Origin of the sequence: Corynebacterium sp. sy017 (assembly GCF_017918135.1) — a bacterium.
In the GTDB taxonomy this organism is placed as follows: Bacteria; Actinomycetota; Actinomycetes; order Mycobacteriales; family Mycobacteriaceae; genus Corynebacterium.
In genome coordinates this window covers 115,344-230,686 of sequence record NZ_RZUE01000001.1, presented here as the reverse complement: position 1 = coordinate 230,686, position 115,343 = coordinate 115,344, and the positions used below count along the sequence as shown (strand labels likewise).

The window sequence follows — 115,343 nt, the reverse complement described above, 5'->3', positions numbered from 1 at the left end:
TGGCGTCTGAGCTTATGCATGGATCAAGCGTGAGATAGAACTTATCTATGCAATTATGTGCAGCGAATAAAGAATAAATGCTTGGTCCACCTTCGCAGACCATTTTCCGAAAACCACGTTGTCGTAGTGTTGCGATAACCTCCCGCGGATTATGCGTATCTATCCTGTGCACCTCTAAGCCACGTTGCTTAAGTTTTTGAGCCTGCGCTATGTTCTCTGGATTATTTTTGCTGAGCAAAAAAATGGGTGCAGTGGTGTAGGAATGGAAGAACTTGCTATCAAAATCAAACACACCACTATTGCTCAGAACTGCAAAAGGAGCAGGAGTATCAGTTTTCCTGTGTGCTTGGATACCGCCATAGTTCTCCGCGCGTATAGTTCCTGCCCCGACAATAACAACATCAGCCCAGGTGCGCAGGCTAAGTAATAATTGGGTATCTGTGGCATTGCCTAAACTTTGCGAGGATCCGGCAATGCTTGCACGCCCATTGATTGTAGACACTGCGATTGCTCTGAGTTCATAGGGATGGGTAGGGGTATTAGATCCTAGTAACGCGTCTATGCTTGCAGCCTCGTTTTGTGTGCTGGATATGGGGGATAATGACATGGAAAGTAAGTTTCTTTAATCGGCGATAGTTGATGGCATGTAAAAATTCTAGTAACTTTGCGTGGAGTATTACATCTTTGTAGCTTAAAAACATACTGATAACCAGGCGATTTGTAAAGATGGATAGTTGGCACTAATGTTTTTCACGCACGACATAATGTTTTGCAAAGCGGATGTAGCGCAGTTGGTAGCGCATCACCTTGCCAAGGTGAGGGTCGCGAGTTCGAGTCTCGTCATCCGCTCTGATGTTTATATAGGTTCTATGTAAACTAATGCGCGTTTAGCTCAGTGGGAGAGCGCTTCCCTGACACGGAAGAGGTCACTGGTTCAATCCCAGTAATGCGCACCAGGGTTGTTAATAGCCCTTTTGCGGATGTAGCGCAGTTGGTAGCGCATCACCTTGCCAAGGTGAGGGTCGCGAGTTCGAGTCTCGTCATCCGCTCCAAGCGTTTAGTACGCTGATAGTATTAACACGCTGCGGTGGAATGGCCGAGTGGCGAGGCAACGGTCTGCAAAACCGTGTACACGGGTTCGATTCCCGTTTCCACCTCAATATATCTATTGGGCAGAACTGAAACCGATGAACCCATTTAGTGCCCTACATTAATTCATTGACTAGCGCGCAATAAGAAATTACAGTGTTCACGATTTTCATCCTTCGGTCACTAAAAGTACAAGGGTGTGTTTCACACTAGCTCAAGGTAGAGGGCTAATCCAGGGGGAAGAGAAACAGTCTGTGCACTTGACGAAAGCAAAAAAGCTGCATATATATATTGCATTTTGCATAAAAGCTATCGTGCGTTTCAACCGAAGGAGCTGCTATGCTTCAGAAAAATTTTTTCGCTCACCGTGCAGGTTTAGGTTGCATGGGGTACAGCTGGGGTTACAGCTTGCCAGGTCAGCTGGATGATGAACACTCTATCCGTAGCATTCGTCAGGCATACGACGCCGGCGTTCGACATTTCGATACCAGCGATATGTATGGCAGCGGTCACAATGAAACCTTGTTGTCACGTGCCTTAGAAGGGCTGCACGATGTATGCATCGCCACCAAAGGTGGGATAATCGTTGATTCTGTGGAACCACTATCCATGCATCTTAATGGTGCACCAGAATATATATCTGCTGCGATCGACAACTCATTAAAACGTTTAGGTAGGGATCATATAGAGCTTTATTACCTCCATAGAGTTGATCCGAACACTCCTATTGAGGAAACAATGACAGCTCTGGCTAGGGCACAGCAACAGGGGAAAATAGGTGCGATTGGTGTGAGCGAGCCAGATGCTCAGACGCTATCGCGTGCTCTTGATGTTGTGAAAATTGATGTGGTTCAATCTGAGCTTTCTGTATGGACTCGTGATCCGTTGAAGGGTTCGGAAACTGAGACATCGGGTGCGGTATCCGCTGACTCTACTGAATCTGTTTCTCTTACTAGGTCTTATGAGTCCAATACTCTGAGCGTGATGGAATTATGTGCAGCTAATGATATTAAGTTTGTTGCTTTTTCACCGCTAGGGCGAGGGTTTCTGACTGGAAAACTGGATGTCTCCACCTTGAAGAAGAATGATTTTCGCCAGTGGATGCCACGTTTTCAAGATGAAGCTAGAAAGCGTAACCAAAACATTGTTGATACCTTAACCTCTATTGCGCAACGTCACGGTGCGCACCCTTCACAGGTAGCTCTTGCCTGGGTATATGCCCAAGGAGAGAACGTGTATGCGATTCCTGGAAGTCGGAAAATTGAGCATGTTCGGCAGAATATGGAAGCGGAAAAATTGACGCTATCCAACCAAGAAATCGCAGAAATAACGGCTGTACCACTGCCACAAGAAAGCAGATACTAAAAATGTGCACTGAAAGTCTTGAACACCAAGCCATTCAAGAAATGAACGGTGTGGATGCTCTGGTAGTCATTGATGTTCAAGAATGGATCGTCTCTTTAGATTTATTTCCTGTAACGGGTCAGAAACTTGCTCACAAGATTGAAAATATCGTGGAAAAATGGCGTGAGCTATACCCGAATAAACCTGTTGTATGGATTGCTTTCCTGAGAGCCGATGGTAGCGATGGTGGTTTAGACGGCCGTGCGGGTTTGAGTATAAGAAAAACAGATGATGAAGCACTACTGATCAAGTACGGGATAAGCGCTTTCCAGGGAACACGTTTACATCACTATCTCTCTGAGCATGACGTGCGCAGTTTTATCACAGTGGGAATTGCGACAGATTATGCCATCGCTGCTACTGCTCTAGACGCAATACAGCATGGTTATCAGGTGTGGGTTCCTGCCGATGGTTGTGTTGCTACGTCAACATATGCACATAAGAAAACTCTAGAGAAGCTATCTGAACGTGGTGTCTGTACTAAACCGTATGGTCTTACTGTCAGTCCAAACAATACGTAAATATTTCATAAATGCTAAGGAATAAAAATGAAAAAATACATGATTAACAACCGTGCAGGGGTATCGGAATTAGTGCTGGAGGAAGCACAGCCCAGTGCTTTGGGAGAGTGTGATGTTGAAATACAGGTAACCCACAGTGGTTTGGGGCTTATCGACGCTCTGCAATTTTCCGGTGTGATGGGCGATATGCAAGGGCATACACCTGGTTTAGAAGTAGAAGGATTTATACGCACAGTTGGGGCTGCTGTCACAAACCTCCAAGAAGGCGACAGGGTTGCTGCAATGTGCTTTGGTGCTGGATTAGCTACTGTTTTGGTTACTCATTCTGATTTCGTGGTAAAAATTGATGAACGAATACCTGCAGGAATGGGCGCTATTTCTCTCGTTAATACGGTTACCGCAAAGGAAAGTCTTTCTATTGCGCGAACAATCGGGCGTTTTGAGCGTGTGCTAGTTCATGCAGGAGTGGGAGGACTAGGAACACAGTTTGGGCAAATAGCCAGTATGTTAGATGCGAAGCATATTGATGCTGTTGTGGGAAATGATGAAAAAGCAATCCTGGCTAAAGATATGGGCTACCACGATGTATATTATCGTCACGCTTTATCTGATATTCCTGAAGAATTTTATGATGTCGTCATTGATTCTGTCGGTGCTCAGGCAACCACATCTAGTTTCGAGAAACTGCGCAGTGGTGGGCGCGTTATAAAAGTAGGTAATAGTTCTGGCAAGGAAGCACAACAGTTTGATTCCTTAAAATTCTGGTTCGAGAATAAAACTGTTATCGGTTTTAACGTAGGTCTATGGATCATGGAAGATACTGAACGTGCACATGCAGCTATGGAATGGGCAGTAGAACAAGTTGCAGAAGGTGCTATTCGGATTCCTTATGAGGTGCGTCCCGTGGCGCAGTTGGAAGACTCTCTTGCTGATCTTCTTAATGGAAAAGTTATGGGGAAATTAGTAGTGGAGTGGTAACTTCACCTTCTGTCCCAGTGGCGAGCCATGAGATATAGATACATAATGTTCTCATGGCTCTTGATGTTTCTAATTTATCTTTTAGATATGGCAAACGCTCCGAATGGTTGTTTCATAAGCTAAATTTCCATGTAGATAATGGTTCTATTATGTGGCTTAAAGGCCCATCGGGATGCGGTAAATCTACCTTATTGGAAATGTTGGCACTGCTACGGAACCCACTAAGTGGAAGTATTACTTTTAATGGTGCCGTAATAGGGGGGGGCAAAGCCCAAGTTTCGTGATGCTGCTGAGCTAAGAGCCCAGCACATGGGGATAGTTTTCCAAAATAGTGACTTAGTAGAAGTTCTTACCCTTCAAGAAAATATTGAATTAGCCATCGACATTGCTAGAGCCAACACGGATATGAAACATCAAGGCAATGTCTTGCTGAAACGTTTTGGTTTAGAGCATGTAGCGAATGCGCTCCCACGGGAAGTCTCTGGAGGGCAACGCCAACGTGCAGCGCTTGCCAGAGCATTAGCTGTTCAACCAGCATTATTGCTCTGCGATGAACCTACTAGCGCACTAGACCCTGAGAACGTGTCTATTGTTCTTAAAGAAATACGAGAATACGTCACCACTCACAAAGCAGTTGCAGTAGTCGTATCACATGACCCGTCAATAAGTACCATCGTGGATACCGAGCTTGAGTTGGGTGCGTGATCGTCAATGTATCGCAACGCATTAACGAAGATTCGTTCCCGCCATATTCGCTCCCTGATTCCCGTCATTGTGGTGCAGCTTATTGTGGGGCTGATGCTTGGCGCGATGTTTTCTGTACTGCTATCCACAGAAGCTGCCCCGGATATGTCGGCAGGAATGACCTACTCTGTTATATTTTCATTCTTTCCATTTTATTTTGGTGTATCTACAACCATACGGCACGCAATTACTGCACGGATAGGAGAATACAATTCTCTCTATCTCATGGGTGTTCCTGCCCGTTATATCCGCAGAAATATATACAAGGAAGCGTTGCTGGGCGCCTGCGCAGTAGCAATCCTATCGAGTCTGCTAGCGCGGCCGATACTCACAGTATTAGTAGCTACTTTATATGGGAATCTTGGTGGCAGCGTACCAGAAGTTTTAGGTTCTCCATATGTCAACGGATTAATTGTTTTCCTACTTATTGCGGCATTCTCCTGCTGGGCAGTGCGTCGAGCGCTGAGGAAAGAACTTGGGGTGCGGGTGGGCGCTGGACAAAAAATCATTGCTGCTCCCCGTACACGTCACATCGTTGTTAGCGCGTGTTGCCTTGGCGCTGTGCTGATAGCAGGGATCTTCTCTATGTTTGCTGGAGATTCCGGTATCCCATCATTGCTTATTATCTTTGCACCTTTATTACTTGCCGCCTCAGCTCTTTTTATCCTGGTTGTGAGCACTAAAGCAATAGAAGAAACATCAAGAAAAATATTTAGTTGGTCAGCATTAAGCCTTGCTTCGAGGCAAATCAGATTGATTCCAGCGGTAGGAATACTATCTTTGTTAATCCTTTTTATTTGCGCACCCCTTGCTCTTTTTGTGAGTAACGATGCCTCTATCGAAGGCGCACGCATCGCAACAGCAGCTCGGGTAAAAAATATTAATCTTATACAAGATAAAAACGCCACATTTATAGCACCAAGCCAGGCAGAAAAACTATGCAACACGATCGGACCCCATTGTGCTGGCGTGCTCAGTTGGGCGTATGCCCTTCGTGAAGCAGATATGGAATCTGATAGTACCAACCCACACGATTATCATCCTGCACAAGATTCAGAAGCTACGGATTATGTGCTGGTGGGAAGCACACCCACAGTTACCAGTGCTCTTCTGCATGAACCTCAGGATATTACAACGATCGTTTCACCCTTTACCGAGCCGTGGCTAGTTCCTTGGGCGGCCGTAGAAGCAAGTTCCCGTGCACACGCTTATGATGGTTCACGTATCGGTTCTGTCGTCGTACTCACAGATGACGCAGACACAACCACGATAGAAACTCTTGTGCCACAAGAAGATTATCGCATCATACAAGCGCAAGAATTGGCGCAGAATATCCCCGAAAAAATATTTTACGGGCCTCACGGTACCGGAACAGCGGAGTTTATCCCCTTATTCGCTTCTGTTATTTTAGGCTGTTCAGTCTGCGTTTTTGGTCTTCTGCTGGGGAGACAGAAACTCTATACCCCATTGCTTGAGCAATTATCCGTCATGGGTATGAGTGCAAAGAAAATAGCGCGTGTACGTTTCTTTAGTAATATTCTGCCAGCGGTCTTAGCATTGGCAGTCGCCTTTATTTTCGGAGTTATTTCCTACTCCATGATGATCTCTACCTTCGGGTTTATACAAGTAGGTATCCCGCCCCTGCCGGTAGGGTTAGTATGCTATCTGATTGTGGTCATTATGCTTTCGGCTGTTATGGCTAGTGTGAACATAGGGAAGCAGATGAAACCGTAGGGTTGCGCTAATTTTTCTGTTCTTGTTGGAACTATTGGGTGCTTTGTAACGACTTATTATATGGATGACTTATGAGTATGTGACCATACTGCATTGTCGGATGCGGAAGTGCTTTGTGGAAGGTGTCTTATCGCACTCAACAATGAATAGGTTTTTTCCCTGTCAATGCGTACCATGCAAAGTGGTGAGTATTTAATTTCTGAAAGGTAAGTAAAAGTTAGCTATGCAGAAGAAACATGAAAGTATAAGGCATATTTCAGGCGTATTAAGGGTAAAACCATTCATGGCTGCGCTATGTTCTGTTGTTTTTATGTTTTTGTCTGTGGCATCTTTGGTCAATGTTCCTAGTGCTTATGCTCATGATGCTGTTGTAGGTGGCAGTCCTGCTAATGAGGAAATTGTGTCAGAGTTTCCAACTACTTTGCGCCTTGATTTTTCTGGTACTCCCCGAGAAGGATTTAACACTATTGCGCTTAGCGATAGTAATGGGAAAGTTATATATTCTGGTGCTCCAGTGGTGAGTGGTCAATCTATAGTGTTAGATTTACCTGCGGATATCGAAAAGGGAACTGGTAAATATAACATTGGTTTCCAAATTACATCCTCGGATGGTCACGCCACACGAGGTAAGACTACTTTTACTGTAGCTGGTGAACAACAGCGCCAAGAAAACAACTCTGCATCTAGCGTACCTGCGACGACTACCCAAAACTCTGGTCCAGTCTCACAAACGGCTCAGGCGTCGGCAGAGAAATCTGGTTTTCCTCTAGGGTTGGTTATTGGGATTGTCATTGCAGTTGTGGTGGGTGCTCTTGTTTTGTTCATCCTATTGAACCGAAAGAAAAATAATTAAGGAGAAATTATGAAGTTCCATAAGAATGTTGTGTGTGCAGTGGCATTGTCTGCTTTGACACTTGCAGGTTGTTCTAACTCAGAGACAGATTCTCAAGAAAAAGTAGATACTGCAGCATCTGCAGCTGCGAAATTCGGTACTTCTACCACAGAATCTAAGTCTGATTCGGAGTCTGAGTCAGAAGCAGTGAGCTTTGAGGACGCATATGTTAAGTCTGCTAAAAAAGAAGATGGTATGACTGCGGTATTTGGTGTGCTGAAAAACAATACAGGTGCGGAGGTTAACATCGTGTCTGCATCTGTTTCTGTAGCGGCAAGTAGCTATGAGCTGCATGAAGTCGTCGACGGAGTTATGCGTCCGAAAGAAGGCGGTTTTGTTATTCCAGCAGGTGGTTCTCTAACTCTGCAACCAGGTGCGGAGCATATTATGCTCATGGGATTGCAAGAAGATGTTGAAGCTGGTGAGGATTATAGTGTTACCTTGAACTTGGCTGATGGCACTGAAATCGTGGTAGATGATGTTCCATCACGCTCTATTTCTTCAGGAAATGAAGATTATTCTGGTGCAGCTCACTAATCTCTGAAGTTTCTGAAGTTAAGGTGAACAACTGTTATGCAATCACATAAGAATCACAATGCTAGGTTCACTCGACGGGGATTCTTGGTTGCTACATCTGCACTTGCTGGTACAAGCGCTTTAAGTGCTTGTACCAAAGAACAAGCTCAGCAAGAATCAGTAGAACCTCAGGTTGAGCTTGCGCAACAAACTGTTGCTTTTGATGGTGCACATCAAGCTGGTATCGCTACACCAGCTCAATCTCATATGACTTTGGTTGGGTTTGATCTTCGCGCTGGTGTCGACGCAGCTGCTGTGCGACGACTTTTGCGACTGTGGACACAAGATGCCAGAGATTTAACGCAAGGGCGTAATCCTTTAGGCAGTCTTGAGCCAGAGATGGTACGTAAACCTGCCAATCTGACCATTACCTGTGGTTTTGGTCCTCGTTTTTTTGACATTATTGGTAAAGGTAGTCAGCGACCAGACTGGTTGACTCCTGTGCCGGTGTTTAGTAATGATCGTCTTGACGAAAGGTGGGGTCAAAGCGATCTGGTCATTCAGTTTTGTGGCGATGATCCGTTAACAATAGCTTTTGCTGTGCGTCACCTTACTCGCGCTGGTATTGATTATGCTACTACTCGTTGGTTTCAACAGGGTTTTCTCAATGCGCATGGTTCACACGAAAAGGGTGAAACTCCGCGTAATCTCTTTGGTCAAAAAGATGGAACAATTAATCCGCGAACATCTCAAGAATTTGACCAGCAAGTATGGATTGATGAAGACTCGGATTCTCCTGAGTGGTTGCGTGGCGGTAGTTGTATGATTGTGCGTCGGATTCATATGAATCTCGACTTATGGGAGGAACTTGATCGTGGTTCACGAGAAGTATCTTTAGGTCGTCGGTTAGATTCTGGTGCACCACTTACTGGAAAAGAAGAGTTCGATGAAGCAGATTTTTCTGCTAAGGATGATTACGGCATCCCAATTATCGATGTCAATTCCCATATGGCTTTAGCTGCGCCGCATAGTGATAATAAACGGGATCGATTATTGCGCAGAGCATATAACTACAACGAGGCACCAATACCTGGTAGTGCTGAATTATCAAATGCTGGCTTAATTTTTTGCTGTTTCCAAAAAGATCCACGGGAACAATTTATCCCTATTCAACAACGCCTCAATGATAGTGATCGTCTTAATATCTGGATCACGCATATTGGTTCAGCCATCTATGCAATTGCGCCAGGTGTTAGCGAAGATCAACATTGGGGTGAAGCTCTATTCTAGTTCTGAGGGTGCGGGGTGTGGTTTGCCATTGTTTTCTGCGTTGAAAACTAGGGTAAAGTAGGCAGAATCATTGTTGGGCATAGAATGCACTATTAATGTGTTACTGTCTTAATTTGAGAAAATTTTTTAGCACTAGCGTCCAGGTATGACGAAAGTGCATGAGCGCAGTAAGGAGCGCAGTAACCTTGTCAGCTATAGCAAATGCGTCGGCGGTAGGACACAAGCCATTTTTAGTTCCAGCTGGAACAAGTATTGGAACCGCAATGCGTGAGTTGGAACTTCCTAACAAAGGGCCTGAGGCAATTGTGTGTGCCCAGGATTTAGCAGGAAACCTGAAAGATCTTTCTTTCGTTCCAGAGCAAGAAACTCAATTCATCCCAGTTGCTGCTAATACTGAGCAAGGCCGTGCTGTGATTCGTCACTCCTGTACACACGTGCTCGCTCAGGCTGTGCAGGCTGAGTTCCCTGGTACCAAACTAGGAATCGGACCTGCAATTGAGAATGGTTTTTACTATGACTTCGACGTAGCTGAGCCTTTTTCACCAGAGGATCTTCAGAAAATCGAAAAGCGCATGAAAAAGATCATTAAGTCTGGTCAAAAATTTGAGCGTCGTGTGTATGCAGATGCTCAAGAAGCTGCTGCTGCTTTAGCTGATGAGCCATATAAATTAGAGCTAATCCAAGATAAAGGTCACGTTGCCCCTGATTCCGATGAGGCTACTGAGGTCGGAGCTGGCGAATTAACTGGGTATTACAATATCAATCCCCGTAGCGGTGAAGTTGAATGGTATGACTTATGCCGCGGACCGCATGTGCCAACCACAAAATATATTCCAGCTTTTGCGCTTACTCGTTCTTCTGCAGCATATTGGCGTGGTGATCAGTCCAAGGCTGGGTTGCAGCGTATTTATGGTACAGCGTGGGAGTCTAAAGAAGCTTTAGAGCAGTACCAAACAATGGTGGCTGAGGCAGAAAAGCGAGATCATCGTCGTCTTGGCAATGAATTGGATCTTTTTAGTTTCCCTGATGAGATTGGTTCAGGATTCCCTGTATTCCACCCCAATGGCGCTATTGTGCGCATGGAGATGGAAGAGCATTCTCGTAAGCGTCATATTGCCGCAGGTTACTCATTTGTCAATACGCCACACTTGACAAAAGGTGATTTGTTTAAGAAATCTGGACACCTTGATTGGTATGAAGAAGGAATGTTCCCAGCGATGCAGCTCGATGGGGAGACAGATGATCAGGGCAATATCACCAAACAAGCCCAGGATTACTATGCAAAGCCCATGAACTGCCCAATGCATAATCTTATTTTTGATGCGCGTGGACGTTCTTATCGAGAGTTGCCGTTGCGTCTTTTTGAGTTTGGCACGGTATATCGCTATGAGAAATCTGGAGTAATTCATGGCTTAACTCGAGCTCGTGGCTTTACCCAGGATGATGCACATATTTACTGTACTGAGGAACAGCTTGAAGAAGAATTGACCTCTGTGCTCGAGTTTGTGCTTTCGCTCTTGCGTGATTATGGTCTTGATGATTTCTATCTTGAGCTTTCGACGAAGGACCCAGAGAAATTTGTCGGTAGTGACGAAATATGGGAAAAGGCAACGAGCACTTTGCAGGCAGTAGCTCAGAAATCTGGTCTGGAACTTGTGCCTGATCCAGGTGGGGCAGCTTTCTACGGTCCAAAGATTTCAGTGCAGGCTCGTGATGCTATTGGTCGTACATGGCAGATGTCTACGGTGCAGCTTGATTTTAATCTTCCTGAACGTTTTGAGTTGGAATATACTGCGCCAGATGGCAGCAAAAAACGTCCAATCATGATTCACCGAGCGTTGTTTGGCTCAATTGAACGATTCTTTGGCGTATTGCTCGAACACTATGCTGGGGCTTTCCCAGCTTGGTTAGCACCTCAGCAGGTGGTGGGCATTCCAGTAGCTGAAGTCTTTAGTGAGCATTTAGATACGGTTATTGAGCAATTGCGTCAGCGTGGTATTCGTGCTGTCGTTGATGCTTCAGATGATCGTATGCAGAAGAAGATTCGTAACCATACCACGGCTAAGGTGCCATTTATGCTACTTGCTGGGGCACGTGATGTGGAAGCAAATGCAGTAAGTTTCCGTTTCCTTGATGGTACACAAGTCAATGGTGTGCCTGTCGCAGATGCTATTAGCATTATTGAGACATGGATTGCGCAGCGTAACAATCAGCAGCCAACTAAGGAAAATATTGAGTTTAAGAGTGCGCAGTAGCTTTATGTTTGGTCATACTGTCAGGTGAGGAAGAAAGAAATGGAGCACAACGATAATACTGAGTATCAGTATCGTGCCACTCATACCAGCGCTGACAATAGTATCCCTGATATAGGCGTTGCAGCTGGGGAGGATAAGTTGCAACGCTTATGGGCACCATATCGGATGAGCTATATTCACACGAACGACAATGCTGACAGTGCTGATGCGGTAACGCCAAAAAAGAATAATCCTTTTGTTGACATCCCTAAGATGAGTGATGAAGAAGGGCTCATCGTCGCTCGCGGTAAATTTGTTTATTGTTTGCTTAATCTTTACCCCTATAACAGTGGGCATATGATGGTTGTGCCTTATCGAGAGGTCGCTGAGCTGGAAAACTTAAGTGAGGTAGAAACCGCTGAGCTTATGCGCTTTGCAAAGAAGGCAATAGCAGTATTAAAGACAGTTTCTCAGCCTGATGCGGTTAATGCAGGGTTCAACTTAGGTAAAGCAGCAGGTGGTTCTGTTGCGCAGCACCTTCATATGCATATTGTTCCGCGGTGGACTGGGGATGCAAATTTCATGACAATAATCTCTCACACAAAAGTATTGCCACAACTCCTGCATGACACCAGAGAGTTGCTTGCCGACGCTTGGCGGAAACTTGGTGAAGACAATAGCACTGCTGCACAGAATAATATGTGCGACATAACAAAAGGTGGAGAAAATGCTTAGTGTTCATGCGCGCAGGCCAGCAGCAGTTTTTGTGGAACCAGTGGCGAAACTTTTTCTGAAAATTGGTCTTACACCCAATGCGGTAACCATTATCGGAACAGTAATTGCAATTTTATTAGTTGTGATTCTCATTCCCCTGAATCATCTTTTTGCTGCAGCTGCATTATCAGGGCTCTTTGTTGCCTTTGACATGGTAGATGGAACGATGGCAAGAATGAGTGGTGGGGGTACCAAGTTTGGGGCAACCTTAGATGCTACCTGTGATCGGATCACTGATGGTGCTTTGTTTTCTGCTATAGCGTGGTGGCTCATCTATGTGGATAATGCTCATCCTGCATTAGTGGCTGCTACGTTAAGCGTTATCGTTTCTTCGCAAGTTATCTCTTATGTGAAAGCTCGTGGCGAAGCAAGTGGCTTTGTTATGGTTGGTGGGCTTATCGAACGACCTGAACGGCTTATTTTGGGACTTAGTGGTGTGGGATTAGCTGGTTTGGGCATACCCTTTGCTTTAGAAATTTGTATATGGGTTCTTGCCTTTGGCAGTGCTTTTACCGTGGGACAGCGTTTGTGGATTGCCTCTTCATCCGAACATGCGCGAGAACGCAGTGTACCACCACAGGGAGCGCGGTCTTTTTCAGATCAAGAAGATAAAAAATAGAAACAGAAATAGCATTGGAACCCAAAACCCTAGAACAGAGCATAGATAGATGTTCCAGAAGAAAGATATTGTTGCGCAAGGTTATTTACTTGGCTGGAAAATCGTGCGAAAACTACCAGAATCATGGGCGAAAGCACTTTTTAATTACGGTGCAGATTATGCGTCCCAACGCGGAAAAGCTATGCCGCAATTGCGCAAAAATCTTATGCGTGTGGTGGGAAAAGAAAACGTTACTCGCCAGTTGGTGCAAGAGTCAATGCGCTCTTACGCGCGTTATTGGCGAGAAGCCTTTGTGCTGCCGTCGCTCGTAGGCAATGAGCAATTAATCCAAGACATAGAAGCTCATGCTCAAGGAACCCAATTTCTTCGTAGCTCGGTTAGCCAGGGAAAAGGGGTTATTTTGGTACTGCCGCATTCTGGCAATTGGGATATGGCCGGTCTATATCTTGTGTCGCAGTATGGGCAATTCACAACAGTGGCTGAGCGGCTGGAACCAACGGAAGTTTATGAAGCATTTGTTGATTTCCGCCAATCTCTTGGTTTTAAGGTGTTACCGCATCAATCCACACCTGGTCCTTATGGTGCGTTGAAAGAAACTTTGCTGAGCGGCGGAATTGTGTGTTTGCTTGGTGAACGTGATCTTAAGCGTTCTGGTGTTGAGGTAGAGTTTTTTGGGGAAAAGACGCGTATGCCTGCTGGTGCCGTGCGCCTAGCTCAGGAAACAGGTGCTGCCTTGCATGTGGTGCATAGTTGGTTCATTGAGGATAACCAATGGGGGACAAGCGTATCGGCACCTGTTGAAGTAATGGATCTGAAAACCACAATGCAAACAATTGCAACATTGATGGAGGAAAACATTAGGCAGCACCCTAAAGATTGGCATATGCTACAGCCACTGTGGTTATCTGATTTGGACGCGCGACGTTATCAGCAAGGTCTTGACAAAGAACAATAGTTTTGTTGGTTGAGAAAATAATTTTTGTTTTACTCAGGCTATAATTTTGAGGTGCGGCGTCGGCGTTTTGTGTGGGCATGATCCAAAGATGTATGGATACCGCACAGATGCGTCGGTGCATGGGCACGCACACACAACCTAAGGATAAAGATATGGAAGGAGAATATGAGCAATGAAAATTGGTATCGTCTGCCCATATTCTTTTGATGAACCAGGGGGTGTTCAAGCCCATATCCTTGATTTAGCGCAAAAACTCATTTCTATTGGGCACCAGGTTTCCGTCATTGGTCCTGCTTACGAAAACACTGATTTGCCTGATTTTGTTGTTCCTGGTGGAAAAAGTTTTCCCATTAAATACAACGGATCAGTTGCTCGACTATCTTTTGGTTTCAGTGCTTATCGACGTATGCGGGCATTCCTAAAAAATGGAAATTTTGATGTGCTGCATATTCATGAGCCCAACTCACCGAGCTATTCTTTACTTGCACTTTTAATGAGCAAAGACACTATCGTTGCTACTTATCATACTTCGAGTAGTGGGTCCAGGGTTCTGAAATTATTTTTGCCTGTGTTGCGTGGCAGTCTAGAGAAAATACGAGGTGGTATCGCTGTCAGCGAGATGGCGCGTCGATGGCAAGTAGAACAACTCGGTGGCGATTCGGTTCTTATTCCTAATGGGGTCGATACCTCAGTGTTTGGTCGTGCTTATGAGTTAGCACAGGATAAGAAAAACAATGCTCAAAGTGAAAAAATTGAGATTGTTTTTTTGGGCAGAATAGATGAACCTCGTAAAGGGCTTGATATTTTGCTTCGTGCTATAGAGATGCTTTTCTCTATGTCGCAACGCTACCAAGAGAAAATACAGGTAACGGTTATTGGGGCAGGAACCCCTCGTGATCTTCCAGGAGTGGATTTCGTCGGAAAAGTCTCTGATGAACAAAAAGCGGCTATCCTTGGACGTGCTGATATCTATGTAGCCCCTAATACTGGTGGAGAGAGCTTTGGCATTGTTCTCGTAGAAGCAATGGCGGCAGGATGTGCAGTGGTTGCTAGTGATTTAGAAGCCTTTGCGGCTGTATGCAATGCTAAAGCGAAGCAGCCAGCAGGTATTCTTTTCGAGAATGAAAACTCTAGCGAACTTGCCCAAAAGTTAGCGTTGCTCATTGATGATGAGTCATTGCGCCAGCGTTATATTACAGCTGGTTTAGAACGAGCCCGTATTTATGATTGGGATAATGTAGTCGAGAAAGTATTGCGCGTGTATGAAACAGTTACTGTCTCAGATACTCGATATGTAGGGTATGATGCTCATGCTGATCAATCTTCTCAATGCGGAAAATAAATTATGTATATCCTGCTTATCATCATTACATCGGTAGTCGTAACCTTGTTTTTTGTGCAGTTATATACAATTGCACAGCGTCTCGACAGATTGAATATTCGTGTTGATTCTTCTTTGCAAGCATTGCAAGCTATGCTCGATCAGCGGGCGGCAGTGCTTGCTGCGATAGATCCAAAATATGAAACCATTGCCAGCGCGGCAGAAGCTGTGGCATTAAAATATGATTCTTTTTTAGAGCGCAGTGAGAAGGAACGTGATATTTCTGCTGCCATTGCTGCGATGGGTCATAATATGCCTCCGCGAATTGCAGAGGCGCAGGCTCGGGTGCAATTGGCACATCGTTTTTACAATGATGCAGTCGCTGATACGCGTGCACTCAGGCGCAGGCCACTAGTACGAATTTTTAGATTAGGGGGCACATCTGTTATGCCGCGTTTCTTTGAGTTTACGGATTATTCTCATTTTTCCGAGAATTGATTGTTGCGTGTTGGTGAGCTGGATAAGGTCTGCTTGAGCCAGCAAGCACTGATAATGGCGCTGATAAAGACGAGGATATTACGAGCTGCTAGTGCTACTAATGCCCAGGAGAAAATATCTGCTTGCATAATATCGCCATAGTGGAACGGGTAAATATAGGTTCCCAGGGCAGTAATTACTAGGCACAGTATGCACAAAAGTCGTACATACTTATTGTGGGGTTGCTTTAATAAGCAAATGCTCAAGATAGGTCCAAGCCAAACAAGATATTGTGGTGAAAATACTTTATTAGTAACCAGTAGACAGATGATGATTGTTACTGTCCAAGAAAGGGTAACAAGCGGGTCATAAGCATAGGGGGCGCGTAGGGTTTTGACCGCCCATAACAGACAAAAAATGATTAGTAATCCAAACCCTATGCTAGAAATCATTAGGGCTGTTGATACTCCTGGTCCGCTGATCTCAAAGCTTTTCGACGGTGCGTAGAAAATTTCATAGCTACCATCTGAAAGACCGGGCATACCATGTAAGAGCATAAAAGGAGTGGCCCAAAAAGATTCAATTTGTAGACCTCTATCGCTTTGATAGGTCAGTGGACTTGTGATACGAGTAATGCCGGAAGCTCCGATGATGCTTAGTGCGATAAGCAGTATTGTTGCCCCAAAAACCCCGACAGTGCGTGCGCTCATTTTCTTTTTGCTGCTTAAGAGTCCTGCGGCTAATACTCCCGGCCAGAGTTTAAGCATGGTTGCGATAGCTAGGATTGCGGAAGAAAAAGTAGGCGAGGTAAATAGAGCCAAGGCAAAGATACCAATACATACTCCGGGAATAATATCTAGTCGAAGAACGGACATATGCAGTGCTGTGACAGTGAAAAAGATCCAGAAAACACTAGCGGAAAAGGTTCCTTTTTGTTTTTGGCAGAGAATAAAGCACAGGAAGATCGCGTCGAGAGCGATAGTAGCTATGATGAGTGCAATCGTGAATGCGTTTTCATCGTTACTGAATAGGGCGAGTAGCTGGAGTGGTGCTAGAAGCAGCGCAGGGTACTCATTGAGTGCATCAGATTCCGGGTGAGTAATGCCATAAAAATAATAGTGCGCATCACCAGTAGGCATTGGTTCTGCGTGGACTCCTGCGATGATAACAAGTTTAGCGATGAGCCATAGAATCCAGATGGCTGTTATTTTTATTGGCGAAAAAGGGCGCGACCATAGTTTTCGGTTTGATTGTATTTTTGATTGCACTATGGCAGTTTTCGTGGTGTTCTTTGCACTATCGGACACGAATGCACACTTTACATGAGTTTTTATTGTCATGCGTTTCTTATCTGTGTGTGATTTCACATTTTCATAATTACTTAAGATACCCTGAAGAAAACCTCAGTGAACGTAAAAGAACGCGAAGGCAGAAAACAGAAAAAGGGGATGAGGCGTTGTGGCTAGATTAGAACAGATCCTTAGCCTAAAACAGATAGCGGAACCGTGGGAGAAACAGCCAGGGCATGAGCGTATGCTCTTTCTGAGCAAGCCTCATTCTTCTACACTGATTCGTACATTTGGGGGACAAATTGTTGCCCAGGCTCTTGCTGCGGCGTGGAAAACTGTTGATGCGGGCTATCAGATTCATTCTTTACACGCTTATTTTTTGCGAGCTGGTGATACCACCAGCTCTACGGGCTATGAAGTGGAAAAGATCCGTGATGGACGTAGTTTTCTTGTCCGGCGCATTACTGCAACTGAAAATGGGCGAATAATTTTTCATATGATGGCTAGTTTTCAACAAGCTGGGGATCATGGGGTGGAGCATAGTGATCCCATACCGGTAGTTACCCCGCCTGATGAGATTGATATTTCTCGAGATCATTTACCACAGCGATACCAGCATTTGCTGGCAGAATGGCCAGAATGGGATGTTCGCATTGTGCCATCGGAATACTATGATGCGAGCCCTGCGACGCAGCAATCACCAATACAGAATGTGTGGTTTAAGTACAAACATCAGCTTGGCGACGAGGAGCAGCTTCATACTTTAGGGTTGGCATATATGTCCGATATGACCCTGATTCATGCTGCTTTGATGCATCATCAGGAGCAGAAGGTGCAATTAGCCTCTCTCGACCACGCGATATGGTTTTACCGTCCTTGCTCAGTTGATGAGTGGTTCCTGTATTCGCAACAATCGCCTACGGCAAAAAGTGGGCGCGGAGTAGTGACAGGGCGAATTTTTAATCAGCAAGGAGAATTGGCAGCTGTTGTGGTGCAGGAAGGGCTGACGAGGATTCTACGAGGAGATGCGCGTGAGAGTATTCACAAGGATTCGTGAGCAAAATGCAATCATGAAATTCATAAAATGTGTTATTGCAGTATAATTGGCGAAGTTAGCTGTAAGTGTGGTTTCTCTTAGCTTGTTATAAGTGGTATCGAAACATAATCAGTATCAGCATAAAATGCATAATTCACTCTGAGAAAGGCAGTCAATGTCCGGACATTCCAAATGGGCGACAACAAAGCATAAGAAAGCTGCAAATGATGCAAAGCGTGGTAAAGAATTTGCCAAGCTAATCAAGAATATCGAGGTTGCTGCCCGAACAGGTGGTGGCGATCCTGCGGCAAACCCCACTCTTGACGATATGATCAAGAAAGCCAAGAAGGCTTCTGTGCCAAATGACAATATCGAGCGTGCTCGCAAGCGCGGTTCAGGCGAGGAAGCCGGTGGTGCAGATTGGCAGACCATTATGTATGAAGGTTATGGTCCCAATGGTGTGGCTATGCTCATTGAGTGTCTGACTGATAACCGCAATCGTGCTGCATCTGAGGTGCGTACTGCCATGTCGAAGAATGGCGGAAATATGGCGGAATCAGGTGCAGTGTCTTATCTGTTCTCTCGTCGTGGAGTTGTGTTAGTAGAAAAAGGCGAATTAACCGAAGATGATTTGCTACTAGCTGTTCTTGAAGCTGGCGCGGAAGAGGTAAATGAAGTAGGCGATAAGTTCGAGATTCTTTCTGCGCCAAGTGATGTTCCTGCGGTTAAAGAAGCGTTGACTGAGGCAGGGATAGAGATTGACGAGGCCGATACGGACTTCCGTGCTTCAGTGTTAGTGCCATTGGAGCTGGCAGATGCCAAGCGTATTTTCAAGCTTATCGACGCTTTGGAAGATTCTGATGATGTGCAGAATGTTTATTCCAATATGGATCTTAGCCAGGAAGTACTTGAGGCATTAGAAGCAGAATAAAATAGTGTGCCCAGCTATACAGCTCCATACCATTGGTATGGAGCTGTTTTTGATGGAAACTGATTATGTAAACCATATCGAAAAAATGTGCTAATATCCTAGTGGGAATAACCTTGTGCAAGGCTTCTTTCTGATTTCTCATACTGGTACTACTAAGAAAGGCTGTGGGTAAGATGCTGCCAGAACGATTGAGGGTTATGGGTATTGACCCTGGTCTTACTCGATGTGGTCTTTCGGTTGTGGAAAATGGTCGAGGCAGGGCAGTGATTCCTATTGCAGTGGCAGTGGTGCGTACGCCTAGTCATGCGCAGCTTGCTCAACGGTTATTGGAACTAAGCCAAGCGGTTAATGAATGGATGGATGAGTATCGTCCAGATGTTGTGGCGATCGAGCGTGTTTTTGAGCGTGGAAATGTCTCTACAGTAATGAATACTGCTCATGGGGTTGGCGTTCTCATGCTAAGCGCGGCGCAACGTAATATCCCAGTACATATGTACACACCAAGTGAAGTAAAAAAAGCCATATCTGGCAATGGTGGCGCTGATAAAAAACAAATGACTGCTATGGTTACTCGCATCTTAGGATTATCTCAAGCACCCAAACCTGCTGATGCGGCAGATGCGTTGGCTCTTGCTATTTGTCATTGCTGGCGAGCGCCAATGCTTTTGCGGCAACAAGAGCAAGAAGAACAAGCAGAAATTCGTCGCCAACATCAACAAGGAGTGCTGGCGCGTAAGAAGCAACAAGCTAATGTTAGTTCTTATCGGGTTTAGAAAAATTGGGTTGAGCGTCGGAAAGCAAAAGGAAACAGGCTAGAGCATGATTGCATCCTTAAGAGGAACGGTTGTCGCCTTGGACTCACAGCAGGCGATTATTGAATGTCATGGTGTGGGATATCAGGTCATTGCGCCAACTACTACATTGGCGCAATTCCAGCGTGGTGCGGAAATTTTTGTGTTGGTCAGTGCAGTTATTCGCGAAGACTCACATACTTTATATGCTTTTTTGGATCAGGAAGATAAAGATATGTTTGCTGTGCTGCAGACAGTATCTGGTGTTGGTCCGCGGTTGGCGCTTGCTGTGCAGTCGTTACTATCGGTTTCTGAGATAGCTCAAGCGATTTCAACAGGAGATGCTAAGACATTGCAGCGTGTTCCTGGGGTAGGAAAGCGCGCTGCAGAGCGAATGATTGTGGATCTAAAAGAGAAAATAAGTAGTTTCCACGCAGCCCAGTCAGACGACACGATGAGTACAGTTGGTTCGCAAGAAGTCATGGATATATCTTCTGATACTTTTAATCATGTCGTAGAAGCACTGATAGGTTTGGGTTTTGCCGAAAAGACTGTGCAACCTATTGTGGCGTCGATTATGCAAGCGCAACCAGATTTAGCAATGTCAGCTGTGTTAAAAGCGTCGTTGAGTGCGCTTAATGAACAGAAATAGCAATCACAGTATAGAGTGCCAGAATAATTGAGGAGCTAGCTTATGGCGAGTGTGGAAAAAACAGAGTTTAATGTGCCTGAGGCTCGGGAAAGAGTAAAAAGCGGTCAATCTGGAAACTCTGCAATAGCTGCACATCAGCAACGTGATGATGTGGATGCTGAGCCTACCTTGCGCCCACGAAGTCTCAAAGAATTTATTGGGCAGCCTAAAGTATGTAATCAATTAGATCTTGTGCTTACTGGGGCTAAAAATCGTGGTGTCACCCCTGACCATGTTTTGCTATCAGGTCCACCTGGTCTTGGCAAAACGACGATGGCGATGATCATTTCCTATGAGCTGGGAACAAGCCTACGAATGACCTCCGGGCCTGCACTAGAACGTGTAGGCGATTTAGCTGCTATGTTATCGAATCTCATGGAAGGTGATGTTTTATTCATTGACGAAATACATCGTATGGCGCGTCCTGTGGAAGAAATGCTCTACACCGCTATGGAGGATTTCCGGATAGACGTCATCGTCGGAAAAGGACCAGGGGCCACTTCCATTCCTTTAGAGCTAGAGCCTTTTACCCTTGTTGGAGCGACAACTCGCTCAGGAATGCTGACTGGACCATTGCGAGATCGTTTTGGCTTTACTGCCCAAATGGAATTTTATGATACAGATGACCTCACCAAAGTCGTACTGCGAGCGGCAAAAATTCTCCAGGTAACTATCGACGCAGATGCAGCGGCAGAAATTGCATCCCGATCACGAGGAACACCTCGTATTGCTAATCGCTTATTACGTCGAGTGCGCGATTTTGCTGAAATACATTCCAATGGACATATTGATCTTGGTGCTGCACAAGCTGCATTGGTAGTTTTTGATGTAGATGAGCAAGGTCTTGATCGACTCGATCGCGCAGTCCTAAGCGCGCTGATCAAAGGTCATGGTGGTGGTCCTGTGGGAGTCAATACACTTGCGATAGCAGTGGGAGAAGAACCCTCTACAGTAGAAGAAGTATGCGAACCGTATCTGGTACGTGCTGGAATGCTCACCCGAACAAATCGAGGAAGAGTAGCTACTGCTGCCGCCTGGCAACATTTAGGACTAGAACCACCAGAAGATATTTTGTTGCGCTAGCACAGTAGTCTGTTAAATGCATAGTGGAGTTTTGTCTGGCATTATAGGTAGCTATGAATGTTATGCTGTTTATTATTGCGCTTGTCGTAATTATTTTGCCTTCTTTCTTTGTACAACGTAAGCAACAGCGTTATGCACGTGAGTTAAATAATCTTCAAGATAATCTTGTTATTGGTGATCGCGTTGTGACAACTGCGCGTATACATGGTGTTATTCGTGGTATTCATGAATCAACTGTAGAACTTGAGATTGCACAGCATACTGTCGTGGTAATTGATAAAGCAGCAATTGTGCAGAAGAAAAACGATCATGATGATGTTGAGATAGTTGATAGCACTGTGCACAATGATTCTCGCGATGAATGAGCAGTTAATTAAAATTAAGACAGAACTAATACACAAAAACACATTATTCATATAGATCCATAGAGACAGCGTTTGTGAGTTTTGTGTGCTCAGGCGGCAGCAGTAGTATAGTGATTTGGTCAATTCTATATGTCGCCTCATTGCGTATAGTTATTGGATTATTTAGAAAATCTAAGAGGGAGAACTTCATTGCCTTCCAAATCCCGTGGAGCTAGGTCAAAATGGAATACATGGCCTAAGAAGGCGTTAGGGCTGTTCATCGCAGTAATCATTGCTGTGTATGCATTGGTATTTTTTACTGGTGATCGCTTGCCAAAGCCTAACTTAGGTATTGATTTGCAAGGTGGTACCAGAATTACACTCGTGCCACAAGGTGAACAACCTACGCAAGATCAATTAGCCCAAGCGCGTAATATCTTGGAAAACCGTGTTAATGGTATGGGTGTTTCTGGGGCAAAAGTCATCACCGATGGCAATACTCTTGTTATTACTGTTCCAGGTGAAGACACAGCTCAGGCGCGTTCTTTAGGTAAAACCTCACAGTTAGTTTTTCGTCCTGTAGCGCAAGTTGCACCGACTGATGCTGATTTTGAGGCATTACCAGCTGAAATGGAAAAGATGGCTAATCGTTGGGTCAGCGTGGGTGCACTTACCGCCGATCAAGCCAATGAACGTCTCAAACAACTTGCTGAGGATCTCACAAAACTCAAAAAACAAAATGATCCCGAAGCCAAGGAACTTACTCCAGCTAAAGTATCTGCAAAACAACCACAAGAGGCTGTGAACTCACTTGAGGCTGAGAAGCAACGCAAAGAATTAGCAGACGTTCTTCTTGCTGATCGTCAGGCAGATACTTCCTTAAAACAATTATCGGCATCATTCTTATTGCGATGCGATAGCGACAAACCTGATCTACTGCAAGGTGCAGATGATCCTGCACTCCCATTGGTGACCTGTGATCCAAGTGCACAACAAGCTATGATTCTTGGTCCTTCTCCCGTTCTTGAAGGCCAAGATGCTAATCAAGCTCAAGCAAAACGCTTGACAGGTAATGAAGTGGATACTAATGAACCAATTACCGGTGGGTTTGATGCACAAAGCGGCAAGATGCAGATTACGTTTAAGTTCAAGTCTGCGAAGAACGAAAAGGGCTCAGAAACATGGGCGAAACTCACCAATGAATATGTTGGTCGTCAAGTAGCTATTACTCTGGATTCTGAAGTATTGTCTGCACCACAGATTGAGCAGCCTACCCCAGTTGGTGAGCGTACTGCCATCACCAGCAGCACAATGACTCAAGCACAGACACAGGAATTAGCTAACAACTTGCGTTATGGTGCTTTACCATTAAGTTTCGTCGGTGAGAATGGTGAATCAGGCGGTACAGCTATTACTGTCCCTGCTTCCCTTGGTATTGCTTCGTTGAAGGCAGGTTTGATAGCAGGGCTTGTCGGTCTGATAGCCGTTGCTCTTTATTCATTGTATTTCTATCGTTTCTTTGGCCTGATTTCCTTGTTATCACTAGGTGCTTCTTTTGCTTTGGTCTATGGCGCATTAGTCCTACTCGGTCGCCTAGTGGGATATTCTCTTGATCTGGCAGGTATTGCTGGTTTGATCATTGGTATTGGTACTACTGCCGATTCTTTTGTGGTGCTGTATGAAAGAATTAAAGACGAAGTGCGTGACGGAAGAACTTTCCGTTCAGCAGTAGCACATGGCTGGGATCGTGCCAAGCAAACAATCATCACTGGTAATGCAGTGACACTCATTGCAGCAGTAATTATTTATGCTCTTGCAGTTGGCGAGGTGAAAGGTTTTGCTTTCACTTTAGGGCTGACCACAGTATTCGATATTTTAGTCACTTTCCTCGTAACAGCACCATTAGTTATTCTTGCTTCTCGTAAACCTTGGTCCGCTAAACACTCTGTAAACGGACTTGGAAAAGTGTTTGCGCTAGCTCGACATACTGCTAAAGAGGCACAACCCGTATTGGCGCAATCGGTGAAAGAAAGTCATCATTCGGATACACAAATGGGGATGGCTAAACCACTAGCATCAACACATAGGGATGCGCATAAAGCTGACGACGAGCAGGGAATAGCTCAGGATGAACATGACAACGATAAGGGAGAGCAGGTGTAATGATGAGTGAAAACACTACTTTAACTAAGCTCTACACCGGCGAAGGCGGAATAGATTTCGTCGGAAAACGTCGTAAGTGGTACATCACTACTGCAGTTGCATTGCTTATTTGCATTATTGCTATTGCATTACGCGGTTTTAATTTAGGAATTGATTTTGTCGGCGGCACGAAGATGAATATGCCAGCAGCGAATCTCGATACCGCGCAAGTGGAAAAGACCTTTACCGAGGCTACCGGTGTCACTCCTGAGCAGGTGCAAGTTGTCGGTTCAGGTGACAGCAAAATTCTTGAAATAAACTCAGAGCGCTTAAGCGAAGATCAAATCACTAAAGCTCGCACTGAGCTTTATGAGGCATATAAACCACAAGATAGCACTGGGAAAGCAACCCCCGATGTAATCGGTGACTCCACTGTTTCTGAGGCATGGGGCTCTACGATTACTAATCGAATGCTGATTTCGATGGTGGTATTCCTTATCGCAGTATTTGTGTATATCGCAATTCGACTGCAAAAAGAGATGGCTGTTGCTGCTATTGCTGCTTTGTTCGTGGATCTTATTGCGATCAGCGGTATTTATGCTATCTGCGGCTTTGAGGTAAGTCCAGCATCAGTTATTGGTTTGCTGACAGTATTGGCATTCTCGCTCTATGATACTGTTATCGTTTTTGATAAAGTTCGGGAAAATACAGCTGGTTACCTGGGCACTACAAGAAAAACCTATGCTGAACACGCTAACTTAGCAATCAACCAAACAGTGATGCGCTCTATCTCCACCACAGTGATCTCAGTATTGCCCATTATCGCACTTATGGTTATTGCTGTCTGGCTTATGGGAGTAGGAACACTCAAAGATTTGGCATTGGTACAGTTCATCGGAGTACTTGAAGGTACTCTTTCTTCTGTATTCCTTGCGACACCAATCCTAGTGGATCTGAAAAACAGAACTGCAAAGACTAAAGCGCACAATCGTAAAGTAACCCATGAGCGCCTTGCTGAAAACGAAAGTGCACGTCCTGCATTGCAGGATGAATATGATTATGAGGAAGATGTAACAGCTACCAGTGATGTCGCAACTTCTCAGTACACTTCGCATTCGACAGGTGCTAGTTGGCGCCCGAATAAGAGCTGACAACGGGATAAGGATGAAATAAGTGGGAAGAAGTAAGCAAAAGTTTTCTTTATGTTCCATTCTCCACAAGTGCTGTTGTGTGATTACTGCATTCACGTTGGTGTTCCTATTAGGCGCATGTGGAAAAGCTGAGGTAGAACAAGAATCTGCTTATACAGATACGTTTTCTTATGCAGTAAAAAATGTTTTGCTTACTTCTAATGCTGCTAATGATTTGGGAGTTGCTACTAACGCTCAAGTCCTTTCAGCACGTTTATATCCCTCCACGCATGTTCCAGGTCCTAAAGGGCAGTTAATCCCCAATACTGATTTCGCAACTGCTCAATTCTTGCCTGGTAATAATCAACGTGTGCTCTATACCATTTCGGATAAAGCTGTATATTCTGATGGCGAGCCTGTCACGTGTGATTCTTTCTTACTTGCATTTGTCGCAGGGGATATGGATGTACTCTTCGGCTCACATATGCCGCTTATGCACCAGGTAGAAAGAGTTGAATGCAATCCAGGTTCTAAAAATGCAACAGTAGTGTTCAAGGAAGGATTTGGGGCACGCTGGCGGCAATTATTTGGCCCAGGAGTGTTATTGCCTGCACACGCCATAGCTAATAAAGCGGGACTAACCTTAGCAGACCTCAACGCGGCATTGGTCAATCGTGATGAAACAACTCTTGCTAGTATCGCTCAGATTTGGAATCAAGGATATAGCTTGAGCAATTTTGATCCTGAGCTCCAAGTATCTTCTGGTCCATATAAAATCGACAGTGTTGGACAGAATTCAGAAGTAATTTTGAGCCGCAATGATCGTTATTTCGGAGAGCCAGCCAATATCGAGAAAATAGTGGTATGGCCAGGAACAACAGATCTGAAAAGCCTAGCGAAAGAAACAAAATTAGGTATTGCAGAAGTAAAAAACAACGATTCACTTTCTTGGGTCAATCGAGATGACAACTACAACCCCTATGACATTGTTTCTGAAGCCGGTGTGTTAACCGAACAACTACTACTTAGTTCTTCAGGACTATTCGAGGATATCGAACTGCGTAAGGCTTTTGCTGCGTGTATCGACCAAACAGCAATTGCCCAAGTATCGTCGGAGCATGCTGGTGCAGAAGTTCATCCAGTTACAGTACGTACAGTCCGAGCGCATGACCCTGTTGTTGCACAATTAGGTGATATAGCCCAATCGCATCTAGGGGTTGATATTGAAGCTGCACGCGCTCTTGAAGGACAAACAATTCGTATTGGCTACTTAGGAGAAGACTCGAGGAAAGCCGCGATTGTAGAAAACATTGCGCAGACATGTGCACCAGCAGGCATCAATGTTGTCGACGTGTCAGGTGAGTTAGACGAAGAAACACCACGCGCTTTGGTGCAAGCTATTGTTGATGAAAATGGGTTACTTCGCTCAGAAGGTGTTGCTGATGCGTATATTCAAGCTGTAGACCCTATGGTTGAGTTTGACTATATTCCACATTTGAGCACTGATGTTGCAGCAGTTCGTGCAGATGAGCTTGCTTCATGGGAGCAGATGATTACAATTCCTTTGAGTTCGCATCCACGAGTATTTGTGGTGGATAAGAATGTAGAAAATGTTGTACCAAACACTGATCTCTATAGTATTGGTTGGAACATGGATAGATGGCAGCCAAAGGAACAGAAAGCTCAGTAGCAGCACCCTCATAACCTCTAAGACAGAAAGAACAAAGCCACATGGATACCTCGTCACCATATAAAGACGCACATCAAGCGCTTAACGAAAAAACACGATTAGTGCAGGATTTTCCTATACCAGGAGTGCTTTTTGAGGATCTCACCCCAGTGCTTGCTGACCGTCATGCTTTTAGGATGCTCGTCGAAGAGCTTTCTGCAGCAGCACAACGTGCTGGAGCAGATATGATTGGTGGACTAGATGCTAGGGGATTTTTACTTGGTTCGGCGGTGGCTTTTAACATCGGTACAGGTATTTTATCTATCCGTAAAAAGAATAAACTGCCGCCTCCAGTAATCAGCGAAGATTTTTCTCTGGAATATGGTACTGCTTCTTTGGAATTACCAGCAGACGGCATCGATCTTGTTGGCAAAAAAATCTATCTGATTGATGATGTGCTTGCTACCGGCGGCACACTCGTTGCTGCTCGACGCTTAATCGAACGATGTGGCGGTGTCGTGTCTGGATTTGGTGTGGTTCTAGAAGTTCCTTCACTAGGTGGGCGAGAAAAATTAGCTGGTTCTGATTTGTTTGTGGTCAATGAGCCACAGTAAAGTTTTAGAAATATCGTGAATGCTCACAAAACCGCGTAATGTGTAGGAGCGAAGCCAGTTATGACCAATAATCGTGTCCCAAAACAACAAAACTCGGTTCGTAGAATGTCGGCTCGGCTCGCTCGTAGTTTAACAGGCAATCGCGTTAAAATTAATCCTGTTCTCGAGCCATTATTGAGCATCCATCGAGAGTTTCATCCTAAAGCAGACTATGCCATTTTAGAGCGTGCATATAGTACAGCCGAGCGCCTGCATGAAGGAGTCTTTCGTAAATCTGGTGATCCCTACATCACACACCCCTTAGCGGTAGCGACCATAGCAGCTGAGATCGGTATGGATACGACTACTCTCGTTGCAGCGCTTCTACATGACACAGTAGAAGACACGGATTACTTTTTAGAAGACCTTACGAGAGATTTCGGTGAAGAAGTGGCTCGTTTGGTAGATGGTGTGACCAAACTGGACAAAGTTGCCTTAGGTGCAGCAGCTGAGGCAGAAACTATCCGCAAGATGATTGTGGCTATGAGCCAAGATCCACGAGTCTTAGTCATTAAAGTTGCCGATCGATTGCATAATATGCGGACAATGCGTTTTCTGCCTCCGGAAAAGCAAGCGAAAAAAGCACAGCAGACTCTCGAAGTAATTGCGCCTTTGGCACATCGCTTAGGGATGGCGAATGTGAAATGGGAGTTAGAAGATCTTTCTTTTGCCATTCTTTATCCAAAGAAATATGAAGAAGTAGTGCGACTTGTGGCAGAACGTGCTCCTTCACGCGATCGTTATCTCAAGGAGATAACGTCGCAATTGCAAAATGCATTACGCGAAAATCACATTGAAGCGCGCGTCATGGGACGGCCAAAACATTATTGGTCTATTTATCAGAAAATGATTGTACGCGGTAAAGACTTTGAGGAAATTCTTGATCTGGTGGGTATCAGAATCCTCGTGGACACCGTCAACGGCTGTTATGCGGCAATCGGTGTAGTTCACTCGCTCTTTTCTGCCATGCCAGGAAGATTTAAGGACTACATATCTAGTCCTAAGTTTGGCGTATATCAATCACTGCATACCACAGTGATGACTCCCAATGGTAAGCCTTTGGAAGTGCAAGTACGCACCCATGAGATGCACTATAACGCTGAGTTCGGCATTGCAGCCCACTGGCGTTATAAAGAAACAAAAGGCAGCCATAGCGGTGAACAAGCAGAAGTTGATCACATGGCATGGATGCGTCAATTACTTGATTGGCAAAAAGAGGCTGCAGATCCTAATGAGTTTCTTGATAGCTTGCGCTATGACCTGTCTAGCAAACAAATCTTTGCCTTTACCCCTAAAGGTGATGTGGTTAATCTTCCTGTTGATTCAACACCTGTCGATTTTGCTTATGCAGTTCATACCGAAGTCGGACACCGGTGTATTGGTGCAAAAATCAATGGCAAGCTCGTAGCTTTGGAGTCAAAATTAAAATCTGGAGATCAGGTTGAAATTTTTACTTCCAAAGATCAAAACTCTGGGCCTAGTCGAGACTGGCAGGACTTTGTCGTCTCACCACGAGCTAAGACAAAAATTCGCCAATGGTTCGCAAAAGAACGTCGTGAAGAGTATCTGGAAGCAGGACGAGATGCACTCGCTGCGGAAGTACAGCGTGGCGGTTTGCCTATGCATAGGCTTTTTACTGCGCAATCAATGAAAGCTGTAGCAAATGAACTGCATTATCCAGATGTAGACGCTCTTTATACCGCAATCGGATCCGGTTCTGTTTCTGCGGCAAGTGTGGCGCACAGACTCATGGCAGCTTTCGGAGATGCTGATGAGGCAGAAGACACTCTCGTATCTCGTACCCCTTTTAGTGAACTGGTCACCTCGAAGCAAAAAGTATCAGACTCCCAAGGCGTGCTGGTAGAAGGTAGCCCAGATGTTATGGCAAAACTAGCCAAGTGCTGTATGCCAGTGCCCGGAGATGATATTTTTGGTTTCGTTACTCGTGGAGGTGGCGTCTCAGTACACCGAACAGACTGCACGAACGCCACAAAACTGCAATCGGAACCAGAGCGTTTAGTCACGGTTTCGTGGGCGTCGGAAGGCTCTGGTTCGGTTTTTGCCGCTACATTGCAAATTGAAGCTCTAGATCGTACTGGTTTGCTTATGGAATTGACTCGTGTCATCAATGAACAGCGAGTATCAGTAGTAGCTATGAATTCCCATGCCTCTCAAGATCGAGTAGCAACAATTCGGTTTACATTCTCGGTGTCAGATACCAAGCAGCTAGGTGCCTTGATGACTCAACTTCGTAATACTGAGGGTGTATTCGATGTGTACCGAGTAACCACAGGATAGTGTCGGGTTGCACATCTGCACGCACAACTTGCGACGCCCACCCAAAAGTTTCATACCATTTGGGTGGGCGTCGAGTTGCGTATGCTGTTATTGCACAGTGGCTTTGGTGATTCTTACTTCTTTAGCAGGTGTACCAGTGCCATCAGCACTTTGTTTACCAATACCTGCAGCAACGATGTTTTCGACGGTTTTAATTCCTGCCTCGTCCATGGTGCCGAAGTAGGTATAGCTTGGTGCAAAAGTGTGATCCGTGGAGTTCAAGAAGAACTGAGAACCATTTGTATTTGGACCAGAGTTCGCCATGGCAATGCTACCGCGAGGATATTTCACTGGAGAGCTTTGGTCATCTGTAGAATCCACAGGGTACTCATCTGCAAAACTAAAACCAGGTCCACCAGTTCCAGTGCCTGTTGGATCTCCGCATTGTAGGAAGCCACTATCAGATACTCGATGGCAAATTGTGTCGTTATAGTATCCAGATTTTGCTAGGTGCTCAATCGCATTAACTGTGCATGGAGAAACCGAGCGATCCAAGGTTAATGGGATATCACCTTGGTTAGTGACAAAGGTAAGTTTGACAGTTCCTTTGGTGGAGACTTTATCGCCTTTAGGTGCTGATACCTCTTTGGCAGCAGTGCCATTATCCGGGTAGTTACAGGAGACGGTATCAGGTAATGCAGAGGAACGAGCAGTTTTGAGGATTCCCTTATCATCGACAAGAGCTGATACTGGTTTAGTCTCAGTTGTTTGAGCTTGGCTGCTCTTAGCTTCAGTTTCACCAGAGTTTTTATCATCACGGGTAGTCGCATAGATGATGCCTACTGCAACAACAGCAATGACAAGCGCAGCGATGAGCGGTGTAAGCAAAGATCTGGTTTTTTCTGAACGATCTTTTGCTTTAATATGCTTTTCAAGTTGAGAGATCGCATCTTTACGACGCTGTTCATTAGATTGTTTGCTCACATAGAACAGTGTAGCGAGGATATTGAGTTAACGATACTAAGACACAGGCAAGCCATGAGACTATTGCTGCTATGCTAACTATTATGGCTACAACAAATTTTCAGAATAATCCGGTTACAACCAGTGGTGAATTACCAGCTGTAGGTGCAGACTTGCCCGAGTTCACATTGGTAAATACCGAACTGCAAGAGGTAACCGCAGCTGATTTTAACGGTAAGAAAATAATTCTCAACATTTTTCCTTCAGTAGACACAGGTGTATGTGCTGCTTCGGTACGTCGCTTTAATGAAGAAGTATCAGCGTTAGAAAATACAGTTGTATTGTGCATTTCTAAAGATCTTCCTTTTGCCCAGGCGCGTTTTTGTGGGGCAGAAGGGTTGGATAATGTCATTCCAGTGTCTGCGTTCCGTTCTGATTTTGGGCAGAAATTTGGCTTGGAACTAGAAGGTTCCCCACTCAAAGGCTTATTAGCACGTGCAGTTATGGTTGCCGATAGCGAAGGAAAAATTGTTTATACTCAGCTAGTTGAGGAAATCACTACTGAACCTGATTACCAGGCAGCATTGAGTGCAGCTCAAGCGGATAAATAGAAGATAAAACGCTAATGAATATCTTGCACTTTGCTACAGGACCGTATGCAACCAATTGCTATATAGCAGTATCGGACGGTATTGCTGATGTGATTGATCCAGGTATGCATAGTGCATCAGCAATCAATGATTATCTGAGTGAGAATAATCTGGCACTTGGAAACATAATTCTCACGCATGGTCATATTGATCATGTACGTGATGCTGGTGAACTAGCACATCATCATGGTGCCAGCGTCTATATCCATAAAGCTGATGCTTTTATGCTCAATGAACAGATTGGCTTCAATGAGCAGGCACGGATACTCTTTGATGTCTCATCAATGCGTCTCGTGCATAATCCTCAATGGCTTGAGCCGGGTAGCACGATTGCTATTGCTGGTCAGGACTTCACGGTGCATCACTGTCCTGGGCATTCGCCAGGATCGGTTATCCTTCAAGGCAAAAAACTTGCTTTCAGCGGAGATGTATTGTTTGAGGGAAGCGTCGGGCGCACTGATTTGCCTTTTTCTTCCCCGGAAGAGATGACAAAGACATTAAAAGATATTGTGCTTTCCCTACCTGATGATCTTGCTATTTTGCCTGGTCATGGTGCTCATACCACTATGCGAGTGGAAAGAAAGAGTAATCCTTTTCTGCAGGAGCTATCGTGACCTAGGTGTGGCAGGTAGTGCGTAATTTATCTTCATTATTATTTTCAGTAACAAACTATAAAAGAATAACAACGAGAGTATGACTAAGAAAAAGATACAAACAATCGCTGCTCCTAAAGGTGTGCCTGATTATATTCCGCCGCAATCTGTTGACTTTGCGGAGGTTCGCTCGACCTTTGCACGTGTAGCACAGACAGCTGGATATGAGCACATAGAACTGCCAGTGTTCGAGGACACTACACTTTTTGCACGTGGTGTTGGAGAATCCACTGACGTCGTAAGCAAAGAAATGTACACTTTTGCGGACAGAGGCGAGCGTTCAGTAACGTTGCGGCCAGAAGGTACAGCAGGGGTGATGCGCGCTGTTATTGAGCACAATCTTGATCGTGGTCAGTTACCAGTGAAACTACACTACTATGGTCCTTTTTTCCGATATGAGCGACCACAAGCAGGACGCTATCGCCAACTCCAACAGGTAGGTATAGAAGCAATTGGTGTCGATGACCCAACGTTAGATGCTGAGGTCATTGCTCTTGCTGATAGAAGTCTGAAAGCGATTGGGTTATCCGAATATCGACTAGAGATCACCAGTCTTGGCGATAACACCTGCCGTCCGCAGTACCGTGAAAAGCTGCAAAATTTTCTTTTTGATCTGCCCTTGGATGAAGAAACACGTCGTCGAGCAGAAATTAACCCATTGCGTGTACTAGACGATAAACGTCCGGAAATGAAGGAAATGCTTTCCGACGCACCCCTCATGCTTGATTATCTGAGTGAAGAGACAAAAATTCACTTTGACACCGTGCAACAATTACTTACTGACTTAGATGTCAATTATGTAGTTAATCCTCGTATGGTGCGTGGACTCGATTACTACACCAAAACTACCTTTGAGTTTGTGCACGATGGATTAGGCGCCCAATCAGGCATTGGCGGTGGCGGACGCTACGATGGTTTGATGGCACAGCTTGGTGGACAAGATCTATCAGGAATTGGTTATGCGTTAGGCGTTGATCGCTGTCTATTGGCGTTGGAAGCAGAAGGAAAACGCTTAGGAACAGGGCAGCGGGTGCGCGTATTTGGTGTGCCGATGGGCGCGCAAGCAAAAGGGAAAATGCTGATTCTCATTGAGCAATTGCGAGCTCATGGTATCTGTGCAGACATGGTCTATGGTGATCGTGGTCTTAAAGGCGCAATGAAAGCTGCTGATAAAGCTGGGGCAGACTATGCTTTGGTGCTGGGAGATCGAGAAATTGCAGACAATGTTGTAGCAGTCAAGAATCTTCGCACACAGACTCAAGAAGATATTGCACCAGAACAGCTTATCTCTTACCTGCATTGATAGCTTTATCCTGCAGAGGTGCTGCTAATAACCACCAGTAGCACCTTGTTTTCTACAAGTTGCGTGCTAGCATTCTGTAAGGTTAACCGGCAATCCGAGGTTAATTGCTAAACCACCGGCGGATGTCTCCTTATACTTGGTGAGCATATCGCGTCCGGTATCTGCCATAGTTTTGACTACATGGTCAAGACTCACGCGGTGTTGCCCAGTGCTCAATTGCGACATCCGAGCGGCATTGATGGATTTAACAGCACCAATGGCATTGCGCTCAATACATGGAATTTGGACAAGCCCACCGACTGGATCACAGGTCAAACCAAGATTATGCTCGAGGGCGACTTCAGCTGCGTGTTCTACTTGTTGAGGCGTACCACCCATAATTTGACACAGACCTGCTGCTGCCATTGCTGAAGCAGAGCCCACTTCTCCCTGACAACCTACTTCAGCTCCTGAAATAGAAGCATTTTCTTTAATGATGATGCCAACTGCTGCCGCAGCAAGTAAAAAGTCTCGGTGGCGTTGCGCGTCATAGCCCTCAAGAAAATCTCGAGCATAATGCAGCACTGCTGGAATAATGCCTGCTGCACCATTTGTTGGTGCAGTGACGATACGCCCACCTGCCGCATTTTCTTCATTAACCGCTAGAGCATAGAGATTGACCCATTCCATAGCCCACAAAGCATCTTTAGTGCGATCAACAGCTGTGGAATTAACATACTTATACACTTGCGGTGCTCGCCTTTCGACGGATAATCCACCAGGCAATACACCATTTGTTTGGATTCCAGCAGTGACACAAGAACGCATAGTAGCCCATACAAGATCAAGATGATCAAGGACAACGCTTTTGCTGCCGTGAATCGCTTGTTCATTAGCAAGCATAAGGTCTGGAATGCTCACATTATTCTTGGTGCACTGTTCTAACAACTGTTGCGCATTATGAAAAGGATAGGGTAATTGTTCAGTGCGCCCTGTTGTCGATACGCCTGCTCCAAGAACATCTTTTTCCTGTTCAATGAGTTCTTGTTCAGAGAGGATAAAACCTCCGCCTACGGAGAAGAAGACTTCTGGAGCTACTGTGATGTTTCCGGCCTCGTCGTAGGCGCAAAAGGTGATGGCGTTGGGATGTCTGCTGAGAGCTTGGGGATCAAAATGTAATTGATACCTCCATTCTCCTAGCGGACCACTGACATTACCTGATATCGGAATAGAACTACCAAAAGCTGGGGCAGTGGTTGCTGTAGCAGTTGTAGGATCGAATCCAGCAAGGCCGAGAATCGCAGCACGGTCGGTGCCATGTCCGATACCAGTGGCGGCAAGAGAACCATGCAAAGTGATATGAATAGTATCCTGCTGTGCATGCGGATTATTGCGTGAAAAAGCCAGTGCTGCTCGCATAGGACCTACTGTGTGTGATGATGAAGGGCCTATGCCAATACTAAAAAGATCAACTGCGCTAATCGACATATACTCAATCCTTTGCTTAGGTTTTGGTGAGTTAAAAGCCTATTCTAATGGGTTTCCTTTGTTTTTTGCTTTGGGTAATGCTGTGTAGAATTCAGTATGACTAATTATTGAAATTGTTTTGACCTGTTTTCTAGCGAGGAAACGTCAAAGAAGAAAGCAGGAAAAGGACAATTAAGGAACTGAGAAAATGATCCAAAAAACTATATTATCCACGCATGATTTAGTTTTGAGTAATGGGGTTGCTAAACCTGATATCAGCATCGTCGAAGGACTGACCTTGATTCATTCGCGTCGTGAATCGTCGGCAACTGTATTTGCTATGACGATTTCTGGCAGGATGAAACAAAAATCCGGGAGCATAATGTTTCGCCACAGCGATCGATTATGGTCTGCGCGGAAAACAGATACACAGGTATCAGAAGATATGTGGGAACAGCAGTTAAGTGGAAACCACATAGCGAGTGTTTCATCAGATGATGGAGCAGAGGAGACGATAGAGATCACAGCTAGCAGGAAGCTACATAAGCGTATTGCACTTGCTGGGGTCGTAGAGATTGATAGACTCGAGCGCCTGATACCGGTGCGATCTGTGATACGTGAACAAGCTGCATGGCGTAGTTCTTGGTATAAACCTGTTCCTAGAAAAATTAGTCAGATCGATAGTTTCGCTCAGGCAGCTGATGTTATTGGCTTAGAAATTGATGATGAGCGTGCACGTAAAACTAACATTGGGCAATTAGACCCGACAGAAAGATTTAAGTTGCGTGTTGTGTTAGCGCTAATGTCTACTCCTCGGGCATCATTAGTGCTTATTGACGATATTGATCAGGTGCGTAGCCAAGAAATACGAGATGAATTATTAGTATCTTTGCGCAATTTAAGTGCATATCTTCCGGTTGCCGTGATTTCTTCTAATTCTGATCGACTTGGCATTTGCGACCATAGTATTCGGATTGAAGATGATCAGGCTATCGTGGTTTCTTCTACACAGTCACGGCAAAAAAGCGGGGTAACAAAGCAATGAGTTTGTTTCATATTGGGTCAGAGCTACGCCGCTTTGGGCATGGTAAATTACCACCTCTTACTGCATTAGTGATTGTTCTTATTCCTTTGTTATTTGGTGGTCTATTCGTGTGGTCCTATTGGGATCCAGTGGGACGATTAAACAATATGCCAGTGGCAGTGGTGAATTCAGATGAAGGCACTACTGTTGCAGGAAGAGAAGTTCACGCTGGTGACCAGATTGTTTCTGCTCTATTGAATAATGACAAGGTTAATTTCATTGAAGTAGACGCCGATGATGCTAAAAAAGGCATTGATAATGGTACTTACTATTTTGGGATTGAATTACCAACAGACTTTTCGGCAGCAGCAGTAAGTGCAAACACTGAAACACCACATCAAGCGACGCTGAATGCCGTATATAACAATAACAATGGCTTTTTAGCAACTATGCTTGGTAACCAGGTAGTAGCACAGGTTTTGGCAACTATCAATGAGAATCTGGGTAGCCAGGTGGCGACACAACTGTTGGTTGGGTTTAATACCATTAATGGTGGGGTGCATGCGGCTGGAGCAGGAGCAACACAACTTTCTGAAGGAACAGGAGCCGCACGAGAAGGAAGTCAGCAATTAGCTCAGGGGAGTGGTTCACTGGAACAAGGCATTGCGCAAACCAATGATGGTGCTCATTCTCTTGCTGCTGGCGCAGGTGAATTAAGCGAAAATATCGCAAAGGCCAGTGCGGGTGCAGATCAGCTTGCTGATGGTTTGGCGCAACTGAATCAGGCCACAGAGGCATTAGGAAATGGTGCTGACCAAGTTTCTCGAGGTGTTAATCAGGTGACCGGAATTGCGAATCGTGCGCATACCACTCAAGAGCAGCTATTGGGCATGATCGTAAATTTATCGGCTCAACTACGTTCGACAGGAATACCTCAGGCAGTTGATCTCGCTAATCAAGCTGATGGGCTTGTTACCCAACTACGCAATAATGGTATAAGCGGTGCTATTATGTCACAGCTTGATCAACTTAGTGATGGTGCTCAGCAGGTCAATGAACAACTGACCAGTCCGGTATCAAAGTTCAGACAAGGAATGGATGCCGCAAACACTGGAGCACAGCAGTTAGCAACTGGTCTACATGAGCTTAACGACGGTTCTCAGCGTCTTGTCATTGGTGCAAATACTTTGGCAGATGGCACCAGCCGGTTGCTTGCTGGTTCTCAACAACTTACAGTGGGAGCTTCTCAGCTTAGTAGTGGTCTGGTGCAACTTGATGAAGGATCCGCTGAGCTAGCACTGAAATTGAATGAAAATGCGGATAAAATCCCCACGTTTTCTGCCGATAGGTTGGGAGCTGCAGCGCTTAATGTTACGACTCCCGTCGGAAAGCATATGCCAGGAGATAGTTTATCGCTTTTTGGTGAGGGACTGGCACCAATGTTTATTTGCATTGGTTTGTTTGTGGGAGGCACAGTGTGTTTTATGATTGTGCGACCACTCCAACGCCGCGCTATCGAGTCGTGTATCACACCCATTCGAGTCGCCTTGGCAAGTTATCTGCCGGCGGCGATCCTAGGATTAGCACAGGCAACAGTCGTATTTTTAGTACAACGGTTTTTCATTGGCCTACATGCTGCTCATGAATGGGCTTTATGGCTAGCGATGTGCGCGATATCGCTGACCTTTATGGCACTAGCTCAAGCATTGAACTCTATTTTTGGAGCCACTGTAGGGCGAGTGCTGTGCATTGGGTTTATGACGCTACAAGTTGTTTCCTCTGGTGGATTGTATCCACCAGAGACGCAACCAGCACCTTTGCGTTGGTTCCATACCTATGACCCCATGACCTATGGCGTTAATCTTTTGCGCCATGCTATCAATGGCGTCGACGGAATAGATGATTCGCGTGTAGTACAAGCTCTAGGAGCACTGGTGCTTATCTGGATTATTTGCTTTAGCGTCACGACTTTATCTGCGTTGCGTGAGCGGCAGATGAAGATAAAAGATCTGCACCCAGAAGTTGCTGTCTAATTATTGTTCGTGAGCATACATAACAAAAGCCTTGAGATATCTGCGTGGTATCCCAAGGCTTTTTCTAGGCTTTAACGACTATACAAGATAAAGAAAACGAAGATTATTTGTAGCCACCGTGTCCAAGGGTATCACAGCTGCTCATTTTTCCGCTCTTATAACCAGCTAAAAATGCTTCTTGACGCTGTTCAGAAGAACCGTGAGTAAAAGATTCAGGATTGATCTCTGTTCCTGAACGCTTCTGGATATTATCATCACCAACAGCTCGGGCAGCATTAATCGCATCTTTTACTTGATCATCAGTAATGGGCTCCAAAAAGGCATTGTCTCCTTTATCTGCATAATGAGCCCATACACCGCCATAGCAATCTGCTTGGAGTTCAATTTTTACGGCATTAGAGTCTTGACCTGGATTGTTGTAATCAGATAGCCCAAGGGTGCCTTCTAGATTTTGTACGTGATGTCCAAACTCATGCGCAACGATATATTCTTGTGCGAAAGGCGTGTTTTCGCCGCCAAATTTTCCTAATTCATCAAAGAAAGAAACGTCGAAATAAGCTGTTTGGTCGCTAGGGCAGTAGAACGGTCCTGTAGCTGAAGAGGCTTGCCCACACCCAGTAGCAATGCTGTTGCTGAAAATAGTAAGACCAGGTTTGGTGTATTCCACACCAGATTGCTGAGCCAATTGTTCTTCCCACATTTGATTAACACTCAGTCCAGTAAACTCAACACGGCAATCTGTGTTTTCATTTGCATCTGCACCAGTTTTACAGTGATCAAGTGTGCCGGCAGATTGCTGAGTTTGTCCACCGTCGGTTTGCCCACCAATCAATTGACCAAGGTCGCTAGGGTTACCTCCCATAAGGAGATAGAGCCCGACGAGAACTACTGTTCCTACACCTCCGCCAAGAGCAATTCGACCACCTGATCCGCCTGAACGTGCCAGATTTTCTGATTTCTCAATATCGCCACGAAAAGTCATAATGTTAATTTTTGCATAATTTTCCTGAAGACAAAAGAGATGGAGAGCTGCAGTCGAGTGCACAGGGCCACAGTGACAATAGAAAAGTAAGCCAAGTGAAAGACGAGTTTTGCTGTATGAAAAGATCAAAGATAACTTATTTGGGTATAGTTTTATGAAGAGCTACACGACAACAAAGCGGTAGATGAAAAATCAGATAAGTTGATAAGTCAGTTAATACGTCTAATACGTCTTAATACGTCTCGGAAGGAATTGATGTAGGTGCTTCGGACACATTATGCAGGTGATCTTAGAAAAGACATAGCTGGTCAAGAGGTTACTCTTACCGGTTGGGTTTCTCGTCGTCGAGATCATGGTGGTGTGATCTTTATTGATTTACGCGACTCATCTGGAATTGCACAGGTAGTTTTCCGCGATACAACCGTCGCAGAGCAAGCACATCAATTACGTAGCGAGTTTTGTATTAAGGTCACCGGTGTGGTGGAGCTTCGCCCTGAGGGGTCGGAAAATCCACAGCTTGCTTCTGGAGCTATTGAAGTCAATGCTACCGAGCTGGAAGTGCTCAATGAAGCAGCAGCCTTGCCTTTCCAGGTAGATGAATCTGCGCAGTCGGAAGTCGGCGAAGAAACACGACTAAAATATCGTTACTTGGATCTGCGCCGTCCAGTACAAAGCAATGCATTGAGATTGCGTTCGGCAGCCAATAAAGCAGCGCGTACTGTGTTGGACCGCCATAATTTTGTGGAAATTGAAACCCCAACGCTTACTCGATCCACTCCCGAAGGTGCTCGAGATTTCTTGGTTCCTGCTCGGCTGAAACCAGGCTCATGGTATGCACTACCGCAGTCACCACAGCTTTTTAAGCAATTGCTCATGGTTGCTGGTATGGAACGTTATTATCAGATTGCTCGTTGCTATCGTGATGAAGATTTCCGTGCTGACCGTCAACCAGAATTTACTCAGCTTGACGTAGAGATGAGCTTTGTCGATCAAGAAGATGTTATTGCGTTGGCAGAGGAAATCGTTGCAGAGCTGTGGAAACTCATTGGCTATGAGATTACCACTCCTATTCCACAGATCACCTATGCAGAAGCAATGCGGAAATATGGGTCTGATAAACCTGATCTTCGTTTCGCTATTGAAATTACAGAATGTACTGAGTTTTTTAAGGATACGAGTTTCCGAGTATTCCAAAATGAATATGTCGGTGCCATCGTTATGGAAGGTGGAGCGAGCCAGCCGCGTCGTCAGCTTGATGCTTGGCAAGAGTGGGCAAAGCAGCGTGGCGCTAAAGGTTTGGCATATATCCTCGTAGGCGAAGATGGCGAATTAACCGGTCCAGTTGCAAAGAACATTACTGAACAAGAACGAGCTGGTATTGCAGAGCACGTTGGCGCACAACCTGGTGACTGCATTTTCTTTGCTGCAGGTGATGCCAAGAGCTCTCGCGCCTTGCTTGGTGCAGCTCGTGGTGAGGTTGCACGTAAACTAGGTCTGATTAAAGAAGGTGATTGGGCATTCACCTGGGTCGTTGATGCACCGCTATTTGAGCCTGCAGCAGATGCAACCGCTTCTGGCGACGTCGCCTTGGGTAATTCCAAGTGGACCGCTGTGCACCATGCTTTTACGTCACCAAAACCAGAGTGGCTTGATAATTTTGAGCAGCACCCAGAGCAAGCGACTGCATATGCTTATGACATCGTATGTAATGGTAACGAAATTGGTGGTGGCTCTATTCGTATCCACCGCCCAGATGTCCAAGAACGTGTATTCCAAGTCATGGGTATTGCCGAAGAAGAAGCACGAGAAAAGTTTGGCTTCTTACTTGATGCTTTTGCATTTGGTGCACCTCCACATGGTGGTATCGCGTTTGGTTGGGATCGTATCGTGAGTCTGCTTGGTGGTTTTGACTCGATTCGTGATGTGATTGCATTCCCTAAATCAGGTGGCGGTGTGGATCCACTGACTGCTGCTCCAGCGCCTATTCCAGCGCAACAGCGCAAAGAAACGGGAGTAGATTTTAAGCCTAAAGCTGAGAAAGCCTAAAGGCTACAGCCGTACGATAGGTATTGTACGATTTGCTGGACAAAACCTTTCAGGTGTGTTCGCTCTAAGCGGATACACCTTTTAGCATTTATGTGAAGAAATAGGTGATTTCACTATCTAAAAGTTCTACACTGGACTACTGGATTTCTTTCGGTGCTCGGTCCCGGTCATCGAGAAAAGATCAGTGACTGAGCTTATAAGGAAGGAGCATGGTGCCTGTGGATATGAATGAGCACGATGAAGAATTAATCGTTGATGAGAGTTTCATTAACGATATCGTTACTAATGCACAAAAATTATTGTCGCAGCGCTTTGGCGGCAGCCAGAAGTTAACAGATATTCAGCTTTTATCTGGATCTGGTATTGCAGTAGTCATTCGTGCACGATTGGTAGCCTCCCCATTTATTCAGCAGCGTTCAGTAATTCTTAAACATATGCCTCTGACTGGATTGCTCTTCGATCATTCTGCTTTCTTAAGAGAAATTGTTGCATATCAATTCACCACTTCCTTACCAGAGGAGGCTCGTCCAGGACCTGTTTTGCTAGCGCATGACGTCGAGAAGCGTCTTATTGTTATTAGCGACTCTGGTGACGGAGATACTTTTGCACAATTATTGGATACTAAAGATGATCGCGTGCGTCTTTCTATTTTGCGGGATTTAGGGGAAGCAATTGGAAAAATGCATGCTGGAACAGCGGGTAAGGAACAGGATTTTGCTATTTTGCTTAATCGAATGCTGCTGAAACACAAAAATGTGCAAGAGATATATAAATATCGTGAGCGTGTTATCCTTTCTTCCATTCCGGTAGGTAAAAGTCTGCTTCAACGTGCTGGTATTCAGATACCTGAAGTGGTGGAGGAATATGCCCGCAGTGCACAGCATAGATTGACGGCGGGGCATCATCGTGGGTTTACCCCGTTTGACCTATCACCAGATAACATCATTGTTGCTAATAAAACGCATTTTCTTGACTATGAATCAGCTGGTTTTCGCGATTGCACTTTCGACGTTGCTTGCGTTATAGCTGGGTTTCCTCAATACTTGTCTTCCCGAAGCATCAGCGATGAAGAAGCAGATGTTTTCATTCAAGCATGGCTTAATGAAATTAGTGATACCTGGCCTCATACACGCGATCCTCAGTGGTTGAGTAATAGAATCATGAGCTCTTTATTGGGGTGGGCTTTATCTTCACTGACTATGATGCTCTTCCAAGTGGATCCAGAGTGGTACATCGATGATCTTGATTCTGTCTTAGCTCAAGAGAAAAAAGAATGTGAGAATGAACATGATAGTGAGACACTATGTGAGTTCTTTTCACCTATCACTGAACTGATATTTGGTGATCCGCATGACGTACCACATGATTTTTTGATGATTAGGCAGGATATACGAGAAACCTTTGAGGCAATCTATCGCTATGCAGTTCGTGGCAGGGACTTGCAGTTTGCGTCTGTAGCGCAATTTTCTGCAGAGGTAATCAAGTTTTTAGATGTAAAACAGACTTAGCTATATATGGTGACTGATGACTGAGCATGATTTATTTTCAGCTGATGCGCAACGTTCTACGTATGAACATGCGCCATTAGCGGCAAGAATGCGTCCACAAACTCTTGAGGAAGTCGTCGGGCAGCGCCATCTCTTAGGAGCTGGGCGCCCTTTGCGACGACTTATCGAAGGAGCAGGTGAAGCATCGGTTATTTTGTATGGGCCACCTGGTACTGGAAAAACCACACTTGCCTCGTTGATTAGTGCAACTACTGGGTATCAATTTGTAGGACTATCGGCACTTAGCTCTGGGGTAAAAGAAGTTCGCGCTGTTATCGATCAGGCACGTCGTGAGTTAATTGATAATAAAAAAACAGTTCTTTTTATTGATGAGGTGCATAGATTTTCTAAAACTCAACAGGATGCGTTGCTTGCCGCTGTAGAAAATAGAATTGTTCTTCTGGTAGCAGCTACCACGGAAAATCCTTCTTTCTCCGTGGTGGCACCATTGTTGTCTCGTTCGCTCATTCTTAATTTACATCCTCTTGATGATGCTGATATTACTGAAGTAATTGAGCGTGCAATTAAGAGTGAACGTGGATTGGCGAGTCGGATTAGTGTTACTGATGAAGCTATTGCACAACTTGTCTTGTTAGCATCTGGCGACGCACGTAGAGCACTGACGTATCTTGAAGCGGCTGCTGAAGCAGTTGCCGATGGTGGACAACTGACGCCACAAATCTTAAAAGAAAATATCGATCGTGCTATTGTGCGTTATGATCGCGATGGAGATCAGCATTATGACATCACAAGTGCATTTATCAAATCTATTCGAGGCTCTGATGTAGATGCGGCATTGCATTATCTCGCCAGGATGATTGAAGCAGGAGAAGATCCTCGCTTTATTGCGCGTCGGTTAATGGTACATGCTAGCGAGGATATCGGTATGGCAGATCCTCAAGCATTGACTATTGCTGTATCGGCAGCTCAGGCAGCACAGTTGCTGGGAATGCCCGAGGCAAGAATACCTTTGGCTCAAGCAACTATTCACCTAGCCACGGCACCTAAATCCAATGCAGTAGTGCGGGCAATCGACGCGGCCTTGAATGATGTGCGTTCTGGGCTTAATCCACCTGTACCGGCACATTTGCGTGATGGACATTATGCTGGTGCACAACGCTTGGGTAATGCTGTTGGCTATCGTTATCCGCATGATCATCCGTCGGGAGTGATAACCCAGCAATATATCCCACGAGAACTAGATAGTGCAGTCTATTATCAACCTACGGATCATGGTGTGGAGAAAAGGATTAGTGATTACCTGGGGAAATTGCGTCGGATAGTGCGCGGTAATACACGCTCTCAGTAGATCCATAGCGGTGTCAGGTTGAAAGTAGGTAAGTGGTGTCAAAGAGGGTAGAGTGTATGTGCGTAGTATGTCGTACTATGCGACAATAATCTCATAACTTAAATAGTGATAATGAAAAATAGTTGTTGCAGTGTCGCCTAGGGCGCTGCTGCTTGCCATTGTGTAGTTAGAAAGCAAAAGCGAGGAATACCATCGTGCAAACACACGAAATCAGAGAACGTTTTATTAACCACTTCGTTAAAAAAGGACATACTTTTGTCCCAAGTGCTTCTCTGATTTTAGATGACCCAAACTTACTATTCGTCAATGCTGGAATGGTGCCATTCAAGCCATATTTTTTGGGGCAGCAAACGCCACCTTTTGCTAATGGAACTGCCACTTCTATCCAAAAATGCGTGCGTACCTTAGACATTGATGAGGTAGGAATTACCACGCGCCACAACACATTCTTTCAGATGGCAGGTAATTTCTCCTTTGGTCAGTATTTCAAGCAAGGCGCTATTGAGAATGCCTGGTCATTATTGACGTCATCGGTAGCAGATGGTGGGTATGGGTTAGATCCAGAGCGATTGTGGGTAACGGTCTATCTTGACGACGATGAAGCTGCAGATATTTGGCATAACCATATTGGTGTCCCTACTGAGCGTATTCAACGGTTAGGGATGGCAGATAATTATTGGTCAATGGGTGTTCCGGGGCCATGCGGGCCGTGCTCAGAAATTTACTATGACCGCGGCAGTGCATATGGAAAAGAAGGCGGTCCTATTGCTGATGACAACCGCTACATGGAGATTTGGAATCTGGTCTTCATGGAAAACGAACGTGGTGAAGGCATTGGTAAAGATGATTTCCATATTCTTGGTCCGTTGCCGAAAAAGAACATTGATACTGGACTTGGCGTAGAACGTGTTGCGTGTATTTTGCAGAACGTAGAGAACGTATATGAGACAGATCTGTTACGTCCAGTTATTGATATAGCTGAGCAATTGACCAGCAGCGTGTATGGGAAAAACAACACGGATGATATCCGCTTCCGAGTGATTGCTGATCACTCACGTACTGCCATGATGCTTATTCTCGATGGCGTAACCCCTGGTAATGAAGGGCGCGGTTATATTCTGCGTCGTTTGTTGCGCAGAATTATTCGTTCTGCACGTTTGTTGGGTGCACAGGGACAAACCATGGAAAAGTTCATCAACACCATCATGGATACTATGACTCCGTCGTATCCGGAAATTGCAGATAATCGTGAGCGCATTATTCGTGTTGCTGTCACTGAAGAAAATGCATTCTTAAAAACACTAGAATCAGGTACATCTCTCTTTGAGCAAGCAGCGGCAGATATCAAGCAATCAGGTAAACGCACGATTGCTGGTTCTGATGCTTTTGCCCTCCATGACACGTATGGTTTCCCTATTGATTTGACTCTCGAAATGGCTTCTGAAGCTGGGCTATCTGTGGATCTTGATGGTTTTAATGACCTCATGGCACAGCAGAAAGCACGTGCGAAAGCAGATAATCGTGCGAAAAAACATGGTCATACTGATTTGTCAGTCTATCGGCAATGGGTGGATGAGAATCCAACGCAATTCAGCGGTTATGATGAATTAGAGTCAGAAGCAAAAATCATTGGTTTGCTTATCGACGGCAAGAAAGTTGATGAAGTACCTGAAGGTACTACGTCATCTGTTGAGGTTATTCTTGATCGTTCACCACTATATGCTGAGTCAGGTGGACAATTAGGTGATCGTGGTCAGATCACTATGTCTGGCAGTGTTGTCGAGATTGATGATGTGCAAAAAATTGCTAAGAAACTTTGGGTGCATAAAGCTCATGTAGTTTCTGGCGGCATGAGCGTTGGCGATGTAGTGCGTGCGAGCGTGGATACACAATGGCGCCATGCTGCACGCCAAGCGCATTCAGCTACTCATCTTATTCATGGTGCTTTGCGTCAGGTGCTCGGTTCTACTGCTGTTCAGGCAGGTTCTATGAATAAGCCAGGCTATTTGCGTTTCGATTTTAACTACACTGATGCATTAACCTCACAGCAACTAGAACAAATTGAGTTGCTCACTAATGAAGCCATCGATCGCGATTGGCAAGTCAATACTGTAGAAACTTCACTTGAAGAAGCTAAAGCGATGGGTGCTATGGCATTATTCGGGGAAAACTACGGTGACGTGGTGCGTGTAGTCGAAATCGGTGGACCATTTTCTATGGAATTATGTGGTGGTACCCACGTAGCGCATGCTTCACAGATTGGTCCTGTTAGCGTACTTAATGAGTCTTCTGTGGGTTCTGGTGTGCGTCGTATTGAAGCATATACTGGTCTTGATGCCATGCGTTATCTGGCTAAAGAACGTGTATTAGCAGAAAACCTTGCCACAATGTTAAAGACTCCTTCCTCGGATTTGCCAGAGCGCATTGAGCAGCTTGTGCATAAATTAAAAGAGGCAGAAAAAACTATTGAGGATATGCGTCGTGCGCAACTGCTTGCTGATTCAGCAAAGTTAAAGTCTCAGGCAATTCTCGTTAATGGTGTTGAAGTGGTATGCAGCCAACTACCTGATGGAGTATCTGCCCAGGATCTTCGTTCTATCGCAAGCGATCTGAAGAACTCTTTTGGCTCTAAAGAAGCAGTAGTGGTGCTCAGTAGTGTGGATTCTGAAAAAGTGCCTTTTGTGATTGCCGTTTCCCAAGCAGCAGTATCTCGTGGTCTTAAAGCTGGGGACTTAGTAAAACTTTTGGCCAGTTATGTTGCCGGTCGTGGTGGTGGTAAACCAGATATGGCTCAGGGAGCTGGTAGTGATGCTGCCGGCATAGATGCTGGATTTACCGCTATTAAGGATGCGATTGAGAATAATTAAGGAGAGTAGATGGGCTACGTCAATGCGGATACCCCTGGTCATAATGATCCAGGAGCGGGTCGACGTCTTGGCATTGACGTAGGAACTGTGCGGATTGGGGTGGCTGTTTCTGATCGAGATGCACGATTGGCTACTCCAGTAGAAACAGTTGCGAGAATTACTCATTACCGAGATCCTGATGGTGCAGATATTGATCGATTAATGGACTTGATTGATGAATATGCAGTAGTAGAAATTGTTATTGGTCTGCCGAGAGATCTCCAAGGTAATGGTTCTCGCAGCGTGCGTCATGCTAGAGAAATAGCGTTTCGACTGAAGCGGCGCTTAAAACAGCAAGGCAGATTTGTTGCTATAAGGTTTGCTGATGAACGTTTGACAACTGTTGTGGCATATAACGCTATGGCTGCGGTTGGTAGGAGTCATAAGAAAAGCAGAAACGTGATTGATCAAGCAGCTGCAGTAGAGATTTTGCAGTCTTGGTTAGATGCTCGACAGAGATATCAGCACGACCATGTGCACGATCATGACGATAATCTTGAATGTCATTGATTTATTCTGCGAATGTCTGTGTTTATCCGAGTAATGTTGTAATCATCTTGTAATCTTCTTTCAGAAACATTATTCAGAGTTTAGTGGTAAAACTTTATGTCACACTGCTAGCGCTTTGGAGATGCGGAAGGTTTGTTACGAAAATGCGGATGGAAAGCAAATACGTGAAACGTCGTCAAAGAGGTCTTGCAGTGTTATGCGCTGCGCTGGTGCTTTTAATCGGTGCGGTGATCTATATCGGAGTGCACTTTTTTAACCATGGTGAGTCGGATTATTCTGGTTCAGGCAACGGTACAGTCAAGTTGGTGCAAGTTGAAGAGGGATCAAGTCTTTCTGAGTTGGGGCCACAGCTGAGTAAAGACGGTATTGTTGCTTCTAATGACGCTTTTCAGAGTGCAGCTTTTAATAATCCTCGTGCTTCGCAGATTAAACCAGGATTTTATCGCCTTCAAGAGGAAATGAGTGCTGAAGCTGCAGTGAATGCTTTACTTGATGAGAAAAATCAAGTAGAAGTGCTCAATGTGCAGGGTGGCTCTACCTTAATGGACTCAAAAGTTGTTGGTGGAGATGTTCGCTATGGCATCTATACGCTTATTTCCCAAGTGACGTGTGCACAGGGGGCTGATAATTGTATTAGTGCACAATCTCTCCAGGATGTTGCAGCGCAAACCGATCCAGTAGAGCTGGGTGTACCAGAGTGGGCAATTGAAAAAGTCAAAGGACGTGGGAATGATCCGCGTAGACTTGAAGGGCTTATTGTTCCTGGTCAGTATGTTGTTGATCCATCTGCTAATGCCAAAGAAATTCTTAAAGATTTGATTCAGCGTTCCGCAAAGGAATTTGAGAAAACCGATATTGTTAATCGTGCTCAGGTGGTTAATCTTTCTCCTTATGACTTGTTGACTGCTGCCTCACTCATTGAGCGAGAGGCACCTGCTAATGATTTTGATAAGGTCGCACGCGTTATTCTTAATAGGTTAGCTGTTCCACAGCGCCTAGAGTTTGACTCTACAGTGAATTATGATTTGCCAGAACAAGAGGTGGCTACTACCGACGCAGATAGGGCGCGTTTGACCCCATGGAATACATACACCATGGATGGGTTACCAACCACGCCTATTGCCAGTGTCTCTGTCAAAGCTATTGAAGCTATGGAAAAGCCAGCAGAAGGGCAATGGCTCTACTTTGTTACTGTTGACAAGAACGGAACTACTGTTTTCAGTAATACCTTTGAGGAACATTTAGCGGCAATTCAACAATCTGCTGATAATGGAGTGTTAGACTCCAATCGTTAAATCAGGAGAGTCTTTTGCGCACACTGTTTCCTGAAAAAATCTAAAGAAAACGTCGGTGGAGATTTTTGCATACTCTACCGACGTATTCCTACATCTGATCTCTTATTAAAAAATGAGTATGTTCTTTCACAGGAACAATGAAGAAGGCGAGAACATGGGTGATATGCATAGAGTCGCAGTTCTTGGTTATCCCATCGAACATTCTTTGTCGCCTATTGTGCATAATGCTGGCTATGCTGCTCTTGGCTTAAAGAATTGGCACTACGATCGCTATGAATGTACAGCAGAACAATTGCCTGGGTTAGTGCATTCACTTTCTGATAGTTATCAGGGCTTTTCAGTAACGATGCCAGCAAAATTTGCGGCTTTATCGTTTGCAAACACTGTAAGTAATCGTGCACAAGAAATCGGTTCTGCTAATACGCTGGTAGCTACAGAAAACTTAGGATGGTATGCAGATAATACTGATTGCGAAGGTATCATAGGAAGCCTTGAACAATTAGGGATTACTCGATTTTCTCCAGGCGACAGGGCAGTAGTTATTGGTGGCGGTGGTACTGCGCGCCCCACATTATGGGCATTAGCTCAGCTTGGTATCAATGATGTGGCGGTGATTAATCGAAGTGATAAAACTGCGGAACTTCTTCCTTTGGTTGAGCGTAGTGCAACAAAATTTAATATGCATTCTTATGATGAGGATTTAGGGAAAATATGTTCTGGGAGCAGTGTCATTATTTCTACTGTTCCTTCTGCTGTTGTCGCTCGATATGCACCGCAGATTGTTCATGCTCCGCTTATCGACGTTATCTATGATCCAGCGCCTACTCCTTTACAAGAACTTGCCTATGAGAGAGCAATTCCTGCAGTTGGTGGTCATGTTATGTTAGCGTATCAAGCCTATAGTCAATTTGAGCTTTTTACGGGGCAGCAAGCTCCACGGGAAGTTATGTTTCAAGCACTAGAACAAGCATTGGGATTGCGCTAACATGAGAGCACTCCATTTGTAATGGAACATCGGAAAAATTAATACAGGGGTGGGGGATATGTTATGCGTTATCAGTATTGGTGGCTTATTAGCACTAGTATGGGCACTGCTTTGCAAAGAAGATATACGTCAGCACAGGCTTGCGCACCGCTATACCTGTTGGAGCGCTGTGTTATCTGTAGCGCTCATATATGTGGTTATGCCTACAGCAATGGGTTATGCGGTGTTTAATGCTCTAGCATGGACTATTGTTTATCTACTCATTGCTATCGCTACAGGAGGATTAGGTGGCGGAGATATTCGGCTTGCAGTAAGTACCGGTATGGTAATTACATTGAGTGGGTATAAAGAGTTTTTACGAGTCGACTTACTTTTCCATATCAAAAACCTGATTATGGCAATTGCATTAGCCAATGCAATATCTATTGTGGTTTTTCTCATACGGCGTTGCTTTGGTGCAAGGACATCGAGTGTAGCGCATGGTCCAGCGATGATCGGAGCAACTATTGTCATAGTGCTAGGGCATCTATGCCTATGAATACATCTAGCTGTGTGCTGTTAAAGAAAGATATAGGGGATAAGGCGGGGGTAAAAATAGATATTGAGCACTTTCATGTAATAATTGCCTTTATGCTTCGTTGGACTACTGCAGGAGAATCTCACGGTCAAGCATTGGTGAGCATGATTGAACATATGCCCGCCGGTGTACCAATTACTCGGGAAGAAATTTCTTTCCAGCTAGCTCGTCGTCGTCTTGGGTACGGCAGAGGTGCACGAATGAAATTTGAGGCAGATGAGGTAACGCTTCTTGGTGGTATTCGACACGGAAAAACGCTAGGCAGTCCTATTGCCATTATGATTGGCAACACCGAATGGCCTAAATGGACAACAATCATGTCCGCTGACCCTCTTGATCTTGAGGATCCAGAAGTAGCAGCAGCTATGCAGTCAGGTCGGGGTGCTCAGCTTAAACGACCACGACCAGGGCATGCTGACTTTGCTGGAATGCTGAAATACGATTTTGCAGAAGCGCGCCCTGTTCTCGAACGCTCCTCAGCAAGGGAAACAGCTGCACGTGTTGCTGCAGCAACGGTGGCACGTGCTTTTTTAAGAGAAACTCTAGGTGTTGAGGTATTATCTCACGTTATTTCCATAGGGCGTTCCACACCTTATCATGGTGTATCACCTACTTTCGCTGATCTCGATAGCATTGATGCATCTCCGGTGCGTTGCTTTGATAAAGAAGCTGAGCAGTCCATGATTGCTGAAATTGAATCAGCAAAGAAGAGTGGTGATACTCTTGGCGGAATTATTGAAGTGATTGTTGATGGACTACCTATTGGACTAGGGTCGCACATATCTGCTGATGATCGTCTGGATGGGCAACTTGCGGCTGCTTTGATGAGCATTCAAGCGATCAAGGGTGTGGAAATTGGCGACGGTTTTGCTGAAGCTACTCGACGTGGCTCAGAGGCACATGACGAGATTATTCGTGATAACGACGGAAAAATAATTCGCGAAACAAATCGTGCTGGTGGTTTGGAAGGCGGAATGACAAATGGCGAGTCATTACGTATCCGAGCAGCGATGAAACCGATTTCAACGGTACCTCGTGCACTCAAATCTATTGATATGCACACTGGTGCTGCTGCAACAGCAATTCACCAGCGCTCAGATGTAGTTGCTGTTCCTGCTGCTGGTGTTGTTGCAGAGGCGATGGTGGCATTGGTGCTTGCACGAGCTGTTTTGCAAAAGTTTGGTGGGGATAGTCTGGGGGAAACAAAGAGAAACATAGATTCTTACCAACAATATATTGACACACGCTTGCGGTTTGAGGCTTAAAGAATATCAGAGTAGGTGGTGCATAGTGACTGATGTAGAGACTGTAACAGAAGAAAATACACAAGAAATCACAAGAGACGACACACAAAAAGTAGAGCAAACTGATGGTGCAAAAGCACAATATGCAATGAGTGCTCCGATTGTTACTCGTCCTATTGTGGTGCTTGTAGGTCCACCTGGGGCGGGAAAAAGCACAGTGGGTCGTCGTTTAGCACGAGCCTTGCATAAAGAAACCGTTGATACTGATACGTTGATCGAACAGAAATATGGCAAAAAGTGCGGAGAGGTTTTTCATGAACTAGGTGAAGAAAAGTTCCGAGAAGTCGAGGCACAATGTGTGCAAGAGGCATTGCGTAGCGATGGTGTTGTGAGCCTTGGTGGTGGAGCTGTTATAACAGAAGCGACGCGGCAATTACTCAAAAGCCATGTAGTTGTGTGGATAGATATCACTGCTGAAGAGGGTGTGCGTCGGACGCTTTCAGGAACCAATCGACCGATTTTGCAAGCTAATGATCCGATTAGCCATTATCGTGAACTGTTGAAAGAGCGTAGGGCATTTTACCGGGAGGTGTCTCGGTTTAGAGTTCATTCTGATCGTCGCGGACCACAGAAAGTGGTAGCTGATATTCTTGGTTTCATTGAAACTGGGCAGTAATGAAGCGGGTAATGAATAAGCGGTGCATTAACGAGAAGATCGCTTATAGCTGAGGAGTACAGAAAAATGGTTGAGGACATAACACGCGTTGAAGTTCGTGGACAATCGCCTTATGCAGTAAGCATTGGGCGCGGATTAGAACGAACAATTATTGATTTTATTCGTGCTTTGGAAGTACAGCGCGTCGCGATTATTACTCAGCCAGCTGTGCGTAGTCATGCAGATAATTTGGCTAGAAAATGTGCCGAGGCTGGAATCATTGCTGTGGTGATGGGGGTTCCAGACGCAGAAGCGGGGAAGACGTTAGAAATAGCGGGACAGTGTTGGAATACTCTCGGACAGCATTCTTTCACCCGTAATGATGCTGTCATTGGTTTTGGCGGTGGTGCGGTCACCGACCTTGCTGGGTTTGTCGCTTCAGCTTGGATGCGTGGTATCAAGGTTATTCATGTTCCTACCACCTTATTAGCCATGGTTGATGCTTCTGTAGGTGGAAAAACTGGCGTCAATACTATGACCGGGAAAAATCTTGTGGGGACTTTCCACGAACCCAGTGCAGTATTTATTGATTTAGATTTTCTTGATCAGCTGCCTAAAGAAGAAATTATTGCTGGTTCTGCTGAAATTATTAAAACGGGTTTTATAGCTGATCCGGTCATCATTGATCACTATGAACACAGTAATTCTTCATGCCTTGACCCACGAGGACTATTGCCTGAATTGATTATGCGCTCCGTAAAAGTAAAAGCACAGGTAGTGAGCCAAGATTTAACTGAATCTTCGTTAAGAGAAATCTTGAATTATGGTCATACTTTTGGGCATGCAGTTGAGCGCTGTGAAGACTATACATGGCGGCACGGACAAGCAGTGGCAGTGGGCATGATGTTTATCGCTCACTTGGCTTTCAACCGGGGCATAATTTCTGCTGAATTATTAGACTTACATCGCAGAATTCTGGATTCAATAGGTTTAGCAACAAGCTATAGTGCCTCAGAGTGGGATGATCTTTTCGTCGCAATGCGTCATGATAAAAAGAATCGTACGGGGCGTATTCGTTTTGTTGCTATTAACGATATTGCTGATCCCATGCGTATTGAGGATGCTACAGAGGAAGAAATGCGTGCAGCATATGAAGCAATCTCAGGTACTGCTAGTACAGAAAGTAAATGACAATGCATATCTTGGTGCTTAATGGTCCTAATCTTGATCGTCTTGGGAAAAGACAGCCAGACATTTATGGCACAACTACCTTGCGTGATTTAGAAACACTGATTCATGGTAAAGCTCAAGAGCTAGGAGTTTCCGTAGAAACTCGTCAATCCAATCATGAAGGCGAACTGATTGAATGGGTGCATGAAGCTGCTGATAAAAATTGGGCAGTAGTGATTAACCCCGGTGGTTTTACCCATACTTCAGTAGCGTTGCGAGATGCCCTTGCAGAAGTAAGCGATGGTGTGGGTTTTATTGAGGTACACATATCGAATGTTCATGCCAGAGAGCCTTTTAGACATCATAGCTATTTATCACCTATCGCTCTGGGCGTGATTGCTGGTTTGGGTACAGCTGGGTATCTTTATGCTTTAGAGCACTTCTCTGGCACGCTACAATAGCAGTGACAGCTTCATCGTTTACGCATTTTGCTGGAAAGGAAACTCGAAGATAATGGCTCTTTCTGATACTCGATTTGCAAATCGACGACGTAACCTAGCAGCAACATTAGCTGGACAGCGAGTAGACATGATGCTGGTTACGCATCTGACTCATGTGGCATACCTTTCTGGTTTTTCCGGGTCTAATGGTTCGTTAATTTTGGCGAAAGACTTATCTGCACAAGTAGCTACTGATGGTCGCTATGTGACTCAGATAGCAGAGGAAGTACCAGATCTTGAGTGCGTGGAAGCTAGAGATACTGCTGTGGAATTGCTCAAGCAAGTAACCGGATCTCGTCGCGTAGGTTTTGAGGCTGATTATGTGTCTGTGGCAGAACTGGAAAAACTCCAGTCTGCCGTGGGGGAAGATATTACTTTGGTGCCAGTACGTGGGGTCATTGAGAAAATCCGGAGTGTCAAGGATCCTCAGGAACTTGATGGCCTTAGAGCAATCGCAGATCTAGCTAATAGTGCTCTACAAGAGCTTATCGACGCGGGTGAATTAGCAGTTGGGCGTAAAGAATCTGATGTTGCAGCAGATTTGGAGTACCGGATGCGTCGAAAAGGTGCGCAACGCCCAAGTTTTGATACCATCGTTGCTTCTGGTCCTAATTCTGCTAAACCGCATCATGGTGCGTCAGATCGAGTTATCCAAGCAGGTGATTTTGTCACCATTGATTTTGGTGCTCATGCACATGGTTTTAATTCGGATACTACAAGAACGTTCATCATGGGACATGCTACTGATTTCACTCGTGAAATTTATGATGTGGTATTACGTGCACAACAAGCAGGTTGTGCAGCTGCTGTGGCAGGTACTGCCTTAGCTGATGTTGATAAGGCATGTCGCGATATTATTACCGACGCGGGTTATGGTGAATATTTTGTTCATTCAACGGGTCATGGTGTGGGCTTAGATCTGCATGAAGCACCGTATGCTGCTCGAGGGGCAAGTGGTGTGCTAGAAGAAAATATGACATTGACGATTGAACCTGGGATATATATCCCTGGTAAGGGTGGGGTGCGTATTGAGGATACGCTCATCATTACATCAGGACAGCCAGAGAATCTTACGAATAGTTTGAGTAAAGAGTTTCAGGTTATTGGGTAGCCGCCCACGCCTAGCCGAGGCGAAACTGCGTTTAAGGTAGGAATCTGCTAACATTAGTTTGTTTTATGCACTCTGTGCATAATCGGTACTGATATTCATGATGCCAAATACTATAAGGAAGTTTTCTCGTGGCAACCACTGCTGATTTCAAGAATGGTCTTGTACTTAAGATTGATAATAAGCTACAGCAAATTATTGAGTTTCAACACGTAAAACCTGGTAAAGGTCCTGCTTTTGTACGTACCAAGCTCAAAGATGTGGTGTCAGGCAAAGTAACTGATAAAACATTCAACGCTGGTGTCAAGGTAGAAACAGCAACTGTTGATCGACGTGATATGAGTTACCTCTATAATGATGGATCTTCTTATGTCGTTATGGATGCTAAGACTTATGAGCAGCACGAACTTGCACCTCATCTTTTTGGTGATGCAGCAAAGTTCCTTCTGGAAAACACCACCGTTCAAGTTTCTTTCCATGAAGGTGAGCCACTATTTGCTGAGTTGCCTATTTCTTTGGATCTTCGTATCGAGCACACAGATCCAGGTTTGCAAGGGGATCGTTCTACCGGTGGTACTAAACCAGCTACTCTAGAAACTGGCGCTGAGATTCAAGTTCCATTGTTCATTGAGACTGGAAACATCGTAAAAGTTGATACGCGCGATGGCTCGTATATCTCTCGCGTCAATAACTAATCTCAACTCTGTGCACCATACTGGTGCACACGTTTCTATCCAAATAATTGAGGTCTGAGAATATTCCAGTGGAAGAAAAAAACAAAAAGGCTGGTGCTGCTGCACGTAATTTTAAGCGTCATGGATCACGCTATAAAGCACGTCGTCGTGCGGTGGAGATTTTGTTCGAGGCAGAAACTCGCGACGTAGATCCAGTTGCTATTGTGGCAGAACGGGTAGAGCTTGCTAAAGATCTCGACAATGCTGTCGCCCCTATTGCCGACTATACGCAGGTAATTGTGCAGGGAGTGGCCGAGGAACTCGATCGCATAGATGAGACAATTGCTGCGCATTTGAGCAATGAATGGGAATTAAGTCGTATCCCTGGCGTCGATAGAGCAGTGTTGCGTGTTGCACTTTGGGAGATGCTCTTTAATGAAGATGTCCCTCTGAAAGCGGCGCTTGTTGACGCAGTGGAACTTGCTTCGCAGTATTCGATCGATTCGGCACCAGACTATATTAATGGTTTGTTGGATACGATCATGAATAATATCGAAGAGGTTCGCTCCAGAGCACAAGAAGAAACACGAGACGGAGATGATGGAGAATCTCATGCGTCAAGTGATTCTGTAGACACTGATCTCGCTCATCTAGAGTTGGACGATAGCACTGTGTCGGCTGATGATGAAACGGCAGTGTCACAAGAAAGTGAGACTCCTGCTGCATCTGAATCAGAGAACTCCCTATGACGTGTTCTTGCTTAACGACGTGATCAATAGGCTATGAGTGGTTTCATAGCCTATTGATTTATTTTTGTGCGCTATAAAGTTGTTCGGTGCCTAACTCATGGGTAAGGGCAAGGTCGATCGTCGGATAGCGGAAAGTATGGTTGAGCTCTGTGAGTTTTTTGGACGTGGTTTTACTGTGGGAGAAAAACGACTTATCCCACGCAGTTGTACGGAATAGTGATTGAGGATTAAAGGCAGCAAAGGTAGGAAACGGAAGTTTGGCTGATTGCTTTACTGTGTGGCCTAAGTGCTGTACCAGTTGCTTTATCTGTATATTCTCTGGGCTTGATGCGTCAAGAATGCCTGAAATACTCTCATCAAGGATTACTCGCACATAGATATCAGTGAGGTCATCCATACTAATCCAAGAGAACCATGTTTCGTTGTTCATCAGTCGACTTCCTACGCCTAGACCTGCGGAAAACAGAGTTTTTAGTAGCGGAACAATGCCATGAGCACCACTGACGACAGTACTGCTGCTCACATAGGTTATGCGCATTGATTCCCTAGAATACTGAGAAAGGTAGTGTTGTAAGGCTTCTGGTTCAGTATGCGAATGATCAGCAATGATGACATTGGTGCAGCCATGCGCATGAGCATTATTGATCAGTAGCTCAGTTGCCTCATGCGATGTGGTATTTGTGGCATTTTTCTTTGGCTGTTGCGTAGCAAGATGGACTAAGACATCAACGCCTGTTAACAGATCATGTGCTGGACTATGAGGAGTCCAACAGCGATGTTCATTGCCGAGATCATGGGTATTGTGCTTTTTCTGATACTCGTTAAGCTCAATGACGTGATGACCAAGAGTATTTAACTGGGCAGCGAGTGCTCGCCCAAGCGTAGTTGTTGCTCCCGTGAGTGCAATGCGTAGTGGTAATCTGATGGCATCAGAGCATAAGAGTGGTATCTTTGTGCCAAAGAGCATATGAAAACGTTGTGCAGCAGTAATATCCTGAATGAGCTGGTGCTGTCGGTAAGCAAGGTAAGCAGTTATAGAGCGTAGGGGGAGTCTCGTCGATATAGTGTCGGTAATTTTTGTCGTCGGGAGTTGTTTTGTTTGCGTTGCGGAGGAATCGCTTGTGGCAAAAACATGGGTATGCCGCCAATGGGATAGGTGTCGAATAGGGGATGTTGTACACACATCACTAAAACAGTATCCCGATAGATAACCAGAAAGATCATAACGAGACTGCCACTTCAGACCGGCAGGAAGGTGATAGACAACAGTACCAGTAGATAAGGATGGGGTAATGCTATGGGGTGTGAAAGGATAAAAGCGGGGCATGAGCCTTGTTATGGCACCAGGTGCAGTATGCCATTGCCAAATAACATTGCGTTCCGCCGGCACATTATGGCTTATGCTATGCTCCATAAGTTTTCTCCTAAAAAGTTCTTTGGTCATAGTCTAGTATTTTTGCCCTGGTTTTCTACTGCCTTTGGGGATCTTTGTGCTCCTTTAGACGTCTTTGCGTATTAGGGAGCAGTTTTGTGCAAACAATGAAGCACGAGGAGCATGAATTCAGATAAGAGATTACACGTAGGTATGTATAGTGCTAGACTCAGAAAGTGATCTTGAACGCTCATATGTGAAGTGATGAGTTACGAGCTGTCATCAATATGAGTGATTCAGATACAGAGAAAATATCCTTTAACAGACCGCACTGAGAGGCGGGAAAGGAAACATATGCTTGATTCTTCGGTAGAAACTGTGCAGTTACTATCTGGTGAAGATGTGTCGCGCACTATTGCACGTATGGCTCATCAGATTATTGAGAAAACTGCTTTTGATGCTCCCGACGCTCCTCCAATTATTTTGCTGGGCATTCCTTCAGGGGGAGTGCCATTAGCACAGCGTTTAGCTGAGAAAATCACTGAGTTTAGTTCTCGGGAAATACCAGTAGGTTCCATTGACATCACACTCTATCGTGATGATCTTCGTGCGAAACCACATCGTGCTTTGCAGCCAACTAATATCCCTGCATCAGGAATAGATGGGGTGACTGTTATTTTGGTCGATGATGTGCTGTTTTCTGGACGCACAATCAGAGCTGCATTGGATGCTTTGCGTGATATTGGTAGACCAGAGCAAGTGCAGCTTGCTGTTTTGGTTGATCGAGGTCACCGACAGTTACCTATTCGTGCTGATTATGTTGGTAAAAATTTGCCTACGTCACGTCATGAAGATGTAAAAGTTCTCAGCAGCAGTATTGACGGCGAAGACGCTGTTGTTCTTACGAAGAGAGGTTAGCAATGAAGCATCTGCTTTCTATTGCGGATTTAAGTAAAGACGAGATTATTGCTCTTATGGATGAAGCTGATCGTTTTCGAGAGGCTTTAGCTGGTAGGGAATTAAAAAAACTACCTACGTTACGTGGTCGAACAATTTTTACACTTTTCTATGAGAACTCTACCCGTACGCGTTCTTCCTTTGAGACTGCCGGTAAATGGATGAGTGCTGATGTGATTAACATTTCTGCGTCTTCGTCGTCAGTGAAAAAGGGTGAATCTCTTAAAGACACTGGTTTGACTTTGAGTGCGATTGGTGCTGACGCAATCATTATCCGCCATCCTTCTTCGGGTGCTGCACAGCAATTGGCGCGCTGGGTGGCTCCCAATGGTCAGGGACCGAGCGTTATTAATGCTGGTGATGGTTCTCATCAGCATCCGACACAAGCATTGCTTGATGCAGTAACAATGCGGCAGCGCTTAGGCACCATTGAAGGGAAAAAAGTTGTGATTGTAGGCGATTGTTTACATTCACGAGTTGTTCGCTCAAATGTTGATGTATTGAGTAAACTTGGCGCTGATGTTGTTCTTGTCGCACCTCCGACGCTCTTACCACCTGGTATTGAAACGTGGCAGGTGCGTTTTTCTTATGACATGGATGCAGAGATAGATGATGCTGATGTGGTCATAATGCTGCGCGTACAGCAAGAGCGTATGAATGGTGGTTTTTTCCCATCACATAGAGAATATGCGACGCTGTATTCTATGAGCGAAGCTCGTGAAGCACGCCTAAAAGATGAGGCAATTATTATGCACCCAGGGCCTATGTTGCGTGGTATGGAAATTAATTTTTCTGTTGCAGACGCAGATCGAACAGCAATTCTCCAGCAGGTCAGTAATGGTGTTCATGCACGTATGGCGGTGTTGTTTAGCTTGCTTGCTAATTCTCAAACCCCAGGGTTTTAGCAGTGGAGAAACAGAATAAAGGACAACAGATAATGAATGATATTTCTCAAAGCTATCCTTCCACTGGTCAATTAGCACCAGCATATGATGGCACAGTTCTGATAAAGAACACTCGTATTTATGGTCAAGGAAAACCAGTGAATGTACTCATTACTAATGGAGTCATTACTGATATCGATAGTCACGTTGATCACGCCGATAAAATCATTGATGCCAAAGAGGGTGTCTTATTACCAGGTTTGGTAGATATGCATGTTCACTTACGTGAGCCTGGTAGAGAAGATACAGAAACAATTGCTACGGGTTCTTTAGCGGCAGCACGTGGTGGTTTTACTGCTGTGTTTACTATGGCTAATACCCAACCAGTGCTTGATCAGCCAGTAATTGCAGAGTCAGTATGGTACAAGGGGCAGAACATTGGACTATGCGACGTGCATCCTGTAGGTTCAATCACCAAAGATCTTGCTGGTAAAGAACTTACTGAGTTCGGTATGCTTGCGCGTAGTGACGCAAAAGTACGAATGTTCTCTGACGATGGAAAATGCGTAGACAATCCATTGATTATGCGTCGCGCTATTGAGTATGCCAAAGGTTTGGATGTGCTTTTGGCACAGCATTGCGAGGATTCTCGGCTTACTGAAGGTGCGGTGGCTCATGAAGGTCCTCATGCAGCACGTCTTGGATTGCGTGGATGGCCACGGGTGGCAGAGGAGTCGATTATTGCTCGTGATGCTATTTTGGCACGTGATTATGGTAATCGCATTCATATTTGTCATGCTTCCACTCAAGGAAGTGTCGAATTGCTGAAGTGGGCCAAGCAACAAGGCATTCCGATGAGTGCAGAAGTGACCCCACATCACCTTTTGCTTGACGACGAAAGACTCAGTGATTACGACGGCGTTAATCGTGTCAATCCACCGCTGCGTGAGCATAGTGATGTCATTGCTTTGCAAGAAGGACTACTTGAGGGGTGGATTGATTGCGTCGCTACTGATCATGCACCACATGGCAGTGAAGACAAATGTTGTGAGTTTGAGAATGCTAAGCCAGGAATGTTGGGATTAGAGACTTCTTTGGCAGTTATTGCGGAAGTTTTTGTCAAAAGCGGTAGGGCGGATTGGCGCTTTGTTGCCAAAGTAATGAGTGAAAATCCTGCTAAAATCGTGCGTTTGCCTGGTCATGGTCGTCCTATTCTTCCAGGAGAACCAGCTAATTTATGCATTGTGGATCCTGATTATTCGTGGCAGGTTGATGGGAAGAAGCTGGCGTCGAAAGCAAGTAATACTCCTTATGAAGGAATGTCATTTAGTACAAAGGTGACGGCAACAATTTTGCGTGGACACATTACTCATCATGTGGACGTGTAAGTGGCGGGTTACCCAAAAAGGAAATAATATAATTATTCAACTGCATATTATGTCTATATAATGTGTATTAACGCAGGAGAAAGGTGACGCAGTGACGTCCACTACACGATCTAAGGCTATTTTGGTTTTAGCTGATGGTAAAACATTTCACGGATTTAGCTTTGGCGCGACTGGTACTACTTTGGGTGAAGCCGTATTCAGCACCGCAATGACTGGCTATCAAGAAACACTGACTGACCCGTCGTATCACCGACAAATCGTAGTCGCAACTGCACCACAAATAGGTAATACCGGTTGGAATGATGAGGATAGTGAATCCCAAGGGGACAAAATCTGGGTCGCAGGTTTTGCTATTCGTGATCTCTCGGCACGGGTATCAAATTGGCGTGCGCAACGCAGTCTGGAAGATGAGATGATTGCTCAAGGGATTATCGGTATTTCTGGTATTGATACTCGGGCTTTGGTGCGCAGATTACGCAATTTTGGTTCCATTCCTGCAGGCATCTTTTCTGGTGAGCAAGCGCACAAGCCAGTAGAAGAATTAGTTGATATTGTGAAAAATCAGCAGCCAATGGCAGGCGCAGATTTGGCAAAAGAAGTGTCTACCACGCAGCCATACACAGTAGAAGCTGAGGGAGAACATCAGTACACTGTCGTAGCCTATGACATGGGAATCAAAACAAACACACCACGTAACTTTGCACAACGTGGCATTCGCACTATTGTCGTTCCTGCAAATACGCCATACGCGCAGATTGCGCAATATAATCCGGATGGCGTATTCATCTCTAATGGTCCAGGAGATCCAGCAACTGCCGACGAGATGGTAGCAATTGTGCAGGAAATTTTATCCCAACAGATTCCATTGTTTGGTATTTGTTTCGGCAATCAAATCCTTGGTCGGGCATTAGGGCTTAAGACGTACAAGATGAAGTTTGGTCATCGAGGAATTAATGTTCCTGTGCTCAATCATGTGACGGGAAAAATTGATATTACAGCGCAGAATCATGGTTTTGCTTTAGTTGGGGAAGCGGGCGATGTTTTCGATACGCCTTTTGGCAAAGCGCAGGTAACACATACCTGTCTTAATGATGGCACAGTAGAAGGTGTTGCTTTGTTGAGTGGATTGGCTTATTCGGTTCAATATCATCCTGAAGCTGCGGCAGGACCGCATGATGCTAATCCATTGTTCGATCAATTTTTTGACCTGCTTCGTGTTCATAAAGAACAAAGTGCCTCGCAGCAGAAATCACAAAGCTAAACCAACCAGGAGGAAAGAAAATGCCAAAGCGCAATGATATTAACCACGTCCTGGTTATTGGATCAGGACCTATTGTTATTGGTCAAGCCTGTGAGTTTGATTATTCGGGAACTCAGGCGTGTCGTGTGCTTAAAGAAGAAGGATTAAGGGTCACACTGATTAATTCTAATCCAGCAACGATTATGACTGATCCCGAGTTTGCTGATCATACTTATGTTGAGCCAATTCAACCAGAATATATTGAAAAGATCTTTGAGAAAGAGCAAGAACAAGGACATCCCATTGACGCTGTTCTTGCGACGTTGGGTGGGCAAACAGCACTCAACGCTGCTATCGCATTGGATCGTCGAGGCAGCTTAAAAAAGTATGGCGTTGAACTCATTGGTGCGGACATTGACGCAATTGAACGAGGTGAAGATCGCCAAAAGTTTAAGGACATCGTCGCCAAAATTGGCGGTGAATCTGCGCGTTCACGAGTCTGTCATAGCATGGAAGAAGTGCGAGAAGCTGTTGCAGAACTTGGCTTACCTGTTGTAGTTCGTCCTTCATTTACTATGGGTGGTCTTGGTTCGGGGCTTGCCTTTACTGATGCTGATCTAGAACGTATTGCTGGTGGCGGATTAGCCGCATCACCTGAGGCGAATGTGCTCATTGAGGAGTCGATTCTTGGCTGGAAAGAATATGAACTAGAGCTTATGCGTGATGGGGCAGATAATGTTGTAGTTATTTGCTCTATCGAAAACGTCGACGCGCTCGGTGTCCATACAGGTGATTCTGTTACCGTGGCACCTGCAATGACCCTAACCGATCGTGAATACCAAAAGATGCGCGATCAAGGTATAGCGATTATCCGGGAAGTGGGTGTAGATACGGGCGGATGCAATATCCAATTTGCACTTAATCCACATGATGGTCGTCTGATTACCATCGAAATGAATCCTCGAGTATCTCGTTCGTCTGCGCTGGCGTCGAAAGCAACTGGTTTCCCTATTGCGAAAATCGCGGCAAAACTTGCCATTGGGTACACTCTCGATGAGATTACTAATGACATTACTGGTACAACGCCTGCGGCGTTTGAGCCGACTCTTGATTATGTCGTCGTTAAGGCGCCACGCTTTGCCTTCGAGAAATTTGTTGGCGCGGACGACACCCTCACTACCACTATGAAGTCGGTTGGTGAGGCAATGAGTCTGGGACGTAACTATGTGAGTGCACTTTCTAAAGTTATGCGTTCCCTAGAGAATAAACAGAATGGTTTTTGGACCGTAGCTGATGAGGATTTTGCAGGCGATCGTGCTCATGATGTCCAAGCAGTGCTGGAAGATCTCAAGCGTCCTACTGAAGGGCGAATGTATGATGCTGAATTAGCATTACGGTTGGGTGCTAGTGTTGATCAAGTACACCAAGCATCAGGAATTGACCCTTGGTTCTTGGAAGAGCTACATACCCTTGTTAGATTTAGGGAAGAGCTTATTGGCGCAGAAAAAATTGATGCAGACATCATGCGTCGCGCAAAGTTTTTTGGTTTGTCTGATCATCAAATTTCGATTCTGCGTCCAGAATTAGGTGATGAAGAAGCTGTACGTCAATTGAGGTGGGAGTGGGATATCCATCCTGTCTTTAAGACGGTGGATACGTGTGCCGCGGAATTCGAGGCAACTACGCCATATCACTACAGCAGTTACGAACTGGATCCTGCTGCGGAATCTGAGGTGCGTGAGCAAAAAGAAAAAGAGAAAATCATTATTCTTGGCTCGGGTCCTAACCGTATTGGTCAAGGTATCGAGTTTGATTACTCGTGTGTTCATGCAGCCTTAGAATTATCTCGTGTTGGCTATGAGACTGTGATGGTCAACTGCAATCCAGAGACTGTATCTACTGACTATGACACAGCTGATCGTCTCTATTTTGAGCCACTCACTTTCGAGGACGTCATGGAAGTCTATCGGGCAGAATCTATTTCTGGCACGGTGGCAGGTGTTATTGTTCAGCTCGGTGGCCAGACACCACTACGTCTTGCAGCACGTCTGAAAGCAGCAGGGGTTCCAGTGATTGGAACGTCACCAGAAGCTATCGATTTGGCAGAAGATCGTGGTGAGTTCGGTGAGGTACTGCGTAAGGCTCATCTTCCTGCTCCTGATTTTGGTACGGCAACTACCTTTGATGAAGCCAAAGAGGTAGCGCAACGCATTGGTTATCCGGTGCTTGTTCGCCCTTCCTATGTGCTAGGCGGACGTGGTATGGAAATCGTTTATGATGAGCAATCTCTGCAGGATTATATTGAGCGTGCTACAGAGATTACTTCTGATCATCCGGTACTTGTAGATAGATTCCTTGATTCTGCTATTGAGATTGACGTCGATGCGCTATGCGACGGCACTGATGTTTATCTTGCTGGCGTGATGGAACATATTGAGGAAGCGGGTATTCACTCCGGTGACTCTGCTTGTGCTTTGCCACCGATGACATTGGGCGTGGAAGATATTGAAAAAGTGCGTCGATCTACCGAAGCATTAGCTCATGGTATTGGGGTAAAAGGTCTGATCAATGTGCAGTATGCTCTCAAAGATGATGTGCTTTATGTTATTGAAGCGAATCCACGTGCTTCACGTACTGTACCGTTTGTTTCTAAAGCTACGGGGGTTCATCTAGCTAAAGCTGCATCACGTATTATGACCGGCAGTTCCATTGCACAACTCAAAGAAGAGGGGTTGTTGCCTACGAGCTATGATGGTGGTTCTTTACCACTAGAATCCCCTATTGCAGTGAAAGAGGCAGTGATGCCTTTTACGCGCTTCAGGTATCCTGATGGCTCGATGATGGACACTTTGCTAGGTCCAGAAATGAAATCTACTGGCGAGGTCATGGGACTAGCTGATAATTTTGGTGCAGCATACGCTAAAGCAGAATTAGCATCCTTTGGTGCATTACCGACGCAAGGTACTGTCTTTGTTTCTGTTGCTAACAGGGATAAACGCACACTTATTTTCCCTATTCAGCGCTTAGCTTCATTGGGCTTTAAGCTCCTTGCTACTAGCGGTACGGCAGCGATGCTGCGTCGCAATGGCATTGAATGTGAAACAGTATTAAAGCAATCTGAAGTAGCAGCCAAAGGCGATGTAGCTGAACAAGAACACCAGTCCATTATTGATTTGATTAATGCTGGAAAAGTGGATTTGATTCTTAACACTCCGGCTGGTTCTTCGGGTGCTCGCAATGATGGTTATGGTATTCGTGCGGCAGCGGTCAATGTTGATGTAGCGCTTGTTACCACGGTTCAAGGCGTGACAGCAGCAGTGCAGGGCATTGAGGCGATCCGCAATGGTGGATTCCATGTGCGTGCCTTGCAAGAGCTTGATCATGCGCATAATGACGTTCCACATTCTGCATAGCGTGTAGGGGTTATATGTTGGAAGCCGCAATCATCTTAATAATTAAGGGGTGCGGCTTGTCTGTTTGGATAGAACAGCAATGGAGATATAGGGGTAAGGCGGTCAGGTATGGAAAAAGAAACTTTTGGCGATAGGCTTGTTGCTGCTGGCAGAAGATATGGAAAATTATGCGTAGGAATTGATCCACACCAAGAGCTACTAGGGCAGTGGGGCTTGTCGACGGATCTATCAGGCTTGCGAAAGTTCAGTGAGATATGTGTTGCGGCTTTTTCTGACACAGTTGCATTGGTGAAACCGCAAGTAGCTTTTTATGAGGCGTATGGTTCTGCTGGATTTGCTGTTTTAGAGCACACCATTGCCCAGCTGCGGGAATCAGGTACTTTAGTGCTTGCCGACGCCAAACGCGGGGACATTGGTTCGACAATGGCAGGATACGCTCATGCGTGGCTATCGGAAGACTCGCCACTATGTTGTGATGGTGTAACTGTATCGCCTTTTTTGGGATACGGTTCTCTAAAACCTGTTCTTGATCTAGCTAGGGAGCACAATAAAGGTGTTTTCGTTTTGGCTGCTACTTCTAATCCTGAAGCTCGGGAACTCCAAAGCCATAGTGATGTGCAAGGAAAAACAGTTTCGCAGCATATTGTGGATGAAGTTGCTGCTACCAATGAGGTGGAGAAGGCCAGTGGGCACTATGGAAATGTGGGAGTTGTAGTGGGAGCAACATTATCCCACTCCCAAGCGCCAACATTAGAAAAACTGCATGGTCCCATTTTGCTGCCTGGTGTTGGTGCTCAAGGTGCAACGGCGAGAGATGTTGAATGTTTGACCAAAGGGGTATCAGAATTAGCTTTCCCTAACGCATCTCGATCTATTTTAGCTGCGGGACCTGATGTAGCAGCTATGCGTGCTGCGATAAAACAATTAGTTGCTGACTTGGAGCAGTGAGATATTAAAATGCCAGGTCACTTTCATTTTTTCCATAGCTATTGACCTGGTGTTTTGTGATTAAAATGGTCTGTTACCTAGACTTTTATAAAATAGTGCTACACTATTGTGAGCACTGACAATATATTAGGTGGCTAGTAATACTTAAAAATTGATTCTTTTCATATGAATCTCTATGGAGTGTTATGTTTTCACTTAGGTGTAAGTCTATGTATTGTTGGTTGATGACGTTTTTACGTCGTCGTTTAACTTGTAAATGAAAAATTGTGTGAATCGGAGGAACTCATGGCCCTTCCCCAGTTAACAGACGCGCAGCGTAAAGAGGCTTTGGCGAAAGCAGCTGAGGCTCGTAAGGCACGTGCAGAGCTAAAAGAACAGCTTAAGCGTGGTGACGTTACTCTCAAAGAGGTACTTGATAAGGCATCTACCGATGAAATTATCGGTAAGACCAAAGTGTCTGCTCTTCTTGAGTCTTTGCCAAAGGTGGGCAAAGTGAAGGCTAAAGAAATCATGGTTGAGCTCGAAATCGCTCAGACTCGTCGTTTGCGTGGTTTGGGGGATCGTCAGCGTCGTGCTCTTCTTGAGCGTTTCGGTTTTTCTGAGGACTAATCCGTGAATGGCGATAACCTACCCGGGCAGTTAGTTGTTTTAGCTGGTCCTTCGGCGGTGGGGAAGTCCACAGTGGTTCATCGCCTACGAAAGGAAATTCCTCATCTCTATTTTAGTGTTTCCATGACTACCAGGTCGCCTCGTCCTGGCGAAATAGACGGTGAGGATTATTTCTTCGTTACTCCAGAAAAGTTCCAAGAACATATTGATCGCGGTGAAATGCTTGAATGGGCAGATATCCACGGTGGTTTACAACGTTCTGGAACACCAGCTTATCCAGTGGATCAAGCCTTGGAGCAAGGACGACCAGTTCTTGTTGAGGTTGATCTAGTGGGGGCGCGTAATATAGCAGCAATGAAACCAGAAGCGGAAACTGTGTTCTTGGCGCCACCGTCGTGGGAAGTTCTTGTAGAACGCTTAACCGGTCGTGGTACTGAAGCTGAGGATGTTATTGCGCGTCGCTTAGAAACAGCAAGGACAGAGCTTTCTGCCCAAGATGAGTTTAAGCATATCATCGTCAATGACAGTGTTGATGATGCTGTAGCACAGATTCGTAGTATTCTTCTTGGAGAGCAAAACTAAAGTTGTTTTGCGGGAGAGATACTCATACTAATTGATATTTTGTAGAAAAGGTGACTGTGAGTAACGTGACTAACGTGACCAACAGCAATGAGGGTGTTTTTGACCAGCCAATTGGTATTACGGCGCCACCTATTGATGATCTCCTTAAGCGAGTGTCATCAAAGTATGCATTGGTGATTTTCGCTGCAAAGCGTGCTCGCCAGATTAATAGCTATTATCAGCAGGCTGATGAGGGTGTATTCGAGTTTGTCGGTCCGCTCGTTACTCCAGAAGCACAAGAAAAGCCATTATCAATCGCGTTACGTGAGATTGAGTCTGGTTTGCTGGATCATGAAGAAGGCTAATTTTTCTTAGTCTTTTTACTAACCACCACAAACTGGTGCGATGTGCACTAGACTTGTGGTGGTTTTTATATTGTGCGTATGTGTTTTAGTTAGTGAGTGATATGGAATCCACACGATCGGTAGTAGTAGGTGTTGCTGGTGGAATCGCAGCGTATAAGGCATGTCATATTATTCGAGCCTTTAAGGAAAAAGGTGATGATGTTCATGTTATTCCAACTCCAAGCGCATTGAAGTTCGTCGGTAAAGCTACTTTTGAGGCGCTGTCGGGTAATCCGGTATCTACTGAGGTCTTTGACGCTGTTGAGCAAGTACGCCATGTGCACCTTGGTGCTGATGCAGATTTAGTGGTGGTTGCTCCAGCGACAGCTGACTTTATGGCTCGAGTCGCTGCGGGTCGAGCGGATGATTTATTGAGTGCTACGATTCTGATGGCAACGTGTCCTGTGGTTTTTGCACCAGCAATGCATACGCAAATGTGGGAAAATCCTGCGACGATAGCAAATGTGGCTACGCTACGTTCTCGAGGAATAAGCGTGTTAGAGCCAGCTGATGGGAGATTGACCGGTAAAGATTCTGGTGCTGGGCGTTTGCCTGAGCCAGAGCAAATCGTGCAACTTGCTGAGGCTGTCGTGCATGGCGTGACGTTACAACCAACGCTGCACGGCAAAAAAGTAGTCATTTCCGCTGGGGGTACTAGGGAAAATATCGATCCAGTTCGTTTTATCGGTAATTATTCTTCTGGGCGTCAAGGCTTTGCTTTGGCGGAGATCGCTGCACAACGTGGCGCGCAGGTGCAGATAGTAGCGGGAATGACTGAGCAATTGCCATTGCCCAGTGGTGCTGAATTGATCAGAGTGCAATCAACGCAGCAAATGGAGAAAGCAATTAATGAACATAGTTATGATGCTGATATTGTCATCATGGCTGCTGCCGTATCGGATTTCAGACCGGAAAGCACAGCAATGGCGAAGCTGAAAAAAGGTATGTCTGATGATGCGTTGCGCCGTATTGAGCTGGTGGAAAATCCAGATATTCTTAAAGGGTTAGTTGAGCGTCGTCAAGCGCAAGAACAATTGGGTGACCAAATAATTGTTGGTTTTGCTGCTGAGACAGGTGATGCTACGCATAGTGCTTTGGACTTAGCTAAGCGCAAACTCATGAAAAAAGGATGCGATTTCATAGTTTTTAATGATGTTTCTGGAGGAAATGTTTTTGGTCGCAGTGATAATCAGGGTTTTTTGCTGGGGGCACGAGGAGATGTCACTCAAATTCCACTAGGTACTAAGTTGGAAGTGGCTGCTCGCATTTTCGATAAGATTGAAGAAGCATTGGGATAATTTTTGCAAAATTAGACAGCTTGGTCTAATTTTGAGGAAGTGCTTTGTATAGCACCCGCATTTTTGCTCTTGGTAATTTTTTATTGTGTAAGGATTTAGGACGTGACACAGAACTCCCAGGCACATCAGTTCCGCCTCTTCACCAGTGAATCCGTAACTGAAGGGCACCCAGATAAAATCTGCGATGCTATTTCAGATAAGATTCTCGATGCTTTGTTGAGCGTCGATCCGCAGGCAAGAGTTGCAGTAGAGACTCTCGTGACCACTGGACAAGTACATGTTGTTGGTGAGGTAAGAACATCAGGATATGTAGAAATCCCTAAGCTGGTTCGTGATACCCTCGTCGGAATTGGATTTACGTCTTCTGCGGTAGGATTTGATGGCCAGACCTGCGGCGTTAATATAGCAATTGGTGAGCAATCAGCGGAAATTGGCTCGGGAGTAGATACATCACACGAAATTCGATCTGGTGCCAAAGCTGATGCAGATAATCAGGTGGGTGCTGGCGATCAAGGACTCATGTTTGGGTACGCGTCTAATGAAACGCCAGAGTACATGCCACTACCGATTGCACTTGCGCACAGGTTAGCGCGCAGATTAACACAAGTGCGTAAAGAACATATTGTCAGCCACCTGCGCCCAGACGGAAAAACACAGGTGACTCTCGCTTATGATGAAGCTGGCAGACCTGTGTATCTGGACACTGTTGTGGTTTCTACGCAGCATGATCCAGAGGTGAGTCAAGACTGGTTAGAAGCGCAGATTCGTGAACACGTTGTGGATTGGGTTTTCCAAGAAGCAGGAGTACACCATTTACTTCGTGAGGATTACCAATTGCTGGTTAACCCTTCTGGTTCCTTTGTCTTGGGTGGTCCAATGGGAGATGCAGGACTTACTGGGCGCAAAATTATTGTCGATACGTATGGGGGCATGGCACGACACGGTGGCGGTGCGTTCTCCGGTAAAGATCCAAGTAAAGTGGATCGCTCTGGTGCTTATGCAATGCGTTGGGTTGCTAAGAATATCGTTGCTGCAGGTCTTGCTGACCGGGCAGAAGTACAAGTAGCGTATGCTATTGGCCGTGCTGAACCAGTGGGTCTGTATGTCGAAACATTTGGTAGCGCAAAAGAAAACCTTACGGATGTGCAAATCCAACAAGCTGTGCAAAAAGTGTTTGATTTACGTCCAGCTGCCATTATTCGAGATCTTGATCTATTGCGTCCGATATATGCAGGTACAGCTGCATATGGTCATTTTGGTCGTACTGATCTTGATCTTCCTTGGGAAAAAACTGATCGTGTTGAGCAATTACGCGAGCAACTTGGACTATGATCTGCTTCCACAATAGGTACAATACGTACCATGCCTAGCACCCGACAGCTTGCGCCGACCGCACCGATAGCGAGTATCTTGCCTTTGCTTGGAGTCGCTCATCTTGATAGAGCATTCGAGTATTATATCGATTCTGAGCAGGATAAACTGGTGCAAGCAGGAGTCCGGGTACGGATAAAGTTTCACGGTAGATTAGTCGACGGCATTGTGCTGGATCGTCACGGACAGGCTCAGCATAAGGGGCAACTGCGTTGGATTGAACGAGTTATTTCGCCAGAGGTAGTTTATCCTGCACAACTTAAGCAGCTTATCGACGCTCTCACTGTGCGTTATGGCGGTATTACTTCAGATTTAATTCGATTAGCTATTCCAGCACGTCATGGTCAGGCAGAAAAAAATCATACGTGCAGTGATTGGGAAGATCATGGTCAGGTGACCGAGCCTGATCTGTCACCTTGGATGAGTTATGTCTATGGTTCTTCTTTTGTAGATGCAGTTTTAGCAGGAAAAATAGCACGTGCCGCATGGCAAATAAGACCAGGAGATGATTGGGCGCATACCCTGGCACCACTGGCAGTCAAGGTTGCTAAAGATGGTGGTGGAGTGCTGATTGTCCTGCCTGATCAACGTGATGTTGATAAGCTCAAGGAACAACTCAAGCGGTATGTTGCGGCAAAGCACATCACTGAGCTTAGTGCTTCTTTAGGACCACAAGCGCGTTATCGACGCTATCTCGATATAGTGCATGGTCATGCTCGGATTGTTGTCGGTACGCGGAGTGCGGCTTTCGCACCACTGCATAATTTACGACTTGTGGCTATCAAAGATGATGGCGATGACAATCTTGTCGATCAACGTGCGCCTTATGTTCATAGTAGAGAAGTGCTCAGCACCCGTTCTAGTCAGCAACAATGTTCTTTTTTGGCTTTCTCCCATACCCGTACGGCAGAGATGCAGATGCTTGTAGAATCAGGGTGGGCGCATGATTTAGTTGCCGATAGAACAACAATCCGGTCAGCTATGCCGCACATTCATGCAGCCGCTGATTCTGACTATGCCCTAGAGCGTGATCCTCGCGCTCAATCCCTGCGCATACCGTCGATTGCCTTTGGGGCGATAAAAAAGTCTCTAGATCGTGGTGCACCTGTTCTTATCCAAGTCCCGAGAAAAGGATATGTGCCGACCCTGGCATGTGCGTCGTGCAGACATGGTGCTCGGTGCAGACATTGCAATGGGCCACTGGGGATCATAGCGAATACAAATCCTCACAAAGGCTTGAGCATCGAAGGTTCATCTGTTCCACAATGTCGGTGGTGTGGACGCTTTGATAATCATTTTCGCTGTTCACAATGCGGTTCGGCACGTTTAAGAGCTGTGGTGTTGGGCACCAATAGGACTGCCGAAGAAATTGGTCGAGCGTTCCCCCAAGTAAAGGTTATTACGTCGGGAGGGAATAAAATTGTTGCGTCCATCAAAGCCGAACCTTGTATCGTTGTCAGCACACCAGGAGCAGAACCTGAGGTAGATGCTGGTCGTTACGGGGTCGCTTTGTTGCTTGACACGTGGGCTTTATTGGGCAGACAACAATTGCGAGCAGCCGAGGATGCGTTAGCAAAATGGGCATATGCAAGTTCGTTGGTTATGGCTGCAGCACAGGGAGGTGAGGTAATTATTGTTGCCGATCCGGGATTAGCGCACGTTCAGGCCTTGATTCGATGGGATATGATCGGAATAGCACATCGAGAGTTGGCTCAACGCGCAGAAGTATGTTTCCCACCGGTTTATGCTATGGCAGCTATCGACGGACCAGTACATGTTATTGATGGGTTCGTGAAGAGTCTGAATCTACCAGACACAGTCCAAATACTAGGACCAGTTGATTTACCACCTGGCGTTAAAATACCTGGTGCTGATTATGATGAGGCTGAATATGGGCAGCCACAGCGCATTTTGTTGCGAACCATACGCGATCCACAAAAACCATTAGGCGCATTATTGCGTGCAGGGCTTGCAGCTCGGTCAGCAAAGAAAGCACAACCTATTGTTCGAGTCCAAGTTGATCCGATCTATATCGGATAGTTGGGTTTTAGCCTTTGGATAGGCGTCGATAAGCGGTAGGATATGACGGCAGTAGACTATGCATAAAAAGAAAGAGTACGAGAAAAATGACCATCCTTGATATTCGTCTGTTCGGCGATCCTGTACTTAATACTCGAGCACAAGAAGTAAACGTATTCGACGATAATCTAGCTACGCTTATCGACGATATGCTCGAGACTATGGATGATGCTGGAGGAGTAGGACTAGCAGCAAATCAAGTCGGAGTACTCAAAAGAGTTTTTGTTTATGACTGCTCCCACATTGAAGCTGGATTGCGTGGGCATATTATTAACCCAGTTTGGGAACCAATTGGAGAAGAAACCCAAACAGGGACAGAAGGGTGCTTATCCATTCCCGATATTTCATTTGACACAAAGCGCTGGGAAAAAGTTAAAGTAACCGGAGTGGATGTCAATGGCTCACCTGTATCAATGGTGGCATCAGGGCTAATGGCACGATGTATTCAGCATGAGACTGATCACCTTGATGGTGTGCTATTTTTGCGTAAGCTCAGCCCAGAGTTACGCAAAGAAGCTATGGCGCAGATACGACAGTCGCAGTGGTTTAATAACTAATTCCTCGTGTACAACACGCGGTAGAAACAAAAGACATAAGTAGGGAATAGACAGAAATTATGCGTCTTATTTTTGCTGGAACACCTCAGCCAGCTGTTGTTGCTTTAGAAAAGTTACTAGCCTCAGAACACGAAGTGGTGGCCGTGCTGAGCCGACCAGATGCTCCCCGCGCCAAGCGTGGACGAACACTGTACCCTTCGCCAGTTGCAGCATTAGCCCAAGAGCATGGCATTGAAATCTTAAAACCACCGACGCTCAAAGTAACCGATCCTAAAGCACAGGAAACCTACCAGCGGATAAAAGAGTTATCAGTTGATTGTATCCCTGTGGTTGCATACGGAAACCTTATCCCAGCTCAATTGCTTGATGTTGTCCAGCATGGTTGGGTTAATCTTCATTTCTCACTTTTGCCTGCATGGCGAGGTGCTGCCCCAGTACAAGCGGCACTTGCAGCTGGGGATACACACACAGGGGCAACGACGTTTCGGATAGATGAAGGTTTAGATACTGGCGATATTCTCGGCAGTATTACTGAACCCATTGCACCTACAGATACTGCAGATGATCTCCTGACGCGTCTTGCTTACCAGGGTGCGACGCTTTTGGTCGATACTATGGACAAGTTAGCTGCCGGTGAGATTGTGCCGCAACCACAGCAAGGGCAGCCAACATACGCGCCAAAAATTCTTAGTACGCACGCTCAGATTGATTGGACACAACCAGCTGATGCTATTGAGCGACGCATTCGAGCAGTAACTCCTGCACCTGGTGCGTGGACCATGCTTTCTGGTCAGCGCATGAAAATTGCGCCTGTTACTCAGCTAACGAACCAAGCGACGCTTTCTTTAGAACCGGGCGCATTGGTGATTGAAAAAAATAAGGTGTTTGTTGGTACTGGGACTGATCCTGTGTTGTTATCGCAGATCCAAGCTCCAGGGAAAAAAATGATGAATGCTTCGGATTGGGCGCGTGGCTTGAAAGACACTGAAGGGTTAGTTTTTGAGTATGAATAACGCAGATAAGAGCAACAAAAGCACCGGCGGTTTTCGCTCTCGTAGCCGGGGCAATAACGCCAAGAAGCAATCACAACACGAGCACTCCTTAAGCAGCAAACAGAATAATACTGCGGAGCGCACTAGGCGTAGTACACAAACGAGATCTACTCAGCGTGGTTCTCATACATCGCATAGTTCAGAACTCAGGAGCATATTTCGCGGTGTTGATTTACCCCGTGCAGTTGCCTTTGATGTGCTATACCGAGTGGATGTCGATCAGGCATTTGGCAATTTGATTTTGCCTAAATTATTGCGTGATGAAAAACTCAGCGGTCGTGATGCGGCTTTTGCAACCGAACTTACTTATGGCACTTTACGTAGCTTGGGTGTGCTTGATGCGATTATTCGTCATTGTGCTTCGCGAGAATTAAAGAGCATTGATACTGGTGTGCTCAATGCAATTCGTTTAGGCGCTTATCAGATTATGTTCACCAGGGTTGAAGCTCACGCAGCTGTCGATACATCAGTACGTATCGTCGAGTGTATTGGGCAAGGAAAAGCTAAAGGTTTTGCTAATGCAATTTTGCGCACTATTACGCGTACTGAGCCTCAAGAGTGGTTATCACGACTAGAGCCCAGTGACCCCATTGCTGCACTAGCTTTTCGATATGCACACCCTGAATGGATTGCACGCAGTTTTGCACGTAGCTTAGGCATCGATGATTATGATGGTCCACAGCTTTGCACTGAGTCGCCTGAGAACAATGCAGCACTGGAAGAATTGGCAGTGGCTTTAGAAGCTGATTCACAGCGCCCAGGTGTCCATCTGGTTGCATACCCTGGGCAGATAAGTGCTGAGGAGTTGGCGCTCATTGTTGGTGGCGAGCAAGGACACTATTCGCCTTATGCTGTGTATTTAGATTCGGGAGATCCTGGGAAAATAGAAGCAGTGCGTCAAGGTTTAGCTGCAGTGCAGGACGAGGGCAGTCAATTGATTGCACGTGCTTTGGTCAATGCACCGGTGCGTGGACAGGATAATGGTCGATGGCTTGATTTGTGTGCTGGACCAGGTGGAAAGACTGCAACTATCGCCTCTTTAGCTCGTATCGATGGGGCTTTTGTTGATGCTGTAGAAATATCGGCTCACCGTGCTGAATTAGTGCGCAAACACGTCCGTGATTTACCTGTAAAAGTACACCAGGCAGATGGTAGAGATAGTGGTTTAACGCCTGGTTATGATCGAGTCCTCGTTGATGCACCATGCTCTGGTTTAGGGTCTTTGCGACGCCGACCAGAGGCCAGGTGGCATAAACAAGAGGAAGAGATAGCAAATCTGGTGAAATTGCAGGGCGAACTATTGGCAGCTGCAGTAGCTCTTACCCGTGTTGGCGGTGTGGTGGTTTATTCTACGTGCTCTCCTGATGTGCGTGAGACACGAGAGATTGTCGAGCAGGCTGTGGCAACATTGCCTGTGCGGGAGATCTCAGCACATGACCTTGTCGCTGACCTTCCTCATACCGGGGACGATTTATCAGTACAGTTGTGGCCACATCGACATGGCACCGATGCTATGTTCTTTGCTGTTTTGGAAGTGATAGAGCCTGCTGCATCGCACCCAGTGAATGAGAACTCGGTAGTAGGATAGTGGATATGTCTGTTAGCAGAAATAATTACGAGCGGATACCGCTTATCGCTCCATCTGTACTAGCTGCTGATTTCGCTCAGTTGGATAGAGAACTCGCCAAAGTTGATAATAGCGACTGGATCCATGTGGATATTATGGACGGTCACTTTGTCCCTAATCTTTCGTTTGGTGCAGATGTTACAGCGGCGCTGGGAAGGCATACTGATAAACCATTAGATGTTCATCTTATGATTGAGCAACCTCATAAATGGGTGGATAAATATATAGCTGCTGGAGCGCATAGCATTACATTCCACGTAGAAGCGCATGATGATCCAGTAGATCTAGCTCGTTTCATTCGCAGTCATGGTGTAAAAGCTGGTTTTGCTGTGCGGCCAGGTACACCTATCGAAGATTACCTAGATGTAGTATCTGAATTCGATGAAGTAATCGTGATGAGTGTGGAACCTGGTTTTGGCGGGCAGAAGTTTATGCCTGAGCAATTAGAAAAAGTTCGACTTTTGCGCAATACCATTGATGAACAGGCTCTTTCTACACTCATTGTTATTGATGGTGGTATTTCGCGCAGCACAATTGCTAGTGCTGCGCATGCAGGTGTAGATGTATTTGTGGCAGGGTCTGCTGTTTTTGGCGCAGCTGATCCAGGTGCAGAAATTACAAGATTGCGTGAATTAGCACGTGCATAACAATCAGAAAGACCTGGATGCTTTTCGACGTTGTCTCTCATACGATGCGCAACAGCGATTACTAGGATTAGCGTCTGAGCTAGGCGAGTCCGTCATGCAAGGCATTGCTTGTGCCTTGGCAGCCGGGGAGAGCGTTAAAGGAACAACAAGCCCCAATCCCCCAGTAGGTGCTGCAGTTTTAAGTCAAGAGGGAGCAATTATTGGTTGTGGCGGGACAAGTCCTGTAGGCGGTGCCCATGCAGAGATTAATGCTTTAGCTCACGCCCAGGGGGCTACCCATAATGCAACTGCCATAGTCACTCTGGAGCCGTGCAATCATACTGGGAAAACACCACCATGCAGTCATGCTTTGGTAGCTGCTGGGATAAAGCGCGTTATTTATCTATCCGCTGATCCCAACCCAGTTGCCCAGGGTGGCGCGGAGTACTTAAGAAATCATGGTGTGGAGGTAATTTTTCTAGACGTAGATGTTGTGACGCTTTTGCCTTGGTTATGTTCGCTAAAAACAGGGCGCGCGAGTATTACCTTGAAATGGGCACGGACTCTCGACGGTTTTCTAGCTGCAGTGGATGGTACAAGCAAATGGATTACAGGCGCGGTGGCAAGGGAATATGTGCATGAGGATCGTAGCCATCGTGATGCCATTGTTATTGGTACTGGAACTGCATTAGTGGATAATCCTCGATTAACTGCGCGAAGAAAAAATGGTAGTGAGTATGCGCATCAACCTATGCGTGTTGTGGTGGGACGCAGAGCATTACCGGCACATTACCACTTAGTTCGTGATTCTGATCGGGTGCTGTTTTTTGATGATTATGCAACAGCATTAGAGTCATTGTGGGAGTTGGGAATGCGTGACATTTTGGTCGAAGGCGGTGCACAGCTTATTTCTTCAGTGCTGAGCACAGGTGAGTATGATTTTATTCAGGATTATTGTGCCCCAATTTTATTGGGTGCGGGTAAGAGTTTCATCAATCAGCCTTTAGCGCAGACTATGGCAGATTGTATTCGACTTGAAAAAATACAGACAGTGCTCTTGGGGCAAGACGTTATGTCGTTGCTGCGGCATGAGCGGCTCTGAAATATCATTAGAGCAAAAAGGATGATGAATGTTTACTGGAATAATTGAAGAAAAAGCACTGGTTGAGCACATTGAGCGCTTAGAAGATGCGCTGCAGGTGCGTATTAGTGCACGCACTATTTTAGCTGATGCACATTTAGGAGACTCGATATCGGTCAATGGGGTGTGCTTGACTATCGCAGTGCTTGATGCACATTCATTCGTCGTAGACATTATGCAAGAGACATTAGATAGAACGACATTGGGAAATCTTCAGCTCGGTGATGAAGTTAATGTGGAACGGGCATTGTCTTTGCAGGACAGGTTAGGCGGTCACATAGTGCAGGGGCATGTGGATACTACTGTTGCTTTGTTGGCTCGAGAACATTCTGAAAATTGGGATGTGCTGAGGTTTGAGTTACCGGATGATCTTGCGCGGTATGTCGTCGAAAAGGGCTCAATTGCGCTCAATGGTACTTCACTTACTGTGTCATCTGTTGCTAAGAATGTCTTTGAGGTGTCTTTGATTCCGACCACCTTGGCGCATACAACTCATGGGCAATTAGCGGTAGGAGAGCGTGTGAACGTAGAAGTTGATTTGATGGCAAAGTACGTGGAAAAGATGCTCACATCATAAGAAATGGTTGAGGTTTCCTTTGCCAGGGTGCTAGCAGTAAAGTAGAAAAACGTGATTAATAGTGCAACAGATTCATCAGAACTCGCTCTCGATACAATTGATGAGGCAATTTCTGCTATTGCAGCTGGTGAAGCGGTAGTTGTTATTGATGATGAAGATAGGGAGAATGAAGGTGATCTCATCTTCGCTGCCCAAAAAGCTACACCGGAATTAGTGGCGTTTATGGTGCGGTATTCTTCTGGTTATATTTGCACTGCTTTGACTGATTCTGATTGTCAACGCTTAGCATTACCGCCGATGACGCATATCAATGAAGACGCTCGTCAAACTGCATATATGGTCACAGTTGATGCTAATACTGGTTCTACGGGTATTTCGGCTAGTTCCCGTGCCTATACTCTTCAGCAGCTTGCTGATGAACGTACACAGCCGACAGATTTCACTCGTCCTGGGCACATTGTTCCGTTGCGAGCACGTGAAGGGGGGGTTCTTGCACGTGAAGGGCATACCGAAGCAGCTGTTGATTTGGCGCGTTTAGCTGGATTACGTCCAGCTGCGGCATTATGCGAAATTGTCTCTGAACAAGATCCCACAGATATGGCACGGGCACCAGAGCTGCGTAGGTTTGCTACTGAACATGGGCTAAAAATGATTAGCATAAAGCAACTGAAACAATGGCGTCTTCGTCATGAGCTCTTGGTAGACCAGGTTGCAAAGGCATTATTGCCTACCGAGTTCGGCACCTTCACTGCGTTGAGCTATCGCTGGTCAATTACTGGTCAAGAGCATATAGCTTTGGTCATGGGAGATGTATCAGCCGCTGATGAGCCTATTTTAGTGAGAGTACATTCTGAGTGCCTCACCGGAGATATTTTTGCTTCACGACGGTGTGACTGTGGTCAACAGCTGCATTCATCGCTGCGTATGATTGCAGAAAAAGGGCGTGGCGTTGTTATCTATATGCGTGGACATGAAGGTCGCGGCATTGGGATTACCGCTAAATTGCAGGCGTATCATCTCCAAGATGAAGGGATGGATACAGTAGATGCTAACACTGCATTAGGTCATCCTGTTGATGCACGTGATTTTGCTGCAGCAGCACATATACTGAAAGATCTTGGCGTAGCGAAGATCGCGCTGCTGACAAATAATCCACATAAAGTTCAGGAATTGGGTGACGTGGGAATTTCTGTTGTTAATCGGATAGCATTGCCAGTAGAAGTAACTTCAGATAATCACCGTTATTTACGAACGAAGAAAGAGCGTATGCATCACGTTTTACCGTGGGTAACGCATATTGATAGCGATGGACCACACCTCTTAGCTGAATCATTGACTAAACCAGGAGAATCTATACATGAGTAAAGAAGGATTACCATCAGTTAATGCCATTGATGCAGAGGGTATGCGGGTGGCCGTCGTAAGTAGTATGTGGAACAGTGAAATTTGTGCGCAGTTGCGTCGTACAGCGTGTGAAACAGCACGTGCGCATGGGGCAATCGTGGAGAGTTTCGAGGTAGTAGGTGCTTTAGAGATTCCTGTTGTGGCGCAAAAATTAGCAGCCTCGTTTGATGCTGTTGTGGCATTAGGCTGTGTTATTCGTGGGGGAACACCCCATTTTGACTATGTATGTGATTCTGTCACTCAAGGATTGACTAGGATTGCATTGGATACCTCAACCCCAATTGGTAATGGTATTTTGACTGTTGATACTCAGCAGCAAGCGATTGACCGAGCAGGATTTCCAGATTCTACTGAGGACAAAGGCACTGAGGCGATGATTGCAGCACTACATACTGCGCACGTGCTCAGAAGCATAGTTTGATAGATGTGAGATAGAAGATAGAGCATGATTACTGCACCTGATGATAATACAGCTAGGGAAAGTCTCAGTGAAGACCAAGTACAGCGCTATGTAGCAGCAGATGCTGCATTGACTACTTCTTTGCCGTGGGAGCTAGAAATAACAAGTAAAAAGATGAAGTTTCTGGCTATTATTGCGGCAGTAGTAATCGTCGTCATTCACATTGTATTAGCAGTGCTTGTTGCTATCGGTGATACTGGTACCACAGTAACTCTTATTGACCAATGGGGTTATGCGCTTGTCGGGTGTATTTTCGCTGGAGTTGCTTTCTTCGGGCTTAGGCGACCACGAGTTCGCGTTAACGCAGATGGCGTTGATGTGCGCAATTTTATTGGTTCGCGTTTCTACCCTTGGTCGGTAATTTATGGTCTTAATTTTCCTGAGGGAGCGCGTATTGCTCGCTTAGAATTACCAGATTTCGAGTATGTACCCATGTGGGCGATTCAATCTGCAGATGGCGTGGAAAGCGTGAAAGCAGTTACTGCTCTTCGTGAATTAGAACAACAATATATGCCAGAAGATTAAGGACTAATTATTTATTGTGGCTGATCCAACTACTTATAAACCAGCTCCAGGAACCATTCCCACTGACCCAGGTGTTTATAAGTTTCGTGATGACTCACGCCGTGTCATTTACGTCGGTAAAGCAAAAAACCTGAGAGCACGTCTATCTAATTATTTCCAAGACTTATCCATGCTGCACCCGCGTACGCGGCAAATGGTGACCACAGCTGCAAGCGTGGAATGGACAGTTGTTGCTAATGAAGTAGAAGCCTTGCAACTAGAATATACGTGGATCAAGAAATTTGATCCACGGTTTAATGTGCGCTTTCGCGATGATAAAAGTTATCCGGTATTGGCAGTATCGGTGGGGGAAGAAATACCGCGTGCTTTTTTATATCGCGGTCCAAGGCGCAAAGGGGTACGATACTTCGGTCCGTATTCGCATACTTGGGCAATCCGAGAAACACTAGATCTGCTTGGCCGTATTTTTCCAGTTCGTACCTGCAGCAAAGGAGTATTTAACCGGCAAAAGCAACTAGGGCGTCCGTGTCTTTTAGGCTATATAGATAAATGCGCTGCACCGTGTGTCGATAGAGTTACCCCGGTACAGCATCGAGAAATTGTAACTGGGTTTTGTTCTTTTCTCGCAGGAAATACTGATGCCGTAGTACGTGATTTAACTGCGCAGATGCATCAGGCGGCGGCGGATCTTGACTTTGAGAAAGCGGCTCAATTGCGTGATAAAGTCGAAGCGGTCAATAAGGTAACACAGCAACAAGCTGTGGTTCTTGGTGACGGCACCGATGCTGATGTCATAGCAGTAGAAGCTGATGAGCTTGAAGCGTCGATTCAGCTTTTCCATGTGCGCTCTGGTCGAATTCGCGGACAGCGCGGTTGGATAGTGGAAAGAACTGATGCTACTGAACAAGGTCTTGCTGAGTTGTTGAGTGGCTTTATTATTAGTTTCTACACCGATGCTACTGAGCAAGAAAAGCAAACTTTTGCTAGTGAAAAAGCAGTGATAGCTGGCAGCATTGACGCAGATGAGCAAACGCTTGCTGTCGACGATGCTGCTGGGGTCAATGATGAGAAACTTTACGGAACCCACCACTATAGTGTGATACCTAAAGAAGTTCTGGTGGATACTGAACCACTTGATTGCGATGCGCTTATTGAAACACTTAGTCAACTTCGTGGCACAAAAGTTGATGTGCGTGTGCCTGTTCGTGGTGAAAAACGTGCATTGAGTGACACTGTGCGTCGTAATGCTAAAGAAGCATTGCGGCAGCACAAATTAAAACGCGTAGGAGACTTGACCGCGCGTTCTGCGGCATTACAAGAAATTCAAGAAGTATTGGGTATGGCTCAGGCGCCGTTACGCATTGAATGCACAGATATTTCGCATATTCAAGGTAGTGATGTTGTGGCTTCATTGGTGGTATTCGAGGATGGGATTGCAAAGAAATCCGATTATCGTCGCTACAAAATTAAAGAAGCCGCAGGTGATGGTCATTCTAATGATGTTGCCTCCATTGCCGAAGTAGTCCGACGCAGATTTTTGCGGCATAAGCAAGATAAAACTTTTATGCCACAGTTGGACGCACAAGAGACATCTTTTACTGAGGAATTAGCTGAGTCGGCTCAGCAACATGACACTGCACGTTTTGCATATCCACCACAGCTTTTTATCGTCGACGGTGGTGCTCCTCAAGTTAATGCAGCTCAAAAAGTTTTTGATGAATTAGAAATTGATGATGTGATGCTTATTGGCATAGCGAAGCGCTTGGAAGAGATCTGGCTACCTGGAGAAGAAGAACCACTTATCTTTTCGCGTAATTCTCAAGCATTATTTTTGTTTCAACACATTCGTGATGAGGCGCATCGTTTTGCGATTAATTTTCATAGGCAACAGCGCTCTCAGCGTATGAGACACTCTCAACTCGATGCTATTGCTGGTCTTGGCACTCAACGACGGACTGACTTGGTAAAACATTTTGGCTCACTCAAAAAGCTCAAAGAAGCAACAATTGAGCAAATACAGGAAGTAAAAGGGATCGGCCCAGCATTATCAGCGACGATCTTCCATGCGCTACATACTGAAGAAGGTGCAGACACACACGAGCACTAAGAGCTACAATCGCTAGTATGCATAGCAATGGATTAACAAACGAACCCAAAACAGCAATTCCACCAGTGATTGTTACTGGATTATCCGGGGCAGGATTGAGCTCAGCCGCACGAGTGCTGGAGGATATGGGTTGGTATGTGGTGCAGAATCTACCACCGCAATTTGTTGTGGAATTTTTAGAAAAAACCACAGATTCAGCAAGCCCCACAGATAAGATCGCATTGGTATGTGATGTGCGTTCTCTTGATTTTCACGGCACGTTAGAGCAGGTAATACAAGAGTTAGCGCATAAAGGTTTGGCACCTTTGGTTCTTTATATGGATGCTCGTGATGATGTGCTTATTAAGCGGTTTGATAACTTGCGTCGTACTCATCCACTCCAAGGCAGCGGTACTTTGCAGGTAGGAATCAATCGTGAACGTGAGATTATGTCTGTGATCAAAGAAACAGCAGATGTAGTAATTGATTCTTCTGATTTATCTGTTCATGATTTGCGACGAGCTATTGAGGCTAATTTTTCGTCGATCGCTAATAAATTGCAACACGTTACAGTGCAGTCTTTTGGATTTAAGCATGGTTCGCCTCGCGATACAGACATCATGGTTGATGTGAGATTCTTACCCAATCCTTTTTGGGTACCTGAGTTGCGACCATTTCGTGGTGTAGATAAGCCAGTGGCAGATTATGTTTTGGCACAGCCATCAGCGCAGGCTTTTTTGGATAACTTTGAGTCCTTATTTGGTGATATGCGAGACGGCTTTAAGCATGAAGGAAAAAATTTCATCACCATTTCTATTGGGTGTACTGGTGGGCATCATCGTTCAGTAGCTATTGCAGAGGAATTGGGGCGAAGATTTCGAGAGCAAGGAGATTTAGACGTTACCGTTATCCATCGTGATATCGAGAATAATTAAAAGCATTTACAGGAACGAGGGGCAAAAGAAACAGTGGAGAAAGCGAAAACTCCAAAGAAAATTGTCAGCTTGGGTGGTGGACATGGACTATTCCAAACGCTTAGAGCAGTACGTTTAGCGTGTCCAGATAGTATTACTGCCGTTGTGACTGTTGCCGATGATGGTGGTTCTTCGGGGCGCATTAGACGCGAATTAGGGCAGATACCACCAGGTGACTTACGCATGGCTCTCTCTGCCTTAGCGCCTATGGACGATGCAGGACACTTATGGGAAAAAACATTGCAGCATCGTTTTTCTGGACATGGCGCGCTTGCTGGGCATGCCGTCGGAAATTTGTTGATCGCTGGCCTGTATGAGGTACTAGGTTCGCAGGTGCAAGCACTTGACACTGTTGCACAATTGATTAGAGCACAAGGCAGAGTGCTACCTGTGTGCGATGAACCTTTGGACATCGAAGCTGATGTTTCTGGTTTGGATGATGATCCTCGTATTATGCGCCAAGTGCGTGGTCAAGTTGCAGTAGCTTCGACGCCTGGTCAGGTGCGTCGAGTGCGAGTAATTCCTGAACAACCACCGGCAAGCAAAGAAGCATTGGCAGCTATTGCGGAGGCTGATCTTATTACGCTTGGTCCTGGCTCTTGGTTTTCAAGTGTTATTCCACACGTATTAGTGCCAGGAATTGCGCAGGCTCTTGTTGAGAGTAGCGCAATGCGGATTGTAGTCTTGAACCTTACTTCTGAGCCAGGGGAGACATCAGGTTTTTCTGCTGAACGTCACATCCACATCCTTACTCAACATGCACAGCAATTGCAGGTAGATGTCATTATTGCTGATGAAACTACATTGCCTAACGCTAGCGATCGACGCCATCTTGAACGTGCTGCTGCTGTGATGGGAGCTCGGGTTGCGTATCACGATTTGAGGTTTGCATCTGATTATGTGCATCATCGTGATCGTCATGATCCAGAAAAGTTGAATAAAGCAATCCTCAAAGAATATGCCGCTGGCTAAACTACTATGATGATAGCTTTGATGAAATAAAAGTGATGAGACATCAGATGCTGTTGAATTTTATACAATAGTGTCTCAACGTTTTGGCGGAAGGTGTTTTTATGAGCGTCTCTACGCTTACTACAGAAGCAAAAGAAGAGTTAACAAAAGTACGTGTGAGTCGTACGAGCGCTAAAATAGCAGAAATAGCTGCAATTATTCGCTTTGCTGGCACAGTTGATGTGATGGCTGGCAAGGTGGTTATTGATATTGAACTGGATAATCAATTAGTAGCAAAGCGTGTATCACAAGAATTACATGATGTGTTCGCTAGCGACGTTTATTTCATGGATCTAGGTCTTTCGTCTTCGCGTAAAACACATAAACATTTATTGCGGATTAGTGAAGAAGCAGATGTGCTTATGCGTCGAGTGGGCTTAGTGACTCGCTCTGGGCATAAAGTTATTGGGTTACCGCCGCAAATTATTACTGGAACTATTGAAGATGCTGAGGCCGCATGGCGTGGTGCATTTTTGGCATCAGGTCACTTGTCTGATCCTGGTCGTTCTTCTGGTTTGGAAGTGGCATGTCCATGTCAAGAAGCTTCATTAGCGTTAGTCGGTTGTGCTCGTCGTCTTGGTCTTAGTGCTAAAGCTAAAGAAACTCGTGGTGTGGAAAAGGTATCTTTGCGTGATGGGGAAGCTGTTGGTGCGTTATTATCGCGCATGGGTGCCCATGCTACTCGGTTACGCTGGGATAAGAGCAGGCTCAAGCACGAATCTCGCCCTTCAGGCAATCGTTTGGCTAATTTCGATGATGCTAATTTGCGACGTTCAGCACGGGCAGCGGTTACTGCTGCCGCTAGAGTGGAACGAGCAATGACGATTTTGGGTGATGATGTACCAGATCACTTAGTGGAAGCAGGGCAGTTGAGAGTGCAGCATCGTCAGGCGTCATTGGAAGAACTAGGTCGTTTGGCAGATCCACAGATGACTAAAGACGCAGTGGCAGGACGTATTCGTCGATTGTTATCTATGGCTGATAAACGTGCACAGGAACTTGGCATTCCTGATACTCAAGTTGCCGTGACTGATGATATTCTCAATGATCTGTAGGGCAGAGATGGTGTGCTGATGATGGACACGGGGATTTCGTGAGTCTTGAGGACATCGGAGACTATGAGAAAAATCACTTATGGTTTGAGTGGAAAATAGTCATCTGTGCGTTATTGCGATAACTTTTTGTTAGCTACCCCTGTTAAGAGGTAGCTTTTTGTTTTTAGGGGGTAAATTTTCCGTTCGGAAATAGTTTTTGCCAATAGGGAACTATAGTCTACCCCCATTTGGTTGGGAATAGAATGGAAAGTGGGGGATATTCAATGGTAGCGGCGCACTTTCATATTTCTAGCTCTGCACATATATCTGACTCTGCGTAGAATTGGTGTTGGAACTGAGCTGGAAATAAGCAACATTAGATAAACAAGAACGCTCAGTGGAAACAACATCGAGTTGAGGAGAATTTAAGATGACAATCCGTGTAGGTATCAATGGCTTTGGACGTATTGGTCGCAACTTTTTCCGCGCTATCCAACAGCGTGGTAGCGATATTGAAGTTGTCGCAGTAAATGACCTAACTGATAACCACACTTTGGCTCATTTGCTCAAGTACGACTCTATTCTTGGGCGTTTAGGTGAAGACGTAACCTATGATGAGCAGTCTATTACTGTGGGGGGCAAGCGTATTAATGTTACTGCAGAACGCGAACCAAAGAACCTTGCTTGGGGAGAACTTGGCGTAGATATTGTTATTGAATCCACTGGTTTCTTCACTGATGCTACGGCTGCGGCTGCACATATTGAAGCAGGTGCGAAGAAAGTTATCATTTCTGCTCCAGCGAAAAATGAAGACGCTACTTTTGTGGTAGGGGTCAACCATACTGAGTATGATCCAGAGAAGCACCATGTTATTTCTAATGCATCCTGCACCACAAACTGCCTTGCGCCGTTGGCGAAAGTGCTTGATGAAAAATTTGGTATTGAAACTGGTTTGATGACAACAGTGCATGCTTACACAGGCGATCAGCGTCTGCATGATGCACCACACCGTGATTTGCGTCGCGCTCGTGCTGCTGCTCAAAATATCGTTCCTACTTCGACCGGTGCAGCAAAAGCGGTGGCTTTGGTGCTACCACAGCTTGAAGGTGTACTAGATGGCTACGCATTGCGCGTTCCTGTTATTACTGGTTCTGCGACTGACCTTACATTTACTGCTAAAAAAGAAGTATCTGTTGAAGCTGTCAATGCTGCCATCAAAGAAGCAGCTGAAGGTGATCTCAAAGGTGTGCTTGCTTACACTGAAGATCCTATTGTTTCCACAGACATTGTTACTGATCCTCATCCATCAATTTTCGATTCTGGCTTGACCAAAGTAATCGGAAACCAAGTAAAAGTTGTGTCATGGTACGACAATGAGTGGGGTTACTCTAACCAGCTCGTTGCTTTGACCGAGTACGTGGGAGAGCGTCTCTAAAATTTAGTATTTTCCTTTGACAAAGAGAGCCTGGGATATGGAAACATAATCTCAGGCTCTCGGTGCATAATATGTCTTAAAAAATCCCCTAGAATGGTAAGGGAACAAGAAAACCAAGGAGAAAATATGGCTATAAAAACTCTGCAAGATCTACTCAAAGAAGGCGTTGCTGGTAGGCATATCCTAGTACGTTCTGATTTCAATGTACCGCTTGATGATGAAGGCAACATTACAGATTCAGGTCGTATCATTGCTTCACTCCCAACTATCAAAGCCCTCATTGAGGCCGACGCTCGTGTGATTCTTATGGCTCACCTTGGTCGCCCCAAAGGCACAGTAGATCCTCAATTCTCATTAGCTCCTGTTGCAGAAGCACTCTCTGAAGCCTTGGATCAATATGTGCCTCTTGCTGCAGATGTTGTTGGCGAAGATGCCCATGAGCGTGCCAATGGGCTTAACGACGGTGATGTGTTGCTACTAGAAAATGTACGTTTTGATCCACGCGAAACCAGTAAAGACGTGCAGGAGCGAGTAGAATTTGCACAGCAGCTTGTGGCACTCACCGCTGAGAATGGTGCTTTTGTTTCAGATGGTTTTGGCGTAGTACATCGTGCCCAGGCATCGGTCTATGAAGTAGCTCAGCTTCTACCACACTATGCTGGTGGGTTAGTGCAAAAAGAGATAGATGTGCTGCAGCGTATCGTCGACAAGCCACAAAAGCCATATGTAGTGGTATTAGGTGGTGCAAAAGTGTCGGATAAACTTGGTGTTATTGAGGCATTGGCACGCCAGGCAGACAAGCTCATCATTGGCGGCGGAATGTGTTATACCTTTTTAGCTGCACAAGGATATAACGTGGAGAACTCTTTGCTCCAGGAAGAACAGATCGAAAAATGTGCACAGTTATTAGAATTATATGCCGATAAGCTGGTTCTTCCTGTTGATTTGGTTGCTGCTGAAACCTTTGCGGAGGATGCAGAACACACAGTTGTTTCTTTGGACGCAATTCCATCGCAATGGCAGTCGCTGGATATTGGACCGAAAACTGTAGAAAAATTTGCAGAAGTTCTTGCTCAGGCACACACTGTTTTCTGGAATGGACCTATGGGAGTCTTTGAGTTTTCTGCCTTTGCACAGGGAACTCGTGGTGTTGCAGAAGCAATTATTGCAGCAACTGATCAAGGTGCGTTCTCTGTGGTTGGTGGCGGCGACTCAGCTGCAGCAGTGCGGTTACTAGGACTGCCTGAAGAAAAATTTAGCCACATCTCCACGGGTGGCGGCGCCTCCTTAGAATATCTGGAAGGAAAAGAATTACCAGGTGTAGCAGTTCTGGAAGCATAAATAACTACTCGACATAGATTCTTGCCGGGAAGATAAAAAGGAAGCTGAAAATGGTTAATAATAAGCGCAAAATACTCATAGCTGGTAACTGGAAAATGAATCTCGACCACTACCAAGCTATTGCAGCAGTGCAAAAACTAGCTTTTGCACTACCTGAGAAATACTATGATGAAGTTGATGTTGCCCTGACTGTTCCGTTTACAGATATTCGCTCTGTCCAAACCCTCGTACATGGTGACAAACTTCGGATCAGCTATGGTGCGCAAGATGTTTCTCCTCATGAATCCGGAGCCTATACCGGAGAAATATCCGCAGCTATGCTGGCAAAACTGCAATGCGATTGGGTTGTAGTAGGACATTCAGAACGGCGTGAGTATCATCAAGAAAATGACGATGTGGTGGCAGCCAAAGCACGGGCAGCCTTGTCTCAAGGAATAAGTCCCATCGTGTGCGTCGGAGAGCCTCTTGAAATTCGAGAAAACGGTACTCATGTTGATTACGTTGTAGCACAGACTCGTGCTTCTCTTGCTGGAATAAACAAGGAGCAACTTGCACGTACAGTCATTGCCTACGAGCCTGTGTGGGCCATCGGAACTGGCAAAGTTGCTTCTGCGGCTGACGCTCAGGAAGTATGCGCTGCTATTCGAGAGGTTATTGTAGAGCTAGCCGATCAAGAAACAGCAGATAGCATCCGTATTCTCTACGGTGGTTCGGTAAAAACTGGCACAGTTGCAGAGATCGTCGAACGCCAAGACGTAGACGGGGCTTTGGTTGGTGGCGCGTCCTTGGATGGTGAAGAGTTTGCTCGACTCATTGCGCATTCTGTGGGAGAAATGCTCTAAGAACACTTGTAACACTGTATTACTATGAAAATAGTGTATAGTTTTCCTGAGATACAGAAATACATAATGTGCATCCATGTGCTCCTCATTAGTTAGTGAGCACTGGGTGGATAATAATAAAAGAAAAGGTAGTTATGGCATTAGCGCTTCAGATCATCTTGGTTATTTCCTCTCTGGTAATGACGCTCTTTGTGCTGTTGCACCGTGGTAAAGGTGGCGGTCTTTCTAGTCTTTTCGGTGGTGGAGTTCAATCAAATCTTTCTGGCTCTACTGTAGTAGAAAAGAACCTTGACCGAGTTACGATTTTCACAGCGATCATCTGGATTGCCTGCATTATTGGGCTAAACCTGATTCAGGTATATGCCTCCTAAAAAGTAAGTTCGGGAGCTGTAGTTTTTACTACAGCTCCCGCTTTTATGACCAGATGTTAGAGTCTGCTACTTGCGTCAGCAGAAACAATGAGTAATGTTTCTGTGCGCCCTTCCACACCAGCAACTGGATAGTCAAGTGCTGGTGCACGGTGGACTGCATGATATACGGCCTCGGCCTTTTCTGCACCAGATACTAATAGCCACACTCGTTTGGCAGAATTAATTGCAGGAAGAGTAAGCGTTACTCGCTGTGCCGGAGGCTTGGGGGAATCATGCACGGCGACGACCAACTTTTCTTCTTCCTTGGTCGCATTACTATGTGGAAATAGGGAGTTAATATGCCCTTCGCCACCCATACCGAGCAAATGGAGATCGAAGCCATCGGGAGCAAAATCCTTGAGCGTATTTTCGTATGAACGCGCTGATTCTTCGAGATCTACTCCGCCAAGACCATAGCCGTGGATATTTGCTTCTGGGATATCAATTTTTTCTAACAGGACTTCACGAGCTTGCCCCTCATTGGAATCAGGATGTGAAACCGCAACATTGCGCTCATCTCCAAAAAAGATGTGTACTCGATCCCATTTAATATCTTTATCCACTAATTTAGCCAATGTGCCAATTCCGGCACCGCCACCAGTGAGCACAACACGTGCAATACCATCACCTGACACACCACCTTCTTTGATAATGTGACGAATAACCTGGGTAAAGCGATGCGCAGCTTCATCAGTAACCCCTGCTAAATCCTCAGTATGAATAATATCGATGTGGTTCATATACGTAGTGTTGCTTTCATTTCTCATGCTAGTTATTTGATTGTTCGTGAATATGCTCTAGTGCATTGAGCGCATGTTGATACGCAGTATCAGGATCTAGATGACGCAGTTCTTCGGCTAAACAATCAGCGATTGTTCGCGCTGGGAATGCTACCAAAGCAGGTTTTCTCTTTGGGAAAGACACGGAAAGCGTGTCGTTTTCCTCGAGCAGTTCGACAGATAATGTGCCGGAATCACGATCGAGCTCTATCCGACGAATAGTCGTATCGAAAGATTCTTCACTATTGATGTGCTTATCTTCGTGGACTAATCGTACTGGTACCTCTAATCTTGCACTGAGCCATGCAGTAATGAGATCGAGACTTGGTGAGTTCTTCAAGCCATATACGCGTACTGCATTGACACGTTCATGAGGGGGCTGGTCAAGGACAGAAGCTAATACGCGTCGCCAAGGACTTAATCTAGCCCAGCTCATGTCACTGTCACCAGGCATATAGTTTTCCGAGCGCAATGCGAGTAAGTTTTCATGTGAGTCATGAAAAGCATCAGTTATGCGTCGCCATGCAATTTTCCCAATAGGGTCCGCTGCAACATTGGTCGGAGCATGATACGGCCACCATGCCACAATAGGAGTATCAGGCAGCAATAAAGGGGTCACTACATGCACGAGATGCTGTGAAACCTGACCAGCTAACTGCATGATAATTATTTCTGACGCACCAGCATCACCACCGATACGTACCTGTGCATCAAGGCGTGACTGGGCTTGCTGATTGTTGCTTTGTACTAGAACAATGACACGCGAAGGATGCTCACGAGATGCACTATAAGCTGCGTCGATAATGGTATCAATATCGTCGGCATCGTGCGCGATGATAATCAGTGATAGCACACGACCAGTGGCAATTTGACCACCAGTATTTTGTTTTCGGACAAGAGTTTTAGCTATTTCTCTTGTGCTGGTATCAGGCAGATCAAAGATCACAATGCTTTCCTTTGCTTCTCATACTTCTCGTGCACGATGATGTCAGGTATAGGGCATTCTAAGGACGACGCCATTGTCTTCCTTCCCGTGCCATCATGCGATCAGCAGACTCTGGCCCCCAGGTACCAGCGGCATATTCTTCTGGTTGACCAGATTGAGCCCAATATTTGAGAATGGGATCCAAAATTTTCCAGCTTAACTCGACTTCTTCATTGGTAGGGAAGAGGCTTGCTTGATCAAGCAGCGCATCCAAGATGAGTCGTTCATATGCTTCAGGTGATTCTTCGGTGAAAGATTCAGAGTAGGAAAAGTCCATGTTTACATCACGAACTTCCATTGCCGAACCTGGTACTTTCGACCCAAAACGCATGAGCATACCCTCATCAGGTTGCACCCGAATAACAACTACATTTTGTCCTTGCGCATGGCGACTACCAGCACCAAATGGTTGGTGTGGCGCGTCCTTGAATACAAGCGCAATTTCGGTAACACGCCTTCCTAGGCGTTTACCAGTACGCAGATAAAATGGGACTCCTGCCCATCTGCGTGAATTGATTGATAAGGTACAAGCTGCATACGTTTCTGTTGCTGATTGAGGATCAAAACCTTCTTCATCACGCAATCCTGGAACATACTCAGAGCCTTGCCATCCTGCACCATATTGACCACGCGCGGTGGTATCAGCAAAAGGCGTTACTGGTTGAGTAGCGCGAAGCACTTTAATTTTTTCTGCCTGCAATTGCGCTGGGCTAAAGTCAATTGGTTCCTCCATCGCAACAAGCGCGAGTAATTGGATCAAATGATTCTGGATTACGTCGCGAGCAGCACCTATGCCATCATAATAACCAGCACGACCACCAAGACCAATATCTTCTGCCATGGTGATTTGCACATGGTCAATGTAGTGAGAGTTCCATAGCGGATCAAAAAGTTGATTAGCAAACCGTAGTGCCAAAATGTTTTGCACGGTTTCTTTGCCTAAATAGTGGTCAATACGGAAAACTGATTTTTCTGGAAACACAGAGTTAATCACATTATTGAGTTCTCGAGCAGATTCTTGATCATGCCCAAATGGCTTTTCGACGATCACCCTACGCCATGAACCCTCAGGAGCATGTGCCATTCCTGACCTATCAAGTTGGTGACACACTGCAGAGAAAGAAGAAGGCGGAATAGATAAGTAAAACGCCCAGTTTCCTGCGGTTCCACGAGATTGATCTAAATCATGCAATTTTGCGGCGAGACGGTCAAAGGCAGCATTATCATCAAAGTCACCACTGACAAATTCAATACCCTCAGCGAGTCTTTGCCAGACATTTTCTCTAAAGTCAGTGCGTGCACTGGCTTTTACTGCCTCGAGAACATAGTCCTCGAACTCTTTTTTTGACCACTCACGACGTCCATAACCCACTAGACTAAAACCTGCTGGTAATAAGCCACGATGAGCAAGGTCATAAACAGCTGGTAAAAGTTTTTTACGAGCTAAATCACCAGTAACCCCAAAAATAACCATGCCAGAAGGCCCAGCAATGCGGGGGAGTCTTTTATCATGATCGTCACGTAGCGGGTTGAGCCACTGATCATTGTGCTCTGAAAGAGAGCTTTTTGTATTATCACCGTCACTGCTTAATGGTTCAATCACGTTCTTTAACTTTACCTTTTAACAAGATGAAATGCATTACTCAGAAAGAAAAATACAGCCGTGGAGTGCACGGCTGCGATAAAAACTTTAACTAAGGCGTTGGCTCATGGAGTCGAGAAGTTCATTCCATGCTGCAACAAATTTTTCTACGCCTTGTTCTTCGAGTAGACGAAAAACTTCTGCAAAATCAATACCAGCGTCAACCAATTGTGCAAAAATATCTTCTGCTGATGCTGCACCATTGCTAAGCACATCAGAAATATCAGTGCTATCACTTGCGAGGACTGCATCAATGGTTGCTTCAGGCATGGTATTCACAGTATGAGGACCAGCAAGGTTGCTGACATACATTATTGGGCTATAGTCTGGGTTCTTTACTCCAGTAGAAGCCCAAAGCGGACGCTGGATATTGGCATTATCCGGTAAATCAGCAGCGTCGAAAAGCTCTAAAAATGCTGCATAAGCACGTTGTGCATTGGCAACGCCTGCTTTGCCTCGAAGGTCAAGTGCTTGTTGCGTTCCGATCTCATTGAGTCGAGCATCAACCTCAGTATCAAGACGCGAGACGAAGAAAGACGCCACTGAATGAATCTTCGAGACATCAAGACCTGCTTGTGCAGCACGATTAATGCCATCGATATATGCGCTAACGACCTCTCTATAGCGAGCCACAGAGAAAATCAAGGTAACATTAACGCTGATTCCTTCTGCGAGAGCATCCGCAATAGCTGGCAAGGATCCATCAGTAGCAGGTATTTTAATCATGGCATTAGGGCGATCAATGCGCTTCCATAATTCACGTGCTTGTGCGATTGTAGCATCACGAGAATCAGAAATACGTGGGTCTACCTCAATAGATACCCGACCATCCAGACCATGCGTGCGCTGATAAATATCAGCAAATAGGTCACAAGCAGCTTGCACATCTTCAATACTCATGGCATAGACGGCTTGATCAGCAGGAGTTTGCTCAGCTTTGAGCTTGTCGATGCTTGAGTCATATGCATTTCCAGAGCTCATGGCTGCCGCAAAAATGGCTGGGTTAGTAGTAACACCAACAATGGATTTTTCTTTGATGACAGTAGCGAGGTTTCCTGATTCGATTCGTTCGCGTGAAAGATCATCGAGCCAGGTAGAAGTTCCTACATGAGCGAGAGTATCAATGGTATTCATCGTGTAGTCCTTTTCAACTGGTTAAGAGAAGTGATGATAGGGCAGTAGTCGAGTTTTCATTGTGCTGGCACACTAGGATGCCAATGATTCCTTTGCTGCTTTAACTACAGCGTCAACAGTGATACCAAATTTTTGGAACAACTCTTGATAAGGAGCAGAAGCACCAAAGTGCTCCAACGATACTGCATGTCCCTGTGAACCGAGTAGGCGATACCATGGCATTGCAATACCAGCCTCAACACTGACGCGTGCACGCACTGCCTGCGGTAAAACAGATTCTTTATATTCTTCGCTTTGTTCCTCAAACCAATCAAGGCAAGGAACAGATACTACACGAGCAGCAATTCCTGCTTCTTCAAGTTCTTGCGCTGCCGATACCGCAAGCTGTACTTCAGATCCGCTAGCTAACAAGATCACATCAGGGGTTGCTTTTGATCCTTCAACAAGGATATATGCACCACGAGCGACACCGTCGAGAGCTTTTTCTTTTGTTCCTTCAAGAACTGGAACATTTTGACGGGTAAGTGCTAGTCCTTTTGGTCCTTCCTTATACATCAAAGCTGCACGCCACGCCGCACTGGTTTCATTTGCGTCGGCAGGACGCAACATCGAGAAACCAGGAATAGCACGAAGAGTAGCTAGCTGTTCTACTGGCTGGTGTGTCGGACCATCTTCACCCAAACCAATGGAATCATGTGTCCATACATAGTAGGCATCTGTCTGCATTAGTGCGGCGAGACGCAAGGCAGGGCGCATATAGTCGGAGAAAATTAGGAATGTACCACCATAAGCGCGGGTACCACCATGCAAAGAAATACCATTGATAATTGCTCCCATTGCATGTTCACGAATACCAAAATGAAGGTTACGTCCTCCAGGAGTTGCTGACCAAGTGTCAGTACTGATACTTTCTGGTCCGAAAGACGGTGCACCCTTGATAACCGTGTTATTTGAGCCAGCTAAATCAGCTGAACCACCCCAGAGCTCTGGCAGTGTGGCACCGAGAGCTTGCAAAACAGCTTCAGATGCTTTACGCGTAGCCACTCCTTTTTCATCTGCGTCCCAGCTAGGAAGATCGCAGTCAAAATCTTCTGGCAATTTACGTTGTGCAAGACGCTCAAAGAGCGCATTACTTTCTGGATTATTAGCTGCCCACTCATCGAAAGACTTTTGCCACTGGGCACGCTTTGCGGCACTACGTTCAATAAGTTTACGAGTATGCGTAATGACAGCATCGTCGACGTAGAAATGTTGCTCTGGATCAAAACCTAATTCGCGTTTTGTTGCAGCAATTTCTTCTTCACCTAAAGCTGCACCATGAACAGCACCGGTATTCATCATGGTTGGTGCTGGATAACCAATGATTGTTCTCAAACGAATAAAGGTTGGGCGAGATGAATCTTTTTGTGCTTCACGAACTGCATCTTCGATCGCTGCAACGTTTTCACCGCCTTCAATCTCAAGGACTTGCCAACCATAGGCTCGGTAACGAGCCACTACATCTTCTGTAAACGCAATAGAGGTATCTTCTTCGATGGAAATGCGGTTATCATCCCAAAAGACAATAAGATTACCAAGTTGCTGTGTACCTGCAATAGAGCATGCCTCGGCAGTAACTCCCTCTTGAAGATCGCCGTCAGAAGCGATGACATAAACAAAATGATCAAAAGGAGAAGTTCCTGGTGCGGCACTTGGATCAAAAAGCATACGCTCTCGACGAGCTGCCATTGCCATACCAACGGCAGAGGCAAGACCTTGACCTAATGGGCCAGTAGTGATTTCCACGCCTTTGGTATGGCGGTATTCTGGATGACCTGGTGTAAGTGAACCCCAAGTACGAAGAGCTTTGAGATCGTCGAGTTCCAGGCCAAAACCACCAAGATAGAGTTGGATATATTGGGTCAGCGAAGTATGACCGCAGGATAACACAAAACGGTCGCGACCAACCCACTGGTCATCTGTAGGGTCAAGGTTCATGACGCGTTGGAACAAAGTATAAGCCAATGGAGCAAGAGACATTGCTGTCCCCGGATGCCCAGAACCACATTTTTGTACAGCATCTGCTGCTAGAAGTCGCACAGTGTCTACTGCACGAGTATCAGTATCAGTCCAATCATCAGGGTAAGAAGCAGTGGTAAGAGTCTGTAGCTCAGGTGACAGCGACACGGAAAAATCCATCCTTTGGTTTATCTAAGAAAAAGTATTAAGACTATCTCCATTTTTACCATAGATAAGAGACAATGCGGCAGATATTTTTTCGCGTTGATTACACATTCGACTATGCCTCCCCAGCGTATTTAGCTTCTGCTGGTAGTAGGGCGGGATAAGGGGAAAACTGTGGATGTTGTGCACCAAAAAGTTTTCCATAATGGTGTCCGCAGTGTCATTAGTATTTAATGCCTAAGGTGACTAACATGATGTGAGCATAGATTGATCTGAAAGTTTTTGCGTACGTGGGAACTTTCTTGTCTTTTTGTGCGACATATATATGGACTATGCTGTGTTTCCATCATTTTCGCAGTAGTTTTGTACCTTTATGTATGTGATGCTGCGGTAATTATATAGGATGATATGGCAGAAATGATTTTGATCAACTTTTCTGGAGAGGACAACCCTTGGACGTAATCAAGGCCTATATTGCATTGACAAAACCTCGGGTTATTGAGCTTCTCCTTGTTGCAACCATTCCAGCTATGCTGCAAGCACAGCGTGGTGAGAATAACATCACCCTTATTTTGCTCACAGTCATTGGTGGTTGGATGGGTGCAGCTGCAGCCAATACCTTTAATATGGTTGCTGATTCTGACATCGACCAAAAAATGGGTCGTACTCGTGCTAGACCACTGGTACGTCATACTGTATCTAATCGCCAAGCAACAATTTTTGCCTGGATACTTACCGTAGCTAGTTTTTTGTGGTTGTGGTTGCTCTGTCATTCTCTTTTAGCCGCAGTGTTTGTCATGGCGACGATTGCCTTTTATATTTTTGTCTATACGAAATACCTCAAACGCCGTACCCACATGAACATTGTGTGGGGTGGTGCTGCAGGCTGTATGCCAGTAGTGGTTGGTTGGGCAGTGATTGTTGATAATATGCCTGCAGAATTACCTGATAATTGGTGGCAAGCGTTTGTTCTCTTTATGATCATTTTCTTCTGGACGCCACCGCATACCTGGGCATTAGCTATGAAATATAAAGAAGACTATAAGGCTGCTAATGTTCCTATGCTGCCCGTCGTACGCCCGGAAAGAGAAGTAACCCGCCAGATTGTGTGGTATACCGTCGCAACCGTCATTACCACATTATTATTGCTCCCAGCAGCTGGTTTACTCTATGCAAGTGTTGCAGTCATATCCGGTATCTGGTTCTTAATTATGGCCCTAGTCCTCCATGACGGAGTGAAAAAAGGTGGAGAAGTTAAGCCACTGAAGTTGTTTATTCTGTCCAATAATTATTTAGCTATTCTATTTGTCGGTCTTTCCATTGATGCCGTGCTGAACTTAGCTCCGCTCAGTACATTGGTGCACTAAGCCACACCAAGCTCTATGAGTTTTTTGGAAGTTGCGCCGGAGAAATAAATACTAGAAAAGGAATTATGCCTGCGGTTGATTGATCATTCGCAGGCATAAGTTCTATTGAGTTTTATTGCTTTTTCTTAGGGAAAAACTGGTGTAGACCTTTCGGAAAAACCAAATTTTTGATCACCAATTCCAGAGCCAGTAACCCAGTGACTACCATCTTTTCTAGTCATAGCAACTGCCCATAATAAAGCACTAAGGGCTACGACACAGGAGCACAGCCCAATATGAAGCGGAATTGACCAACTAGGCACTCCAAGTCGATACTGCAATACACCTACCAAGCCTTGCACTATGATCGATAGGAGTAGCCAACCACCAAGGTGGCGGGCGCGTCGAGGTGCTTGCATGAGCACTAGACCGCATACCAATAGGATGCTTAATGCGAGATACGCATACATAGTCCAAGCATGAACATGCGCCATCCAGTCGATATCAACTTCTAATCGCCCTTTCATACCGTCGCCAGCGTCTCCTGAATGTGGACCTGCTCCAGTAACCATGGTTCCGGTAATAAGAACTGCACTAAGCAAAATAGCGCTAAAAGCAGATAGCATTCTCAGAGATTTTTCATATGTACGCGTGGGAGTTCCGTCGTCAGGCTCGGCAATTCTGACATACATTACTGCTGCACCCCATACCAACATCATTGATGGCAAAAAATGTAATGCAACACTATACCAAGCAAGATCAAGGAGCACAGAGATACCACCAATGACTGCTTGGACAACAATTCCAGCACCTTGGAAAAGCGCATAAAAAATGATTTCTTTTCTGCGATGAGCTGCTAGAACTGCAACAAGTACGAGAACGGCAAAAGCTAAATCAACAAAAGTGAGCATTCTGTTGCCATACTCAATAAGCTGGTGAATCCACGGCGCAGCCCCTGGCACAGGTACCAAAGAACCTTCATGACAATTTGGCCATGTATTACAGCCAAGACCTGAACCAGTCACACGCACGATAGATCCGGTAATGGTAATTCCTGCTTGTGCCAGCAATAAGCAAAACGCTAGACGACGCTGCCGCGCGATAGTTGGTGGAAAACGTCTAAGAAGAGGTGAATCAGCACTAAACACATTGTTAATAGTACACTGCTTAGTGCGCAATTTTGCTTGCCGTTATGCACAAAAGGAGTGCTGATGATGTCTTTATGCAAAGAATCACATTAATCAAACTTAAACCACTTGACAGCACTGGCAACGCCCAAGCCTGTCCAACCTAAGAGCATAAAAATTTGAGTGAGTGGAATATGCCCATCAAAACTAGACACAAGACCTTGAGTCAGCGCCACGCTAGGAATGTATTGAAGTAGCCAAGACGGCGAGCCACTCATTCTGAAAAGGTAAAAGGACGCAACCCCTACCAAAAGAATCCAAATCAGATTGCTAATTCCCAATACAATTTCTGATGATAATGCACCACCAATTGCCATGCCTAAAGAAGTAAAACAGCAGACGCCAAGGAAGAAACAAAGCACACTTACCGGTAGTCCAATTAAATGTGGGTGCCACCCCAAAAGCAGTGCGCACGAACTAAGCAAAATAATTTGGAGAATACTCACGACGAGTACCCCAAGTATTTTTCCAAGCACAATGGTCGTACGAGAAACTCCACTAGCACCGGATCGCTTGAGCGCACCATAACGACGATCGAAAGCTAAAGAAATTGCCTGGCCGGTAAAGCCGGAACTCATGGCAGCAATAGCCAACATAAGCGGTAGCCCTTTCTGAAGGGGATGTGGATCTTCAACGAGTGGCAAAAATGCAAGAGCGATGAGCATACCGATAGGAATGATGAAACTCAGTAGTAATTGCTCGCCATGACGCAGAAACAAAAGTGATTCAATTTTTCCTTGAGCAATAACCATCGTTTGCGTACGTGCAGGTTGTGGAGCAGGGGAGAAAGTTCCGGCTGGAAAATTAAGTGCGTTGGTATTTTTTTCCGAAGAATTAAAAGACAAAGACACAGGGGTAGTATTGGCACTGTTATGGGACATATATGATCAACTCCGCACTGAATGATGAGTGATATCAAGAAAAATATCTTCTAAAGAATGGCAATGAGTAGAAAACTCTGTGATGAGAACATCCTGCTTGGCCGCCTCTTTACTGAGCTCGGCAAGTATCGTGGGGTTCAGTGGATAAGGAACAAGTGCTTTATAGGAAAGCGGCTTTTGTGCTACCACGTTTAAGCGACTTAAAAATTCGGATTCAGAGATATTAAGAGGTTGCGCTGTGGAAAAATGAATTGCTACTTTGCTACCCATGCCAGTAGGCGAGTTATAGGACGCAGCATGCTGTTTTCTCAGTTCTTGTAGGGTACCTTCAGCTACAAGTGTGCCCTTATCAATGATTGCGACACGATCTGCTAGCGCTTCAGCTTCATCCATAAGGTGAGTAGTCAAAATAACTGTCACACCATCGCCACGCAATTGATCGATGAGTTTCCAGACTAACAGACGAGATTGCGCATCCATTCCCGCCGTTGGCTCATCAAGGAATACCAGCTCAGGGCGACCAATCAGAGCAAGAGCTAAAGATAGGCGTTGTTGTTGCCCACCGGATAAACGTCGATAAGTAGTATTGCGGACGTTGGCTAAACCGAGTATGTCAAGTAACCATTCTGGATCAAGAGGATTAAGGCTATAAGAAGCACTGAGCTTTAACATTTCGCCAACACGAATACCAGAGTAGCTACCACCACTTTGGAGCATGATACCAACTCTTTGCCGTACCAAATCTGGATGGGTGACCGGATTGAGTCCAAGCACTCGTACCTCGCCAGAACTAGGTTTGGTGAAACCTTCACAAATTTCTATCGTGGTTGTCTTGCCGGCTCCATTAGTTCCTAAAAACGCAAGAACTGTCCCACGGCGAACCTTGAGAGACAGGTTATTGACAACAGTTTTAGTGCCATACTTCTTGACAAGATTATGAATCTCCAGGGCGTTGTCGACTTGAGTTCCTGAGCCCTCGGCTGCAAAAGACGTGAAGGCTTTTGCTGTCTTTGCTGCCGGTAAAACGTGATTATGCTCTTGTGCCACGGTGTTCTAGTTTAATCCTAGGGGAGCTGATTTTTTTAATACCCGCCAAAAAATCAACAATAAAATGCTTGAACAAGTAAGTGCCGTTGCATAGATCGAGAATAAAGTACCATCAGGCAAGCCCATACCTCGGGGAAGGACAAAGAAAGAAAGCGGTATGGAGTAAGCGATGACTGCAAGACGGAAAATGTGGCGATTTGCCCAAGCCGCCAATGGAAAAATTGCCCACAAAAGATACCAAGGCTGTACCACAGGGAAAAAGATGACTAATACAAAGGTCGAGATTCCTAGCGCGCCAATTGCTGCGATAGTGCCTTTATAGGTAGCAAAAAGCATACGCAGCATAAAAATACCGGCAATAATTAATCCAAGACTTCTGGTAAGGATGAGAATCATTGCGGTGTGATCACCTAGACCTAACCACATTCCCAGGAAACCAGAAAAAGCTCCGACAGCTGTAGTGATTGAGCGCAATGTAAAAACTTGAGCAGCGCCACCTTGAGTATGCAACCAACCAATTCCTACGCCACTTATACTGCTGACAATTGCGATGGTGATGACCATAAGGACACTTTGGATGATGATTGCCGTAAGGAGAGATAATATATGGCGCACCACTATAAAGGATGTGGTGTTATGTTTTCTCATCTCGGTCCAGCGCAAAAAAAGAGCACGTGCTAGTCCTGTGCCAACAAAGCCTAATCCCATGAATCCGGTGATTTTAATTAACCCAGCGCAACTGATAAGAAAGGCGCTTAAAGCTAATAATGCTGCAATTTTCCCTGCGTAGAAGAGGGAAAAGCGTTGCGGACTTCCGTTGATTTTTTCAATTGCCCGAAGCCCATACTCCATTCCCGCTAAGAGTAGCCCTAATAAAATAGCTTCATTGTGAATTCCTGCGATGAGATGCAAAAAGGTGAGTGGGTTGAGAACTCCCAGCCACATTGCTGCTTGTGGAGCGACTGAACATCGTTGAGCTAAGCGTATCGTCGCCCAGCCTGCTAAAGCTATCCCTAGGATGGAAAAAATACGGTGGAGTAACACTGCCCATACAATCGAATCATGAGTAATGCTGCTGATCAACGCACCAATTCCTAAGGCTAATGAGCCATAAGGAGAAGCAGAATGCGCCCAAACGAAAGGAACGCTGCGTGCAAGGGGATTGTCAGAGCCTAAAAGATCAATTGGGCCTGCTGAGTAGGGGTCTAGACCTGCTCGTACGATGGCGCCATTTGCTATATATGAGTAAATGTCCTGCGTGAACATAGGGGCGCTGCACAGTAATGGCAATGACCAAGCAATAAAGGTACGACGAAGGACGTAGAGATCTACATAAGGGGTCGATGAGCGTTCTGTTTGTTGCTTGAAACTGACTCCGCAAAAAGCAGCAATACCAATCCATGCAACTACTAACAATCCAATTCCAAGGACACAAATGACAGTAGAAGTCTGAAACATTCTGGCAAGGATATTGCCTAGGGGTGCTGTGACATAGGGATTATTAACAACGGGTAGTGCTCCTGCACCTAAGCCGCCTAACCCTAGTAACAGACTTCCACTTGTGCCTAACCATCTAAACAATCCAAAACGTCGAAGTTGCGTGTGGGCTAAGGATTTCTTAGTAGAAAGGGTTTGGTGTTGATGAAGTGAAGCTGATCGTGATCCGGCAGCGCCAATGCGCGGCAGCTCGTGTACAAGCGCTTGTATGAGTCGAAAAGGAGATAGCTTCACAGATAATGAGTGTAGTCAATCATTCTTCCGCACGGAATAACAGAATACCGGAATGGTTGGATGACTATGATGACTATGTAGTCGTAGTCGGTTCACGTTGAAGCGGATGATAAATAGATGATGAATAGAAGATAAGGGCACGATGATAATCCCTTATTTTATTTAGGTAACACTAATGTTGCTAAAAGTGATAAATGGCGTACTCTAGTAGCAGGTCTATTACAAGGAGGTGACATAGCGCCATGAATAATCCTGTTGCACATGCCGATTCTCGTTCCACTGAAGGGGAAACACGCAGGCAGATCATGAAGATCCTGTTGCAACACGGCCCTATTTCTGCTGGTGAATTAGGGAAAATTCTTGGACTATCAGCCACTGGAATACGTAGACACCTTGATAGCCTTGTGGATAATGGAATTGCTGAAGCAACAGATAACCTCACAACTGTACGCAGTGCTCAGTCAGGAAAAAAGCGAGGTCGACCAGCGCGAGTATATCGGCTTACCGATTACGGCAGAAGTAAGTTTGGACATCACTATGACGTTCTTGCTGCGGCTGCCTTATCGTCGTTGAAGCAAATCGGTGGACAACAAGCACTTGATGATTTTGCTTATCGACGCGCAACCGAAATACTTGAAACTGCTGTGTTACCTAATAAAGAAGATGCACAGTATGTCGAGAAAGCAATTGAAGCGATCGTGGCGGCATTTAGCTCTCATGGATATACAGCATCTATTGATAATGCAGGACAGGGAGTGCAGATATGCCAGCATCATTGTCCAGTAGCTCATGTTGCTGCACAATTTCCTGAGTTGTGCCAAGCAGAGCATGAAGCAATTTCCGATATCCTTGGTTATCATGTGCAGCCCTTAGCCTCCATCGCAGATGGAAATGGTATCTGTACTACAAATATCCCTATTAAAGCTATAACTACTGATTTACACTCACCTGTATTTCCCTGAGAAAGGAGCGGTCATGACTCAGACAACACCAACGACTGATGATGAAATTATTGAATCAATTGGTCCATATAATTATGGCTGGCATGACTCCGATGCGGCTGGTGCCTCGGCACGCCGTGGTCTTAATGAAGAAGTTGTGCGTGATATTTCCGCGAAAAAAAATGAGCCGGAATGGATGCTAGAGCAACGTCTTAAAGCATTAAGCATTTTTGATAAAAAACCGCTTCCAACTTGGGGTGCTGATCTTAGCGATATTGATTTCGACAACATCAAATACTTTGTGCGCTCTACTGAAAAGCAGGCTACGTCATGGGAAGATTTACCTGAAGACATTAAAAATACTTATGACAAATTAGGTATTCCCGAGGCAGAAAAACAGCGCCTTGTTGCTGGTGTGGCTGCCCAGTATGAATCAGAGGTTGTCTACCACCAGATTCGTGAAGATTTAGAAAAGCAAGGCGTTATATTCTTAGACACCGATACCGGTTTGCGCGAGCATCCTGAGTTATTCCAAGAATACTTTGGCTCTGTTATTCCCGCAGGCGATAATAAATTCTCCGCCCTGAACACTGCTGTATGGTCAGGTGGATCGTTTATTTATGTTCCTAAGGGTGTGCACGTTGATATTCCTTTGCAGGCCTACTTCCGTATCAACACGGAAAACATGGGACAATTTGAGCGCACGCTCATCATCGTCGATGAGGACGCTTATGTGCACTATGTAGAAGGTTGCACAGCCCCCATTTACAAAACAGATTCCCTCCACTCCGCAGTGGTAGAGATCATCGTGAAAAAGGGTGGCCGTTGCCGTTACACCACTATCCAGAACTGGTCCAATAACGTGTACAACTTGGTGACTAAGCGCACCAAGTGTGAAGAAGGCGCCACGATGGAATGGGTTGATGGAAATATCGGCTCCAAGGTAACCATGAAATACCCTGCCGTATGGATGACAGGTCCGTATGCAAAGGGCGAGGTACTATCTGTTGCCTTCGCCGGTGAGGGGCAGTTCCAGGACACTGGTGCGAAAATGGTTCATATGGCACCGCACACAAGTTCTAACATTGTGTCTAAGTCTGTTGCCCGTGCAGGTGGCCGTGCTGCGTACCGTGGTTTGGTGAGAATCAATGCTAATGCGCATCATTCAACATCAAATGTTGAGTGTGATGCGTTGCTGGTGGATAATATTTCTCGTTCGGATACCTATCCCTACAATGATATTCGTAATGATCACGTATCCTTAGGGCACGAAGCTACAGTATCTCAAGTATCAGAGGAACAGCTTTTCTATCTTATGTCTCGTGGCATTGCAGAAGATGAAGCAATGGCAATGATCGTTCGTGGCTTTGTGGAGCCTATTGCTAAAGAACTTCCTATGGAGTATGCCCTGGAACTTAATCGACTTATCGAATTGCAGATGGAAGGATCAGTGGGATAAGCATCATGACATCATCACTTACTCCACAAAATGCCACAGTGCATAACACAAAGGGCGATCTATTCAGCTCGTTCAAGGTTGAAGATTTCGCTATACCTAGTGGTAAAGACGAAGTATGGCGCTTTGTGCCATTGCGTCGTCTCCGTGGACTTCATAACTCAGAGTTTGCTCCAGCAGTTGCTCCTGATGTGAATATCACCATTCCATCTACAGCACAGGGAGTGAGCACTACTCAACTGGCAATGGATGACAAAAAAGTTGGTGTGACTGGTGCTCCCATTGATCGAGTAGGAGCCCAAGCCTTTAGCGCTGCAGAATGTGCTCACCATATTCGTTTTTCTGCAGATTCTATCAATACTGAACCTGTGGAAATTCGAGTTACCGGTCAAGGAACAGAGGTCACGTCTTTTGCACACATTGTTGTTGAGGTGGAAAAAGGCGCTGAAGCAATTGTTGATTTGCGGTATTCAGGTTCTGGTACTCACGCGGATAACGTCGAGTTTCTCATTGCTGATAATGCAAAACTCAGTGTGATCGTTGATGCTTCCTGGGCAGATGACGCAGTTCATTTATCTGGGCAACAAGCTGTTCTGGGACGTGATGCAACCTTGCGTCATACTGCTGCTGTATTTGGCGGCGATGTCGTCCGCCTTATCCCACGTGTGCGTTTTGATGCACCTGGGGGCGACGCTGAAATGCTTGGTGTTTATTTTGCTGACGACGGTCAATTCTTTGAGCAGCGGCTTTTGGTAGATCATGCGGTACCAAATTGTCGTTCCAATGTGCTCTATAAAGGTGCGTTGCAGGCAGATCCTACTTCGGCGAAGCCAGAAGCACGTACTGCTTGGGTTGGTGATGTGCTTATCCGTTCTGATGCACAAGGAACAGATACCTATGAGGCAAATCGTAATCTAGTGCTCACCGAAGGTGCGCGTGCTGATGCAGTTCCTAATCTAGAAATCGAAACTGGAGAAATAGCAGGGGCTGGTCACGCTGCTACTGTTGGTCGTTTTGACGATGAGCAAGAATTCTACCTCAAATCACGTGGTATTCCTCCTGAAGAAGCTCGTCGTTTGATCGTACGCGGATTCTTTTCAGAGGTCATTGGCCGAATCCCAGTAGATGAAATTCGTGAGGAACTAGAAGATCGCGTAAGTAATGAACTAGAAACATTACGCGCTCGTCAAGAACAATAAAATCCTTATCCATAACTTTTGTAAAACTGAAAGTGTAATAATGAGTACTTTAGAAATTCGTAACCTTCACGCCCAGGTTATTCCGAACGACGAAAATGCAGAGCCGAAACCAATCCTCAAGGGAGTTAATCTCACCATCAATTCTGGTGAAACTCATGCAATAATGGGACCAAATGGTTCTGGAAAATCCACATTGGCATATACTCTTGCCGGTCATCCTCGCTATGAAATCACCGAAGGAGAAGTGCTACTCGACGGCACTAATTTGCTGGATCTCGAAGTGGACGAGCGTGCTCGAGCTGGTCTATTTCTTGCTATGCAGTATCCTACTGAAATCCCTGGTGTGTCTATGGCAAACTTCTTGCGCTCTGCTGCCACTGCGATTCGTGGTGAAGCACCGAAATTACGTGAATGGGTGAAAGAGGTGCGTGGAGCACAAGAACAGTTGTCTATTGCTAAAGAATTTTCTGAACGCAGCGTTAATGAAGGCTTTTCTGGTGGTGAGAAAAAGCGCCATGAGGTTTTGCAACTAGATCTGCTCAAGCCAAAATTTGCTGTTATGGATGAAACCGACTCTGGTCTTGATGTCGATGCATTGCGCATTGTTTCTGAGGGAATAAATCGTTATCAAGAGCAAACTGGTGGCGGTATTCTCATGATTACGCACTATAAGCGAATCTTAAATTATGTGCAGCCTGATTTTGTCCATGTATTTGCTAACGGACAGATTATTACCTCTGGTGGTCCTGAACTCGCTGATGAGCTAGAAGCTCATGGTTATGATCGTTTCCTTGGATAGGAAACCTGCTTTGAGCAAGTAGGCGCACACTGTGCTTTAGTACATCATGGCACTGGCATGCTCTACTGCATGGAGCATGCCACCAAGGTACTTGGGGAATATAACTTCTACTAAAAGAGTTGAGATGAATATGTCAGCTACATTGACTGCTCAGGAACAGCAGCAACAGGCTTGTATAGATGTGCACGCATTAAGACAAGAGTTTCCCATTTTTTCACGGACTGTTCGTGGTGATAACCCTTTGGTCTATCTTGATTCAGGAGCTACTGCACAGCGTCCTGAGCGAGTATGGCGCGCTGAGGAAAATTTTGTCCTGCACACAAATGCACCTGTTCATCGTGGTGCATATCAACTTGCAGAAGAAGCAACAGATGCGTATGAGACTGCCCGTGAGAAAATCGCACGTTTTGTGGGGGCGGATAACCATGAGATTGCCTTCACTAAGAATGCTACAGAGGCATTGAACTTGGTTTCTTATGCGCTGTCTGATGATCGTAGCGGGCAGCTGACCCTTACTGCCGAAGATACTGTGGTGGTTAGTGAGTTAGAGCATCATGCAAATCTTATTCCTTGGCAAGAAGCATGCCGACGCACTGGAGCAACATTGCGTTGGTATAAGCTAACTGATGATGGCCGTATTGACCTTGATTCCCTTGAATTAGATGACAGCGTTAAAGTTGTTGCAGTCACCCATCAATCCAATGTTACTGGTGCAGTTACTGATGTAGCAGAAGTAGTACGCCGTGCTAGGGCAGTCAATGCCCTAGTCGTGTTGGACGCGTGCCAATCTGTGCCGCATATGCCAGTAAATTTTCATCAATTAGATGTTGATTTTGCAGCGTTTTCGGGGCACAAGATGTGTGGTCCTACTGGGGTAGGTGTGTTATATACAAAGGCTGAGCTTGCTCAATTGCTTCCACCATTTTTGACAGGCGGTTCCATGATTGAGGTAGTGACCATGGAGAAAGCTACCTATGCTAGTATTCCACAGCGATTTGAGGCGGGTACTCAAATGACGAGTCAGGTGGTTGGACTTGGTGCTGCAGTGGATTTTCTTAGCGAAATTGGTATGGATAATATCGCTGCCTATGAGCATCAACTCACAAGCTATGCCTTGGAGAAATTGCAGGGCATTGAGCACTTGAAAATCATAGGTCCTGCGGTTTCTGATGCGCGTGGTGGAGCTATCAGCTTTAGCGTCGAGGGTATTCATCCTCATGATCTTGGACAATTGCTTGATGACCAAGGCATATGTATTCGCGTAGGACATCATTGTGCTTGGCCAGTGCATCGTGCTTCTCACATACAGGCTAGTGCGCGGGCATCTTTTTATTTCTATAACACCTTTGCAGAAATCGATCAGCTTGTTGCGGCAATAGAAAAAGCAAAACAATTTTGGGGAATCGAGTCTAAATAGTGAATATTGAATCCATGTATCAAGAAGTGATCCTTGATCATTATAAAAATCCACAGCATTGTGGCTTAAGAGAAGATTTTAATTCTGAAGTACATCACGTTAACCCAACCTGTGGTGATGAGATCACGCTTCGCGTTTTGCTTTCCGACGACAAAGCTACGGTTCAAGATGTTTCTTATGACGCGCAAGGCTGTTCTATTAGCCAAGCATCGACCTCTGTCATGGCAGAAGAAATAATTGGTTTGCCCGTTGCAGAAGCAATGGAAAAATTAGCCGACTTTGAGAAAATGATTACTTCTAAAGGGCAGTACAGTGGTGATGAAGATCTTATCGGAGATGGCATTGCTTTTTCCGGTGTTGCTAAGTACCCAGCGAGGGTGAAATGCGCGCTATTAGGATGGAAAGCATTTCAAGCAGCGACAACTCAATCACTAGAAGAAAAATAACCACACAATAAGCACGCAGTAAGGAAAATAATGATGACTGAGGATAATGCGCACCTAGACAGTGCTGAGCCACTAGAACAAGAAAAACCGCCACAAAGTGAAGCAGATCTTGCAAAAGCAAGTGATGTCGAAGAATATATGCGTGATGTGATTGATCCAGAGCTAGGGATCAATGTTGTTGATTTAGGTTTGGTCTATGATATCTGGATCGAAAATGAGAACGAAGCACATATCAATATGACCCTTACCTCACCAGCTTGTCCATTAACTGATGTTCTAGAAGATCAGGCACAAGACGCGGTTGTTGGTCGTGGCGTGGTAGATAAATTGGTATTGAATTGGGTATGGATGCCGCCTTGGGGGCCACACATGATCACTGAAGAGGGTCGAGAGCAACTACGCGCACTGGGTTTTTCTGTTTAATTTTTAGAAAGGAATGCAGCAGAACATCATTGCTGTACGATGACACATTATGATAGTGACCAATGATCTTGAGGTGCGTGTTGGTGCTCGAACATTGCTCCATGCTCCCGGGCAACATCTTCGAGTGCAAGCAGGGGATCGGATCGGACTAGTTGGTCGCAATGGTGCAGGAAAAACGACAACGATGCGTATTCTTGCTGGTGAAACTCAGCCCTATGGCGGTAGTATTACGCGCTCAGGAGCTATTGGATATTTGCCACAAGATTCTCGTGAAGGAAATCTTCAACAAACAGCAAAACAACGGGTACTTGCTGCTCGTGGGTTGGATAAAATTCGCATCTCGATGGATCGTCAACAAGCTATTATGGAGCAAACCGACGATGTATCGCAGCGTGATAAAGCTATTGCTAAATACTCACGCCTAGAAGAGCAATTTCATCAATTAGGTGGTTATGAAGCTGACGCAGAATGCGCACAAATTTGTGACAACCTTGGATTGCCAGCGCGTATCTTGGAACAAGAATTGCATACTCTTTCTGGTGGACAACGCAGACGAGTAGAATTAGCGCATATTCTTTTTTCTGCAACAGCTGGCGCAGGTAAGTCTGATACGATTCTGCTCCTTGATGAGCCAACAAACCATTTAGACGCTGATTCTATTAATTGGTTGCGAAGTTTCCTCAAAAAGCATGAGGGCGGTTTAATTCTGATTTCGCATGATGTTGAATTGCTTGGTGAAGTATGCAATAAAGTGTGGTTTCTTGATGCAGTGCGCGCTGAAGCAGATATTTACAATATGAGTTTTAGTAAATATAAACAAGCACGTGCAACAGATGAGGCACGTCGACGGCGTGAACGCGCAAATGCAGAGAAGAAAGCAAGTGCATTGCGTAGCCAGGCAGCAAAACTTGGGGCGAAAGCAACAAAGGCTGCTGCTGCGAAACAAATGTTAGCTCGTGCTGAGCGTATGATGACTCAACTAGATGAAGTACGTGTGGCTGATCGCGTTGCACATATTTCTTTTCCTACTCCGGCTCCTTGCGGAAAAACCCCTCTCTACGCCAAGGGCTTAACAAAGATGTATGGTTCTCTTGAAGTCTTTGCCGGTGTTGATTTGGCAATTGATAAGGGATCCAGAGTGGTAGTGCTCGGGTTTAATGGTGCAGGAAAAACCACATTGCTTAAGCTCTTGGCTGGGGTAGAGCGTACTGACGGCGAAGGCGGCATTGTAACGGGCCATGGGCTCAAAATTGGTTATTTTGCGCAGGAACATGACACTATCGATCCAACCAAGACCGTATGGGAAAACACGGTGCATGCGTGTCCTGAAGCAGGAGAACAAGATTTACGTGGTCTATTGGGAGCGTTTATGTTTTCCGGCGAACAATTACAACAGCCAGCTGGCACATTGTCGGGTGGCGAAAAAACCCGATTAGCCCTTGCTGCTCTAGTATCTTCACGAGCAAATGTGTTGTTACTGGATGAGCCAACAAATAACTTAGATCCCATTTCTCGTGAACAAGTCCTCGACGCATTACGTACTTATGAAGGCGCGGTAGTCCTTGTAACACATGATCCTGGTGCAGTAAAAGCATTGGAACCAGAACGGGTTATCGTGTTGCCAGATGGCGATGAAGACCTATGGAATGATGAGTACATGGACATCGTGGAATTAGCTTAAGGAACAGAAAGGCTGAACGTGATTATGGATTTTCTGCACTCTTGGTGGCGTTCTCTATCACGATCCAAGCGTATTTTTTGTGTAGTGTTTGCTGCAGATATATGTACAAAAGCTATTGCTTGGCACTTTTTGTATCATTTACCTGCAACAAAAATTCGTGGTAATAAGCGCACGTGGTGGTTTGTTACCACAGTGGTCAGTGTTGTGGGGCCGCTGAGCTTTTTAAGTACAGCAATAAAATAACACAAGCGTTTGATGGGGAAAGGTTAGTTTCGGAAACCATGAACAGGTGCAGGAATAAAACCTCCACGACGAATAAACTCTGAGTTATCCACGGTAGAAACTGGAATAACCGGGGCATATCCTAGTAATCCACCAAAGTTGATTTCATCCCCAGGTTGAGAACCAGGAACAGGAATAACACGCACCGCTGTGGTTTTATGATTCATTACGCCAATAGCTGCTTCATCAGCAATCATGCCAGCAATAAGTTCAGCAGAAGTATCGCCAGGTATAGCGACCATATCAAGTCCAACTGAGCAGATGGAAGTCATCGCCTCAAGTTTGTCAATGCTGATAGACCCGGCACGTACTGCATCAATCATACCTTTATCTTCAGAAACAGGAATAAAAGATCCAGATAAGCCACCGACACGAGAACATGCCATCATACCGCCTTTTTTCACAGCGTCGTTAAGCAACGCTAATGCAGCAGTGGTGCCGTGGGTACCAACTTGTGCTAGCCCCATATGCTCCATAATATGTGCAACTGAATCTCCTAATTCAGCTGTTGGTGCTAAGGAAAGATCCACGATGCCAAATGGGACATCAAGCCGTTGTGACGCAAGAGTGCCTACTAATTGACCAGCACGGGTAATCTTGAAAGCTGCTTTTTTAATCTCCTCAGCAACCTGGTCAAGACTCGCGTTATCGAGGTTGCCTAAGGCACGATTAACAACACCTGGTCCAGAAACACCGACACTGACGACGCAATCTGGTTCCTCTACACCATGAAACGCACCAGCCATGAAGGGGTTATCACCAACTGCATTGGCAAAAACAACGAGTTTTGCACATGCGATAGCACTGTCATTTTTAGTTAGCTCAGCAGCATCTTTGATAACCTGACCCATCTTAGCAACCGCGTCCATATTGATACCGGCACGCGAAGATGCGATATTTACCGAGGAACACACGATGTCTGTTTCACTTAGCGCCTCAGGTATAGATTCTATGAGTGCGGTATCTCCAGGGGTCATACCTTTTTCGACAAGAGCTGAGTACCCACCAATAAAATTCACACCTACTTCATGTGCTGCGCGGTTAAGGCTTTTTGCAATGTCGACGCAACTCCCACTCACGTTTTGATTGAGCAGTGCAATGGGAGTAACAGCAATGCGTTTATTAACAATAGGGATACCAAGCTCGCGTTCAATTTGCTCACATTGTGCTACTAGATTGTGAGCTTTCGTGACTATTTTGTCATAGACTGCTGCACAGGTGTGCTGCATATCGGTACGGACACAATCAAGTAAGGAGATACCCATTGTGACAGTACGAATATCGAGACGATACTTCTCGATCATGTCAATAGTATCGAGAATATTTTGATTGGAATGCATGATATTCATTGGTGTTTATGCCCTGTAGCTATGATCTAAAAAACTTAGATGGAGTTCATTGCGTCAAAAATTTCTTGAGACTGGATTCTGATAACCAGTCTTTCTTGTTGCTCAACCTTAGCCATTTTTTCTTGGATATCGCTAATATCTGTGGTGGCTTCATCAAAGGAAACGTGCAAAATCATGGTGAAATATCCATCCATGAGGGTTTGGGAGACATTGTTGATATTTACATTTAATTCTGCACATGCAGTAGCAACAGCAGCAATAATTCCTGTGTGATCAGCACCAGTAACAGTCATAATGGCAAACATATGTCTATGGTAGGCTACCCAGGGAAATTTATGCGTATGAACAGCAGTAAACAGATAAGAAAAATACTGATTCATGCTACATCTTGATTGCGTAGTGCAAAGTCTAAAAAGTTTTGTAGCACAGCATGAGAATGAGTAGTAGTAACTGCAGGCAGCGCAGCTACTATGGAGTCATAATCTTCGGGAGAAAAATATCCATAGTCCCAAAAGAAGTCCATGCGCGTTTGCAATGCCTGAGCATCCATTTCAGCATGGAATTGACTTGCCCACACATGATCGCTGTAGCGAATAAGCTGAACAGGGCAGGTTTTTCCTGTCGCTAGTACTGTCAGTTGCGAACTTATGTGCGCGATATTTTCAGTATGACCTGTTAACGCGTGGAAAGTAGTGGGCAAAGTTTTTGTCAGCGGGTCCTTACGACCAGCATCAGTGAGCTCTACTAGAGTAGGACCTGAGGATTCACTAAAGGATTGGTCTACTGTCCCACCCGTGGCGTCGGCAAGCCAGCTAGCACCGAAACAAATGAGAAAAACTGGAATTTTTTCTGGATTATGAATCAGGTGTGTGAGCTCCCGATGGATATGTTGTTGCCATATTCCATAGTGTGTTGTGCTGATATTTAATGAGCTACCACCCACAATAATGCCTTTGTACTGGGTTATATCACCGATGGAGGTATGAATATCTGCAAGTTGCTTGTGATCAAAATAGTCTGAAGGTAATTGGGTGGTTCGGATAATGTCAGCTAATTCAGCTTGTGCGACGTTAGTCTCTAGCTCTGAATCTGAGCGCAACGAGATGACAAGAAAAGGTGCAGATGAAGTAGCCATGAAAACTAATGCCTTAGCTGAAATAGGGGACAAGAGGGGAAAAGGGGGTCTGATGCTTGGTTACTACTTACTGGGGGCGACGGATGGATTCTTCAACTAAATCCAGAACAGAGCTTAGATCTTCCGTTACTCCAGTAGTAGCTAAGCGTGAGATAAACCCATCCAAGACAGTTTCTAAATAAGTGTGCAATACTTCGATGGGCATATCAGTACGCATAGTGCCCTTGTTAGCATTGTCCTTGAGACGTTGATGAATCGCCTGGTCAAGTATTTGCTGGTGACTATGCCATTTCGCGCGAAATTGTGGATCGGTGCGGAGCATTTTTGAGATTTCTAGACGTGTTATCAGCCAATCATGGCGATTGGGATGTGCAAGAATATCGCGCATGACTTCGATAAGCCCTTGCCGGGCAATAATATCGGCCATGCGTGCTGCATCTTGTCTGGCGAGTGCAAGAAAAAGATTTTCCTTATCGCCAAAGTGATGGAAAATTGCGCCACGAGATTTTCCGATTGCATCTTCTAGCAAGCGAACTGTTGCACCTTCATAGCCGTGTTCGGCGAAACAGCGGCGTGCACCTTCAAGGATCTCATCACGTCGTTGTACAAGTTCAGTGCTACTGACTACTGGCATTGACGACTAGGATCCTTTCATAAAAGAATGAGGTTTGAGATAAAAAGAAAGTATAAAGAGATGGGCTGCACCAATTGAGTTGGTACAGCCCAATTGTCTTTATGCGTTATGCGTTTAGCAAAACCTTGACGAAGAACGAAAAGGTTTAGCCTTTAATCATTTGACGCAAGACGTATTGCAAGATACCACCATGACGGAAGTAATCAGCTTCACCTGGTGTATCGATACGAACATCAGCATCGAACTCTACTTTTTCACCAGATTCCTTGGTTGCTGTGACATGAACTGTCTTAGGCGTAATACCATTGTTGAGTTCTTCAATACCAGTAATATCGAATACCTCTGTACCGTCTAAGCCGAGTGATTCATGCGATTGGCCAGCAGGGAACTGCAGTGGAATGACACCCATACCGATGAGGTTAGAACGGTGGATACGCTCAAAAGATTCAGTAATCACTGCACGAACACCTAGAAGGTTGGTGCCCTTCGCTGCCCAGTCACGAGAAGAACCAGTACCATATTCTTTACCGGCGATGACTACCAATGGGATATTTTGTGCCTTGTAGTTCTGGCAGGCGTCGAAGATGAATGCCTGTGGAGCGCCTTCTTGAGTGAAGTCACGAGTATAGCCACCTGCAATATCAACCAGCTGGTTCTGCAAACGGATATTGGCAAAAGTACCGCGCATCATTACTTCGTGATTACCGCGACGGGAACCAAGGGAGTTGTAATCATTACGTTCCACACCATTAGCATCAAGATACTGAGCTGCAGGGGTACCTGGCTTGATCGATGAAGCAGGGGAAATGTGGTCAGTAGTTACTGAGTCACCAAGTTTAGCGAGGACGCGTGCACCTTTGATGTCGCTGACTGGTTCTGGCTCAAGTCCCATGTCATCGAAGTAAGGAGCTTTACGGATGTATGTAGATGATTCATCCCACTCGAATGTCTTTCCTGTTGGGATATCAAGGTTTTGCCATTGCTCATCACCCTTAAATACATCTGCATAATCTGCTTCATAGAGTTCACGAGAAATAGCCTGCGCAATAGTTTCTTCAATCTCCTCAGTAGAAGGCCAGATATCCTTGAGGAATACATCGTTACCTTCTTGGTCTTGACCAAGCGGCTGAGTATTGAAATCAAAGTC

The 115,343-nt window shown here is 45.5% G+C and carries 103 protein-coding genes, 4 tRNA genes and 1 pseudogene (2 of these 108 cut by a window edge); 88 read left to right on the top strand and 20 right to left on the bottom strand.

Translation table 11 applies throughout. The features are described from left to right. Nucleotides 1-502, bottom strand: the 5' portion of a protein-coding gene (locus EML15_RS01060) for a dihydrofolate reductase family protein (protein WP_185967133.1). It extends 131 nt beyond the left edge of the window; the window shows 502 of its 633 coding nt (coding positions 1-502); it begins with the start codon at nt 500-502; its stop codon lies beyond the left edge, outside the window. A 274-nt stretch (nt 503-776) separates the two neighbouring features. Here EML15_RS01060 and EML15_RS01055 point away from each other — a divergent pair. The 19 genes and pseudogenes from EML15_RS01055 to EML15_RS00965 all read left to right on the top strand — a co-directional run bounded on the left by EML15_RS01055 (nt 777) and on the right by EML15_RS00965 (nt 15,569). Beyond that, a tRNA-Gly gene (locus EML15_RS01055) sits at nt 777-849 on the top strand. Nucleotides 850-881: 32 nt separating this feature from the next. Further along, nucleotides 882-956 (top strand) — tRNA-Val (locus EML15_RS01050). Nucleotides 957-976: 20 nt separating this feature from the next. Continuing rightward, nucleotides 977-1,052 (top strand) — tRNA-Gly (locus EML15_RS01045). 34 nt (nt 1,053-1,086) lie between these two features. Then, nucleotides 1,087-1,157 (top strand) — tRNA-Cys (locus EML15_RS01040). A 271-nt stretch (nt 1,158-1,428) separates the two neighbouring features. After that, nucleotides 1,429-2,454: an aldo/keto reductase gene (locus EML15_RS01035; protein WP_144272998.1), complete on the top strand. Its 1,026-nt coding sequence runs from the start codon at nt 1,429-1,431 to the stop codon at nt 2,452-2,454. A gap of 2 nt (nt 2,455-2,456) precedes the next feature. Further along, nucleotides 2,457-3,014 carry an isochorismatase family cysteine hydrolase gene (locus tag EML15_RS01030; RefSeq protein WP_144272997.1) on the top strand — a complete coding sequence of 186 codons (558 nt, stop codon included), beginning with the start codon at nt 2,457-2,459 and terminating at the stop codon, nt 3,012-3,014. A gap of 27 nt (nt 3,015-3,041) precedes the next feature. Continuing rightward, nucleotides 3,042-3,992 carry a zinc-binding dehydrogenase gene (locus EML15_RS01025; protein ID WP_144272996.1) on the top strand — a complete coding sequence of 317 codons (951 nt, stop codon included), beginning with the start codon at nt 3,042-3,044 and terminating at the stop codon, nt 3,990-3,992. 53 nt (nt 3,993-4,045) lie between these two features. Next, nucleotides 4,046-4,276, top strand: coding sequence for an ATP-binding cassette domain-containing protein (locus tag EML15_RS10175; RefSeq protein ID WP_144272995.1), 231 nt, complete (start codon nt 4,046-4,048; stop codon nt 4,274-4,276). A 13-nt stretch (nt 4,277-4,289) separates the two neighbouring features. Further along, a pseudogene (locus EML15_RS10170) lies at nt 4,290-4,697 on the top strand (ATP-binding cassette domain-containing protein); the annotation flags it as partial. Between the two features lie 6 nt (nt 4,698-4,703). Continuing rightward, the gene (locus EML15_RS01010; protein ID WP_144272993.1) at nt 4,704-6,470 is read left to right on the top strand and encodes a hypothetical protein; all 1,767 of its coding nucleotides are present in this window, start codon (nt 4,704-4,706) and stop codon (nt 6,468-6,470) included. 223 nt (nt 6,471-6,693) lie between these two features. After that, nucleotides 6,694-7,323: a copper resistance CopC family protein gene (locus EML15_RS01005; RefSeq protein ID WP_246858047.1), complete on the top strand. Its 630-nt coding sequence runs from the start codon at nt 6,694-6,696 to the stop codon at nt 7,321-7,323. A gap of 9 nt (nt 7,324-7,332) precedes the next feature. Then, nucleotides 7,333-7,899: a copper chaperone PCu(A)C gene (locus EML15_RS01000; protein ID WP_144272992.1), complete on the top strand. Its 567-nt coding sequence runs from the start codon at nt 7,333-7,335 to the stop codon at nt 7,897-7,899. Nucleotides 7,900-7,935: 36 nt separating this feature from the next. Next, complete coding sequence (locus tag EML15_RS00995) at nt 7,936-9,168, top strand: Dyp-type peroxidase (RefSeq protein WP_144272991.1); 1,233 nt, start codon at nt 7,936-7,938, stop codon at nt 9,166-9,168. 158 nt (nt 9,169-9,326) lie between these two features. Continuing rightward, nucleotides 9,327-11,423: a threonine--tRNA ligase gene (gene thrS, locus EML15_RS00990; protein WP_144272990.1), complete on the top strand. Its 2,097-nt coding sequence runs from the start codon at nt 9,327-9,329 to the stop codon at nt 11,421-11,423. A gap of 39 nt (nt 11,424-11,462) precedes the next feature. Next, nucleotides 11,463-12,137 (top strand): HIT domain-containing protein, encoded by a 675-nt coding sequence (locus EML15_RS00985; protein WP_144272989.1) that lies wholly within the window; start codon nt 11,463-11,465, stop codon nt 12,135-12,137. Further along, complete coding sequence (gene pgsA / locus EML15_RS00980) at nt 12,130-12,795, top strand: phosphatidylinositol phosphate synthase (protein ID WP_144272988.1); 666 nt, start codon at nt 12,130-12,132, stop codon at nt 12,793-12,795. Before EML15_RS00985 ends, pgsA begins: the two co-directional genes overlap by 8 nt. Before the next feature lie 49 nt (nt 12,796-12,844). Next, nucleotides 12,845-13,750 carry a phosphatidylinositol mannoside acyltransferase gene (locus tag EML15_RS00975; protein WP_144272987.1) on the top strand — a complete coding sequence of 302 codons (906 nt, stop codon included), beginning with the start codon at nt 12,845-12,847 and terminating at the stop codon, nt 13,748-13,750. A gap of 172 nt (nt 13,751-13,922) precedes the next feature. Beyond that, nucleotides 13,923-15,092 (top strand): glycosyltransferase family 4 protein, encoded by a 1,170-nt coding sequence (locus EML15_RS00970; RefSeq protein ID WP_144272986.1) that lies wholly within the window; start codon nt 13,923-13,925, stop codon nt 15,090-15,092. 3 nt (nt 15,093-15,095) lie between these two features. After that, nucleotides 15,096-15,569 (top strand): hypothetical protein, encoded by a 474-nt coding sequence (locus EML15_RS00965; protein ID WP_144272985.1) that lies wholly within the window; start codon nt 15,096-15,098, stop codon nt 15,567-15,569. Here EML15_RS00965 and EML15_RS00960 read toward each other — a convergent pair. Continuing rightward, nucleotides 15,551-16,855 (bottom strand): hypothetical protein, encoded by a 1,305-nt coding sequence (locus tag EML15_RS00960; RefSeq protein ID WP_144272984.1) that lies wholly within the window; start codon nt 16,853-16,855, stop codon nt 15,551-15,553. The two genes, EML15_RS00965 and EML15_RS00960, sit on opposite strands and share 19 nt — an antisense overlap. Nucleotides 16,856-17,006: 151 nt before the next feature. On the opposite strand from EML15_RS00960, the gene EML15_RS00955 reads away from it, so the two are divergent. The 11 genes from EML15_RS00955 (at nt 17,007) to EML15_RS00905 (ending at nt 29,605) form a co-directional block, all read left to right on the top strand. Beyond that, nucleotides 17,007-17,894, top strand: a complete 888-nt coding sequence (locus EML15_RS00955; protein ID WP_185967132.1) for an acyl-CoA thioesterase II — start codon at nt 17,007-17,009, stop codon at nt 17,892-17,894. Nucleotides 17,895-18,048: 154 nt separating this feature from the next. After that, a complete protein-coding gene (locus EML15_RS00950) occupies nt 18,049-18,804 on the top strand; it encodes a YebC/PmpR family DNA-binding transcriptional regulator (RefSeq protein ID WP_144272983.1) in 756 nt (251 codons plus the stop codon). 173 nt (nt 18,805-18,977) lie between these two features. After that, on the top strand, nt 18,978-19,577 hold the full coding sequence (ruvC, locus tag EML15_RS00945; protein WP_144273436.1) for a crossover junction endodeoxyribonuclease RuvC: 600 nt from the start codon (nt 18,978-18,980) through the stop codon (nt 19,575-19,577). A gap of 46 nt (nt 19,578-19,623) precedes the next feature. Further along, on the top strand, nt 19,624-20,247 hold the full coding sequence (ruvA, locus tag EML15_RS00940) for a Holliday junction branch migration protein RuvA (protein WP_144272982.1): 624 nt from the start codon (nt 19,624-19,626) through the stop codon (nt 20,245-20,247). A gap of 42 nt (nt 20,248-20,289) precedes the next feature. Next, a complete protein-coding gene (gene ruvB, locus EML15_RS00935; RefSeq protein ID WP_144272981.1) occupies nt 20,290-21,369 on the top strand; it encodes a Holliday junction branch migration DNA helicase RuvB in 1,080 nt (359 codons plus the stop codon). 53 nt (nt 21,370-21,422) lie between these two features. Continuing rightward, a complete protein-coding gene (yajC, locus tag EML15_RS00930; protein WP_144272980.1) occupies nt 21,423-21,734 on the top strand; it encodes a preprotein translocase subunit YajC in 312 nt (103 codons plus the stop codon). Nucleotides 21,735-21,923: 189 nt separating this feature from the next. Continuing rightward, on the top strand, nt 21,924-23,876 hold the full coding sequence (gene secD / locus EML15_RS00925) for a protein translocase subunit SecD (protein ID WP_144272979.1): 1,953 nt from the start codon (nt 21,924-21,926) through the stop codon (nt 23,874-23,876). Nucleotides 23,877-23,878: 2 nt separating this feature from the next. Beyond that, nucleotides 23,879-25,006, top strand: a complete 1,128-nt coding sequence (gene secF / locus EML15_RS00920) for a protein translocase subunit SecF (protein WP_144273435.1) — start codon at nt 23,879-23,881, stop codon at nt 25,004-25,006. Between the two features lie 79 nt (nt 25,007-25,085). Further along, nucleotides 25,086-26,675 carry an ABC transporter substrate-binding protein gene (locus EML15_RS00915; protein WP_255455967.1) on the top strand — a complete coding sequence of 530 codons (1,590 nt, stop codon included), beginning with the start codon at nt 25,086-25,088 and terminating at the stop codon, nt 26,673-26,675. A 41-nt stretch (nt 26,676-26,716) separates the two neighbouring features. Then, nucleotides 26,717-27,268, top strand: a complete 552-nt coding sequence (locus EML15_RS00910) for an adenine phosphoribosyltransferase (protein WP_144272978.1) — start codon at nt 26,717-26,719, stop codon at nt 27,266-27,268. Nucleotides 27,269-27,328: 60 nt separating this feature from the next. Beyond that, nucleotides 27,329-29,605: a bifunctional (p)ppGpp synthetase/guanosine-3',5'-bis(diphosphate) 3'-pyrophosphohydrolase gene (locus EML15_RS00905; RefSeq protein WP_144272977.1), complete on the top strand. Its 2,277-nt coding sequence runs from the start codon at nt 27,329-27,331 to the stop codon at nt 29,603-29,605. A gap of 87 nt (nt 29,606-29,692) precedes the next feature. On the opposite strand, the gene EML15_RS00900 is transcribed toward EML15_RS00905, so the two are convergent. Then, nucleotides 29,693-30,568, bottom strand: a complete 876-nt coding sequence (locus tag EML15_RS00900) for a peptidylprolyl isomerase (RefSeq protein ID WP_144272976.1) — start codon at nt 30,566-30,568, stop codon at nt 29,693-29,695. 83 nt (nt 30,569-30,651) lie between these two features. Between EML15_RS00900 and tpx the strand changes: the two genes are divergently transcribed. The 3 genes from tpx to hisS all read left to right on the top strand — a co-directional run bounded on the left by tpx (nt 30,652) and on the right by hisS (nt 33,153). Further along, complete coding sequence (gene tpx / locus EML15_RS00895; RefSeq protein WP_144272975.1) at nt 30,652-31,158, top strand: thiol peroxidase; 507 nt, start codon at nt 30,652-30,654, stop codon at nt 31,156-31,158. A 14-nt stretch (nt 31,159-31,172) separates the two neighbouring features. After that, nucleotides 31,173-31,811, top strand: a complete 639-nt coding sequence (locus EML15_RS00890; RefSeq protein WP_144272974.1) for an MBL fold metallo-hydrolase — start codon at nt 31,173-31,175, stop codon at nt 31,809-31,811. 79 nt (nt 31,812-31,890) lie between these two features. Next, entirely contained in the window at nt 31,891-33,153 is a 1,263-nt protein-coding gene (gene hisS / locus EML15_RS00885; RefSeq protein WP_144272973.1) for a histidine--tRNA ligase, read from the top strand. A 66-nt stretch (nt 33,154-33,219) separates the two neighbouring features. Here the strand turns inward: hisS and EML15_RS00880 are convergent, their stop codons facing one another. Then, on the bottom strand, nt 33,220-34,620 hold the full coding sequence (locus EML15_RS00880; RefSeq protein ID WP_144272972.1) for an L-serine ammonia-lyase: 1,401 nt from the start codon (nt 34,618-34,620) through the stop codon (nt 33,220-33,222). Nucleotides 34,621-34,807: 187 nt separating this feature from the next. Here EML15_RS00880 and EML15_RS00875 point away from each other — a divergent pair, with 187 nt between their 5' ends. After that, complete coding sequence (locus EML15_RS00875; RefSeq protein ID WP_144272971.1) at nt 34,808-35,644, top strand: hypothetical protein; 837 nt, start codon at nt 34,808-34,810, stop codon at nt 35,642-35,644. Further along, nucleotides 35,641-37,656 carry a YhgE/Pip domain-containing protein gene (locus tag EML15_RS00870; protein WP_144272970.1) on the top strand — a complete coding sequence of 672 codons (2,016 nt, stop codon included), beginning with the start codon at nt 35,641-35,643 and terminating at the stop codon, nt 37,654-37,656. The genes EML15_RS00875 and EML15_RS00870 overlap by 4 nt, the downstream gene beginning before the upstream one ends. 103 nt (nt 37,657-37,759) lie before the next feature. Here the strand turns inward: EML15_RS00870 and EML15_RS00865 are convergent, their stop codons facing one another. After that, nucleotides 37,760-38,638 (bottom strand): neutral zinc metallopeptidase, encoded by an 879-nt coding sequence (locus tag EML15_RS00865; protein WP_144272969.1) that lies wholly within the window; start codon nt 38,636-38,638, stop codon nt 37,760-37,762. A 261-nt stretch (nt 38,639-38,899) separates the two neighbouring features. On the opposite strand from EML15_RS00865, the gene aspS reads away from it, so the two are divergent. The 15 genes from aspS (at nt 38,900) to nusB (ending at nt 55,913) form a co-directional block, all read left to right on the top strand. Further along, complete coding sequence (gene aspS, locus EML15_RS00860) at nt 38,900-40,684, top strand: aspartate--tRNA ligase (RefSeq protein WP_144272968.1); 1,785 nt, start codon at nt 38,900-38,902, stop codon at nt 40,682-40,684. Nucleotides 40,685-40,908: 224 nt separating this feature from the next. Continuing rightward, nucleotides 40,909-42,192 (top strand): phosphotransferase, encoded by a 1,284-nt coding sequence (locus tag EML15_RS00855; RefSeq protein WP_246858084.1) that lies wholly within the window; start codon nt 40,909-40,911, stop codon nt 42,190-42,192. A 16-nt stretch (nt 42,193-42,208) separates the two neighbouring features. Next, entirely contained in the window at nt 42,209-43,540 is a 1,332-nt protein-coding gene (locus EML15_RS00850) for a replication-associated recombination protein A (protein ID WP_144272966.1), read from the top strand. Nucleotides 43,541-43,734: 194 nt separating this feature from the next. Then, nucleotides 43,735-46,407 carry an alanine--tRNA ligase gene (gene alaS, locus EML15_RS00845; RefSeq protein WP_144272965.1) on the top strand — a complete coding sequence of 891 codons (2,673 nt, stop codon included), beginning with the start codon at nt 43,735-43,737 and terminating at the stop codon, nt 46,405-46,407. 9 nt (nt 46,408-46,416) lie between these two features. Next, nucleotides 46,417-46,956: a Holliday junction resolvase RuvX gene (ruvX, locus tag EML15_RS00840; protein ID WP_144272964.1), complete on the top strand. Its 540-nt coding sequence runs from the start codon at nt 46,417-46,419 to the stop codon at nt 46,954-46,956. A gap of 143 nt (nt 46,957-47,099) precedes the next feature. Next, a complete protein-coding gene (gene mltG, locus EML15_RS00835; protein WP_144272963.1) occupies nt 47,100-48,251 on the top strand; it encodes an endolytic transglycosylase MltG in 1,152 nt (383 codons plus the stop codon). 154 nt (nt 48,252-48,405) lie between these two features. Continuing rightward, nucleotides 48,406-49,236, top strand: a complete 831-nt coding sequence (locus tag EML15_RS00830) for a shikimate dehydrogenase (protein WP_144272962.1) — start codon at nt 48,406-48,408, stop codon at nt 49,234-49,236. A gap of 58 nt (nt 49,237-49,294) precedes the next feature. Further along, nucleotides 49,295-49,774 (top strand): prepilin peptidase, encoded by a 480-nt coding sequence (locus EML15_RS00825; RefSeq protein ID WP_144272961.1) that lies wholly within the window; start codon nt 49,295-49,297, stop codon nt 49,772-49,774. A gap of 92 nt (nt 49,775-49,866) precedes the next feature. After that, nucleotides 49,867-51,078 (top strand): chorismate synthase, encoded by a 1,212-nt coding sequence (gene aroC, locus EML15_RS00820; RefSeq protein ID WP_144273433.1) that lies wholly within the window; start codon nt 49,867-49,869, stop codon nt 51,076-51,078. Nucleotides 51,079-51,205: 127 nt separating this feature from the next. Then, nucleotides 51,206-51,733: a shikimate kinase gene (locus EML15_RS00815; RefSeq protein WP_144273432.1), complete on the top strand. Its 528-nt coding sequence runs from the start codon at nt 51,206-51,208 to the stop codon at nt 51,731-51,733. A 78-nt stretch (nt 51,734-51,811) separates the two neighbouring features. Next, nucleotides 51,812-52,903 carry a 3-dehydroquinate synthase gene (gene aroB, locus EML15_RS00810; protein ID WP_144273431.1) on the top strand — a complete coding sequence of 364 codons (1,092 nt, stop codon included), beginning with the start codon at nt 51,812-51,814 and terminating at the stop codon, nt 52,901-52,903. Between the two features lie 2 nt (nt 52,904-52,905). Further along, complete coding sequence (aroQ, locus tag EML15_RS00805; RefSeq protein ID WP_144273430.1) at nt 52,906-53,343, top strand: type II 3-dehydroquinate dehydratase; 438 nt, start codon at nt 52,906-52,908, stop codon at nt 53,341-53,343. A gap of 52 nt (nt 53,344-53,395) precedes the next feature. Then, nucleotides 53,396-54,493, top strand: a complete 1,098-nt coding sequence (locus EML15_RS00800; protein WP_144272960.1) for a Xaa-Pro peptidase family protein — start codon at nt 53,396-53,398, stop codon at nt 54,491-54,493. A 128-nt stretch (nt 54,494-54,621) separates the two neighbouring features. Next, nucleotides 54,622-55,185, top strand: coding sequence for an elongation factor P (gene efp, locus EML15_RS00795; protein WP_144272959.1), 564 nt, complete (start codon nt 54,622-54,624; stop codon nt 55,183-55,185). A 68-nt stretch (nt 55,186-55,253) separates the two neighbouring features. Next, a complete protein-coding gene (nusB, locus tag EML15_RS00790; RefSeq protein WP_255455966.1) occupies nt 55,254-55,913 on the top strand; it encodes a transcription antitermination factor NusB in 660 nt (219 codons plus the stop codon). A gap of 58 nt (nt 55,914-55,971) precedes the next feature. Here nusB and EML15_RS00785 read toward each other — a convergent pair whose 3' ends face one another. After that, the gene (locus EML15_RS00785) at nt 55,972-57,327 is read right to left on the bottom strand and encodes an NAD-dependent epimerase/dehydratase family protein (RefSeq protein WP_210471986.1); all 1,356 of its coding nucleotides are present in this window, start codon (nt 57,325-57,327) and stop codon (nt 55,972-55,974) included. A 312-nt stretch (nt 57,328-57,639) separates the two neighbouring features. Here EML15_RS00785 and pyrR point away from each other — a divergent pair, with 312 nt between their 5' ends. The 29 genes from pyrR to secG all read left to right on the top strand — a co-directional run bounded on the left by pyrR (nt 57,640) and on the right by secG (nt 89,500). Then, nucleotides 57,640-58,203, top strand: coding sequence for a bifunctional pyr operon transcriptional regulator/uracil phosphoribosyltransferase PyrR (pyrR, locus tag EML15_RS00780; RefSeq protein ID WP_144272956.1), 564 nt, complete (start codon nt 57,640-57,642; stop codon nt 58,201-58,203). 2 nt (nt 58,204-58,205) lie between these two features. Beyond that, nucleotides 58,206-59,147 carry an aspartate carbamoyltransferase catalytic subunit gene (locus EML15_RS00775; protein ID WP_144272955.1) on the top strand — a complete coding sequence of 314 codons (942 nt, stop codon included), beginning with the start codon at nt 58,206-58,208 and terminating at the stop codon, nt 59,145-59,147. Between the two features lie 32 nt (nt 59,148-59,179). Next, nucleotides 59,180-60,514, top strand: a complete 1,335-nt coding sequence (locus tag EML15_RS00770) for a dihydroorotase (RefSeq protein WP_144272954.1) — start codon at nt 59,180-59,182, stop codon at nt 60,512-60,514. Nucleotides 60,515-60,605: 91 nt separating this feature from the next. After that, the gene (carA, locus tag EML15_RS00765) at nt 60,606-61,775 is read left to right on the top strand and encodes a glutamine-hydrolyzing carbamoyl-phosphate synthase small subunit (protein ID WP_144272953.1); all 1,170 of its coding nucleotides are present in this window, start codon (nt 60,606-60,608) and stop codon (nt 61,773-61,775) included. Nucleotides 61,776-61,795: 20 nt separating this feature from the next. Beyond that, complete coding sequence (carB, locus tag EML15_RS00760; RefSeq protein WP_144272952.1) at nt 61,796-65,167, top strand: carbamoyl-phosphate synthase large subunit; 3,372 nt, start codon at nt 61,796-61,798, stop codon at nt 65,165-65,167. A gap of 108 nt (nt 65,168-65,275) precedes the next feature. Next, nucleotides 65,276-66,115 (top strand): orotidine-5'-phosphate decarboxylase, encoded by an 840-nt coding sequence (pyrF, locus tag EML15_RS00755; RefSeq protein WP_144272951.1) that lies wholly within the window; start codon nt 65,276-65,278, stop codon nt 66,113-66,115. Between the two features lie 285 nt (nt 66,116-66,400). After that, nucleotides 66,401-66,724 (top strand): integration host factor, actinobacterial type, encoded by a 324-nt coding sequence (gene mihF / locus EML15_RS00750; protein WP_144272950.1) that lies wholly within the window; start codon nt 66,401-66,403, stop codon nt 66,722-66,724. Between the two features lie 3 nt (nt 66,725-66,727). Beyond that, nucleotides 66,728-67,306 carry a guanylate kinase gene (gmk, locus tag EML15_RS00745; RefSeq protein WP_144272949.1) on the top strand — a complete coding sequence of 193 codons (579 nt, stop codon included), beginning with the start codon at nt 66,728-66,730 and terminating at the stop codon, nt 67,304-67,306. A gap of 65 nt (nt 67,307-67,371) precedes the next feature. Continuing rightward, nucleotides 67,372-67,650, top strand: coding sequence for a DNA-directed RNA polymerase subunit omega (gene rpoZ, locus EML15_RS00740; RefSeq protein ID WP_185967158.1), 279 nt, complete (start codon nt 67,372-67,374; stop codon nt 67,648-67,650). Between the two features lie 101 nt (nt 67,651-67,751). Then, complete coding sequence (gene coaBC / locus EML15_RS00735) at nt 67,752-68,987, top strand: bifunctional phosphopantothenoylcysteine decarboxylase/phosphopantothenate--cysteine ligase CoaBC (protein ID WP_144272947.1); 1,236 nt, start codon at nt 67,752-67,754, stop codon at nt 68,985-68,987. A 102-nt stretch (nt 68,988-69,089) separates the two neighbouring features. After that, on the top strand, nt 69,090-70,319 hold the full coding sequence (gene metK / locus EML15_RS00730) for a methionine adenosyltransferase (protein WP_144272946.1): 1,230 nt from the start codon (nt 69,090-69,092) through the stop codon (nt 70,317-70,319). A 30-nt stretch (nt 70,320-70,349) separates the two neighbouring features. After that, nucleotides 70,350-72,398, top strand: coding sequence for a primosomal protein N' (locus EML15_RS00725; RefSeq protein ID WP_144272945.1), 2,049 nt, complete (start codon nt 70,350-70,352; stop codon nt 72,396-72,398). A gap of 86 nt (nt 72,399-72,484) precedes the next feature. Next, complete coding sequence (def, locus tag EML15_RS00720; protein WP_144272944.1) at nt 72,485-72,994, top strand: peptide deformylase; 510 nt, start codon at nt 72,485-72,487, stop codon at nt 72,992-72,994. A 59-nt stretch (nt 72,995-73,053) separates the two neighbouring features. After that, the gene (gene fmt / locus EML15_RS00715) at nt 73,054-74,007 is read left to right on the top strand and encodes a methionyl-tRNA formyltransferase (protein ID WP_144272943.1); all 954 of its coding nucleotides are present in this window, start codon (nt 73,054-73,056) and stop codon (nt 74,005-74,007) included. Further along, nucleotides 74,000-75,634, top strand: coding sequence for a transcription antitermination factor NusB (locus EML15_RS00710; RefSeq protein ID WP_144272942.1), 1,635 nt, complete (start codon nt 74,000-74,002; stop codon nt 75,632-75,634). The genes fmt and EML15_RS00710 overlap by 8 nt, the downstream gene beginning before the upstream one ends. Nucleotides 75,635-75,639: 5 nt before the next feature. Next, a complete protein-coding gene (gene rpe, locus EML15_RS00705; protein ID WP_144272941.1) occupies nt 75,640-76,320 on the top strand; it encodes a ribulose-phosphate 3-epimerase in 681 nt (226 codons plus the stop codon). Further along, a complete protein-coding gene (gene ribD, locus EML15_RS00700; RefSeq protein ID WP_255455965.1) occupies nt 76,313-77,401 on the top strand; it encodes a bifunctional diaminohydroxyphosphoribosylaminopyrimidine deaminase/5-amino-6-(5-phosphoribosylamino)uracil reductase RibD in 1,089 nt (362 codons plus the stop codon). Before rpe ends, ribD begins: the two co-directional genes overlap by 8 nt. Before the next feature lie 28 nt (nt 77,402-77,429). Further along, nucleotides 77,430-78,017 carry a riboflavin synthase gene (locus EML15_RS00695; protein WP_144272940.1) on the top strand — a complete coding sequence of 196 codons (588 nt, stop codon included), beginning with the start codon at nt 77,430-77,432 and terminating at the stop codon, nt 78,015-78,017. Between the two features lie 54 nt (nt 78,018-78,071). Further along, complete coding sequence (locus EML15_RS00690; RefSeq protein ID WP_144273428.1) at nt 78,072-79,382, top strand: bifunctional 3,4-dihydroxy-2-butanone-4-phosphate synthase/GTP cyclohydrolase II; 1,311 nt, start codon at nt 78,072-78,074, stop codon at nt 79,380-79,382. Beyond that, nucleotides 79,375-79,842, top strand: coding sequence for a 6,7-dimethyl-8-ribityllumazine synthase (gene ribH / locus EML15_RS00685; protein ID WP_144272939.1), 468 nt, complete (start codon nt 79,375-79,377; stop codon nt 79,840-79,842). The genes EML15_RS00690 and ribH overlap by 8 nt, the downstream gene beginning before the upstream one ends. Before the next feature lie 24 nt (nt 79,843-79,866). Then, on the top strand, nt 79,867-80,406 hold the full coding sequence (locus tag EML15_RS00680) for a PH domain-containing protein (protein ID WP_144272938.1): 540 nt from the start codon (nt 79,867-79,869) through the stop codon (nt 80,404-80,406). A 16-nt stretch (nt 80,407-80,422) separates the two neighbouring features. Next, nucleotides 80,423-82,513, top strand: coding sequence for an excinuclease ABC subunit UvrC (uvrC, locus tag EML15_RS00675; protein ID WP_144272937.1), 2,091 nt, complete (start codon nt 80,423-80,425; stop codon nt 82,511-82,513). Between the two features lie 17 nt (nt 82,514-82,530). After that, the gene (gene rapZ / locus EML15_RS00670; RefSeq protein ID WP_144272936.1) at nt 82,531-83,427 is read left to right on the top strand and encodes an RNase adapter RapZ; all 897 of its coding nucleotides are present in this window, start codon (nt 82,531-82,533) and stop codon (nt 83,425-83,427) included. A gap of 33 nt (nt 83,428-83,460) precedes the next feature. Further along, nucleotides 83,461-84,438 carry a uridine diphosphate-N-acetylglucosamine-binding protein YvcK gene (gene yvcK, locus EML15_RS00665; RefSeq protein WP_144272935.1) on the top strand — a complete coding sequence of 326 codons (978 nt, stop codon included), beginning with the start codon at nt 83,461-83,463 and terminating at the stop codon, nt 84,436-84,438. A 101-nt stretch (nt 84,439-84,539) separates the two neighbouring features. Further along, nucleotides 84,540-85,532: a DNA-binding protein WhiA gene (gene whiA, locus EML15_RS00660; protein WP_144272934.1), complete on the top strand. Its 993-nt coding sequence runs from the start codon at nt 84,540-84,542 to the stop codon at nt 85,530-85,532. A 409-nt stretch (nt 85,533-85,941) separates the two neighbouring features. After that, nucleotides 85,942-86,946: a type I glyceraldehyde-3-phosphate dehydrogenase gene (gap, locus tag EML15_RS00655; RefSeq protein WP_144272933.1), complete on the top strand. Its 1,005-nt coding sequence runs from the start codon at nt 85,942-85,944 to the stop codon at nt 86,944-86,946. 126 nt (nt 86,947-87,072) lie between these two features. Further along, nucleotides 87,073-88,287 carry a phosphoglycerate kinase gene (locus EML15_RS00650; protein ID WP_144272932.1) on the top strand — a complete coding sequence of 405 codons (1,215 nt, stop codon included), beginning with the start codon at nt 87,073-87,075 and terminating at the stop codon, nt 88,285-88,287. Nucleotides 88,288-88,337: 50 nt separating this feature from the next. After that, complete coding sequence (gene tpiA / locus EML15_RS00645; RefSeq protein WP_144272931.1) at nt 88,338-89,129, top strand: triose-phosphate isomerase; 792 nt, start codon at nt 88,338-88,340, stop codon at nt 89,127-89,129. Between the two features lie 134 nt (nt 89,130-89,263). Further along, a complete protein-coding gene (gene secG / locus EML15_RS00640; protein WP_144272930.1) occupies nt 89,264-89,500 on the top strand; it encodes a preprotein translocase subunit SecG in 237 nt (78 codons plus the stop codon). A gap of 56 nt (nt 89,501-89,556) precedes the next feature. On the opposite strand, the gene pgl is transcribed toward secG, so the two are convergent. From pgl to tkt, 5 genes are all read right to left on the bottom strand, one after another. Continuing rightward, nucleotides 89,557-90,279, bottom strand: a complete 723-nt coding sequence (gene pgl, locus EML15_RS00635) for a 6-phosphogluconolactonase (protein WP_144272929.1) — start codon at nt 90,277-90,279, stop codon at nt 89,557-89,559. Between the two features lie 28 nt (nt 90,280-90,307). After that, complete coding sequence (locus EML15_RS00630; protein ID WP_144272928.1) at nt 90,308-91,264, bottom strand: glucose-6-phosphate dehydrogenase assembly protein OpcA; 957 nt, start codon at nt 91,262-91,264, stop codon at nt 90,308-90,310. A 58-nt stretch (nt 91,265-91,322) separates the two neighbouring features. Further along, nucleotides 91,323-92,906 carry a glucose-6-phosphate dehydrogenase gene (zwf, locus tag EML15_RS00625; RefSeq protein ID WP_144272927.1) on the bottom strand — a complete coding sequence of 528 codons (1,584 nt, stop codon included), beginning with the start codon at nt 92,904-92,906 and terminating at the stop codon, nt 91,323-91,325. A gap of 87 nt (nt 92,907-92,993) precedes the next feature. Beyond that, entirely contained in the window at nt 92,994-94,079 is a 1,086-nt protein-coding gene (tal, locus tag EML15_RS00620) for a transaldolase (protein WP_144272926.1), read from the bottom strand. Nucleotides 94,080-94,151: 72 nt separating this feature from the next. Next, nucleotides 94,152-96,245: a transketolase gene (gene tkt, locus EML15_RS00615; protein WP_185967131.1), complete on the bottom strand. Its 2,094-nt coding sequence runs from the start codon at nt 96,243-96,245 to the stop codon at nt 94,152-94,154. A 449-nt stretch (nt 96,246-96,694) separates the two neighbouring features. On the opposite strand from tkt, the gene EML15_RS00610 reads away from it, so the two are divergent. Beyond that, nucleotides 96,695-97,609, top strand: a complete 915-nt coding sequence (locus EML15_RS00610) for a heme o synthase (RefSeq protein WP_144272924.1) — start codon at nt 96,695-96,697, stop codon at nt 97,607-97,609. A 125-nt stretch (nt 97,610-97,734) separates the two neighbouring features. Here EML15_RS00610 and EML15_RS00605 read toward each other — a convergent pair whose 3' ends face one another. From EML15_RS00605 to mptB, 4 genes are all read right to left on the bottom strand, one after another. Further along, on the bottom strand, nt 97,735-98,736 hold the full coding sequence (locus tag EML15_RS00605; RefSeq protein ID WP_255455964.1) for a heme A synthase: 1,002 nt from the start codon (nt 98,734-98,736) through the stop codon (nt 97,735-97,737). 89 nt (nt 98,737-98,825) lie between these two features. Next, nucleotides 98,826-99,620 (bottom strand): ABC transporter permease, encoded by a 795-nt coding sequence (locus EML15_RS00600; protein ID WP_185967157.1) that lies wholly within the window; start codon nt 99,618-99,620, stop codon nt 98,826-98,828. A gap of 42 nt (nt 99,621-99,662) precedes the next feature. Next, a complete protein-coding gene (locus EML15_RS00595; RefSeq protein WP_144273426.1) occupies nt 99,663-100,604 on the bottom strand; it encodes an ABC transporter ATP-binding protein in 942 nt (313 codons plus the stop codon). A 105-nt stretch (nt 100,605-100,709) separates the two neighbouring features. Then, nucleotides 100,710-102,434 (bottom strand): polyprenol phosphomannose-dependent alpha 1,6 mannosyltransferase MptB, encoded by a 1,725-nt coding sequence (mptB, locus tag EML15_RS00590; protein WP_255455963.1) that lies wholly within the window; start codon nt 102,432-102,434, stop codon nt 100,710-100,712. 242 nt (nt 102,435-102,676) lie between these two features. On the opposite strand from mptB, the gene EML15_RS00585 reads away from it, so the two are divergent. The 8 genes from EML15_RS00585 (at nt 102,677) to EML15_RS00550 (ending at nt 110,796) form a co-directional block, all read left to right on the top strand. Continuing rightward, nucleotides 102,677-103,396 carry a metalloregulator ArsR/SmtB family transcription factor gene (locus EML15_RS00585; protein ID WP_144272922.1) on the top strand — a complete coding sequence of 240 codons (720 nt, stop codon included), beginning with the start codon at nt 102,677-102,679 and terminating at the stop codon, nt 103,394-103,396. Nucleotides 103,397-103,409: 13 nt separating this feature from the next. Beyond that, nucleotides 103,410-104,834, top strand: coding sequence for a Fe-S cluster assembly protein SufB (sufB, locus tag EML15_RS00580; protein WP_144272921.1), 1,425 nt, complete (start codon nt 103,410-103,412; stop codon nt 104,832-104,834). Between the two features lie 5 nt (nt 104,835-104,839). Further along, a complete protein-coding gene (gene sufD, locus EML15_RS00575; RefSeq protein ID WP_144272920.1) occupies nt 104,840-106,030 on the top strand; it encodes a Fe-S cluster assembly protein SufD in 1,191 nt (396 codons plus the stop codon). A 40-nt stretch (nt 106,031-106,070) separates the two neighbouring features. After that, complete coding sequence (sufC, locus tag EML15_RS00570) at nt 106,071-106,829, top strand: Fe-S cluster assembly ATPase SufC (protein ID WP_144272919.1); 759 nt, start codon at nt 106,071-106,073, stop codon at nt 106,827-106,829. 130 nt (nt 106,830-106,959) lie between these two features. Next, nucleotides 106,960-108,246, top strand: coding sequence for a SufS family cysteine desulfurase (locus EML15_RS00565; protein ID WP_144273424.1), 1,287 nt, complete (start codon nt 106,960-106,962; stop codon nt 108,244-108,246). Then, nucleotides 108,246-108,692: a Fe-S cluster assembly sulfur transfer protein SufU gene (sufU, locus tag EML15_RS00560; protein WP_144272918.1), complete on the top strand. Its 447-nt coding sequence runs from the start codon at nt 108,246-108,248 to the stop codon at nt 108,690-108,692. The genes EML15_RS00565 and sufU overlap by 1 nt, the downstream gene beginning before the upstream one ends. Before the next feature lie 30 nt (nt 108,693-108,722). Next, complete coding sequence (locus tag EML15_RS00555) at nt 108,723-109,115, top strand: metal-sulfur cluster assembly factor (protein ID WP_144272917.1); 393 nt, start codon at nt 108,723-108,725, stop codon at nt 109,113-109,115. Nucleotides 109,116-109,164: 49 nt separating this feature from the next. Continuing rightward, on the top strand, nt 109,165-110,796 hold the full coding sequence (locus EML15_RS00550) for an ABC-F family ATP-binding cassette domain-containing protein (RefSeq protein WP_144272916.1): 1,632 nt from the start codon (nt 109,165-109,167) through the stop codon (nt 110,794-110,796). 266 nt (nt 110,797-111,062) lie between these two features. On the opposite strand, the gene EML15_RS00545 is transcribed toward EML15_RS00550, so the two are convergent. The 5 genes from EML15_RS00545 to can form a co-directional block, all read right to left on the bottom strand. Continuing rightward, nucleotides 111,063-112,427, bottom strand: a complete 1,365-nt coding sequence (locus EML15_RS00545) for a PFL family protein (RefSeq protein ID WP_144272915.1) — start codon at nt 112,425-112,427, stop codon at nt 111,063-111,065. Between the two features lie 35 nt (nt 112,428-112,462). After that, the gene (locus tag EML15_RS00540; RefSeq protein WP_144272914.1) at nt 112,463-112,732 is read right to left on the bottom strand and encodes an ACT domain-containing protein; all 270 of its coding nucleotides are present in this window, start codon (nt 112,730-112,732) and stop codon (nt 112,463-112,465) included. Nucleotides 112,733-112,803: 71 nt separating this feature from the next. Further along, complete coding sequence (locus EML15_RS00535) at nt 112,804-113,562, bottom strand: glutamine amidotransferase (protein ID WP_144272913.1); 759 nt, start codon at nt 113,560-113,562, stop codon at nt 112,804-112,806. A 67-nt stretch (nt 113,563-113,629) separates the two neighbouring features. Beyond that, on the bottom strand, nt 113,630-114,196 hold the full coding sequence (locus tag EML15_RS00530; RefSeq protein ID WP_144272912.1) for a TetR/AcrR family transcriptional regulator: 567 nt from the start codon (nt 114,194-114,196) through the stop codon (nt 113,630-113,632). A gap of 145 nt (nt 114,197-114,341) precedes the next feature. Then, nucleotides 114,342-115,343 carry the 3' portion of an aconitate hydratase gene (gene can, locus EML15_RS00525; RefSeq protein WP_144272911.1) on the bottom strand. It continues 1,821 nt past the right edge of the window, so only the last 1,002 of its 2,823 coding nucleotides appear in the window; its start codon lies off the right edge, out of view; its stop codon occupies nt 114,342-114,344.

Coding starts and splice junctions, on each gene's coding strand:
- EML15_RS00975 (WP_144272987.1), top strand. CDS start 12,845: ATGTTCCAGAAGAAAGATATTGTTGCGCAAGGTTATTTACTTGGCTGG.
- pyrR (WP_144272956.1), top strand. CDS start 57,640: ATGCTTGATTCTTCGGTAGAAACTGTGCAGTTACTATCTGGTGAAGAT.
- thrS (WP_144272990.1), top strand. CDS start 9,327: ATGAGCGCAGTAAGGAGCGCAGTAACCTTGTCAGCTATAGCAAATGCG.
- pyrF (WP_144272951.1), top strand. CDS start 65,276: ATGGAAAAAGAAACTTTTGGCGATAGGCTTGTTGCTGCTGGCAGAAGA.
- ruvX (WP_144272964.1), top strand. CDS start 46,417: ATGGGCTACGTCAATGCGGATACCCCTGGTCATAATGATCCAGGAGCG.
- ruvC (WP_144273436.1), top strand. CDS start 18,978: ATGCTGCCAGAACGATTGAGGGTTATGGGTATTGACCCTGGTCTTACT.
- EML15_RS01000 (WP_144272992.1), top strand. CDS start 7,333: ATGAAGTTCCATAAGAATGTTGTGTGTGCAGTGGCATTGTCTGCTTTG.
- EML15_RS00650 (WP_144272932.1), top strand. CDS start 87,073: ATGGCTATAAAAACTCTGCAAGATCTACTCAAAGAAGGCGTTGCTGGT.
- EML15_RS00995 (WP_144272991.1), top strand. CDS start 7,936: ATGCAATCACATAAGAATCACAATGCTAGGTTCACTCGACGGGGATTC.
- EML15_RS01010 (WP_144272993.1), top strand. CDS start 4,704: ATGTATCGCAACGCATTAACGAAGATTCGTTCCCGCCATATTCGCTCC.
- EML15_RS00830 (WP_144272962.1), top strand. CDS start 48,406: ATGGGTGATATGCATAGAGTCGCAGTTCTTGGTTATCCCATCGAACAT.
- EML15_RS01030 (WP_144272997.1), top strand. CDS start 2,457: ATGTGCACTGAAAGTCTTGAACACCAAGCCATTCAAGAAATGAACGGT.
- tal (WP_144272926.1), bottom strand. CDS start 94,079: ATGAATACCATTGATACTCTCGCTCATGTAGGAACTTCTACCTGGCTC.
- EML15_RS00695 (WP_144272940.1), top strand. CDS start 77,430: ATGTTTACTGGAATAATTGAAGAAAAAGCACTGGTTGAGCACATTGAG.
- EML15_RS00565 (WP_144273424.1), top strand. CDS start 106,960: ATGTCAGCTACATTGACTGCTCAGGAACAGCAGCAACAGGCTTGTATA.
- mltG (WP_144272963.1), top strand. CDS start 47,100: ATGCGGATGGAAAGCAAATACGTGAAACGTCGTCAAAGAGGTCTTGCA.
- rpe (WP_144272941.1), top strand. CDS start 75,640: ATGTCTGTTAGCAGAAATAATTACGAGCGGATACCGCTTATCGCTCCA.
- pgsA (WP_144272988.1), top strand. CDS start 12,130: ATGCTTAGTGTTCATGCGCGCAGGCCAGCAGCAGTTTTTGTGGAACCA.
- sufC (WP_144272919.1), top strand. CDS start 106,071: ATGAGTACTTTAGAAATTCGTAACCTTCACGCCCAGGTTATTCCGAAC.
- EML15_RS00880 (WP_144272972.1), bottom strand. CDS start 34,620: ATGTCGATTAGCGCAGTTGATCTTTTTAGTATTGGCATAGGCCCTTCA.
- EML15_RS00540 (WP_144272914.1), bottom strand. CDS start 112,732: ATGTTTGCCATTATGACTGTTACTGGTGCTGATCACACAGGAATTATT.
- EML15_RS00555 (WP_144272917.1), top strand. CDS start 108,723: ATGATGACTGAGGATAATGCGCACCTAGACAGTGCTGAGCCACTAGAA.
- pgl (WP_144272929.1), bottom strand. CDS start 90,279: ATGAACCACATCGATATTATTCATACTGAGGATTTAGCAGGGGTTACT.
- EML15_RS00800 (WP_144272960.1), top strand. CDS start 53,396: ATGGCTCTTTCTGATACTCGATTTGCAAATCGACGACGTAACCTAGCA.
- secG (WP_144272930.1), top strand. CDS start 89,264: ATGGCATTAGCGCTTCAGATCATCTTGGTTATTTCCTCTCTGGTAATG.
- EML15_RS00825 (WP_144272961.1), top strand. CDS start 49,295: ATGTTATGCGTTATCAGTATTGGTGGCTTATTAGCACTAGTATGGGCA.
- mihF (WP_144272950.1), top strand. CDS start 66,401: ATGGCCCTTCCCCAGTTAACAGACGCGCAGCGTAAAGAGGCTTTGGCG.
- EML15_RS00785 (WP_210471986.1), bottom strand. CDS start 57,327: ATGGAGCATAGCATAAGCCATAATGTGCCGGCGGAACGCAATGTTATT.
- secF (WP_144273435.1), top strand. CDS start 23,879: ATGAGTGAAAACACTACTTTAACTAAGCTCTACACCGGCGAAGGCGGA.
- EML15_RS01005 (WP_246858047.1), top strand. CDS start 6,694: ATGCAGAAGAAACATGAAAGTATAAGGCATATTTCAGGCGTATTAAGG.
- EML15_RS00910 (WP_144272978.1), top strand. CDS start 26,717: ATGGATACCTCGTCACCATATAAAGACGCACATCAAGCGCTTAACGAA.
- ribH (WP_144272939.1), top strand. CDS start 79,375: ATGAGTAAAGAAGGATTACCATCAGTTAATGCCATTGATGCAGAGGGT.
- EML15_RS00985 (WP_144272989.1), top strand. CDS start 11,463: ATGGAGCACAACGATAATACTGAGTATCAGTATCGTGCCACTCATACC.
- fmt (WP_144272943.1), top strand. CDS start 73,054: ATGCGTCTTATTTTTGCTGGAACACCTCAGCCAGCTGTTGTTGCTTTA.
- sufB (WP_144272921.1), top strand. CDS start 103,410: ATGACTCAGACAACACCAACGACTGATGATGAAATTATTGAATCAATT.
- EML15_RS00770 (WP_144272954.1), top strand. CDS start 59,180: ATGAATGATATTTCTCAAAGCTATCCTTCCACTGGTCAATTAGCACCA.
- EML15_RS00865 (WP_144272969.1), bottom strand. CDS start 38,638: ATGACTTTTCGTGGCGATATTGAGAAATCAGAAAATCTGGCACGTTCA.
- EML15_RS01025 (WP_144272996.1), top strand. CDS start 3,042: ATGAAAAAATACATGATTAACAACCGTGCAGGGGTATCGGAATTAGTG.
- EML15_RS00530 (WP_144272912.1), bottom strand. CDS start 114,196: ATGCCAGTAGTCAGTAGCACTGAACTTGTACAACGACGTGATGAGATC.
- EML15_RS00550 (WP_144272916.1), top strand. CDS start 109,165: ATGATAGTGACCAATGATCTTGAGGTGCGTGTTGGTGCTCGAACATTG.
- EML15_RS00870 (WP_144272970.1), top strand. CDS start 35,641: ATGAGTTTGTTTCATATTGGGTCAGAGCTACGCCGCTTTGGGCATGGT.
- EML15_RS00890 (WP_144272974.1), top strand. CDS start 31,173: ATGAATATCTTGCACTTTGCTACAGGACCGTATGCAACCAATTGCTAT.
- hisS (WP_144272973.1), top strand. CDS start 31,891: ATGACTAAGAAAAAGATACAAACAATCGCTGCTCCTAAAGGTGTGCCT.
- rapZ (WP_144272936.1), top strand. CDS start 82,531: ATGCATAGCAATGGATTAACAAACGAACCCAAAACAGCAATTCCACCA.
- EML15_RS00680 (WP_144272938.1), top strand. CDS start 79,867: ATGATTACTGCACCTGATGATAATACAGCTAGGGAAAGTCTCAGTGAA.
- EML15_RS00545 (WP_144272915.1), bottom strand. CDS start 112,427: ATGAATATCATGCATTCCAATCAAAATATTCTCGATACTATTGACATG.
- EML15_RS00710 (WP_144272942.1), top strand. CDS start 74,000: ATGAATAACGCAGATAAGAGCAACAAAAGCACCGGCGGTTTTCGCTCT.
- sufD (WP_144272920.1), top strand. CDS start 104,840: ATGACATCATCACTTACTCCACAAAATGCCACAGTGCATAACACAAAG.
- gap (WP_144272933.1), top strand. CDS start 85,942: ATGACAATCCGTGTAGGTATCAATGGCTTTGGACGTATTGGTCGCAAC.
- carB (WP_144272952.1), top strand. CDS start 61,796: ATGCCAAAGCGCAATGATATTAACCACGTCCTGGTTATTGGATCAGGA.
- EML15_RS00775 (WP_144272955.1), top strand. CDS start 58,206: ATGAAGCATCTGCTTTCTATTGCGGATTTAAGTAAAGACGAGATTATT.
- coaBC (WP_144272947.1), top strand. CDS start 67,752: ATGGAATCCACACGATCGGTAGTAGTAGGTGTTGCTGGTGGAATCGCA.
- aroQ (WP_144273430.1), top strand. CDS start 52,906: ATGCATATCTTGGTGCTTAATGGTCCTAATCTTGATCGTCTTGGGAAA.
- ruvB (WP_144272981.1), top strand. CDS start 20,290: ATGGCGAGTGTGGAAAAAACAGAGTTTAATGTGCCTGAGGCTCGGGAA.
- aroC (WP_144273433.1), top strand. CDS start 49,867: ATGCTTCGTTGGACTACTGCAGGAGAATCTCACGGTCAAGCATTGGTG.
- EML15_RS00815 (WP_144273432.1), top strand. CDS start 51,206: ATGAGTGCTCCGATTGTTACTCGTCCTATTGTGGTGCTTGTAGGTCCA.
- EML15_RS00585 (WP_144272922.1), top strand. CDS start 102,677: ATGAATAATCCTGTTGCACATGCCGATTCTCGTTCCACTGAAGGGGAA.
- EML15_RS00725 (WP_144272945.1), top strand. CDS start 70,350: ATGCCTAGCACCCGACAGCTTGCGCCGACCGCACCGATAGCGAGTATC.
- EML15_RS00950 (WP_144272983.1), top strand. CDS start 18,049: ATGTCCGGACATTCCAAATGGGCGACAACAAAGCATAAGAAAGCTGCA.
- EML15_RS00970 (WP_144272986.1), top strand. CDS start 13,923: ATGAAAATTGGTATCGTCTGCCCATATTCTTTTGATGAACCAGGGGGT.
- EML15_RS00855 (WP_246858084.1), top strand. CDS start 40,909: ATGAATGAGCACGATGAAGAATTAATCGTTGATGAGAGTTTCATTAAC.
- EML15_RS01035 (WP_144272998.1), top strand. CDS start 1,429: ATGCTTCAGAAAAATTTTTTCGCTCACCGTGCAGGTTTAGGTTGCATG.
- EML15_RS00965 (WP_144272985.1), top strand. CDS start 15,096: ATGTATATCCTGCTTATCATCATTACATCGGTAGTCGTAACCTTGTTT.
- ruvA (WP_144272982.1), top strand. CDS start 19,624: ATGATTGCATCCTTAAGAGGAACGGTTGTCGCCTTGGACTCACAGCAG.
- EML15_RS00905 (WP_144272977.1), top strand. CDS start 27,329: ATGACCAATAATCGTGTCCCAAAACAACAAAACTCGGTTCGTAGAATG.
- def (WP_144272944.1), top strand. CDS start 72,485: ATGACCATCCTTGATATTCGTCTGTTCGGCGATCCTGTACTTAATACT.
- EML15_RS00535 (WP_144272913.1), bottom strand. CDS start 113,562: ATGGCTACTTCATCTGCACCTTTTCTTGTCATCTCGTTGCGCTCAGAT.
- whiA (WP_144272934.1), top strand. CDS start 84,540: ATGAGCGTCTCTACGCTTACTACAGAAGCAAAAGAAGAGTTAACAAAA.
- tpx (WP_144272975.1), top strand. CDS start 30,652: ATGGCTACAACAAATTTTCAGAATAATCCGGTTACAACCAGTGGTGAA.
- EML15_RS00850 (WP_144272966.1), top strand. CDS start 42,209: ATGACTGAGCATGATTTATTTTCAGCTGATGCGCAACGTTCTACGTAT.
- tpiA (WP_144272931.1), top strand. CDS start 88,338: ATGGTTAATAATAAGCGCAAAATACTCATAGCTGGTAACTGGAAAATG.
- yajC (WP_144272980.1), top strand. CDS start 21,423: ATGAATGTTATGCTGTTTATTATTGCGCTTGTCGTAATTATTTTGCCT.
- EML15_RS10175 (WP_144272995.1), top strand. CDS start 4,046: ATGGCTCTTGATGTTTCTAATTTATCTTTTAGATATGGCAAACGCTCC.
- EML15_RS00875 (WP_144272971.1), top strand. CDS start 34,808: ATGATCCAAAAAACTATATTATCCACGCATGATTTAGTTTTGAGTAAT.